The 102,430-nt window shown below is 67.4% G+C and carries 92 protein-coding genes and 3 pseudogenes (1 of these 95 running past the window's edge); 55 read left to right on the forward strand and 40 right to left on the reverse strand.

What is annotated here, in order from left to right; genetic code table 11:
* Positions 1 to 446: the 3' portion of a precorrin-4 C(11)-methyltransferase gene (gene cobM, locus QSJ19_RS11235; protein ID WP_286320414.1), read on the forward strand. It extends 322 nt beyond the left edge of the window; only the last 446 of its 768 coding nucleotides appear in the window; its start codon lies beyond the left edge, outside the window; the stop codon is at positions 444 to 446.
* On the forward strand, positions 439 to 1,209 hold the full coding sequence (locus tag QSJ19_RS11240) for a cobalt-precorrin-6A reductase (protein ID WP_286320415.1): 771 nt from the start codon (positions 439 to 441) through the stop codon (positions 1,207 to 1,209). Before cobM ends, QSJ19_RS11240 begins: the two co-directional genes overlap by 8 nt.
* A 67-nt stretch (positions 1,210 to 1,276) precedes the next feature.
* Here the strand turns inward: QSJ19_RS11240 and QSJ19_RS11245 are convergent, their stop codons facing one another.
* The 3 genes from QSJ19_RS11245 to cobG are packed head-to-tail and all read right to left on the reverse strand — an operon-like array spanning position 1,277 to position 4,596.
* Complete coding sequence (locus QSJ19_RS11245) at positions 1,277 to 2,761, reverse strand: precorrin-2 C(20)-methyltransferase (RefSeq protein ID WP_286320416.1); 1,485 nt, start codon at positions 2,759 to 2,761, stop codon at positions 1,277 to 1,279.
* Between the two features lie 5 nt (positions 2,762 to 2,766).
* A complete protein-coding gene (locus QSJ19_RS11250) occupies positions 2,767 to 3,390 on the reverse strand; it encodes a precorrin-8X methylmutase (RefSeq protein ID WP_286320417.1) in 624 nt (207 codons plus the stop codon).
* Between the two features lie 12 nt (positions 3,391 to 3,402).
* On the reverse strand, positions 3,403 to 4,596 hold the full coding sequence (gene cobG, locus QSJ19_RS11255; RefSeq protein WP_286320418.1) for a precorrin-3B synthase: 1,194 nt from the start codon (positions 4,594 to 4,596) through the stop codon (positions 3,403 to 3,405).
* A gap of 215 nt (positions 4,597 to 4,811) precedes the next feature.
* On the opposite strand from cobG, the gene QSJ19_RS11260 reads away from it, so the two are divergent.
* From QSJ19_RS11260 to QSJ19_RS11280, 5 genes are all read left to right on the forward strand, one after another.
* Complete coding sequence (locus tag QSJ19_RS11260) at positions 4,812 to 8,462, forward strand: cobaltochelatase subunit CobN (RefSeq protein ID WP_286320419.1); 3,651 nt, start codon at positions 4,812 to 4,814, stop codon at positions 8,460 to 8,462.
* A 166-nt stretch (positions 8,463 to 8,628) separates the two neighbouring features.
* Positions 8,629 to 9,132 (forward strand): FxsA family protein, encoded by a 504-nt coding sequence (locus QSJ19_RS11265; RefSeq protein WP_286320420.1) that lies wholly within the window; start codon positions 8,629 to 8,631, stop codon positions 9,130 to 9,132.
* A 36-nt stretch (positions 9,133 to 9,168) separates the two neighbouring features.
* A complete protein-coding gene (locus tag QSJ19_RS11270) occupies positions 9,169 to 10,809 on the forward strand; it encodes an amidohydrolase (RefSeq protein WP_286320421.1) in 1,641 nt (546 codons plus the stop codon).
* Between the two features lie 5 nt (positions 10,810 to 10,814).
* Positions 10,815 to 12,518, forward strand: coding sequence for an apolipoprotein N-acyltransferase (gene lnt, locus QSJ19_RS11275; RefSeq protein WP_286320422.1), 1,704 nt, complete (start codon positions 10,815 to 10,817; stop codon positions 12,516 to 12,518).
* Between the two features lie 55 nt (positions 12,519 to 12,573).
* Complete coding sequence (locus QSJ19_RS11280) at positions 12,574 to 13,338, forward strand: polyprenol monophosphomannose synthase (protein ID WP_286320552.1); 765 nt, start codon at positions 12,574 to 12,576, stop codon at positions 13,336 to 13,338.
* A gap of 98 nt (positions 13,339 to 13,436) precedes the next feature.
* Here QSJ19_RS11280 and QSJ19_RS11285 read toward each other — a convergent pair whose 3' ends face one another.
* The gene (locus tag QSJ19_RS11285; protein WP_160902307.1) at positions 13,437 to 13,781 is read right to left on the reverse strand and encodes an RNA polymerase-binding protein RbpA; all 345 of its coding nucleotides are present in this window, start codon (positions 13,779 to 13,781) and stop codon (positions 13,437 to 13,439) included.
* Positions 13,782 to 14,022: 241 nt separating this feature from the next.
* Between QSJ19_RS11285 and QSJ19_RS11290 the strand changes: the two genes are divergently transcribed.
* From QSJ19_RS11290 to QSJ19_RS11320, 7 genes are all read left to right on the forward strand, one after another.
* Positions 14,023 to 14,304, forward strand: a complete 282-nt coding sequence (locus QSJ19_RS11290) for a hypothetical protein (protein WP_286320424.1) — start codon at positions 14,023 to 14,025, stop codon at positions 14,302 to 14,304.
* On the forward strand, positions 14,301 to 15,437 hold the full coding sequence (locus QSJ19_RS11295) for a DUF475 domain-containing protein (RefSeq protein WP_286320426.1): 1,137 nt from the start codon (positions 14,301 to 14,303) through the stop codon (positions 15,435 to 15,437). Before QSJ19_RS11290 ends, QSJ19_RS11295 begins: the two co-directional genes overlap by 4 nt.
* A 40-nt stretch (positions 15,438 to 15,477) precedes the next feature.
* Positions 15,478 to 16,320, forward strand: a complete 843-nt coding sequence (locus QSJ19_RS11300) for an adenylate/guanylate cyclase domain-containing protein (RefSeq protein WP_286320428.1) — start codon at positions 15,478 to 15,480, stop codon at positions 16,318 to 16,320.
* Between the two features lie 241 nt (positions 16,321 to 16,561).
* Complete coding sequence (locus QSJ19_RS11305; RefSeq protein WP_286320430.1) at positions 16,562 to 16,783, forward strand: DUF3263 domain-containing protein; 222 nt, start codon at positions 16,562 to 16,564, stop codon at positions 16,781 to 16,783.
* A 127-nt stretch (positions 16,784 to 16,910) separates the two neighbouring features.
* Positions 16,911 to 17,873, forward strand: a complete 963-nt coding sequence (locus QSJ19_RS11310) for an oxygenase MpaB family protein (protein WP_286320431.1) — start codon at positions 16,911 to 16,913, stop codon at positions 17,871 to 17,873.
* A 37-nt stretch (positions 17,874 to 17,910) separates the two neighbouring features.
* Positions 17,911 to 18,345, forward strand: coding sequence for a hypothetical protein (locus tag QSJ19_RS11315; RefSeq protein ID WP_286320432.1), 435 nt, complete (start codon positions 17,911 to 17,913; stop codon positions 18,343 to 18,345).
* Entirely contained in the window at positions 18,315 to 19,025 is a 711-nt protein-coding gene (locus tag QSJ19_RS11320) for a VOC family protein (protein WP_286320434.1), read from the forward strand. Before QSJ19_RS11315 ends, QSJ19_RS11320 begins: the two co-directional genes overlap by 31 nt.
* Here the strand turns inward: QSJ19_RS11320 and QSJ19_RS11325 are convergent.
* Positions 19,013 to 19,864 (reverse strand): glycoside hydrolase family 16 protein, encoded by an 852-nt coding sequence (locus tag QSJ19_RS11325; protein ID WP_286320436.1) that lies wholly within the window; start codon positions 19,862 to 19,864, stop codon positions 19,013 to 19,015. The two genes, QSJ19_RS11320 and QSJ19_RS11325, sit on opposite strands and share 13 nt — an antisense overlap.
* Positions 19,865 to 19,988: 124 nt before the next feature.
* On the opposite strand from QSJ19_RS11325, the gene QSJ19_RS11330 reads away from it, so the two are divergent.
* Positions 19,989 to 21,722: an NAD(P)/FAD-dependent oxidoreductase gene (locus QSJ19_RS11330; protein WP_286320438.1), complete on the forward strand. Its 1,734-nt coding sequence runs from the start codon at positions 19,989 to 19,991 to the stop codon at positions 21,720 to 21,722.
* A gap of 17 nt (positions 21,723 to 21,739) precedes the next feature.
* On the opposite strand, the gene QSJ19_RS11335 is transcribed toward QSJ19_RS11330, so the two are convergent.
* The 4 genes from QSJ19_RS11335 to QSJ19_RS11350 are packed head-to-tail and all read right to left on the reverse strand — an operon-like array spanning position 21,740 to position 25,956.
* On the reverse strand, positions 21,740 to 22,864 hold the full coding sequence (locus tag QSJ19_RS11335; protein ID WP_286320439.1) for an FAD-dependent oxidoreductase: 1,125 nt from the start codon (positions 22,862 to 22,864) through the stop codon (positions 21,740 to 21,742).
* Complete coding sequence (locus QSJ19_RS11340; RefSeq protein WP_502876139.1) at positions 22,857 to 23,765, reverse strand: DUF1295 domain-containing protein; 909 nt, start codon at positions 23,763 to 23,765, stop codon at positions 22,857 to 22,859. The genes QSJ19_RS11335 and QSJ19_RS11340 overlap by 8 nt, the downstream gene beginning before the upstream one ends.
* Complete coding sequence (locus QSJ19_RS11345) at positions 23,762 to 24,799, reverse strand: LLM class F420-dependent oxidoreductase (RefSeq protein WP_286320440.1); 1,038 nt, start codon at positions 24,797 to 24,799, stop codon at positions 23,762 to 23,764. Before QSJ19_RS11345 ends, QSJ19_RS11340 begins: the two co-directional genes overlap by 4 nt.
* Positions 24,800 to 24,840: 41 nt before the next feature.
* Positions 24,841 to 25,956 carry an NAD(P)/FAD-dependent oxidoreductase gene (locus QSJ19_RS11350; RefSeq protein ID WP_286320554.1) on the reverse strand — a complete coding sequence of 372 codons (1,116 nt, stop codon included), beginning with the start codon at positions 25,954 to 25,956 and terminating at the stop codon, positions 24,841 to 24,843.
* A gap of 133 nt (positions 25,957 to 26,089) precedes the next feature.
* Here QSJ19_RS11350 and QSJ19_RS11355 point away from each other — a divergent pair, with 133 nt between their 5' ends.
* Positions 26,090 to 26,434: a PNPOx family protein gene (locus QSJ19_RS11355; RefSeq protein WP_286320442.1), complete on the forward strand. Its 345-nt coding sequence runs from the start codon at positions 26,090 to 26,092 to the stop codon at positions 26,432 to 26,434.
* Between the two features lie 94 nt (positions 26,435 to 26,528).
* On the opposite strand, the gene QSJ19_RS11360 is transcribed toward QSJ19_RS11355, so the two are convergent.
* Together QSJ19_RS11360 and QSJ19_RS11365 are read right to left on the reverse strand one after the other, a co-directional pair.
* Positions 26,529 to 28,049, reverse strand: a complete 1,521-nt coding sequence (locus QSJ19_RS11360) for a catalase (RefSeq protein WP_286320443.1) — start codon at positions 28,047 to 28,049, stop codon at positions 26,529 to 26,531.
* 151 nt (positions 28,050 to 28,200) lie between these two features.
* Positions 28,201 to 29,190, reverse strand: coding sequence for a TIGR03557 family F420-dependent LLM class oxidoreductase (locus QSJ19_RS11365; protein ID WP_286320445.1), 990 nt, complete (start codon positions 29,188 to 29,190; stop codon positions 28,201 to 28,203).
* Here QSJ19_RS11365 and QSJ19_RS11370 point away from each other — a divergent pair.
* Positions 29,189 to 29,992 carry an HAD family hydrolase gene (locus QSJ19_RS11370; protein WP_353507140.1) on the forward strand — a complete coding sequence of 268 codons (804 nt, stop codon included), beginning with the start codon at positions 29,189 to 29,191 and terminating at the stop codon, positions 29,990 to 29,992. The genes QSJ19_RS11365 and QSJ19_RS11370 overlap by 2 nt on opposite strands.
* Here QSJ19_RS11370 and QSJ19_RS11375 read toward each other — a convergent pair.
* Genes QSJ19_RS11375 through QSJ19_RS11385 form a run of 3 tightly spaced genes read right to left on the reverse strand, consistent with a single transcriptional unit; the run spans position 29,982 to position 35,642 of the window.
* Positions 29,982 to 32,579, reverse strand: a complete 2,598-nt coding sequence (locus QSJ19_RS11375; protein ID WP_286320447.1) for a helix-turn-helix transcriptional regulator — start codon at positions 32,577 to 32,579, stop codon at positions 29,982 to 29,984. The two genes, QSJ19_RS11370 and QSJ19_RS11375, sit on opposite strands and share 11 nt — an antisense overlap.
* Positions 32,580 to 32,635: 56 nt before the next feature.
* Positions 32,636 to 33,778 (reverse strand): catalase family protein, encoded by a 1,143-nt coding sequence (locus tag QSJ19_RS11380; protein ID WP_286320448.1) that lies wholly within the window; start codon positions 33,776 to 33,778, stop codon positions 32,636 to 32,638.
* A 19-nt stretch (positions 33,779 to 33,797) separates the two neighbouring features.
* A complete protein-coding gene (locus tag QSJ19_RS11385) occupies positions 33,798 to 35,642 on the reverse strand; it encodes a peroxidase family protein (protein WP_286320449.1) in 1,845 nt (614 codons plus the stop codon).
* Positions 35,643 to 35,933: 291 nt separating this feature from the next.
* Here QSJ19_RS11385 and QSJ19_RS11390 point away from each other — a divergent pair, with 291 nt between their 5' ends.
* The 8 genes from QSJ19_RS11390 to QSJ19_RS11425 all read left to right on the forward strand — a co-directional run bounded on the left by QSJ19_RS11390 (position 35,934) and on the right by QSJ19_RS11425 (position 45,317).
* Positions 35,934 to 36,686: a hypothetical protein gene (locus QSJ19_RS11390; protein ID WP_286320451.1), complete on the forward strand. Its 753-nt coding sequence runs from the start codon at positions 35,934 to 35,936 to the stop codon at positions 36,684 to 36,686.
* 40 nt (positions 36,687 to 36,726) lie between these two features.
* Positions 36,727 to 37,164, forward strand: coding sequence for a helix-turn-helix transcriptional regulator (locus tag QSJ19_RS11395; RefSeq protein WP_286320452.1), 438 nt, complete (start codon positions 36,727 to 36,729; stop codon positions 37,162 to 37,164).
* 17 nt (positions 37,165 to 37,181) lie between these two features.
* Entirely contained in the window at positions 37,182 to 37,592 is a 411-nt protein-coding gene (locus QSJ19_RS11400; protein ID WP_286320454.1) for a VOC family protein, read from the forward strand.
* A gap of 163 nt (positions 37,593 to 37,755) precedes the next feature.
* The gene (locus QSJ19_RS11405; protein WP_286320456.1) at positions 37,756 to 40,185 is read left to right on the forward strand and encodes an ATP-binding cassette domain-containing protein; all 2,430 of its coding nucleotides are present in this window, start codon (positions 37,756 to 37,758) and stop codon (positions 40,183 to 40,185) included.
* 130 nt (positions 40,186 to 40,315) lie between these two features.
* On the forward strand, positions 40,316 to 41,737 hold the full coding sequence (locus tag QSJ19_RS11410; protein WP_502876140.1) for a cytochrome P450: 1,422 nt from the start codon (positions 40,316 to 40,318) through the stop codon (positions 41,735 to 41,737).
* Positions 41,738 to 41,826: 89 nt separating this feature from the next.
* Entirely contained in the window at positions 41,827 to 42,351 is a 525-nt protein-coding gene (locus QSJ19_RS11415; protein ID WP_286320458.1) for a hypothetical protein, read from the forward strand.
* A 300-nt stretch (positions 42,352 to 42,651) separates the two neighbouring features.
* Complete coding sequence (locus tag QSJ19_RS11420; RefSeq protein ID WP_286320559.1) at positions 42,652 to 44,028, forward strand: phosphotransferase family protein; 1,377 nt, start codon at positions 42,652 to 42,654, stop codon at positions 44,026 to 44,028.
* Between the two features lie 14 nt (positions 44,029 to 44,042).
* Positions 44,043 to 45,317 (forward strand): acyl-CoA dehydrogenase family protein, encoded by a 1,275-nt coding sequence (locus tag QSJ19_RS11425; protein WP_286320459.1) that lies wholly within the window; start codon positions 44,043 to 44,045, stop codon positions 45,315 to 45,317.
* A 228-nt stretch (positions 45,318 to 45,545) separates the two neighbouring features.
* Here the strand turns inward: QSJ19_RS11425 and QSJ19_RS11430 are convergent, their stop codons facing one another.
* Complete coding sequence (locus QSJ19_RS11430; RefSeq protein WP_286320460.1) at positions 45,546 to 46,133, reverse strand: universal stress protein; 588 nt, start codon at positions 46,131 to 46,133, stop codon at positions 45,546 to 45,548.
* 183 nt (positions 46,134 to 46,316) lie between these two features.
* On the opposite strand from QSJ19_RS11430, the gene QSJ19_RS11435 reads away from it, so the two are divergent.
* The 4 genes from QSJ19_RS11435 (at position 46,317) to QSJ19_RS11450 (ending at position 49,069) form a co-directional block, all read left to right on the forward strand.
* Complete coding sequence (locus QSJ19_RS11435) at positions 46,317 to 47,462, forward strand: sensor histidine kinase (protein WP_286320560.1); 1,146 nt, start codon at positions 46,317 to 46,319, stop codon at positions 47,460 to 47,462.
* Positions 47,462 to 48,154: a response regulator gene (locus QSJ19_RS11440; RefSeq protein ID WP_286320461.1), complete on the forward strand. Its 693-nt coding sequence runs from the start codon at positions 47,462 to 47,464 to the stop codon at positions 48,152 to 48,154. The genes QSJ19_RS11435 and QSJ19_RS11440 overlap by 1 nt, the downstream gene beginning before the upstream one ends.
* 101 nt (positions 48,155 to 48,255) lie before the next feature.
* Positions 48,256 to 48,651, forward strand: coding sequence for an FAS1-like dehydratase domain-containing protein (locus tag QSJ19_RS11445; protein WP_286320462.1), 396 nt, complete (start codon positions 48,256 to 48,258; stop codon positions 48,649 to 48,651).
* A gap of 4 nt (positions 48,652 to 48,655) precedes the next feature.
* Positions 48,656 to 49,069, forward strand: a complete 414-nt coding sequence (locus tag QSJ19_RS11450) for a MaoC family dehydratase (RefSeq protein WP_286320463.1) — start codon at positions 48,656 to 48,658, stop codon at positions 49,067 to 49,069.
* Here QSJ19_RS11450 and QSJ19_RS11455 read toward each other — a convergent pair.
* The 5 genes from QSJ19_RS11455 to QSJ19_RS11475 form a co-directional block, all read right to left on the reverse strand.
* Positions 49,048 to 49,530 (reverse strand): SRPBCC family protein, encoded by a 483-nt coding sequence (locus QSJ19_RS11455; protein ID WP_286320464.1) that lies wholly within the window; start codon positions 49,528 to 49,530, stop codon positions 49,048 to 49,050. The genes QSJ19_RS11450 and QSJ19_RS11455 overlap by 22 nt on opposite strands.
* 36 nt (positions 49,531 to 49,566) lie before the next feature.
* Positions 49,567 to 50,682 carry an alpha/beta hydrolase gene (locus QSJ19_RS11460; protein WP_286320465.1) on the reverse strand — a complete coding sequence of 372 codons (1,116 nt, stop codon included), beginning with the start codon at positions 50,680 to 50,682 and terminating at the stop codon, positions 49,567 to 49,569.
* A gap of 62 nt (positions 50,683 to 50,744) precedes the next feature.
* A complete protein-coding gene (locus QSJ19_RS11465) occupies positions 50,745 to 52,136 on the reverse strand; it encodes an NAD(P)/FAD-dependent oxidoreductase (RefSeq protein WP_286320466.1) in 1,392 nt (463 codons plus the stop codon).
* Positions 52,137 to 52,222: 86 nt separating this feature from the next.
* Positions 52,223 to 53,713 carry a cryptochrome/photolyase family protein gene (locus tag QSJ19_RS11470; RefSeq protein ID WP_286320468.1) on the reverse strand — a complete coding sequence of 497 codons (1,491 nt, stop codon included), beginning with the start codon at positions 53,711 to 53,713 and terminating at the stop codon, positions 52,223 to 52,225.
* A 167-nt stretch (positions 53,714 to 53,880) separates the two neighbouring features.
* The gene (locus tag QSJ19_RS11475; RefSeq protein WP_286320469.1) at positions 53,881 to 55,113 is read right to left on the reverse strand and encodes a glucose-1-phosphate adenylyltransferase family protein; all 1,233 of its coding nucleotides are present in this window, start codon (positions 55,111 to 55,113) and stop codon (positions 53,881 to 53,883) included.
* Between the two features lie 136 nt (positions 55,114 to 55,249).
* On the opposite strand from QSJ19_RS11475, the gene QSJ19_RS11480 reads away from it, so the two are divergent.
* The 5 genes from QSJ19_RS11480 (at position 55,250) to QSJ19_RS11500 (ending at position 63,008) form a co-directional block, all read left to right on the forward strand.
* Positions 55,250 to 56,692, forward strand: coding sequence for a CYTH and CHAD domain-containing protein (locus QSJ19_RS11480; protein ID WP_286320470.1), 1,443 nt, complete (start codon positions 55,250 to 55,252; stop codon positions 56,690 to 56,692).
* A 102-nt stretch (positions 56,693 to 56,794) separates the two neighbouring features.
* A complete protein-coding gene (locus QSJ19_RS11485) occupies positions 56,795 to 58,255 on the forward strand; it encodes a DUF3375 domain-containing protein (RefSeq protein ID WP_286320471.1) in 1,461 nt (486 codons plus the stop codon).
* Positions 58,252 to 59,016 (forward strand): DUF4194 domain-containing protein, encoded by a 765-nt coding sequence (locus QSJ19_RS11490; RefSeq protein ID WP_286320473.1) that lies wholly within the window; start codon positions 58,252 to 58,254, stop codon positions 59,014 to 59,016. Before QSJ19_RS11485 ends, QSJ19_RS11490 begins: the two co-directional genes overlap by 4 nt.
* Positions 59,013 to 62,357 (forward strand): ATP-binding protein, encoded by a 3,345-nt coding sequence (locus QSJ19_RS11495; RefSeq protein ID WP_286320474.1) that lies wholly within the window; start codon positions 59,013 to 59,015, stop codon positions 62,355 to 62,357. Before QSJ19_RS11490 ends, QSJ19_RS11495 begins: the two co-directional genes overlap by 4 nt.
* A gap of 171 nt (positions 62,358 to 62,528) precedes the next feature.
* Positions 62,529 to 63,008: a M15 family metallopeptidase gene (locus QSJ19_RS11500; protein ID WP_286320561.1), complete on the forward strand. Its 480-nt coding sequence runs from the start codon at positions 62,529 to 62,531 to the stop codon at positions 63,006 to 63,008.
* Here QSJ19_RS11500 and QSJ19_RS11505 read toward each other — a convergent pair.
* Positions 62,991 to 64,544 carry a glycosyltransferase family 39 protein gene (locus QSJ19_RS11505; RefSeq protein WP_286320478.1) on the reverse strand — a complete coding sequence of 518 codons (1,554 nt, stop codon included), beginning with the start codon at positions 64,542 to 64,544 and terminating at the stop codon, positions 62,991 to 62,993. The genes QSJ19_RS11500 and QSJ19_RS11505 overlap by 18 nt on opposite strands.
* A 171-nt stretch (positions 64,545 to 64,715) precedes the next feature.
* Between QSJ19_RS11505 and QSJ19_RS11510 the strand changes: the two genes are divergently transcribed.
* Positions 64,716 to 65,525, forward strand: a complete 810-nt coding sequence (locus QSJ19_RS11510) for a glycosyltransferase family 2 protein (protein ID WP_286320480.1) — start codon at positions 64,716 to 64,718, stop codon at positions 65,523 to 65,525.
* Positions 65,526 to 65,582: 57 nt separating this feature from the next.
* Here the strand turns inward: QSJ19_RS11510 and QSJ19_RS11515 are convergent, their stop codons facing one another.
* A complete protein-coding gene (locus QSJ19_RS11515) occupies positions 65,583 to 67,823 on the reverse strand; it encodes an NADP-dependent isocitrate dehydrogenase (protein ID WP_286320482.1) in 2,241 nt (746 codons plus the stop codon).
* 209 nt (positions 67,824 to 68,032) lie between these two features.
* Here QSJ19_RS11515 and QSJ19_RS11520 point away from each other — a divergent pair, with 209 nt between their 5' ends.
* Complete coding sequence (locus QSJ19_RS11520; RefSeq protein ID WP_286320483.1) at positions 68,033 to 68,245, forward strand: TOBE domain-containing protein; 213 nt, start codon at positions 68,033 to 68,035, stop codon at positions 68,243 to 68,245.
* A gap of 60 nt (positions 68,246 to 68,305) precedes the next feature.
* Here QSJ19_RS11520 and QSJ19_RS11525 read toward each other — a convergent pair whose 3' ends face one another.
* On the reverse strand, positions 68,306 to 69,214 hold the full coding sequence (locus tag QSJ19_RS11525) for an SGNH/GDSL hydrolase family protein (protein WP_286320485.1): 909 nt from the start codon (positions 69,212 to 69,214) through the stop codon (positions 68,306 to 68,308).
* Between the two features lie 198 nt (positions 69,215 to 69,412).
* On the reverse strand, positions 69,413 to 70,759 hold the full coding sequence (locus tag QSJ19_RS11530) for an NAD(P)H-binding protein (protein ID WP_286320487.1): 1,347 nt from the start codon (positions 70,757 to 70,759) through the stop codon (positions 69,413 to 69,415).
* A 156-nt stretch (positions 70,760 to 70,915) separates the two neighbouring features.
* On the opposite strand from QSJ19_RS11530, the gene QSJ19_RS11535 reads away from it, so the two are divergent.
* On the forward strand, positions 70,916 to 71,215 hold the full coding sequence (locus QSJ19_RS11535) for a DUF1540 domain-containing protein (RefSeq protein ID WP_286320489.1): 300 nt from the start codon (positions 70,916 to 70,918) through the stop codon (positions 71,213 to 71,215).
* A 47-nt stretch (positions 71,216 to 71,262) separates the two neighbouring features.
* Here QSJ19_RS11535 and QSJ19_RS11540 read toward each other — a convergent pair whose 3' ends face one another.
* Positions 71,263 to 72,900 (reverse strand): alkaline phosphatase D family protein, encoded by a 1,638-nt coding sequence (locus tag QSJ19_RS11540; protein ID WP_286320491.1) that lies wholly within the window; start codon positions 72,898 to 72,900, stop codon positions 71,263 to 71,265.
* Positions 72,901 to 73,026: 126 nt separating this feature from the next.
* Here QSJ19_RS11540 and thiD point away from each other — a divergent pair, with 126 nt between their 5' ends.
* Together thiD and QSJ19_RS11550 are read left to right on the forward strand one after the other, a co-directional pair.
* Positions 73,027 to 73,815: a bifunctional hydroxymethylpyrimidine kinase/phosphomethylpyrimidine kinase gene (thiD, locus tag QSJ19_RS11545; protein WP_286320492.1), complete on the forward strand. Its 789-nt coding sequence runs from the start codon at positions 73,027 to 73,029 to the stop codon at positions 73,813 to 73,815.
* A 67-nt stretch (positions 73,816 to 73,882) separates the two neighbouring features.
* On the forward strand, positions 73,883 to 74,173 hold the full coding sequence (locus QSJ19_RS11550) for a putative quinol monooxygenase (RefSeq protein ID WP_286320494.1): 291 nt from the start codon (positions 73,883 to 73,885) through the stop codon (positions 74,171 to 74,173).
* Here the strand turns inward: QSJ19_RS11550 and QSJ19_RS11555 are convergent.
* The 3 genes and pseudogenes from QSJ19_RS11555 to QSJ19_RS11565 all read right to left on the reverse strand — a co-directional run bounded on the left by QSJ19_RS11555 (position 74,166) and on the right by QSJ19_RS11565 (position 75,585).
* Positions 74,166 to 74,552, reverse strand: coding sequence for a VOC family protein (locus QSJ19_RS11555; protein ID WP_286320563.1), 387 nt, complete (start codon positions 74,550 to 74,552; stop codon positions 74,166 to 74,168). The genes QSJ19_RS11550 and QSJ19_RS11555 overlap by 8 nt on opposite strands.
* Positions 74,552 to 74,882, reverse strand: a pseudogene (locus QSJ19_RS11560) (ArsR/SmtB family transcription factor). Before QSJ19_RS11560 ends, QSJ19_RS11555 begins: the two are co-directional and overlap by 1 nt.
* A 1-nt stretch (position 74,883) precedes the next feature.
* A complete protein-coding gene (locus QSJ19_RS11565) occupies positions 74,884 to 75,585 on the reverse strand; it encodes a GAF and ANTAR domain-containing protein (RefSeq protein WP_286320496.1) in 702 nt (233 codons plus the stop codon).
* A gap of 201 nt (positions 75,586 to 75,786) precedes the next feature.
* Between QSJ19_RS11565 and fadD5 the strand changes: the two genes are divergently transcribed.
* The 3 genes from fadD5 (at position 75,787) to QSJ19_RS11580 (ending at position 79,724) form a co-directional block, all read left to right on the forward strand.
* The gene (gene fadD5, locus QSJ19_RS11570; RefSeq protein WP_286320497.1) at positions 75,787 to 77,394 is read left to right on the forward strand and encodes a fatty-acid--CoA ligase FadD5; all 1,608 of its coding nucleotides are present in this window, start codon (positions 75,787 to 75,789) and stop codon (positions 77,392 to 77,394) included.
* A gap of 74 nt (positions 77,395 to 77,468) precedes the next feature.
* Positions 77,469 to 77,843: a VOC family protein gene (locus tag QSJ19_RS11575; RefSeq protein ID WP_286320499.1), complete on the forward strand. Its 375-nt coding sequence runs from the start codon at positions 77,469 to 77,471 to the stop codon at positions 77,841 to 77,843.
* A gap of 186 nt (positions 77,844 to 78,029) precedes the next feature.
* Positions 78,030 to 79,724 carry a flavin-containing monooxygenase gene (locus tag QSJ19_RS11580; RefSeq protein ID WP_286320500.1) on the forward strand — a complete coding sequence of 565 codons (1,695 nt, stop codon included), beginning with the start codon at positions 78,030 to 78,032 and terminating at the stop codon, positions 79,722 to 79,724.
* 33 nt (positions 79,725 to 79,757) lie between these two features.
* On the opposite strand, the gene QSJ19_RS11585 is transcribed toward QSJ19_RS11580, so the two are convergent.
* Positions 79,758 to 80,345, reverse strand: a complete 588-nt coding sequence (locus QSJ19_RS11585) for a TIGR03086 family metal-binding protein (RefSeq protein ID WP_286320501.1) — start codon at positions 80,343 to 80,345, stop codon at positions 79,758 to 79,760.
* 86 nt (positions 80,346 to 80,431) lie between these two features.
* On the opposite strand from QSJ19_RS11585, the gene QSJ19_RS11590 reads away from it, so the two are divergent.
* Positions 80,432 to 80,773: an ArsR/SmtB family transcription factor gene (locus QSJ19_RS11590; protein ID WP_286320504.1), complete on the forward strand. Its 342-nt coding sequence runs from the start codon at positions 80,432 to 80,434 to the stop codon at positions 80,771 to 80,773.
* A gap of 3 nt (positions 80,774 to 80,776) precedes the next feature.
* Positions 80,777 to 81,262 (forward strand): SRPBCC family protein, encoded by a 486-nt coding sequence (locus QSJ19_RS11595; protein ID WP_286320506.1) that lies wholly within the window; start codon positions 80,777 to 80,779, stop codon positions 81,260 to 81,262.
* Between the two features lie 128 nt (positions 81,263 to 81,390).
* On the opposite strand, the gene QSJ19_RS11600 is transcribed toward QSJ19_RS11595, so the two are convergent.
* Positions 81,391 to 82,251 carry an LLM class F420-dependent oxidoreductase gene (locus QSJ19_RS11600; RefSeq protein WP_286320508.1) on the reverse strand — a complete coding sequence of 287 codons (861 nt, stop codon included), beginning with the start codon at positions 82,249 to 82,251 and terminating at the stop codon, positions 81,391 to 81,393.
* A gap of 480 nt (positions 82,252 to 82,731) precedes the next feature.
* Here QSJ19_RS11600 and QSJ19_RS11605 point away from each other — a divergent pair.
* Positions 82,732 to 83,046, forward strand: a pseudogene (locus QSJ19_RS11605) (aldehyde dehydrogenase family protein); the annotation flags it as partial.
* A 43-nt stretch (positions 83,047 to 83,089) separates the two neighbouring features.
* Here the strand turns inward: QSJ19_RS11605 and QSJ19_RS11610 are convergent.
* The 6 genes from QSJ19_RS11610 to QSJ19_RS11635 all read right to left on the reverse strand — a co-directional run bounded on the left by QSJ19_RS11610 (position 83,090) and on the right by QSJ19_RS11635 (position 88,443).
* Positions 83,090 to 83,671 (reverse strand): dihydrofolate reductase family protein, encoded by a 582-nt coding sequence (locus QSJ19_RS11610; protein ID WP_286320510.1) that lies wholly within the window; start codon positions 83,669 to 83,671, stop codon positions 83,090 to 83,092.
* A gap of 88 nt (positions 83,672 to 83,759) precedes the next feature.
* Complete coding sequence (locus QSJ19_RS11615) at positions 83,760 to 84,539, reverse strand: LLM class flavin-dependent oxidoreductase (RefSeq protein ID WP_286320511.1); 780 nt, start codon at positions 84,537 to 84,539, stop codon at positions 83,760 to 83,762.
* Positions 84,540 to 84,600: 61 nt separating this feature from the next.
* Positions 84,601 to 85,329 (reverse strand): M15 family metallopeptidase, encoded by a 729-nt coding sequence (locus QSJ19_RS11620; RefSeq protein ID WP_286320514.1) that lies wholly within the window; start codon positions 85,327 to 85,329, stop codon positions 84,601 to 84,603.
* Positions 85,330 to 85,363: 34 nt separating this feature from the next.
* Positions 85,364 to 86,239: an LLM class F420-dependent oxidoreductase gene (locus QSJ19_RS11625; RefSeq protein WP_286320516.1), complete on the reverse strand. Its 876-nt coding sequence runs from the start codon at positions 86,237 to 86,239 to the stop codon at positions 85,364 to 85,366.
* 74 nt (positions 86,240 to 86,313) lie between these two features.
* The gene (locus QSJ19_RS11630) at positions 86,314 to 87,117 is read right to left on the reverse strand and encodes a crotonase/enoyl-CoA hydratase family protein (protein ID WP_286320517.1); all 804 of its coding nucleotides are present in this window, start codon (positions 87,115 to 87,117) and stop codon (positions 86,314 to 86,316) included.
* A 36-nt stretch (positions 87,118 to 87,153) separates the two neighbouring features.
* The gene (locus QSJ19_RS11635; RefSeq protein ID WP_286320519.1) at positions 87,154 to 88,443 is read right to left on the reverse strand and encodes a flavin monoamine oxidase family protein; all 1,290 of its coding nucleotides are present in this window, start codon (positions 88,441 to 88,443) and stop codon (positions 87,154 to 87,156) included.
* A 64-nt stretch (positions 88,444 to 88,507) separates the two neighbouring features.
* Here QSJ19_RS11635 and QSJ19_RS11640 point away from each other — a divergent pair, with 64 nt between their 5' ends.
* Positions 88,508 to 89,071 (forward strand): TetR/AcrR family transcriptional regulator, encoded by a 564-nt coding sequence (locus QSJ19_RS11640; RefSeq protein WP_286320521.1) that lies wholly within the window; start codon positions 88,508 to 88,510, stop codon positions 89,069 to 89,071.
* A gap of 18 nt (positions 89,072 to 89,089) precedes the next feature.
* On the opposite strand, the gene QSJ19_RS11645 is transcribed toward QSJ19_RS11640, so the two are convergent.
* A complete protein-coding gene (locus QSJ19_RS11645) occupies positions 89,090 to 90,391 on the reverse strand; it encodes an ammonium transporter (protein ID WP_286320524.1) in 1,302 nt (433 codons plus the stop codon).
* A gap of 179 nt (positions 90,392 to 90,570) precedes the next feature.
* Between QSJ19_RS11645 and QSJ19_RS11650 the strand changes: the two genes are divergently transcribed.
* The 5 genes from QSJ19_RS11650 to QSJ19_RS11670 all read left to right on the forward strand — a co-directional run bounded on the left by QSJ19_RS11650 (position 90,571) and on the right by QSJ19_RS11670 (position 95,800).
* Positions 90,571 to 92,247: an ABC-F family ATP-binding cassette domain-containing protein gene (locus tag QSJ19_RS11650; protein WP_286320526.1), complete on the forward strand. Its 1,677-nt coding sequence runs from the start codon at positions 90,571 to 90,573 to the stop codon at positions 92,245 to 92,247.
* Positions 92,248 to 92,575: 328 nt separating this feature from the next.
* On the forward strand, positions 92,576 to 93,640 hold the full coding sequence (locus tag QSJ19_RS11655; protein WP_286320528.1) for a GGDEF domain-containing protein: 1,065 nt from the start codon (positions 92,576 to 92,578) through the stop codon (positions 93,638 to 93,640).
* Positions 93,633 to 94,331, forward strand: coding sequence for a ferritin family protein (locus tag QSJ19_RS11660; protein ID WP_286320529.1), 699 nt, complete (start codon positions 93,633 to 93,635; stop codon positions 94,329 to 94,331). Before QSJ19_RS11655 ends, QSJ19_RS11660 begins: the two co-directional genes overlap by 8 nt.
* A gap of 79 nt (positions 94,332 to 94,410) precedes the next feature.
* Complete coding sequence (locus QSJ19_RS11665) at positions 94,411 to 94,875, forward strand: SRPBCC family protein (RefSeq protein ID WP_286320530.1); 465 nt, start codon at positions 94,411 to 94,413, stop codon at positions 94,873 to 94,875.
* 367 nt (positions 94,876 to 95,242) lie between these two features.
* Positions 95,243 to 95,800, forward strand: coding sequence for a hypothetical protein (locus tag QSJ19_RS11670; protein WP_286320531.1), 558 nt, complete (start codon positions 95,243 to 95,245; stop codon positions 95,798 to 95,800).
* Between the two features lie 2 nt (positions 95,801 to 95,802).
* On the opposite strand, the gene QSJ19_RS11675 is transcribed toward QSJ19_RS11670, so the two are convergent.
* Positions 95,803 to 97,044 (reverse strand): NAD(P)/FAD-dependent oxidoreductase, encoded by a 1,242-nt coding sequence (locus QSJ19_RS11675; RefSeq protein ID WP_286320532.1) that lies wholly within the window; start codon positions 97,042 to 97,044, stop codon positions 95,803 to 95,805.
* Between the two features lie 142 nt (positions 97,045 to 97,186).
* On the opposite strand from QSJ19_RS11675, the gene QSJ19_RS11680 reads away from it, so the two are divergent.
* Both QSJ19_RS11680 and QSJ19_RS11685 read left to right on the forward strand, forming a co-directional pair.
* Positions 97,187 to 97,927 (forward strand): DUF6319 family protein, encoded by a 741-nt coding sequence (locus QSJ19_RS11680; protein ID WP_502876141.1) that lies wholly within the window; start codon positions 97,187 to 97,189, stop codon positions 97,925 to 97,927.
* 124 nt (positions 97,928 to 98,051) lie between these two features.
* Positions 98,052 to 98,940: pseudogene (locus QSJ19_RS11685) on the forward strand (NADP-dependent oxidoreductase).
* 60 nt (positions 98,941 to 99,000) lie between these two features.
* Here QSJ19_RS11685 and QSJ19_RS11690 read toward each other — a convergent pair.
* Positions 99,001 to 100,503 (reverse strand): protein adenylyltransferase SelO, encoded by a 1,503-nt coding sequence (locus QSJ19_RS11690; RefSeq protein WP_286320534.1) that lies wholly within the window; start codon positions 100,501 to 100,503, stop codon positions 99,001 to 99,003.
* 113 nt (positions 100,504 to 100,616) lie between these two features.
* Between QSJ19_RS11690 and QSJ19_RS11695 the strand changes: the two genes are divergently transcribed.
* Positions 100,617 to 101,072: a helix-turn-helix domain-containing protein gene (locus tag QSJ19_RS11695; protein ID WP_286320535.1), complete on the forward strand. Its 456-nt coding sequence runs from the start codon at positions 100,617 to 100,619 to the stop codon at positions 101,070 to 101,072.
* Positions 101,069 to 101,452 carry a HepT-like ribonuclease domain-containing protein gene (locus QSJ19_RS11700; protein ID WP_286320537.1) on the forward strand — a complete coding sequence of 128 codons (384 nt, stop codon included), beginning with the start codon at positions 101,069 to 101,071 and terminating at the stop codon, positions 101,450 to 101,452. Before QSJ19_RS11695 ends, QSJ19_RS11700 begins: the two co-directional genes overlap by 4 nt.
* 8 nt (positions 101,453 to 101,460) lie before the next feature.
* Here the strand turns inward: QSJ19_RS11700 and QSJ19_RS11705 are convergent, their stop codons facing one another.
* The gene (locus QSJ19_RS11705; RefSeq protein WP_286320539.1) at positions 101,461 to 102,135 is read right to left on the reverse strand and encodes a hypothetical protein; all 675 of its coding nucleotides are present in this window, start codon (positions 102,133 to 102,135) and stop codon (positions 101,461 to 101,463) included.
* Positions 102,136 to 102,430: the final 295 nt, after the last annotated feature.

Here is a 102,430-nt window from a genome sequence, read left to right on the forward strand (position 1 = left end):
CCGGGGTACCCGCCTTCGCGGCGGCCGCGGCAGCCCTGGACGGCGAGTTGACCGTCCCCGGCGTCGGGCAGAGCCTGCTCATCACCCGGGTGTCGACGCTGTCCACCGACATGCCGCCGGGGGAGGACCTCGACCGGCTCGCGTCGACCGGGATCACCCTCGCGCTGCATCTGGCCGCACACCGCGCCGACGGGATCGTCGAGGCCTTGACACCGCACTACGGCGCCGACTGTCCCACGGCGACGGTCGCATTCGCGAGCCGCCCGGAGGAGCAGATCATCCGCTGTCGCCTGGCGGATCTCCCGATGGAGTTGTCCCGAGCAGGCATCCGCCGCACCGCGGTCATCTTCGTCGGTCGTGTCCTCGACCCGTCGGCCCATCCGTCGGTGAGCGACAGCTACCTGTATTCGACGGCACGCATGACCAAACTCCGCAGCGATGGTTGAACGTCCGATCCTGCTGCTCGGTGGCACGGGAGAGGCGAGATCGCTCGCCGCGCAACTCGATCAGGCCGGACTGCCGGTGATCAGTTCTCTCGCCGGACGGGTCCGCAACCCGCGCCTGCCCGTCGGCGAGGTACGGATCGGTGGCTTCGGCGGCGTCGACGGTCTCGTCCGGTGGATCCGCGTTCACGATGCCGCCGCCGTCGTCGACGCCACGCACCCCTTCGCGACGACGATGACCGCCCACGCCGCGACCGTCGCCGAACGGATGTCGCTCCCGCTGCTGAGGGTGCGTCGCCCCGCGTGGACTCCCGGACCGCGCGACACCTGGGTTCCGGTGCCGGACACGGCTGCTGCGGCCGAACATCTCGCGCAGCGGATCGCCGGGGGCGGGTCGTCACGGGTGTTCCTGACGACCGGCCGCCAGGATGTCAGCGTCTTCGCGGACATCTCGGACGCGTGGTTCCTCATCCGGGTCGTCGACCCGCCGACGTCCGATCTGCCGCCGCACCACGAGGTGTTGCGATCGCGTGGTCCCTACGACCTGGCGAGTGAACGTGCACTGCTGCGCTCCCACCGCATCGATCTCCTGGTGACCAAGAACAGCGGGGGAGACCTCACGCGGGCGAAGCTCACCGCGGCCGCCGAGGCGGGGATCCCGGTGGTGATGGTGCAGCGACCCGTGGAGCCTGCCGTCGGTGACACGGTGGCTTCCGTCGAGGCCGCCGTCGAGTGGGTGACACGACAACGCCGACCCAACTTCTGATGGTCGGCCACATCCCTCACCGGCCATCACCACGCGCCGAGCGTGCCCGGTTTCGCGCCGCTCGTGTTCAGTGGTGGTGGCGCGGTGTGTAGACGAGGTCGCCACCCGAGCGCGCCACGGCGGTCGTCGCCGACGACCCGATGATCAGCAGGGTGCGCATGTCAACGGTCGCAGGGTCGAGCGCACCCACCGTGGTCGTCCGAAGTCGCTGCTCCGGTCCGCCGACATCGCGTCCGACGACGACGACGCGGTCCGGCGACACGGTCTCGAGCAGAAGATCCCGCAACGCGCCCACCTGCCAGCCACGGCTGGCGGAGCCCGGGTTGTACACGGCGACGACGAGATCGGCCGTCACGGCGTGCCGGATCCGGTCGGCGATCAGCTCCCACGGTTTGAGGCGATCGGACAGGGAGATCACCGCGAAATCATGCCCGAGCGGCGCGCCGACGGCCGCGGCGACCGCGTTCGCGGCGGTGACGCCGGGCGACACCCGCACCGCGACGTCGTGCCACCTCGGTTCCGCTGCCACCTCGGCCACCGCCGCCGCCATCGCGAACACCCCCGGATCGCCCGACGACACCACGGCAACACGCGCGCCGCGCGATGCGAGATCGAGCGCGAACTCGGCACGTTCGGCCTCGACGCGGTTGTCGCTGGCGTGCACCCGCTGACCGGGGCGCGGGGTGATCCGGGCGAGATAGGTCTTGTATCCGACGAGATCGGTGGCGCGCGCGAGGTCGTCCTGCACCGCCGGTGTGGTCAGCTCGTCGGCGCCCGGGCCCAGCCCGACGACCACGACCTCTCCGGACGACGCCGGTGCCGCGCTGTGCGGGTTGTTCCGTGGGCCCGGTACGACGACCATCGAGAAGTACGGCACGTCTTCGGGATTCACCTCGGCGAGCGGCAGAACACGCTGCACGGAGGTCGACGCGCGCTCGACATACCACGCCTCGTCCAGGCGTCCCGCGGCGTCGAGGGCGTCCCGCACGCGCACGAACGTGCGACCGAGCTTGAGCACCGCGAGCGCATCGCCGGCACGGAATCGGGCCACCAGTTCGGCGCTCGGCAGGGTCCCCGGCACGACCGTCAGCGTCTCCTCGCCCTCGACAAGCGGAATCCCGATCGCCGCCGACGACGCGCTCACCGACGTCACCCCGGGGATGATCTCCGTGTCGAAGTCGCCGACGAGACGCTTGTGCATGTGCATGTACGAGCTGAAGAACAGCGGGTCGCCCTCGGCGAGCAGCACCACGTCCCGACCGGCGCGCAGATGCTCGGCCAGACGCTCGGCGCTCTCGCCGTAGAAATCCTGTAGCGCTCCCGCGTACCCACCCGGGTGATCGGTGGTCTCCGTCGTGACCGGGTACATCAGACGCTCTTCGACCTGACCGCCCCGAAGATACGGCGCCGCGACCGACCGCGCGATGCTGTTGCCGTGGCGTGCACAGTGATACGCGACCACATCCGCGGCCTCGATCACCCGCGCCGCCTTCACCGTGACCAGATCACTGTCACCGGGGCCGAGACCGACACCCCAGAGCTTCCCTGCCATCGAACTCACTCCTCTGGGCTGGCCAGCGCGTTGATCGCAGCCGCGGTGATCGCCGACCCCCCGCGTCGACCGGTGACTGTGATGAACTCGAGGTCTCCTCGCTCGGCGAGCGCCGCGCACGACTCCTCGGCGCCGACGAAACCGACCGGCGCCCCGACGACGGCCGCGGGTCGTGGCGCGCCGTCGTCGATCATGTCGAGCAGTGCGAACAGGGCGGTCGGCGCGTTGCCGATCGCGACGACCGAACCCTCGAGTGACGGTCGCCAGAACTCCAGGGCCGCAGCAGTTCTGGTGGTTCCCATCGTCGACGCCAGCTTGGCGAGCATCGGCTCGGACAGGTGACATCGCACATCGTTGTCGGCGGGCAGACGCCTGCGGGTCACGCCGGCCGCCACCATCGAGGCGTCGCACAGGATCGGCGCGCCCGACTCGAGGGCCGTCCGCGCCGCGCGCACCACACCGGGGGTCGCGACGACGTCGTCGGTGAGGTCGGTCTGGCCGCACGCATGGATCATCCGGACGACCACCCCGGCGACATCGGGGGCGAAGGCACTCAGGTCCGATTCGGCCCGGATGGTGGCAAAGGACTGGCGATAGATCGCGGGGCCGTCACGCAGGTAGTCGGTCATGGTGCGGTCAGCCTATCGACGGTGTGTGCGATACCCGCCGTCGGGATCGGCGACCACGCGCTCGTGCGGTACCGCGGGCGAACCGCAACCGCGGGGGCACCCGACCCAGTGTTCACGGTCGCCGATCGCCTCGCCGTCACGGACGTGGGCGAGCAGATCCTCGCGCACCGGCGCGGTCGCGTTGGCGCACCCGGGGGCACCGACACAGCAGCTGACCCGAGCCCAGGGGGAGGTGGCGTCGAAGATCAGCCCCATCGGCGCGAGCACCCGCACCACCGTCTCCGCGACGCCCTCACCCAGATCGCAGATGAGGATCTCCCGATCGGGCGTGATGATGACCGGCGCCTCGACGGCGGCGATGAACTCGGCCAGCCGTGCCGGGATCCGGCCCAGCTCGACCACCGCACCGAGCAACACGCGACCGTCGTCCTGGTCGAACCAGCCGACGATCGGCTCGCCCACCGCCGGGGCACCGTCCGGCGCGGCGTCATCGGGCGCGGCGTCACCGGGCCCGCGGACGGCCGGAGGCAATCGTGTCCCCATCCGCTCCTCGACCGCCGATCGTTCGTCCGGCGTCAGGTCCCCGATCCGCCAGGTCCCGGGTGCGCTCTCGACCAGCATGTGGGCCACGTCGAGCAGGGCGTCCACGATCATCTCGACGCCGCGCGCCGAACCGACGGGCTCGTCGTCGACGAGGATGTCGGCGACGATGTCCGGGCCGTCGACCGAGCGCACCAGCGCGCACACGTCGGGTCGGTGCCTGCGGATGTCGCCGCGGCCGTCGTCGACACCGAACAGGAAGCGTCCAGAGAGCTCCGCCGACCACCCCTCGGTGCGCAGTCGGGAATCGAGCGCCTCGGCCACCGGCGCGACGTCGGCGATCCCACCGATCCGGCCGGTCAGCGGGCTGACCTCGATGTTGCGGACCTTGTCGTGTGTCGAACTCGGGGCGAGTCCGGCCTCGATCACCGCCTCGGCCACGGCGTCGACGTCTCCGATGCCGCGTAACTGCAGGTTGGCACGTGCGGTGAGTTCCAGGAACCCGTCGCCGTGCGCCGCGGCGGCCTGCGCGAGGAGCGTCAGCTGATCGGGGCCGATGCGGCCACCGGGCAGCCGCACGCGCGCCACCGCGCCGTCCGCCGCCTCGTGTGTGCTGAACACACCGGGGCAGCGGTCGGCGAGGCCGCGTCGGGAGGGCTGGGACACGACCCCCAGGGTAGGCGCCCGCCGATGCGCGCCTGCCCGTGACTAGGCTGAACGCACCGAGGTGGCAGAAGCCGGTGCAACGCCGGCACGGTCGCGCCACTGTGACGGCACCCGGTCGCCGGGACGCCGAAGTCAGACCTGCACCCCGGGATGCACCACTGAACCCCTGGCACCACCGACCACGCACCGGGCGCGCCTCCCGGCGAGGAGATCTCATGATCCTGCTGCTCTCGACCTCGGACACCGACCTGATCACCGCCGCCGCGAGTGACGCCGACTTCTCCGGCGCCAACCCTTCGCGCATCCTGGTCGACGACATCCCGGGCCTGGCGGCCGGCGCGGACCTCATCATCGTCCGCATCCTCGGTGGTGTGCGCGCGTGGGAGGCCGGGTTGGCCACCGTCGCCGCAATCGGCAAGCCGCTCGTGGTGTGCTCGGGCGAGCAGCAACCCGATCCCGATCTGATGGCCCTGTCGACGGTGCCCGCGGGCGTCGTCGCCGAGGCGCACAACTATCTGGCCGCCGGTGGGGTGGCCAACATCGTCAATCTGCACAACTTCCTGTCGGACACCGTGCTGCTCACGGGCATCGGCTTCGAGCCGCCGGCGCAGACACCGGCGTGGGGAGTGCTCGACCGCGACCGACGCGAACCGGCCGGCCCGGCGCCGACCGTCGCCGTCCTCTACTACCGCGCACAGCACCTGGCCGGCAACACCCGGTACATAGAGGCGCTGTGCACCGCCATCGAGGACCGCGGGGCGCGTGCTCTTCCGATCTTCTGTGCGTCGCTGCGCACCGCCCCCGATGACCTGATCGAGCTGCTCGGCACCGCCGACGCGCTCGTCGTGACCGTGCTCGCCGCGGGCGGTGCCACCCCGGCGACGGCCTCGGCCGGCGGTGATGACGACGCCTGGAACATCGAACGGCTCGCCGGTCTCGACGTCCCGATCCTGCAGGGGCTGTGTCTCACCGGGTCACGCGCCGACTGGGCGGCCACCGACGACGGCCTGTCACCCCTCGACGTCGCCACGCAGGTGGCGGTACCCGAGTTCGACGGCCGCATCATCACCGTTCCGTTCTCGTTCAAGGAGTTCGACGAGAACGGTTTGCCCTGGTATCAGCCGGACCCGGAGCGCTGCGCCCGCGTCGCCGGTATCGCGGTCGCCCACGCCCGCCTCCGGTCCATTCCTCCTTCGGAACGTCGTGTCGCGCTGATGCTCTCGGCGTATCCGACCAAACACGCGCGAATCGGCAACGCGGTCGGCCTCGACACCCCGCGCAGTCTGCTGCACCTGTTGATCGCGCTGCGATCCGCCGGCTACGACATCGGGCCCGCCGACGGACCCGACGCGATCCCGGGTCTCGCCGAGTCCGACTCCGACGCCCTCATCCACGCGATCGTCGAGGCCGGCGGCCAGGACGCCGACTGGCTCACCGAGGAGACACTGGCCGCGAACCCGATCCGTGTCGCGGCGCAGGACTACCGTCGCTGGTTCGCCACGCTGCCGGAGAGTCTGCGCACGGCTGTCGAGGAGCACTGGGGGCCGGCCCCGGGTGAGCTGTTCGTCGACCGTTCCCGCAACGCCGACGGCGACATCGTCGTCGCCGCACTACCGTTCGGCAACACCGTGATCATGGTGCAGCCTCCGCGCGGATTCGGGGAGAATCCGGTGGCCATCTATCACGATCCCGATCTGCCGCCGTCGCACCACTACCTCGCGTCCTACCGGTGGCTGACAGGCCGGGACGCCACCGACGGCGCGGACGGGTCCGGCGAGCAGTTCGGTGTCGGCGGATTCGGGGCGGATGCCATCGTGCACGTCGGCAAGCACGGGAATCTCGAGTGGCTCCCCGGCAAGACGTTGGGCATGTCCGCGGGGTGCGGGACCGATGCGGCACTCGGCGACGTCCCGCTGATCTACCCGTTCCTGGTCAACGATCCGGGCGAGGGCACCCAGGCGAAGCGTCGTGCCCACGCGATCCTGGTCGATCACCTCATCCCGCCCATGGCCCGCGCCGAGTCCTACGGCGACATCTCCCGTCTGGAGCAACTGCTCGACGAGCACGCCAACATCTCCGCGCTGGACCCGGCCAAACTCCCGGCGATCCGGCAGCAGATCTGGACGCTGCTGACGGCGGCCAAGATGGACCATGACCTCGGCCTCACCGAGCGGCCCGACGAAGAGGTCTTCGACGACATGCTGCTGCACGTCGACGGCTGGCTCTGCGAGATCAAGGATGTCCAGATCCGCGACGGCCTGCACGTCCTGGGGCAGGCGCCCGCCGACGACGGTGAGGTCGACCTGGTGCTCGCCATGCTGCGCGCCCGTCAGCTCTGGGGCGGTGCGCAGGCACTGCCGGGCCTGCGCGAGGCGCTGGGGCTGACCGAGGACGGATCGGCCGCGCGCGGCGCGGTCGACGACATCGAGTCGACCGCACGGGCGCTGGTGGCGGCCTGTGCGAAGGGGGACTGGACCGCGCAGGCGATCTCCGACGCGAGCGCGGGCCATCCCGACGCGGTCGCGGACGTGCTGCGCTTCGCCGCGACGGAGGTCGTGCCGCGGTTGCGACAGACCGGCCGCGAGATCGATCAGATCCTGCGTGCCCTCGACGGCCGCTTCATCGAGGCCGGGGCCAGCGGGTCCCCCTTGCGCGGTCTGATCAACGTGCTGCCCACCGGCCGCAACTTCTACTCCGTCGATCCCAAGGCCGTGCCATCACGGCTGGCGTGGGAAACCGGTCGGGCACTTGCCGATTCGCTGGTGGAACGCTACCTCGCCGACCACGGCACCTATCCGCCGTCGGTCGGCCTGTCGGTGTGGGGGACCAGTGCCATGCGCACCTCGGGCGACGACATCGCCGAGGTGCTCGCGCTGCTCGGCGTGATGCCGGTGTGGGACGAGGCGTCGCGCCGCGTCGTCGACCTCGAGCTGATCGGCCCGGCGGAGTTGGGCCGGCCCCGCATCGACGTCACCGTGCGGATCTCCGGCTTCTTCCGGGACGCGTTCCCGCATGTCGTGACCATGCTCGACGACGCCGTGGCGCTGGCCGCGGCCGCCGACGAACCCGACGAGCTGAACTTCGTCGCCGCGCACGTCCGCGCAGCCGTCGCCGAACACGGAGACCGACGACGTGCCGTCACCCGTGTCTTCGGGTCCAAGCCCGGCACATACGGGGCCGGACTGCTGCAGCTGATCGACTCCCGGGAATGGCGCAGCGACGCCGACCTCGCGCAGGTGTACACCGAGTGGGGCGGTTACGCGTACGGACGCGACCTGGCCGGGGTTCCCGCCGTCGACGACATGCGCGCCGCCTACCGGCGGATCGCCGTCGCAGCCAAGAACACCGACACACGCGAACACGACATCGCCGACTCCGACGACTACTTCCAGTACCACGGCGGCATGGTCGCCACCGTTCGCGCACTGACCGGCACGTCCCCCGACGCCTACATCGGCGACAGCACACGTCCCGATGCGGTACGCACCAGGACTCTGTCGGAGGAGACCAGCCGCGTGTTCCGGGCGCGGGTGGTCAACCCCCGGTGGATCTCGGCGATGCAGCGGCACGGATACAAGGGCGCGTTCGAGATGGCCGCCACCGTCGACTATCTCTTCGGCTACGACGCGACGACGAACGTCGTCGCCGACTGGATGTACGAGAAGCTGACCGAGGCCTACGTCCTCGACGAGGACAACCAGCGGTTCATGCAGCAGTCGAATCCGTGGGCACTGCACGGGATCGCCGAACGGCTGCTCGAGGCCGTGGAACGCGACCTGTGGGAGCAGCCGCCCGTCGAGATGCTCGACCGTCTGCGTCAGGTCTATCTGGAGACCGAGGGGGACATCGAGGGCCGCGCCGACTGACTCCTCGGCGATTCCACGGACGCTTGTCCTTCGGCCGTCTCGTCGCCGGTGTGAAATCTTCCCCCGAAACCGGGAGAAATCCGGCGCTCCCGGTCGTTGCATCGGTAGTGAGGGCCCGTGGCCGACCGACCGGCCGGCGTCGCGGGTCCGGAGAGGCAGGGATCCGATGCGGATGCTCTATGTGATCGCGTACCTCGCGATCGAGATCGGCGCCTTCGTGACGATGGCACACTTCCTCGGCTTCGGCTGGGCGGTGCTCATCACACTGGCCGCCGTCGTCGTGGGTTTCCTCCTGCTCCAGCAGCAGGGGCGCAAGGTCTTCGCCGAACTTCGTCGCGCCTCCCGCAACGAGGTCGACCCTCGCGGTCCGCTGACCGACACGGCGCTGCTGGCGGCGGCGAGCCTGCTCATGGTCATCCCGGGTGTGGTCTCCACCCTCGCCGGCCTGATCCTGCTGGCCCCGCCGGTACGACGCATCCTGCGGCCGGTGGTGGCGGCCACCGGTGCACGGAGCTTCGCGGCGACCATGGACCGGGCGGGCATCTATGCCAGCGGCATGTACGTCGGGCGGGGCACCGTCATCGACGGCACCGTGGTCGACGGCGACGGCACCGTCGTCAGCCCGGCGTCGGGCGAGCGGACCGACCGCGGCCTGCCGCGGGGCCACTGACGGTGTGAGCGGTCCAGCAGGGCACACTGGACCACCGTGACAACAGAACTGCTGCTCGGCGGCGTCGTCTATTCGCCTGCCGCACCCGACGCGACCGCGATCGCCGTCACCGATGGCGTCGTCGTATGGGTCGGCAGTGACGACGTCGGACGGGCACTGCACCCCGACGCACACGTCGTCGATCTGGACGGTCGGTTCGTCGCACCGGGTTTCGTCGACTCCCATGTCCACCTCACCTCCACCGGCCTCGCCCTCGCGGGCCTCACGCTGAACGACGCCACCGACCGCGCCGATTGCCTGCGTCGCGTCGCCGCGTTCGCCGCGGACACCGCCGAGGGGGAACTGATCTGGGGACTGGGCTGGGACGACTCCTCCTGGACGGGCAGCGTCCCGGACGACGGCCGATTCCCGACGACAAGCGAGATCGACGCGATCGTCGGCACCCTGCCGGTCTACCTCGCCCGCATCGACGAACACTCCGCCGTCGCCTCGACAGCGCTGCGCCGCCTGGTTCCCGATCTGGACGATGCCGTCGGCTATCACCCGGAGGAACCCCTCGTCGCCGAGGCCCATCACCTGGTGCGCGGGGCGGCGCGTCAACTGGTGACCGCCGCACAGCGCACCCGCGCCCAACGTCGTGCGCTGGACCATGCCGCCGCCCACGGTGTCGTCGCCGTGCACGAGAACGGCGGACCCGACATCAGCGGCCTCGACGACTTCCTCGCGCTCGGTGCCCTCGATCACCCCGTCGAGGTCCGTCGCTACTGGGGGCAGGCCGTGCAGAGCGCCGATCACGCCCGCGAACTCCTGGCCATCAGTCACGCCGACGCACTGGCCGGTGACCTGTTCATCGACGGCGCCATCGGATCCCACACCGCGTGGCTGACCGAGCCCTATCACGACGATCCCGGACACACCGGGATCAGCTATCTCGACTACGAGACGATCCGCGATCACATCCGCGCCTGCACCGAGATCGGTGTGCAGGCCGGCTTCCACGTCATCGGCGACGCCGCCACCGCGTCGGTCGTCGCAGCCTTCGACGAGCTCGCATCCGATCTCGGCACGCCGGCACTGGCCCGCTGCGCGCACCGCATCGAACACGCCGAGATGGTCTCGGTCGACCAGGCCGGCGTGCTCGCGCGATGCGGGGTGGTCGCCAGCATGCAGCCGCTGTTCGACGCCGAGTGGGGTGGGCCGGGCGACCTCTACGAACAGCGTCTCGGCGCGGCGCGGACCGCAGGACTGAACAACTTCGCCGGACACGCCCGCGAGGGCCTGATCCTGGCGTTCTCGTCGGATGCGCCGGTCACCCCGATCGACCCCTGGTCGACCATCCGCGCCGCGGTCCATCATCATCAGCCGCGCAACGCGATCTCGGCGCGTGGCGCCTTCGCGGCCGCCACCCGCGGAGGGTGGCGTGCCGCCGGCGTCAACAACGGGCTCACCGGCACCCTTGTACCGGGCGCCCCGGCGAGCTACGCCGTCTGGGAGATCGACGACCTCGTCGTCGCCGGATCGCACGCGGGTGTGCAACGGTGGTCCACCGATCCCCGCTCGCGCGTACCCGCGCTTCCCGACATCGCTCCGGGGGCCCACCTGCCGCGATGCGTACGCACGATCCACCGGGGTCACGTCCTGTTCGACGACGGCGTGGTGAACGGCGACATCGCGTGACTTGGATGTCGCGGTCGCGGCTCGACTGGGTGATCCGCACCGCGGGAGCGGCGGGTGCCGGTATCGCCATGTGGGCGGCGTTCCCGCCCCGCAACCTGTGGTTCCTGGCCGTGGTGAGCCTGGGCATGCTGGCCGCCGTGATGAGTGTGGGCGCACCCCGTGCCCGGACCGGCGCCTGGACGGGATTCGTGTTCGGGCTCGCGTTCTTCGTCCCGCTCCTACCCTGGATCGGGGTCTACGTGGGCCCCCTGCCGTGGCTCGCCCTCGCCGCGGTACTCGCGGTGTTCCTGGCGCTGTTCGGGGTGATCGCCACGGTGTCGATGCGCTTACCGGCCCCACCGCTGTGGTTCACCCTGTCGTGGGTGCTCGTCGAGGGCATGCGGTCGGCCTTCCCCTTCGGTGGATTCCCCTGGGGCAGAGCCTCTTTCAGTCAGGTCGACGGTCCGCTCCTGCCGCTCGCATCGGCTCTGGGTGCGCCTGGGTTGTCGGCGGCGGTCGCTCTGCTCGGGGCATCCATCGCCTGGCTGTGTCAGATCGTCGTCCGCGCGGTCCGCGACGGCGACCACCACGGGCGTCGCATGGTCCGCGGCGCCGCGCTGGCGGTGCTGCTCGCGCTGCTCGGCCCCATCGCGGCCATCACGCTCACCCCCGCCAGCGTCGACCGCAACGTCGGCGGGTCGTCGGCGCGGGTCGCCGCGGTACAGGGCAACGTGCCCCGCCTCGGCCTCGACTTCAATGCGCAGCGGCGTGCCGTCCTCGACAATCACGTGCGTGAGACCGAGGAACTGGCCGCCGCGGTGCGCAGCGGTGCCGCCGAGCAGCCGGACTTCGTGGCCTGGCCCGAGAACGCCTCGGACATCTCGCCGCTGACCAATCCGGATGCAGCCGAGGAGATCACGGCGGCCTCGGTGGCGGTCGGGGCCCCGATCCTGGTCGGCACGCTGGTGATGAATCCCGATGGCCGCCCGACGAACACGGTGCTGGTGTGGGATCAGCAGCGCGGCCCCGTGGGGCGCTACGACAAGCACATCGTCCAGCCGTTCGGCGAATACCTCCCGTGGCGGGGCTTTTTCCGGCTGTTCTCGTCGTATGCCGACATGGCCGGCGATTTCCGCCCCGGATCGGGCTCATCGGCGCTGTCGGTGCCTGGTCGCTCGGGGACCGTGCGGGTCGGCGTCTCGACCTGCTGGGAGGTGGCGTTCGACCGTTCCGCACGCAAGGCCGTCGACGACGGCGCGCAGATGCTCTACGTCCCGACCAACAACGCCACCTTCGGCCGGACCGAGATGACCTATCAACAACTGGCCATGTCACAGGTCCGGGCCGTCGAGCACGGGCGTTCCGTGGTCGTGGCGGCGACCAGTGGTGTGAGCGCGATCATCGACCCGGACGGGATGATCGTGTCGCAGAGCGGGATCTTCACCCCGGATGTGCTGACGAGCAGGGTGCCGCTGCACACCGAGCGCACGCTCGCCACCCGACTGGGCAGCTGGCCGGAGATCGTCGCCATGGTGATCGCCGCCGCCGGCTTTTTGTACGCGTTGCGACGGCATACTAGGTTCTCATTCAGACCACGCAGCCCGCGTGGACACGTTGCGGACCACACGTCCGCGCACCTGGCCCAGCCCATCCGATCCGATGGTCAGGTGGCGACGAAGGACCCCGGGGGGCCCGACGACCAGACAAAGGAGTTCGGTGGCAGTGGGTAGTCCGACGTCGGGGCACGAGCACCCGGGACAACCGGCAGGCGAAACCGCAGACGACCTGCACGCCGTCGTCGGTGTGCAGGGAGAACGCGCACTGGTCGTGATCCCGACCTTCAACGAGCGGGAGAACCTGCCGGCGATCATCACGCGGCTGCACGCGGCGCTGTCCGGCATCCACGTCCTGGTCGTCGACGACTCGAGCCCGGACGGCACCGGCGACGAGGCGGACCGGATTGCGGCAGACGACGGTTCGCGGCGCGTGCACGTGCTGCATCGCACCGAGAAGGACGGGCTCGGCAAGGCCTACCTGGCCGGGTTCGACTGGGGCCTGCAGCGCGAGTACTCGGTGATCATCGAGATGGATGCCGACGGATCGCACGCACCCGAACAACTGCACCGGCTGCTCGAGGCGATCAACGCAGGCGCCGACCTGGCCATCGGATCGCGCTACGTGCGTGGTGGTGAGCTCATCAACTGGCCGAAGCGGCGGGAATTCCTGTCCCGGGGAGCCAACACCTACGCGCGACTCGCACTCGGTGCCCGTATCCACGACATCACCGCGGGGTTTCGCGCTTACCGGCGTCAGGTGCTCGAGAAGATCGAGCTCGACTCCGTCGAGTCCGCCGGATACTGCTTCCAGATCGATCTGGCGTGGCGTGCGGTCCGCGCCGGATTCGACGTCCGCGAGATGCCGATCACGTTCACCGAACGCGAGATCGGCGAATCGAAGATGAGCGGTGGCGTGATGACCGAGGCCTTCCTGATGGTCGCCCGGTGGGGAGCGACGAGCCGCCTCGAACGGCTGCGCGGCACCCGGAGCTGAGGGGCACCGACCACCGAGAGACGCCGAAGGCCGGGTGAGTTCCCTCACCCGGCCTTCGATGTGTCGCGATCGATGGGATCGCCACCGGCGAGCGTCGATCAGTTCGTGACGCCCTTGCGCCGCTGCTTGAGCAGTTCGAGACGCTCGTTCAGCAGCACCTCCAGCTCCTCCTCGGAACGGCGTTCGAGCAGCATGTCCCAGTGGGTGCGCGGCGGCTTCGTCTTCTTCTCTTCGGGCTCCGCGCCCTCGAGGATGGTGCCCTCCATGCCGTTCTTGCACGGCCACTTCGACGGAACCTCCGCGTCGTCGGCGAACGGCACGTCGAAGATCTCACCGTTGTCGGTGCGGTACTGGACGATACGTCGTGGTGCGAGGTCGTGATCGCGATCGGTCTCGTAGCTCACCGCACCGAGGCGGCTACCCCGAAGTACTCGATCTGCCATGGGTCAATTCCTCTCAACATGTCGTCGGGCCCTGGTGCCACGAGCGGGCCCATCTCGTCGTACGTCAGGGGAGGGGGACGTGATGATGCCCCGCTCATGACGCTGAACATGGTCATTCTACGCGCTCCGCAGGATGCGACGAGCACGCCACGTGGCGCGTCCGGCGCCACCGACCGGTACGGTCATAGCCGTGGACGACCCCCGCCGACGCCCGTATTCCTGCGCGTGGTGTGGACGCAGCATGACCGATTCCGAACTCGGACGCCGACGCAAGTACTGCAAACAGTCCTGTCGCCAACGTGCCTACGAACAGAGAGCGCTGACCCAGGGCACATCTATTCCCGCCGACGCCGTGATCCTGACGTCCACGGAGGCCGAGGCGTTCGGCGACCGGATGTTCGCCCTGCGGTGCGCGGCGGAGGATCTGGTCACCGCTGTCTCCGAACGCGCCGACACCGACACGCTGCACTCGCTGGGCGACGACCTCCTCAGCCTCGCCCGGGAAGCCGAGCGTCTCCGATGATCGTCCGCATCTTCGGCCTGTCGGCACTGGTGACGGTCGCGGCGCTGGTCGTCGCGTTCCTCTACCAGGGATGGACTGGCCTGGCGCTGTGCGCGATCCTCGGCGTGCTCGAGGTCTCTCTCTCGTTCGACAACGCCGTGATCAACGCGACCGTGCTCGAGCGGATGAGCCTCTTCTGGCAGAGGATGTTCCTCACCGTCGGTGTGCTCATCGCCGTGTTCGGGATGCGCCTGGTGTTCCCCCTCGCGATCGTGTGGATCACCGGGGGACTCGCGCCCGTCGAGGCGTTCCGGCTCGCGATGAACCCGCCGGCCGACGAGGGCGCCTACTTCCCCGACGGCAGTCCGAGCTACGAGACGATCCTGACCGACGCCCACCCGCAGATCGCGGCGTTCGGTGGCATGTTCCTGTTGCTGCTGTTCCTCAATTTCGTCCTCGGCAACCGCGACCTGACGTGGCTGTCCTGGATCGAGCGCCCACTCGGGCGACTCGGGCGGCTCGACCAGCTCTCCGTCGTCCTCGCCGCGATCATGCTCGTGCTGGTCGCCGAGTACCTGACCCCCGACGACACGCGCTCCACGGTGCTCATCGCCGGACTGCTGGGCATGATCACCTACATCGTCGTCGACGGGTTGAGTTCGCTGTTCCAGAGCGAACATCCGGGCATCGACGACGATGTGCCGACCGGGTCGGGCCGCAGCGGCAACACCGGACCCGCACCGGCGACGGTGGCCGTCGGCAAGGCCGGGTTCTTCATGTTCCTCTACCTCGAGGTCCTCGACGCATCCTTCTCGTTCGACGGCGTCATCGGCGCGTTCGCGATCACGCCCGACCCGATCATCATCGCCCTCGGCCTGGGGTTCATCGGGGCGATGTTCGTGCGGTCGATCACCATCTACCTCGTCCGGCAGGGCACCCTCGGCCAGTACCGCTATCTCGAACACGGCGCCCACTGGGCCATCGGCGCACTCGCCGTGATCCTGTTGCTGAGCGTGCACTTCCACATCAACGAGGTGGTGACCGGTCTCGTCGGCGTCGCCTTCATCGGCGCCTCCCTCGCGAGCAGCGTGCGGGCCAACCGCCGGGATCGCCGCGCGGAGCAGGCCCGGGACACACTGACCGTCTCCCGGTGAGCGACGTCGCCGGAGCCGTTCGGACCGTTAGACTTGCGACGTGACCGGCACCGATGACGAGGTACCGCCTGCGGATTCACCAGGGGATTCCGGGAGCGTCTCCCGGGGGGATCCACGCGACACCCGGCCGCGTCGTCGGGCCGCCGATGCCCTCGCGCGCTCCGACGCGAGCGCAGGCGCGGTCAGGGCCGCCCGCGCGGCGCGCAGCCTGATCCCCGGTGGCACCCCGGCGGCCACCGGACCCCGGACCTCCGATCGGGTCGCCAGGTTGATCAGCGACGCCCGCCCGGATCAGCCGAGTGTGCTCCGTGAACTCGGACTCGGCGCGGTCCAGGTGTGGCAGGCGCTGGTGTCACGTCGTCCCGGCCGGGACCGCACCCCCGTGCCCGCGACGATCCTCTTCACCGACCTCGTCGGCTTCTCCACCTGGGCCCTCGGCGCGGGTGACGACCAGGTGCTGCGACTGCTCGCGGAGGTCAACCGTGTCACCGAATCGGTGATCAGCGGCCGCGGGGGCAGCATCGTCAAACAGCTCGGCGACGGCACCATGGCCGTCTTCCTCGACGGCACCGAGGCGATCGAGGCGGGCTACGAGGCGATCTGCGCGGTCAGCGCACTCACCTTCGACGGATACCGCCCCCAACTGCGCGCAGGCCTGCACACCGGGACGCCGCGCGCCGTCGGCGACGACTTCCTCGGGGTCGATGTGAACATCGCGGCCCGGGTCTCCCAGGCCGCGGGTCCGGGCGAACTCCTCGTCAGCGCCGCCACGATGGACTCGGCCGATGCCGATCGATATCACCGACGCCGACGACGGTTCAAGGCCAAGGGCGTGCCCCGCGATCTGGAAGTGTTCGCGGTCGTACCGCGTTACGACGACTGACGGGGCGACGCGGCGTCCCGGCGCCGGTGGCATCTGGAGTCGTGGTCGAGCGTCGGGGACTCGTCGACAGCAGGTCGTGGGCGGTTTGCCCGGGTGTCACGTCCCGTTGTCCTCGCCCGATGACACTGATCGCGGTCGGTGAGTGTGAACCGGCCCACTCCTCGCCCGATCGGTGTACAACGGACTGCGCCGGGCAGGGGACGGCGCGAGTGTCAGGGTCGAGTTCCAGGACGTGGTGGCAGTGGACAGCAAACAGCAGCAGATGCTGGATTTCGAGAAGAACTGGTATCCCTTCGGCGGCGGTTCGTCACGCGCCATCACCGAACGGTTCGGTCTCAACGACCGCGACTTCTTCCGGCAGATCGATCAGATCGTCCAGGAGGAGCCGCCGACCTCGTTGACATCCGCCGAACTGCGTCGCATGCGCGGCGTCATCCGCCGCCGTCTGTGGATGGCCCGCTGACCAGACGCCCACACGAGTCTCACCAGGTATTTCTCCCGAAATGCTCGACTGTGGCGAACCGTACGGTTAATCTGACTACATCAGTTATCAGAAATGAACCGTAGTCGAGACCCGCGGAGGTCCAGCCATGACCGTCACACAGCCGTCACCCGTCCTGCCCGACGAGGCGGTGCTCTCCCATGGTGACGACGAGATCGAACTGATCCCGCCGGATTCACTGACCGCCGAGCTGACGGGCCGCTACACCTTCCTCCCGGTCAACGGTGCGGCCTTCGTCATGCAGGTGATGCATCCGGTGATCGGCGACATCGTGGGGAAGTACTCGGTGTTCCGGACCGATCCACTCGGCCGGGCGGTCCGCTCCATCGACTCGGTCCTGCGATGGGTGTACGGCGGGGCCGAGGCGATCGAGGAGGGAAAGCGTCTGCGTCGCATGCATCAACCGCTGCAGATGCGCAACGCCGAAGGCCGCCACATCAGTGCGCTGAATCCGGAGGCGTACCAATGGGTCATCGCCACCGCGTTCCCGACGTCCTGCAGCGCGGCACCACTCATCCTCGGACGGGAGTTCACCCCCGCCGAGCGTGAGGAGGTGTTCCGGGACAACCGGCGCATCGCCAGGATCGTCCAGGTCCCGATGAAGGGATACCCGGAGACGATCGAGGAGTTCGGCCCCTACTACGACGACATGGTCGAGAACACCTTGATCGCCCACCCGGTCGCCCTCACGCTCGTCGATCAGATGCAGAGCGCACCACGGCTCGACCGATCGGTACCGCCGGCCCTGCGCCGCGCGGCGAACGCGGTTGCCCGCGCGGCATCGGTGCCGGTGCAGAAACTCAACTACCTGACCACGGTCGGCGTGATGGAACCACGCATCCGCGAGATCCTCGGGCTGTCGTGGAGCGATGCCGAGCAGCGCGAACTCGAGCGGATCCACTCGGTGATCCGGGTGACGTATCGCGTGCTGCCGGAACGACTCACGTACTTCCCACTGGCGTACCACGCGCGCCGTCACCACGCCGCGATCCAGGCGATGAAGAAACGTGAGGGCGCGGGTGCGGCCTACCACGTGTCCGACCGGAAGTAGGTCGGCTCACCCCCTGTCCGCCACCTAGACTGGGTGCGTGCCGTACTCCGACGACGACCTCGAGGCGTTCTATCGGGACATCGAGGCGCGTACCGCAGCCGACGACCGGACCGGGCGCCGCCCCGTCCGTGACGTCGGTGCCCCCCGGACGTCAGTCACCGGCCGGACGCCACCGGTTCCGCCGACTCGGGGCGCCGCGCCACCGGGGCTGACCGACGACGACCTCGAGAGGTTCTATCGGGCGATCGAGAACCGTACCGCCGCGGCTCCGGCGCGGCGCGCGCCCCGGCGTTCGCGGACCCCGAGATCCGACCGGGCGTGCCCTACCCCGGAGAAGCATGCCTTCCGGGCGGAGAATCTCGCGCGCGACGGGATAGCGCGAATCCGCCAGGAGCGGGGAGTACGGGCGGAACTGCGCAGCTATCGCTGTGTATGCGGGTCGTGGCACATCACGAGCAGGCCACAGCGGTGAGCCGACTCTCGTTGCGCGGGGCGGTGATCGATCTCCCTGCGGCCGACACGTCGGCGACGGGGAACGCCTATGCCATAGTGCTGGACACCCCGTCCGGCGAGCTGGCGGTGAGCAACGGTTCGGTGCGCGTCCACGATCCCGCCTCGGGCGACGCACTCGTCCACTTCGGCACCGACGACCCGGAGGCGACGACACGTCTCCTCGGCCGCCGAGGTCTGACCCCGAGCGAACCGGTCGCCGTGGCCGCCGACATCGGCGCACTCCCGCTCGATCGGCACGACATCACCGCGATCGATCATCTGGTGTTCACCGCACCGTCGCGCGACCACGCCGCGGCATTGTTCGGCGCCGCCCTGGATCTCGACTTCCGGCTGGACCGGGCGATCGGGGACGGCGTCCATCAGATGTTTTTCCGCGCAGCGGATCTCGTGGTCGAGGTGGTGACCGGCACCGAGCCGTCCAGCAGCGGGACCTGCACCCTGTGGGGCGTCGCGTGGCGATCGGCTGACGTCGACGCCACGCATCGGAGGCTCGCCGGTCGGGGAGCGGCGACGAGCGAGGTGCGGATCGGAAAGAAGCCGGGAACCCGGCTGTTCACCGTCCGCGAGCCCGCCCTCGCCACCCGCACCGTCGTGATCGGTCCCCTCCGGGACGACGCATCCGAGGGTCAGAGCGAGTAGGCCCGAATCCAATCGATCAGCATGTAGGACGGGTTGGGTGTCGTGAGATCCGGTGCGCCCGGCCAATTCCCGCCGACGGCGAGAGAGAACAGCACGTAGGTGGGCTTGTTGAACACCCACTGCTGACCCGACGACAGCTGTGACGACCGGTAGCTTCCCACCGTCCGTCCGTCGATGGAGATGCTGATCTGGTTCTGCGACTTGGTCACCGAGTAGACGTGGTAGTCGGTCGACAGGTCGGCGATCGCACCGCTGTTCCCGAGCTGCCAGTGGCCGCCCGACGATGTCGATCCGTGCAGGTGATTGGTGTAGTTCGTCGTGATGGACGGGGTCTCGATCACGTCGATCTCGCCACTGCGTGGCCAGCCGACCGAGTAGATGTCGGTACCCATCAGCCAGAAGGCCGGGAGCAGCCCTTGCCCGCGGGGCAGTTTGATGCGTGCCGACACGGTGCCGTAGGTCAGCGAGAACTTCCCGTACGTGTTCATCCGCGCCGAGGTGACCTCGGTGCCGTTGTACCGGGCGGCGATCGCCAGTCGCCCGTCGCCGTCGAGATAGGAGTTGGACCGCGTGTTGGTGTAGACCTGCCACTCGTTGTTGCCCCAGCCACCACCGCCTGTCTCGTGATTCCACCAGCGCGACGACGGTGCGGTCCCGTTCGATCCGGTGAACTCGTCGGACCAGATCAGCGTCGCCGCCGAGGCTCGGGGTCCGACGAGCAGCGTTGCACACAGCGACACCGCCAGCAAGAAGGGCAGTGCCACAAGATATCTGCGTCCTGCGGTGTCGCTGCGCCAGAGGGCACGTGAGCGCGCTGTGGGGGTCGGTTGTCTCGTCATTGCTCAACTCCTCTCGATAGATGGAACGGCCTCAGCGTTTCCCACCCATCCGGGCGAACACGGCAAAACGGCGGTGTCGTCGCCAAGCAGAGACCTGGACGAGATCAAATGGAAGACTGGGCCCATGACCACACCGTCTTTCGAGAGCGGCGTCCGTCCGGCCGTCGTCGTCGTGTCGGAGAGCAGCGCCGACGTCCTGATGGCCGAGTTCGAGCGCTATGCACGCGACTACACGATCACCTGCGCGGGTTCGGCGATCGAGGGCATCACCCTGCTCAGCAGGCTGCGCTCCGACGGTGTGCCGGTGGCGCTGATCGTGACCGAGTCCGAACTGCCGGACATGAATCTGCTCGAGGCGCTGTCGGCGTTCCGCAGCATCGTGCCGACTGCGCGTCGCATCGTCGGAATCCACTGGAGCAATTTTCTCGTGCACAGCGAGACGCTGCGCCCGGCCCTGCAGAAGGGGAAGTTCGACACCTTCCTCCTCATCCCACGCGGTCCGCGCGACGAGGAGTTCCACTATGCGATCACCGAACTGCTGTCGGACTGGGGCGCGACGGTCGCCGTGCCCGAGGTCGAGGTGCTGCGCATCATCGCACCTGCGCTGACACCGCTGACCATGCAGATCCGGGATTTCCTGGAGCGCATGGGAATGCCGTACCGCACCTATTCACCAGAGAGTCCCGAGGGTGTCCAGGCGGCGCAGTTCCTGTACTCCGACGACGAGACCGCCCGGCCGGATCCGGCGCCACATCCTCTCGTGCACTCCCTCCGGGGACCGGGCACCGAGGTCATCGCGCCCACCACGGTCCGGGACGTCGCGGTGATGATCTATGGTCGCCCGTCCGACGTCGAGGTCGACACGGTCGTCGATCTCGCGGTGATCGGTGCCGGCCCGGCCGGACTGGCAGCGGCGGTCTACGCGGCATCCGAGGGGCTCAGCACAGTGGTCATCGAGAAGGAGGCGACCGGCGGGCAGGCCGGCACGAGTTCGATGATCCGCAATTACCTCGGGTTCCCGCGGGGTATCTCGGGGATGCGCCTCGCGCAGCGGGCCCGGACACAGGCCTTGCGGTTCGGCGCTCGGTTCTTCACCGGTTGGGCCGTCGACAGTGTCCGCACCGACGACCCGGCCGCGCCGTATCGACTGGTGACCGAGGGCGGGGATGTGTGCGCGCGGTCGGTCCTCATCAGCACGGGAGTGGCGTATCGGCGCCTGGGGGTGGCCCCCCTCGAAGGTCTCGTCGGGCTCGGGGTCCACTACGGTGCGGCGATGAGCGCGGCACGGGAGATGGAGGGACAGGACGTCTTCGTGGTGGGCGGCGGGAACTCCGCCGGACAGGCCGCGATCCACCTGGCCCGATACGCCCGGTCGGTGACGATCGTCGTCCGTCGGCCCGACCTGTCGGAGACCATGTCGCAGTATCTGATCGGCGAGATCGCGTTCAACCCGCGCATCTCGGTCTGCGGCTCCTGCGAGGTGATCGACGGAGGTGGCACGGGACGCCTGGAATGGATCACGTTGCGCGACCGGAACACCGGCAGCGAGGACCGACGGCCCGCCGGAGGGCTGTTCCTGCTGTTGGGAGCCTCCCCGCACTGCGAGTGGCTGCTCGGCGGGGTCGAGCGCGACCCGAACGGATTCGTCCTCACCGGTCGCGACGTCCCCCGGGACCGCTGGAGAGGAGACGTCCCGCCGGCAAACCTCGCGACCAGCGAACCCGGGTTGTTCGCCGCGGGCGACATCCGCGCCGGATCCATGAAGCGCGTCGCCGCGGCCAGCGGTGAGGGAGCGAGCGTGGTGCCTCTCGTCCATGCGTGGCTGGAGTCGTTGCGGCGCACCGAGACCGCGCCCTGACCGAGCCGGACATCCGCTCAGCGCTTGCGGATCCCGTGGTAGATCCCGCGCCGCACGATCCACGGCTGGAGAACCGACTCGATCGACCACGCCGGGAAGCGGAACGGGCGGCCGTTGGGGGCGAAGATCTCCAGTCCGTCGTGCTGTACCCCCAGCACCGAACCCCATCGACGATGGCGTGCGCGGTACGTCCGGAGCCGGTCGCCGCGTAGCGACGCGGCCACGTTGTGGGCCACCAGGCGGTCGGCCCGGTTGCGTGCCGAGTTGCGCAGGGGATCGGTGGCTGCGACATCGCCGACGGCGAAGATCTCGGCGAAGATCCCCTCGTCTCCGACGACGCGGAGATCGTCTGCGACCCGGACGAATCCGCGATCGTCGAGCATCCCCCCGGGCAGCCATTCGGTGTTGGGGGTGACCTTGCCGACCGCCCACACGACGGCCTCGGCGTTCGCCGGCGACTGGCCCGTGGTCCACTCGACGGGATCGCCGGTGATCCCGTCGACCGACGACGGCAGGACCGCGCGATGGCAGGGGTGTATCCCGACGCCCGCATCGTCGAGGCGGCGGCGCACATGCTCCCACACTCGCGAATGGTGTGCGGGAAGTGCACGGTCACCCGGGAAGTACAGATCGACACGCTTGCGCGGCCACACTGCGGCGATGTTGACGGCGCTGCTGACCGCCGCCGCGCCGCCGCCGATCACCGCGACCGACGCCGAGCCTGCCAGGCGGTCGTGTACGGCTCGCAGTCCGGTGTCGACCTCGCCCGCGGATTGCAGGTCCGGGCGACGCCAGAAACCGTTGCGGACGCCGGTGGAGATCACGAGAGCGTCGTAATCCTCCGCCACGACCGAGTCGTCGGTGCGCCGCACGATGACTTTCCGGGACGTGAGGTCCAGGCCACTGAGGCGTCCCTGGACGATCCGTACGTCGTCGAGTCCGCGGAACCGATCGAACGGAATCCAGTAGTCCCGACTCCAGGCGTCGGGCCGCGCGATCCGCGTGCCGACCTCCTGACCGCTGACCAGACCGGGCTTGACCGACACACCGACGACGTCGTGATGACGCGCCAGGTGGATCGCGGTCAGCAGCCCGGTGTCACCGAGCCCGGCCACCACGACCCGGCGCCGTCTCTCAGCCATGCGCACCGATCCGCGGGGGCCGGGGCAGGAACCGTGGGGTGTTGTCGATGACCTGCTGGTACTCCGGTCGCCGTGCCAGACTGCGTCGCTCCATCATCGGGATGCTCGCACCCTCGAACATCGCCAGCATCACGATCGCACCGGCGACCAGCCACCAGGCGTCGCCCGGCGACGTGGCGATGCCGAAGAGTGTCAGCGCGACCCAGAACATCCACTCGCCGAAGTAGTTGGGATGCCGGGACCATGCCCAGAGTCCACGGTCCATCGCATCCCCCGGGCGATGGGTCCGGGTGAATGCCCGCAACTGCGCGTCGGCGACCGACTCCAGACCGATCGCGCCCAGACCGGCGACAAAGGCGACGATCGCCAACCAGAGCGGCCCGTCGGCGGGGCGGGTCACCGTCACGTAGACCGGGAGCATCGCCAGGAACACCTGCATCGTCGGGATGAGATGGATGGCGAACAGGTCGGCGGGCCACTCCCAGCGACCGGCGTCCGACCGGATCATGCCGTAGCGCCAATCCTCGTGGTGCAAGCCGGGAAAGGTCGATGCCCAGTTCCACGTGAGCCGGATCGCCCACACCGTGACGACGACGGCGACCAGCCAGCACCGCACGTCACCGATGCCGAGATCGCCCTGCCACCACCAATAGATCAGCATCAGCGGGGGGATGACGCTCCAGTAGGCGTCGTAGACACTGGAATTCCGATAGCGGCGGCTGTACGCGAAGACGACCAGCGTGGCGAGGACGTCCGCGATGAGCGTGTCGAGCCACAGGGTGTTCGTCGGTCCCCAGATGAGCCAGATCGCGGCGACGAGCAACGCGACCGCATAGGCGGCGGCGACCCTGATCAGTCCTGCGGCGGCCGATCCGTGGACCGCGGTCTCGTCGTCGGTCACCGGTCGATCAGGGCCGCGAGCTGTTCGACCTCGGCCACACTTCCGGGCGAGACGAGCATCGTGCTCACCCCCGCCTCCTCCCACCGGGTGACCTGGGTCCGTACGTGATCGATGGTGCCGACGATCGCGGAGTCCTCGACGACCTCGTCCGGGATGATGCGTGCGGCCTCGTCCTTGCGGTCGCTGCGGAACAGCGCCGTGACCTCGTCGACCACCTCGGCGTATCCCATGCGGCGGTACACCTCGGCGTGGAAGTTGGTGTCCTCGCTCCCCATGCCTCCCATGTAGAGCGCGAGGAACGGTTTGATCGCCTCGAACGTCGCGGCACGATCATCGGTGATGACGATCTGCGCGGTGGCACAGATCTCGAAGTCCTCGCGGGTCCGACGCGCGCCCGGTCGACGGAATCCCTCATCCAGCCATTCGTGGTAGGCGTCGGCCAGTCGCGGCGTGTAGAACAGCGGCAGCCAGCCGTCGGCGATCTCGGCGGCCAGTGCGATGTTCTTGGGTCCCTCAGCGCCGAGCATCACGGGGATGTCCGCGCGTAGGGGATGGGTGATCGGCTTGAGGGGTTTGCCGAGGCCGGTCGCGCGCTCACCGGTCAGGGGCAGCGGATAGTGCGGTCCATCGCTGGTCACCGGCGCCTCGCGGGCCCAGACCTGCCGCATGATGTCGATGTACTCGCGGGTGCGCGCCAGTGGTTTGGCGAACGGCTGCCCGTACCAGCCCTCGACGACCTGCGGGCCCGAGACCCCGAGTCCGACGATGTGGCGCCCGCCGGAGAGGTGATCGAGGGTCAGCGCCGCCATCGCGCACGCGGTCGGCGTCCGTGCCGACAACTGCAGCACCGACGTCCCCAGCCGCATGCGGTCGGTCGACGACCCCCACCAGGCCAGTGGGGTGTAGGCATCCGAGCCCCACGCCTCTGCGGTGAACACGCTGTCGAACCCGGCAGCCTCTGCCGCGGTGACCAGTTCGGCGTGCTGCGGTGCCGGTGACGCACCCCAATACCCCAGTTGTAGAACGAGTTTCATGTGTCTCCTGTGTCGAGCGGTGTCCGCGGACGGCGTGATGTTCAGCGTAGAGCGTCGCGGTCGAGCATGGTGGCGACATCGCGCGCGAGGGCCAGGCACGAGGTGAGCCCGGGGGATTCGATGCCGAAGAGCACCACCACACCCGGTATGCCGTGGTCGGCGGGCCCTTGCAGCAGGAAGTCGGCCGGCGGCTCGCCGGGCCCGGACAACTTGGGGCGGAGTCCGGCGTAGGCGGGCACCAACTCGTGATCGTCGACGCCCGGCCAATAGTGTCGGATCTCGCGGGCGAACTTCTCCGCCCGGTGCGGATCGACCGACAGATCACTGCCGTCGGTCCACTCGACGTCAGGTCCGAATCGTGCCGCCCCGGCCATGTCGAGCGTCAGGTGGATGCCCAGGCCACCGTCGACGGGAACCGGGTAGATCAGCCTGCCGAACGGTGAGGAGCCAGACGCGGGTGTGAAGTAGTTGCCTTTTGCCACGCGTCGAGGCGGAGTCCGCTCGACGGGGTACCCCTGAAGATGTCCGACGAGGTCCCAGGCGCCGAGCCCGGCGCACGAGACCAGACCGCGACAGCCGATCGTGCCGACACCGTCGACCTCGAGCGTCATGAGCGGACCCGGCGCCACCGATCCGCCCACCACCCGACTGCGTAGGGCGATCGCGGCGCCGGCGGCCTCGGCATCGCGCCGCAACGACTCCATCAGTCCATGGCCGTCGACGATCCCGGTCGACGGCGACAGCAAGGCCCCGACGCCGGCGACTTCCGGTTCCAGCTCCCGGAGCTCGGCGGCGCTCACCGCTCGCAGGTCACCGACGCCGTTCGCGCCGGCCTGCGCCGCGATCCGATCGAGCTCCGGGCGCTGATCCTCGGTCGTCGCAACGATCAGTTTGCCGATCCGGCGATGCGCTACATCCGTCTCGGCGCAGTAGTGGTACAGCATCTCACGGCCGGCCACGCAGGCCGTCGCCTTGCGGCTGCCCTGCGGGTAGTAGATGCCGGCGTGGATGACCTCGGAGTTCCGCGAACTCGTCTGTGTGCCAATGGCGTCCTCGGCCTCGAGCACCATCACCGCAAGCCCGTCGAGGGCGAGCCGGCGGGCCACGGCGAGTCCGACGACCCCGGCGCCGACGACCACGACGTCCACCGACTCCATCACGGACAAGAGCGTAGCGGGCCGTGTGGTCGTCGGGGTCGATCATCGACAAGACGGGGTAGCGTCGGACATCGTCATCCCACGGTCGATCGGCGGCCGGTGGGTCGTCGAACAGTCGTGAAGGGATGCTCGCGTGAACGGTTTCCAGCGGACGGCCGCGAAATTCAACCTGCTGGTGACGACGTTGCTGCGTCTGCCCGGCCTCGGCTCGGTACTCAGCCGGTCGATGACGGTGCTGAGCTACACGGGTCGCAAGTCCGGCAAGCGATTCGAGTTGCCGGTCAGCTATCGGCGCGACGGCGAGACCGTCGTCGTCGGGGTCGCCATGCCGGACAAGAAGGGATGGTGGCGCAACTTCAGTGGTGACGGCGCGCCGATCTCGCTGACCCTCGACGGCGAGACGTGTACCGGACATGCCATCAGCAGTCGCGATGCGAAGGGCGGCGTCGCGGTCCGCATCGCACTCGACCAGGCCTGACGGTCTCTCGCAGACGTGTGGGTCACCCGATCCGCACGATCGGGTGACCCACACGTTGGTCCATGGCGCCGGATGATCGGCCGACGCGATGTGATCAGACCTTGGCCTGCATGGAACTCCGGGCCGGATTGCCCTGATCGTCCACCTTCGGATCCGGTTCGTCCTGCTTCTCGGTCACACCAGACTTGATGCGGGCGCCGACGTCGGGATCGATGCGGCTCCAGTACTCGAACGCACGGGCCAGGACCGGTTCACTCACCCCGTTGAGCAGATGGCCGACGACGTTGTCCACCAAGCGCTCCCGGGCGCCGTCGTCGAACACCTCGCGGACCATGGTGCCCGCCTGACCCCAGTCGTCGTCCTCGGGATGGTCGACGTAGGCCGACCGGACGATGTCGCCGTCGGCCGCCCACTGCGGTTCCTGTTGTCCGGTGTACGACGCCGACGGGCCCCCCTTGCTGTTCGGGGCATACACCGGATCGGACACCGGCGTGATCCGCATCGCCCCGTCCTTCGAATAACTGTGAACCTCGTTGCGTGGGGCGTTGACCGGGATTTGCTTGTAGTTCCCGCCCAGCCGCGCCCGATGGGCGTCGGCATAGGAGAAGACCCGGCCGAGCAGCATCCGATCCGGGCTGAATCCGATCCCGGGCACGGTGTTGTTGGGCTCGAACGCGACCTGCTCGATCTGCGCGTGATTGTCGGTGGGGTTGGTGTGCAACGTCATCTTCCCGACCTCATGCAGCGGATAGTCGCCGTGCGGCCACACCTTGGTCAGGTCGAACGGATTGAACCGATACGAGACGGCGTCGTCGAACGGCATCAGCTGCACCTTCAACGTCCAGCTCGGATGATCACCGGCCGCAATGGATTCGAACAGATCGCGGGTATGGAAGTCGGTGTCGGCGGCGGCCATCTGGTCGCCCTCGTGCTGGGTGAAGAACTCCACGCCCTGATCGGAGATGAAGTGGTACTTGACCCAGTGCTTCACTCCTTCGGAGTTGACCCACAGATAGGTGTGCGATGAGTAGCCGTTCATGTGGCGCCACGTCTTCGGGATGCCACGGTCACCCATCAGCCAGGTCACCTGATGCGCCGACTCCGGGGACAGCGTCCAGAAGTCCCACTGCATGTCGTGATCACGCAAGTTGTTGTCGGCACGGCGCTTCTGGGAACGGATGAAGTGCTGGAACTTCATCGGGTCCTTGATGAAGAAGATCGGCGTGTTGTTGCCGACCATGTCGTAGTTGCCCTCATCCGTGTAGAACTTGAGCGCGAATCCGCGCGGATCCCGCCAGGTGTCGGGGCTGCCGCGCTCACCGGCAACGGTCGAGAACCGGGCGACCATCTCCGTGGTGACACCCGGCTGGAACAGGCCCGCGCACGTGTAGGCGGACACGTCCTCGGTCGTCTCGAAGGTTCCGAAGGCCCCGCTGCCCTTGGCGTGTGGTTGCCGCTCGGGGATTCGCTCGCGGTTGAACTGGGCCATCTGCTCGATCAGGTAGTGATCATGCAGGACGATCGGGCCACCCGCGCCGACGGTGAGCGAGTGCTCGTCACTCCCGGCCGGTGCGCCCGAATCGCGCGTCGTGTACACGTTCTTGTCGTCGGACATCTCGCCTCCGAGAAGGTCGATCCGTTCTGGGCTGTGGCACCGGGGCTGCTTCAGTGCCTCTCCCGATGCTACGCCGGTGGGCAAGCGGCACAGCGGATCAACCGCGCCGAAGTCTCACGAGAACATCGAGAAGTGTTGTGGGGAAACGGGTTCACGGCGCCGCAGCGCGGAGCGCTGCCAACAGCGGTTCGGCCGCCTCGGACAGGAATCGGTCCTGGGATCCACCGCCGATCTGGACGAGTGCGACGTCGGTGAACCCGGCCTCCCAGTACGGCCGTACGGCGTCGACGATCGCATCCAGATCGGGACCGCACGGAATAGAGGCGGCGACGTCGTCGGGTGTCACGTACTGGGTCGCGGCGGCGAAGCCCGCGGTGGTCCGGAGGTCGGCGTTCACATCCCAGCCGCCGCCGAACCAGCGGAACTGGTCGTGCGCACGTTCGACGGCGGCGCCGCGGTCCGGATCCCAACAGATGGGGATCTGACCGATCGCCCGGGAGTCGTCGCCGATCGTCCCGGTGGAGTCGAGACCGTTCCACCGGTCGATCACCCCGGCATCCGGCTGCACCGCGATCAGGTGATCGGCGGTCGGACCGAACTCCTCGATCCCGCGGTCTCCGGCCACGGCCACGGCGATGGGTGTCCGCTGCTCCGGGAGATCCCAGATGCGTGCCGAGTCCACCTGGAAGAACTCGCCGCGGAAGTCGACGAGACCGCCGTCGTGGAGGGCACGGATGATCTCGATCGCCTCGGCGAGCATCTCCTGCCGGTCCACCACGGAGGGCCAACCCGTCCCGACCACGTGCTCGTTGAGGTTCTCGCCACTGCCGAGCCCGAGGGTGAAACGTCCGTCGGCGAGGATCTGCAGGGTGGCGGCCTTCTGCGCCACGATCGCGGGGTGATACCGGATCGTGGGGCAGGTCACGTAGGTCATCAGCTCGACGCGCTCGGTCGCGTGCGCGACAGCACCCAGCACACTCCACGCGTACGGGGCGTGCCCCTGCGCCGACAACCAGGGGAAGTAGTGGTCGCTGCTGACCTCGAAGTCGAATCCGGCGTTCTCAGCATCGACAGCGAACCGGACCAGATCCTTGGGGCCGGCCTGCTCGGTCATCAAGGTGTACCCGAATCTCGTCGTCATGACTCCGGTGTTCCCCATGGTGTGGGAGATCGAAACGTCGGGTAAGGCTGGACGGATACGCACCCGACCCGAGGAGGCCCGCGTGGACTCGGATTCCGCACCCGTGCACGGCCCGATCGCCGGCACCGACATCGCCGACGTCGCCGGTGGAACGGACACGGTGCTGCTCGACGTCGACGGAACGCTGGTCGACTCGACCTACCTGCACGCCCTGGCCTGGGCCCGGGCATTCGGCGCGCACGATCTCACGCCGCCGTGGTGGCGGATCCACCGCACGGTCGGGATGGGCGGAGACCTGCTGGTCGGTGAGGTATGTGGAGAGGACGTCGAGGACCGTCTGGGGGATCGCTTGCGATCGGACTGGGCCGATCGCTACCGCGAACTGCTCCCCGAAGTGCGCCCTCTCCCCGGTGCGCCTGAACTCGTCGACGCCATCCGATCCGCCGGACTGCGGGTCGCCCTGGCGTCGTCGGGCGCCGCCGAGTTCACCGACGCCGCACTCGACATCCTCGGGATGACCCGCGACGATTTCGCCGCGGTCACCTCCGCGGAGGACGTCGACCGGTCCAAACCGCATCCCGACATCCTCGGGACCGCACTCGAGGCCGCCGGCGGGGAGCACGCACTTCTCGTCGGTGACACCGTCTGGGACGTCGAGTCCGCCGCCCGGTTGTCGGCCGCATGCGTCGCCGTGCGCACCGGCGGGTTCTCGGAGGCCGAACTCCGCGAGGCCGGAGCGGTTCTCGTCGTCGACGACATCGGCGTTCTCGCGCAGCGCGGTTGGCGAGGCGTCAGCGGGTGACGTCCCAGACCACCTGCGCGAGCGCATCCCGGTCGGCGACATCGAGTTTGATGCATGCACGATAGATGTGTCCCTCGACGGTGCGCACCGACACGGTCAGGCGTTCGGCGATCTCCCGGTTGGAGAGTCCTTGCGCGACGAGGGCGGTGATCTCCCGTTCGCGGGCGGTCACCGGAAGTGGACGGGCCGACGCGCGCAGGGCAGGCGTGGTCGCACGGTCACAGAGCACGGAGAGCTTGAGCGCGCGTGCACTCGACTCGGCGACGCCGCGCCGGCGGCCCGCCTTCTCGTGCAACGGCGCGGCCTGCGCGGCGGAATCCGCTGCGGAGAGCAGGAACCCGACGTCCTCGAACTCCTGACTCACGGTGTCGAGACCCTCAGCGTCCGCTGTCCCGACAGCGATCGCGTGTCGGGCGTAGAGCGCTCCGATCGGACCGTCGATGCGGTCGACGAGCGCCTCGATACGTGATCCGACGCCGCGGTCGCCGAACCGCGCCGCATGATGGCACGCCTCGGCCTCGAGCGCGAACTGTCCGGCGGCGTGGGCGATGTCGGCGGCGCGGATGCAGAGCTCGACCGCCTCGGTCTGCGCGCCGTTCGCGGCGGCGATCCAGGCACGCGCGATCACCCTCTGGGGCTCGTGGATCGCGGTCTGCGGACCGGTGTGCTCATCGGCCTCGGCCAACACCCGCTCGGCCTCGACGACGTCACCGAGAGCCGCGTAGGCGCGGGCCAGGAGCAGCCGCGCCGGCAGACGCCACGGCAGCGAGTTCTCCGCGTTGAGGGCGGCCAGCGCCTGCTCGAACGCGGAGGTGGCGGCGGTGAACGACCCGCGGTATGTAGCGACGACACCGAGGGTGATCTTCGCGATGGCCCACCCCAGAAACTGTCCGGCGGAGGAGAACTCGTTGTACTCATCGGCGCGATGCTGCGCGGTGTCGAGGTCGCCGACCATGGTCAGAGCCAGCACATCGCAGTAGCGGACCATGACCTTGATCATGCCGTCGGTCGGTTTCTGCTCTGCTCGACAGCGGGCCGCGATCGGGTCGTAGGCCAGCCCCTGCCCGGCAACCGGCATCGCCAGACCCGCTGCGAAGGCAGCGAAGTCGAACGCCTGCGGCGGGGCATCCGGGTCGGCGATGACCGCCTGTGCCACAGCGATACCCTCGGCGATCCGGTTCTCGTGCACGGCCATCATCGATTCCATGCCGTCGACGATGAGCACCAGCGCGGGATGGGCGACCCGTTCACGCAACAGGGCGAGGATCTCCTTGGCCCTGACGTCCTCGCCCAACGACCAGAACAGCAGGCTCAGACGGGGATTGCCCCACAGCACCAGCTGCAGCTCGTCGAGTTGGTCGGGATCGAAGGTCGCGAGCGCCTGGTCCGCCTCGACCGGGCGGGCCTGCCAGAGCAGTGCGCGGGAGAGCAATTCGGCCGCGGCCAGACCTCCACCGCGCTCGGTCGCTGCGCGGGCCAGGCGCTCTCCGAGCGGCAGATTCGCCAGCGCGACAGCGTCCTTGGCCGCCGACGTCAGCATCCGGGGTTCGATGTCGAGGTCGCCGTCGACACACAGCTGCGCCAACCGAATCCGCGCGGCCGCGGTGTCGATGGGCTCTCGGCGGAGGATCTCCACGATCCGCGACCTGAGTGTCCGTCCCGACGCCACCCCGATCCGGCGCCGGATGACGTCGCCGTACACCGGGTGACTGAAGCGCACGTTCACCGTCGACCCGTCCCGGACGATTTTGACGAGATCCGACAGCTCGGCCTCGTCCACAGCGTCCCCACCCGCGAGCGTGATGAGACTGTCGATGTCGAGCGGTTCGCATACCGCGAGCAGTCGCATCAGGTCCATCACCGCGGCGCCGGCGTGGTCCAGACGGTCGTCGACGAGACTGACGAGACCGGAGGGGACAGCCGTGGGGCCACGGAGTTGCCAGACACCGTTGACCTCCGACAACGTCCCCGCGCGGACAGCTCCCTCGACGAGGTTGCGCAGGAACAGCGGATTGCCGCCCGACGAGTCCCAGATGACGTCGGCGCTGAGACCCTCGAGGGAGCCGCCCAGGACACGTTCGACGAGGGCCGTGCTCTCCGCCTTGGTGAGCGATTCCAGTTCGATCCGGGTCAGGTGGCCGTCCTTCCACAGCGCTGTGACGGCGTCGGTCACGGGTTCGCCCGTGCGCACGGTTGCCACGATGCGCGCCGACCGGTCGACGGCGAGTTGCAGCAGCAGGGTGGCCGACAACTGATCCAGGTGGTGTGCGTCGTCGACGCCGACGATCGTGTCGGGATGGGAGAGCAGCGCGTCCCGGGCGGACACGAGCGCAGTGATCGGATCGCGCGACGACGTGGACTCGACCCAGGGAGCGAAGGCGCCCAGGGGGATTCCACGCGACGACTCGGTGCAGGCCGCCCACCGCACCTCGGCGGACATGTCATCGGTCGCCGCTCGCGCGAGCGTCGTCTTGCCCACTCCGGCGGCACCGACGAGCACGACACCACAGGTGTCCGCGTTCGAGAGTGCGGCCCGGATGGCGTGCTGTTCGGTCGGCCGGGAGAGGAGCTGCCAGCGGGCACCCATGGGGCGCAGTATAGATCGGGGCTCGTCCGTGTGGCGGGCGAACGTCGGCACGCTCGTCAGCGCGGAAGGTCTGCCGCCGAGGCCGGTTCGACCATCGGCGCGTTGTTCATCGCGTGCCGGAACTCGCTGGACGCGTCGTACACCTTGCGTTTCAACCGATTGATCGAGCCGAGAGGCCGGTGCGCGGTGATGCAACGCCAGGAGTTGAATGACAGGACGTCGTCCCCGTAGGCACGACGCTCCGGCGTGTACGGATCCTGCCGCGGGAACCGGATGACCGCGACCGCCCGATGCGGGGACTCCTCCTCCGGCCAGTCCACGGTCGCGTCCTCGATCGGCATGGTGCGCAGATCAGTGCACAGCTGCACCCGCAGCTCGTACTCGGCGTCGTGCTCGGCGAAGAAGTCGACGACCATCTCCTGCAGAGCGTTGACGCCGTCGCGGTCGTCGGTCGACTGCCCGGCCAGTGCCCGGACCTCCGGCGATCGCGGGGCGTAGAGCATCCGGCAGACGTGGTCGCCATAGCGCAGCGGCGCCGAGCTGTAGAAGGTGTCGCCCAGGATGTGGGTGTTGCGGCGGACGAACACGGCGAGGGTCTCGGGCAGCGGCCGCAGCCGGTGAACGCGGGCGAGGACCTCACTGGCCACGTCGATGACCCGGTCGGGGAGCCAGGCGAGCAGGATCGCGAGCGGAATGCCCTTCCGGAGGTAGGCCCGGGCGTCGGCGAAGAGGAACTCCCGGTGGGTCACGAAGATGAAGTCCTGGGTGACCGCGTGGTCGTCGGGGAGGACCTTGTCGTCGGCATCCACACCGATGACCTTGATGCCCAGTCCGCGGACACCGCGGATCTGATCGCTCCGAATGACGCCCGAGGTGGTGGACAGCCGTGCGATGACCGGGTAGGTCCGCGGCGTGGCGAAAAGTCCCTGGGCGAGCTCGTCGGGGAGATCGCCGAGCACCTCGAGTTCACCGATCAGGATCCCGTGACTCTTCGCGTGCGCATCGCGCAGTCCGCGTTTGTGTTTGCGGTACGCGCGGATGTTGTTGCCGCGCAGTTTGGCGACCATCGCGTCGAAGATCTCCTCCTCGTCGTCGGCAGGTTGCTCGATTCCGGGCCAGTACCCGACATATCGGGAGGTCACGCCGGACGACGACCCGGGAGATGCGGACAGATGCGGGGACGGATGTGACGGGGACATGATTCGACGCTCTCTCGTGTCAGGGGGCCGGCCACGGCGCGAACGGATTCGCGACGCGGCCCAGGGTCGGGGCGAGGGTGGGGAAGTGGCGCAGGAGAACCGATCTCATCGAATTGTCCCGCACCCACGACATCCCCACCTCGGTGTATATCTCGGGTCGGAAGTCGGTCGTCAGGAAGCGGTCGCCGGAGATCCGACGGGAGGCCATCAGGATGAACACGCGGAAGGCGGTGTCGCTGAAGCCGAACCCTGCCGGTTTGGGTTCGGCGTACAGGCCGACCATGAGGTCCACGTCATCGACGTCGCGGTACACCGTGGCGAGGTCGTCGGCCAGACCCCGGTCGTGGGTCAGATCCATGAAGGATGTCGCCGCGGGCAGCCGGAACGCCTGGCGGAACGCGTTGTAGCGCGGCACACCCCGTTCACGACTGCGCAGCACGTCGACGGTGGCGAGATCCATCAGGGAACCGTCGAGACGACGTAGTGTCCGCAACGCATCGGGGAAGTTGTGCAGATCCAGCGTGCCGGGGTGGGCACGTCCGAACGAGTACAGCAGATCCGGCATCGCGTACTCCGACAGCAGTCGCCGCACCCGGGCGTCGGGCACGGCGTCGGTCAGCAGCTCGTCGAGGCCATGGGTGGCCAGTTCCCGATCGGTGTCCGCCCGGCGGATGGTGACCTCGTCGGGAAGTAGCGGGTGCATCCGGTAGACCGCCACGAACTCCTCGGTCAACGAGTACGGCACCCCGTGGAACTCTGTCGTGCTGCCGGGGATACCGGACAGCACCTCGCTCTCGAAGAGCCGACCCGACCGTTTCGCCACGCGCTCGCCGAGCAGTCCGTACCAGTTCCCGCGCATCGCCGCGACCGTCGTCGGATGGGCGATGATCGCCGGAGTCCAGTCGACGGTGTGGATCTTGGCCATCAGAGCGGTGTTGACCAGTCGGGCGGTGTCGTAGAGCTGTTGATCGTCCATCGCCGGATAGGCGGAGTGCAGCCGACGACAGATGGAATTGTGCTCGGCCAGGAACAGTGAGTGCAGGAGGCCGAGCCCCAGCCAGAAGTTGCCCGCCGGTCCGGTTCGCTCCAGTCCGGACTCGGCCGCCGGTGGCGGCAGGCCGTCGTCGAGGATGGTGATCTCACCGCCCTGAAAACTGCGGATCGCCGTCGCCTGTTCTTGTGTGGCGCCATAGATCTGCGAGGCGTCCCACCAATGGGTGTCCCGATTCGGATAAGTGGGTGCCGCGCCGGCCGATCCCGGACACGAGCGCGTCCGCGGGACGGACATCCGGTCGGATGGCCACGGATCGTCGGGCTCGGTCGCGATCTCGATGGCGTCGTCGGCGTCGAAGTGGCTCATCCAGTCGTGCACCTCGAACTGAATCCAGGCGGCCGCGAGGAGGTTCAGTGAGGTGGCCGGCCGGAACGTCGTGCGGGCCAACAACTCGTTGCTGATCGTGCGCGGCGACGGGGTGAGCAGGGTGGACCCGGTCTCGGGTGCGGTGTCGTCGAGCGGGATGTTGCGGCCGAAGAGTGCACCCTCCGCCCCCATGCGGGGGGACGCCACGGCGTTGAACGTGCCCTCGATCGTCCGTGCCCGCGTCGGCGCGGGGGGTGGGGGCGGGCCGTCGACGTCGGCGGGGTGCGGTCCCGCGTCGAACAGGTTGAGTTCTCGCATCCGGCTGCGCAGCCCCACCAGGACCGCGAGACCTACCGGGACCGGCAGCGTATGCCACCCGCGGCGGCGGTCCACGGTCTCGGACCCACGGGCGAGGACACGGGCGATTCGTCGCCGTGACGAGACCTCGCGGTCGGTCGGGTTGTCGGCAATGAGTCCGGTGATCGATCGGATCACTGCGAACATGACACCTCCATCTGGTGCACAAAGGCGGACTGATCAGGTCGAAGACCACACCCGGAGGTGCCCGGCCACGGCGGCGGCGCGGGTCCGCCGGACCTGCGCATCAAGTATGTCGGCTCGGCGCCGATCCGACATGAGTAGCGGACTACCCGATCGTCGCGCTCGATCTACGCAGCCCGTCGCGGAAGTGGGGTAGTGGCTACTCGTGGCAGATCCGTTGGCGCCGGAGACGATGGGTTCCGGGGCACGGCAGGAACCGTGGGTCACGAACTCTCGACTCGGAAGGCAGGTGTGGTGATCCCACCGATTGCTCTCAAGATCAACCTCGACGCCGACATCGCGAACGTCGTGTCGGCGCTCATCCCGCCCACCGCGACCCCGATCCGGCGGAGCATCTGGTTCGCCGAGGCACACCCCGGGATCGGCGGGAGTACCACCCCGCTGCTGTCGAGTCGACTCATCATCAGGATCCGCAGCGGTGATCAGGACGACATCAGCGTCAAGCTGCGACCGTGTACGACCGCCGAACTGCCCGACCGGTGGAGCCGGGAGTTCGTGGACGGCGACGCCCGGTACCGGATCGAGGCCGACTGGGGCGGGCGGCATCGGGTCCTCGCGGCATCGGTCGTCAGCGGCCGGCCGGCCGGGTCCATGGCCGCTCAGATCACCGGGACGGACCCGGTGTCGCTCCTCGATGCGACGCAACGCCAGTTCGTCGTCGCGTGTACGGCGTGCGGCGTGCCGATCGACCATCTCGTCACGATCGGCCCGATCACGTCGACGGCGTGGCCGGACGTCGACCTCGACGGTGCGCCGGTCACCGTGGAGAGATGGACGGTCGCGGATCTCGACATGCTCGAGGTGACGATGCGGCTGCGACCGCGACCCGACGACACCCCGACCCGGTTCGAGCACCTGGCATCGGCGCGCCTGTACGACCTCGAGGAGTCCGTTCGCGCTCGCGGCGCCCGGATCTCGGCGATGAGCAAGACCGAGCGGGTGTTGCACACCTTCCGGGACCGGGCCGCGGATCCGTCGGGGGCGTGATGGCCTGGGCATCGCCGCCGACGCGTGGCACCATTCCTGTGTGGCCACAACCTCGGACGACGATCGACGGCTCCGGGATCTCACGCGCCTGCGTCGGGTGCGCGACCGGATCGACCGTGAGTACGCCGAACCACTCGACGTGGCGTCGCTGGCCCGCGGCGCGCACATGTCGGCCGGTCATCTCAGCCGGGAGTTCCGCCGGGTATACGGCGAGTCTCCCTACTCCTATCTGATGACCCGGCGTATCGAACGTGCGATGACGCTCCTGCGTCGCGGCGACCTGAGTGTGACCGATGTCTGCTTCGCCGTCGGCTGTTCGTCGCTGGGCACCTTCAGCACCCGATTCACCGAACTGGTCGGCATGCCGCCCAGCGAGTACCGCGTGCACCACGCCGACGCAACGGTCGGCATCCCGGCGTGCCTCGCCAAACAGGTCACTCGACCGATCAGGAATCGAGAAGCGCCGGCCGGGCGCTGACCTCTAGCGTGATGTCCATGAACATCACCATTCATTACGCCTTCCTTCCGCAGACCGATCCGGAGGCCACTCTGGCCTTCTACCGAGACACCCTGGGCTTCGAGGTCCGCAACGACGTCGGATACGAGGGGATGCGGTGGCTCACCGTCGGTCCCCCCGGACAGCCGGGCACATCGATCGTGCTGCATCCACCGGCCGCGGATCCCGGGATCAGCGACGACGAGCGCCGCACCATCCTGGAATTGATCGCCAAGGGCAGCTACGGCGCGCTCACCCTGGGCACCGACGACATCGACGGATTGTTCGAGCGCCTCGAGGCGGCCGGAGCCGAGGTGCTCCAGGAACCGACCGACCAACCGTACGGTGTGCGCGACTGCGCGTTCCGCGATCCGTCCGGCAATCTCCTCCGCATCAACCAACTGTCCTGACCCGCAGGCGAATCCATGTGCAGATTCCGCGAGGGGCTCGTCGTCGCCGACGCATTGACGCCGTACCCGCCGAGAGCGACCGCCACGGTGTCCGATCTGGTTGGATCGAAGCCACCGGCACCGCAGTTCGATCATGCAGCCCAACCGAACGGACGGAGACACGATGAGCACCGCTGCCACCACGAGGACCCGAGGCCGGACGACGCGGAAGGCGTCCACGACCGCGCGCGGAGCGCGTGACGGCCACGTCGCCGACAGTCACGACCTGATCCGCGTCCACGGTGCCCGCGAGAACAACCTGAAGGACGTCAGTCTCGAGATCCCGAAACGTCGGCTGACGGTCTTCACCGGTGTGTCCGGTTCGGGGAAGAGTTCACTGGTCTTCAGCACCATCGCGGCCGAGTCGCAGCGGATGATCAACGAGACCTACAGCGCGTTCGTGCAGGGTTTCATGCCGAACCTCGGCCGGCCGGACGTGGATGTGCTCGAAGGCCTCACCACCGCGATCATCGTCGACCAGGAGCGCATGGGCGCCAACCCCCGCTCCACCGTCGGCACGGCCACCGACGCGAACGCGATGCTTCGCATCCTGTTCAGCCGGCTCGGCACGCCCTACATCGGTTCACCACAGGCATTCTCGTTCAACGTGGCCTCGATCAGCGGGGCGGGAGCGGTCACCGTCGAGAAAGCCGGCCGCACCGTCAAGGAACGTCGCAGCTTCTCGATCACCGGCGGCATGTGTCCACGCTGCGAGGGTCGCGGTGCGGTGTCCGACGTCGACCTCACCGCGCTCTACGACGACTCGAAGTCACTCAACGAGGGTGCGCTCACGATTCCCGGCTACAGCATGGATGGCTGGTACGGCCGCATCTACCGCGGATGCGGATGGTTCGATCCCGACAAGCCGATCAAGAAGTACACCAAGCGCGAGTTGAACGACCTCCTCTACAAGGAGTCGACCAAGATCAAGGTCGACGGGGTCAATCTCACCTATCTCGGGCTGATCCCGCAGATCCAGAAGTCGTTCCTGTCCAAGGATCGTGAGGCCATGCAGCCGCACATCCGGGCATTCGTCGACCGCGCGATAACGTTCACCACCTGCCCCGAGTGCGACGGCACCCGGCTGGCGGAGACGGCACGGTCGTCGAAGATCAAGGGCAAGAATATCGCCGACCTGTGTGCCATGCAGATCAGCGATCTGGCCGACTGGGTGCGCGGACTGGACGAACCGTCCGTCGGTCCGTTGCTGACCACCCTCGGTGAGACCCTCGACTCCTTCGTCGAGATCGGTCTCGGATATCTGTCCCTCGACCGGCCAGCGGGAACGCTGTCCGGGGGAGAGGCGCAGCGCACCAAACTGATCCGTCACCTGGGGTCGTCGCTCACCGACGTCACCTACGTGTTCGACGAGCCGTCCATCGGTCTGCACCCGCATGACATCGACCGGATGAACGAACTTCTCCTGGCGCTGCGGGACAAGGGCAACACGGTGCTGGTCGTCGAACACAAGCCCGAGGTCATCGCGATCGCCGATCACGTCGTGGACCTCGGTCCGCGGGCCGGTACCGACGGTGGCGAGATCGTGTTCGAGGGCACCGTCGACGGGTTGCGCGGCAGCGACACACTCACCGGACGTCATCTCGACGACCGTGCCGCACTGAAGGAGTCGGTGCGGGAATCGACCGGGGCGCTGGAGATCCGCGGCGCGTCCACCCATAATCTGCGGGACGTCGACGTGGACATCCCGCTCGGAGTACTCGTGGTGGTGACCGGAGTGGCGGGCTCCGGAAAGAGCTCTCTGATCGACGGTTCGGTCTCGCGCCGCGATGACGTCGTCTCGATCGATCAGGGCGCGATCAAGGGTTCCCGCCGGAGCAACCCGGCGACCTACACCGGGTTGCTCGACCCCATCCGCAAGGCGTTCGCCAAGGCCAACGGCGTCAAGCCCGGTCTGTTCAGCGCCAATTCCGAGGGCGCCTGCCCCAATTGCAACGGGGCCGGCGTCATCTACTCGGACCTGGCGATGATGTCGGGCGTCGCCACGCCGTGTGAGGTGTGCGACGGCAAACGGTTCTCGGCGGAGGTTCTCGACTACACCTTCGGCGGCAAGGACATCAGCGAGGTCCTGACCATGTCGGTCGCCCGGGCCGAGGAGTTCTTCTCCGATGGAGACGCCAAACTCCCTGCCGCACACAAGATTCTCGTGCGACTGCGAGATGTCGGCCTCGGCTACCTGACCATCGGACAGCCGCTCACGACCCTGTCGGGCGGCGAGCGACAACGGCTGAAGCTGGCCGCGCAGATGGGCGACAAGGGGGACGTGTACGTCCTCGACGAGCCGACCACGGGCCTGCACCTGGCCGACGTCGAGCAGCTTCTCGAACTCTTGGATCGATTGGTCGACGCCGGGAAGTCGGTGATCGTCATCGAGCATCATCAAGCGGTCATGGCCCACGCCGACTGGATCGTCGATCTGGGTCCGGGAGCCGGACACGACGGCGGCAGCGTCGTCTTCGAGGGCGCCCCGGCCGATCTCGTCGCGGACCGCTCGACAGTGACCGGCCGGCATCTCGCGGAGTACGTGGGCGGGTAGAAACGCGGTTTCTGAGGACACACGTTTCCCATCGGTCGTAGACTCATCGTTGGAACATATGTCATGATTCGTTCCATTGTTGCTCGACGGCCCGGTGAGCAACACGACGCGTGGGGAGAGTGCAAACGCGATGCAGTCCACGAAGAAGACGATGCAGTCGGCGCTGGCCGCGGCCAGTCGCGCCTATCCGAGCAAGCCGAGTCCGCTGGCCGAACCGCCGGCGGACTCCGGCCTGCGGCCGGTGATGGGTGACCAGGGACTGCCGTTCCTCGGCAACACTCTCGAGGCGCTGGCCGATCCGTTGACCAGCGCGATGGAGCGATTCGAGAAGTACGGCCCCGTCTCGTGGTCGGGGTCGCTGAACATGAACATGGTCACCCTGATCGGTCCGGAGGCCATCGAGGCGGCGTGGATGAACCGTTCGAAGGCGTTCTCCAGCGAAGAGGGCTGGGAACCGATGATCGGTCCGTTCTTCCGCCGCGGGATCATGTTGATGGATTTCGACGAACACATGCATCACCGTCGGATCCTGCAGCAGGCCTTCACCCGGCCGCGTCTGAACGGTTACCTCGACATCATGACGCCGCACATCGAGAAGACGCTGTCGAACTGGCAGGTCGGTCCGGGATTCCCGATGTACTCACACACCAAGGACCTGACTCTCTCGCTCGCCACCGAGGTGTTCGTCGGTGCGTCACTGAACGAGGCGCAGGCCCACCGGCTGGAGAGTGCCTTCGAGGCGGCGGTGCGCGGAGGACAGGCCCTCGTCCGCGCCGACGTGCGGGACTGGACCTGGGCCCGGGGGTTACGGGGACGCGAATACCTGCAGAAGTACTTCCGCTCGGAGATTGCCGCGCGGCGGGCGGGTGACGGCGATGACCTGTTCAGCGTGCTGTGCCACAGCGAGGACGAGGACGGCAACACGTTCGGCGACGAGGACGTCGTCAACCACATGATCTTCGTCATGATGGCCGCCCACGACACGAGCACGATCGCGTTGTCGATGCTCACCTACTTCCTCGGGCGGTATCCGGAGTGGCAGGAGCGTCTGCGGGAGGAGTCGATCGCGCTGGGCAAGTCGACCATCGGCTACGACGATCTCGACGCGCTGCCCTCCCTGGACCTCGCCTTCAAGGAGACACTCCGGATCAACGCCCCGGTCGGCATGCTCTTCCGGAAGACGATCGCCGACACCGACATCCTGGGACACTACGTGCCCAAGGACACGCTCGTCGCCATCCATCCGTGGGCGTCGATGCTGCGCAAGGAGTGGTGGCCCGACCCGACGCACTGGGACCCGGAGCGGTTCTCGCCGGAACGTCGTGAGGACAAGGTGCACCGGTTCGCGTGGTCGCCGTTCGGCGGTGGCGCACACAAGTGCATCGGCCTGTATTTCGGTGGCATGGAGGTGAAGTCGATCATGCACCAGATGCTGCAGAGGTTCGAGTGGTCGGTTCCCGCCGACTACCGCCTCGATCTCACCTACGGGACCGGACCGACACCGGCCGACGGCCTGCCCATCGATGTCCGTCATCGCAGGGTGGGCGGGTGAGGGCACCTCGGGCGATCGGGTCCTGACTCAGGTCGCGCTGGGGGTCTGTCGCCGGGACTCGTCCGGATCCCGGCTCCACCAACCGGACCGTGGACCAGGGCGAGGTCGATGTGCCCGGCACGCAGATCCCGCAGCAGTGGCTCCGAACTCGCCGGCAGAAGGCGCGGCGTGATCTCCGGATGCGCGGCGGCCAGCTCCGCGAGGAACCTGTCGCGTACGGTCGCGACACCTCGGGTGCGATTCCCGATGACCGCCTGTCGCGTCGCCCTCGCGACTGCCCGGCCGACGGCATCGGCGAGGTGTCGACCCGTTCCAGGATGTCGACCGCACGCGGGTGTGGTCGAGGCCGGCGAGCCGAGGAGGGCCGCAGCTATCGGGTCCACGTGTCGTTGACACGCGCGGCCCTGTGGATCGTCGGCATGGGGATCTTCGACAAGGACTACGCGACACACACGGCCGGTCGTCGGCGCGCGACGTCGACCGTCATGTCTATCTCGCATGTCTATCTCGATCCCGAGACCTTCACCGCTGACACCCCTCTCGGTCGGTATCAGGGTGTGACCGAGCAGGTGTACATGAGCGCAACACCGGAGTGGTCGACCGGCCGGCGTTGACCAGGAAGACGACACCGCAGCAACACGAGACGACTGCGACACGAGACGACTGCGATATCGGCGGGCAACGGAGGCCTCCGCCCGATACGTGCGACACGCGTGTCGCATGACCTTTCGCCAACCGCCGACGGAACGGTCGCTCGGGCGGGTAGCGTCGCAGCGTCGAGGTCGCGACACGAGGGGGCGGTAGTGATCGAACCGAACAGCAGGTCCACGGACCCGGACGCCACCGACGGGCGTCCCGGCCATCCGACCGACGCCGCCGAGGTCGCGTCCCGGATCGCCCGCCGCCTGGGCCAGATGTGGGGACGCCACCTGACGGTTCGGGCCGCGCGGGTCCTTCCCGCAGGCGCGAGTCGCACCACCTATGCAGTCGTCGTCGGCGACGAGTCGGGGGACGGCCGCGGCGAGGCCGGCGCAGACGAGGCGATCATCGTCCGGGCGGTCCCGTCGGCCGCACCGGGCGACGGCGGACTCGACAGCGAGGTGCGTGTACTGCGGACCGCTCGGGGCGCGGGCGTCCCCGTCCCCGAGGTCCTCGACCTGAGCGACTCCGACGTCGACGACACGATCCTCGGATTCCCCTACGCTGTACTGAGATTCATCCACGGCGAGTCGATTCCGCGACGGATCCTGCGCGACGACGCGTTTGCTGCCGTCCGTGGCGATTTCGCCCGGCAGGCCGGCGAGATCCTCGCCCGGATCCACCGAATGGACCCGGCCCCCACCGGCCTCTCGGCACTCGGCGATCCGCTCGAATCCCTGCGCACCCTGTTCCCCGTCGAATACGCCCAGGCCCCCGCCGGACTGGTCATCGCGATCGACTGGCTGGATCGGCACCGACCCGAACCGTGGCCCACCGCGGTGGTCCACGGCGATTTCCGACTCGGCAACCTGCTGATCACCCCGGACCGTATCTCCTCCGTCCTCGACTGGGAGCTCGCGCATCTCGGGGATCCGATGGAGGACCTCGGATGGTTGTGCGCCAAGGCGTGGCGATTCGGCGTCGCCCGCCCGGTCGCGGGAATGGGTACGCGCGCCGAGCTGCTCGACGCCTACGCCGACGTCAGCGGCCGGCGGCCGACCGAGGAGGCCCTGCGGTGGTGGGAGCTCTACGCGACCGTCCGGTGGGGGCTCATCTGTGGCGCCCAGGCCAACCGTCATCTCGACGGATCGGAACGATCGATGGAGCTCGCTGCGATCGGACGACGCAGCGCGGAGCAGGAATTCGATGTGCTGCTGACGCTCGGTGCCGCTGCGCCGTTCCGGGTACCCGACCCCCTCGACGAGGACATCGCGACACCCGGTGATGCCACGACCGAGGAGCCCCATGTCGCGCCGACGATGCTGCAGTTGCTCGAATCGGTGTCCGGGTTCCTCGTCGACGAGGTGGGTGCCGACGACGGCGTGTCGCCGCAGGTCCGCTTCCGCACCCGCGTGGCGACGAACGTGATCGCCACGGTCCGACGGCAACTGCTCCTCGGTGAGCGGCAGGCACAGGAGAGTCGTCGGCGTCTGGCCGGCCTGGGTGTGTCGGACGGGGCGGACCTCGTCGCAGCTCTGCGCGACGGCACCCTCTCCGTCGACGACGACGCCGTCCTGTCCGTGGTGACCGCCGAGGTCATCGACCGCCTGATGGTGGCAAACCCCCGACATCTGTCCCGACCCGATTGCTGACCGAGAGGCCCGACGTGGATTTCGCGCTGCCCGACACACTCACCGACTACCTGGCCGAACTCGATGCGTTCATCGAGACCGAGATCGTCCCGTTGCAGGAGTCCGGCGACAACAACCGCTTCTTCGATCATCGTCGCGAGGACGCCCGAACCGACTGGGATCGAGGCGGTCTCCCGAGCGCCGACTGGGAGGCGCTGCTCGGTGAGGCGCGACGACGCGCCGACGCCGCAGGACACTTCCGATATCCCTTCCCGGCGGAGTTCGGCGGACGTGACGGCTCCAATCTGTCCATGGCGGTGATCCGCGAGCATCTGGCGGCCAAGGGACTCGGGCTGCACTGCGATCTGCAGAACGAACACAGCATCGTCGGCAACAACATCGGGCTCCTCCTCATGCTCGAGTACGGCTCACCCGAGCAATGCGCCGAATGGGTGGAGGGGCTGGCCGCCGGACAACACTTCTTCGCGTTCGGGATCACCGAACCCGACCACGGCTCCGACGCCACCCACATGGAGACGACGGCCGTACGAGACGGTGACACGTGGGTCATCAACGGCGAGAAGACCTGGAACACCGGCATCCACGCCGCGCACCGGGACATCATCTTCGCACGCACCGATGGCGACGCCGGCGACGCGCGCGGGATCACCGCATTCCTCGTGGATCCGCGGAGCGAGGGATTCACCGTCGAAGAATACCTGTGGACGTTCAACATGCCGACCGATCATGCACACATCACACTGCGCGACGTCCGGGTGCCGCACTCGGCCATCATGGGTGACGAGGGCCGGGGTCTGCAGATCGTGCAGCACTTCTTCAACGAGAACCGGATTCGACAGGCTGCCTCGAGTCTCGGTGCCGCCCAGTACTGCATCGACCGCGCCGTCGCCTATGCAAACGAGCGTGCACCGTTCGGCAAGAAGCTCTCGACCAACCAGGCGATCCAGTTCCCCCTCGTCGAGTTGCACACCCGGGCGGCCATGTTGCGCGCTCTCGTCCGCGAAACCGCCTGGAAGATGGACACATACGGACCGTTCGCCGCGTCGCAGGAGGTCTCGATGTGCAACTACCAGGCGAATCGCCTGTGTTGCGACGCCGCAGACCAGGCGATGCAGGTATTCGGCGGCCGCGGGTACTCGCGTCACGAACCGTTCGAGCACATCTACCGTCACCACCGGCGCTACCGCATCACCGAGGGTGCCGACGAGATCCAGATGCGCCGGGTCGCCGGTTATCTCTTCGGCTTCATGACCTCCGCCGCCCCCAAGGGCGTCACGCCGACAGGGTGACCCGGACGCGTTCGCGTAGGGACGAAAGCTGAACGAGCGGAGGCAGACTCGCGACCTCGCCGCCCCGACCTCGCTGCCCCGGAATGCGCCCCCGGGATGCGCCCGACAGAGACCCGTCGACGACGTGGTGTCCACAGCGCCTCTCTGCCGGGTGCATGACCGGGGCGGCTTTCCCGGGACGCCGGCTCGGAGAGCTGGAGAACGGCCGGAAAGCGGCGAGTCTCTCGGTCACGCACCGACGACGCGTGGGAGCGACGGTGCGATCGCCCGACCGGCTCCCGAACGCCCTCGAGCCGACGGCGTCATGCGGATGTGACGGTGCCCGTCGGTCACCCACAGGGGGATGTCGTCGGGGAGGCGCCGAGCGATGTGGCGAACCTGCGCAGTCGGTCGGTCACCGCCCATACCGACGACGACGCCGGCGGCGTCGTGGCGCCGCACGGCGTCGCCGAGCACACGAACCGGGTCGCCCTCGACCGCCACTGCCTGCACCGGTACCCGTGTCACGCTGCGCACCAACTCGACTCCGCGCCGCAAGGTCTCGTCGAGGGCAGCCTGCTCCGACAACAGATACGCATCCGCCTTGAGCGCATCGTGGAGAATGGTCGACGACGAATGGTGGTCGACTGGTCGGATGGCACACACCGCGACGATCCTCGTGCCGGGACCCGTCGCCCGTTCCGCGGTGGTCCGCAGCGCTCGGGCAGACGCCGCGGACCCCGTGTAGCCGACGACCATCACACCGCCCAAGGAGAGATCGGAGACCGCGCTCTCCGCACGATGCCGGCGGAGTCGGGCGAGTTCTCGGACAGTCATTGCCATCACCTCGAGAGGTCGTGGGAGAGTGGGGCGACTTCTACCGAGAACGCTAGGGATGATCGCGGTCACGATCTGCAGGCCGCAGTTGGATTCCGCGTCCACCCCCGGGTGGATCCGCGACTCCTCCCGGAAGCCGATGCCCCGGGCCCATGTCGCCCTATCCTTGAGTCGGTGAGGGCGATGATCGCTGGGCTGCGGAGACGGATCGAGAAGGCGGGTGAGGGCTATCCGCCGCTCTATCCGGCCGTCACGCTGGCCGGTGCGGCCGCCCTCACCCTCGGCGCGCTCGTCCAGCGACTGCCCCTCGCACCGCCGTGGTGGGCGGTGATCGCCACCGTGATCTCGGCCCTCTCGCTCGTGTTCGACCTGTGGCTCATGAGCAAGATCCCATGCATCCTCCTCGCGGCCGCGGCGACGGCCGTGTTCCTGCTCGACCCGGTGGCCTACGACATGGCGCCGTTGATGCTCGCGCTGACCACCGCGATCGCGGCGGCCATGGAGACGCTCCGCTGGGGACTTTTCGCGGCAACTCTGTCCATCGGCGTCATCGTCGGCGGCGGCCAGTCCGGCCATCTCGACTCCCCGGTGGTCTACGTGCTCGCCGTGTTGTGTGGATGGCTTGTCGGCTACATGATCATGTACCAGAAACTGTTGTCCGAGAACGAAGTACGTCGACAGAGCGAGCGCGCCGACCGTGCGGCCGGTGACGAACGACGACGGATCGCACGCGAGATACACGACGTCATCGCACACTCTTTGTCGATCACGGTACTCAACGTGACGGGCGCCCGACGGGCCCTGCAGGAAGGGGCGGCCGATGAGGCCATCGAGGCCCTCGAGGACGCGGAACGACTGGGGCGGCAGGCGATGACCGAGATCCGCTACATCGTCAAGGTCCTCGGCGCGGAGGGCACGTCGACCGCGCCGACGCCCGGAGCCGACGACATCGGTCGGCTGGTCGACGAGTACCGGAGGGCAGGTGTCGAGGTCGACCTCGACATGTCTGGAGACCTGCCCTCCGTGCCCGCGCCGATCGGCTCGGCGCTGTATCGGATCGCGCAGGAGTCGCTGGCCAACGTCGTCAAACACACCCGGCAGCCGTCGGCGACGGTCACGCTGCAGGCCGACTCGCCGATCGTGCTGTGCGTTGCCAACCCGCATCTGGACGCAACCGGGCGGCCGTCGACAGGTGGATCCGGCATCGACGGGATGAAGCAACGCGCACACCTGTTGGGCGGGATCGTCGACGTCGGGCATCGGGATGAGTCCTGGGTCGTGCGCGCCGTCTTCCCGAATCACCCCGCAGAGCAACAAAAGGTGAGCTGATGACCGTGACACGACCGACCGATGCCGGTGCGCCGCAGGTTCGGGTCCTGCTCGTGGACGACCAGGAGCTCGTCCGGACAGGACTGCGACGTGTGCTCCGGCCCCGGGACGGCTTCGACATCGTCGGTGAGTGCGGCGACGGCAGTGAGGTGCTCCCGGCCATCGCGGTTCACGCCCCCGACATCGTCCTGATGGACCTGCGCATGCGCCACGTCGACGGGATCACGGCGACCACCCTGGTCCGCACGCTGTCCGACCCACCTCCGGTGCTGGTGTTGACGACCTTCGACGACGACGAGCTGTTGTCGGGAGCACTGCGCGCGGGTGCGGCCGGATTCATCCTGAAGGACTCGCCGGCCGAGTCACTGATCTGGGCTGTGCGTGCGGTCGTCGAGGACGGCGCCTTTCTCGATCCCGCCGTCACGGAGCGGGTGCTCACCGGATTCCGTCGCGCCATACCCGAACCCGTCCGGTCCGACTCGGTCCTGACCGACCGCGAGACCGATGTCCTACGTCTCATCGCGCGAGGCCTCACGAACTCGGAGATCGGTGCACGACTGTATATCTCGGAGGTCACTGTGAAGAGCCACGTGAACCACATCTTCACCAAGCTCGATCTGCGCGACCGCGCTGCCGCGATCGTCTACGCCTACGATCACGCGCTGGTCACCCCGGGAGCCCTGGACTGCTGACCCCGTTGTGTTCGCCGACCGGGCCCCGAAACCCGCCGATCGGCGTCCGGATGACCTGCTCGGATGATTGGCAACCGGTCCGGGATTCGCTAACGTGAATCATGGCAACAGCGCTGGTGGAGGGCCTGACCTTCACCACATCCGACCCGGTGATCGTCGACGACGCGCTTCTGGGCGGCTTCGCCGACGTCCTCGGTTCGCGTTCGGATTCCTTCGGACTCCCACTCGTCTTCAGTGTGACGACCATCCTCGCCCATCTCGCGATGGATTCCGGCGCGGTGCCGCGGGACGGACTCGTGCACACGGCCGAATCCCTGCGCGTGACACGCCAACCCCGACTCGGCGACCGACTGACCGGTGAACTCGTCGTGGAGGAGATCCGCCACCGGGCGGGCGCGACGCAGTTGCAGGTCCGCAGCACGATCCTCGCCGACGACTCCGACGCGCCGATCGCCGTCACCGTCTCGACGCTGGCCTTCCGCACCCCGGACGACTGAGACGATGAGCGACGTCGGCGGCCCGGCGATCTGGGATGCGGAGGAGGAGATCTCGACCGGGCGCGTGCGCCGGTACGCGGAGGTCTCCGGCGACACCAACGCCATCCATCTCGACCCCGCAGCGGCCCACGCCGCAGGACTGTCGGCCCCGGTGGCGCACGGCCTCCTCATCGTCGGAATCGTGCTGCGTCATGCCGACGACTGGGCCCGGGCGAACGATGCCACCATCACCGGCTGTGACACACGCTTCGTCCGGCCCGTCTACCTCGCCGACCGTCCGGTCACGCTCCACGTCGCCGGCCACCTCGCCGACCCGGGGCACATCGCCGCGGAGGTGTGGACGCTGGACGCCGACGGCGTCCGGCACCGCGCGATCATCCGCCCGATCCGGATCTCCTACCGATCCGGACGTGACTGACGACGATCACCCGCGAGCACGCGGGCGGCGGTACGCAGATCGGCGCGAAGGGCCGGCGGCGTGATCTGCGCGAACACCGATGCCCCGGGGACGAGCATCGTCGGCACCGTGAGAAATGCTCTGGCCTGCACCTCGGTTCGCGCCGATGCCGGCTCGGAGAAGGTGAGGGTCAGATCGGCGTCGGCGAACCACCACGTGCCGATCTCGCGCCATCTCCGGTGGGGAGTGTTCTCGATGACCTCCATGCGCGGCGTCACGCCGGGCACCCAAGTGACGTCCGTCCACGACGTGCCGGTATCGCCGACGACGTCGCCGCGCGGCGCCGATCGCGAGATCGCGCGCAGACTCGCCTGCCATTCGGGCCGGTTCGCGGGGTCGACGAGATAGTCGAAGGTGACCTCGATCCGCGACGCGAACGGCACAGTGACGTCGGCGAGGAGAATGCGTCGGGTCGAGGTCATCACGGGCGCTCCTGATCGGCGGGGTCGGGCCGGACGTCAGTGGGTCTGCTCGGCCTCCGGGTCGGGGGTGACGTGACGTCCGGCGAGGTCGTGGAGTTCCCGGAACACGCGCTTGGACGCCTCCGCCCAGGGCATGAGGATCGGGAACACGTGGAACATGCCGTATTCCTCCATCGCATGGATGGGCACCCCTGCGGCCCGCAACCCGTCGGCGAACTCGCGGATACCATCCCGGAACATCTCGTCGGCACCCCAGCAGACGAACGTCGGCGGGAACCACTCGGGATTCGGTGCGGCGTGGATCGCCGACACGCGCTCGTCGTTCGGCTGCACCCCGTGCAGGTAGGGGGTCACCGGGACGTTCCACGGCAGGATGTCGAGCTGGGCGTTCTCCATGATCGACGGATGATCGAGGTCGAGGTCGACCTCGGGGGAGAACAACGCCAGTGCGGCGGGGACCGGCAGCGACTTCGAGTGCAGATACGAGATCAGGGAGGTGGCCAGACCGCCCCCACCGGAGTCGCCGGCGACGACGAGATGCTGCGATGCGACACCCCGCTCCAGCAGACCCTGGTAGACATCAGCTGCATCGAGAACTCCAGCGGGAAAAGGGAATTCGGGCGCCATCCGATAGTCGGCGATGAACACCTCGTGGCCGGTGACCTTGACCAGCGACGCCGCGAACGCCGCGTACATGATCGGCGACGTACCGATGTAGCCACCACCGTGCAGGTAGAGGATGGTCGCGCCGATGGACTGTTTGTCGTCCGAATCGTCCACGTAGGCATCCGAACTGGCCTTGGCCCGACACCAGATCCCCGGCACGCCTCCGATCGTGTCGGCGGTGATCTCCACATCGTCGGTGATCCCGATGAACGGAGGCATCACCACCCGGCAGATGTCATCGAGGATCTTCTCCATCGACCGGAACTCCTCGATCGGCAGTCCCATCGAGAAACCCATGAACGATCGGATGACCTGACGGGTGACCGACTGACCGAGGTTGTCGAGCAGTCCACCGGGACCCTGCCAGGGCCGTCGGAAGGGGACTCGGGCGAGTCCGTTGAGCATGCTCTCCGCCAGCCCCATGACGGTGAGAGCGGTCACGGGCGCGGAGGCCGTGTTCACCTCTGGACGATCTGCCATCACCATGACGTCCACAGTAGTGGGAGGCGCCTCACTCGGCACACGGCCTCGAGAGCGGGCCGAAGCCGTCAGGCGCGGCCCGAGATCCGGTCGGCGAGCCCCGCGACCGCGCTCGTCCTCGAGGACTGACTTCGCAGTTCCCTCCGGTCGGCGAATCGGTACGCCGCGTACAGCCCGGCCACGCCCAGATAACGCACCGGTTCGGGTTCCCACCGTGGGGACCGGTGATCCACCCACGGCAGGCGTGTCAGATAGGAGTCGCGACCCGCGATCAGATCGACCATCGTCCGCGCGGCCACGTTGGTCGTGGTGAGCCCAGATCCGACATAGCCTGTCGCGGAGCCGATCCCGGTCCGTCGATCAAAGATGATCGACGTGTTCCAATCGCGGTGGACGCCGAGGACCCCGCACCAGGCGTGGGCGACGGGGGCGGACGCGGCAGCGGGGAACATCTCGTGGACGGCGCGGACGAGACCCGCGATGGTTCGGCGCTGGGTTCGTCCGTCCCGGTCGATCCGCGACCCGAACCGATACGGCACACCGCGTTCTCCCAGTGCGATCCGCCCGTCATCCGTGCGCTGGGCGTAGGTGTAGGCATGTGCTGACTCACCGAGCAACTCGGCTCCGTCCCAGCCGATCTCATCCCACTGCAAGTCACTGAGCGGATCGGTGACCACCATCGCCGAGTTCATCGGCAGGAGCGAGCGTCGCCGACCGGGCAGTTCGACGGTGAACCCCTCCACGCAGAGGACGACCTGTCCGGTCGTGACGATCCCGCGGTCCGTGGTGACCTGACCCGGTTCGACCTGTGTTGCGGTCGTCTCCTCGACGACCCGGACGCCGGATCGCTCGACGGCGGCGGCGAGTCCGTGGACCAGGCGGGCCGGCTGGACTCGCGCACAATGCGGCGAGAATCCCGCGGCGACGGCCCGATCCACCCGGATCCGTCGCTGCACGGCCTCCGCGTCGAGCAACTCGACGCCCGTCGCGCCGAGACGCTGTGCGTCCCTGATCTCCTCGACCAGTCGCGCCTGCTGCGCCGGGCACCGGGCGATCGTGAGAACTCCGGAGTGCCGGGCACGGCAGTCGATGTCCTCGAGCCCGATACGCGAGAGCACCTCGGCCACCGCAGCCTCCATGGTCGCGGTCAGTGCGCGATTCGCCGACAGCCCGTCACGTCCGGAATCCTCCGCGATCGCCGCGTAGCGGGCCCGGTTGCCCGGGACCTCGGCCGACAGCCATCCGCCGTTGCGCCCCGACGCCCCGAAGCCGCAGAATCTGGACTCGATCACGAGGATGCGTGCGTCGGGGAAATCTTGCCGCAGGTAGTAGGCGGTCCACAGACCGGTGAGCCCGCCGCCCACGATCGTGATGTCGACGTCGGCATCTCCCTGCAGCGCGGCACGTGTCACGCCCGCGCCGATCGACGACGACCAGAACGAGATCTCGCCGTTGCGCATGTCGGTCACGATATCCGACGGACCGGAGCTCTCGGACCAGTGATTCCGCAGCCGTTCGCCGTCCTGCCGACGCGATGCGAGGGGTATCAGAAGACCTCGCGGTGGGCCTCCTGTTCGAGCAGCGCGTCGAGATCGGTGAGTCCGCCCATCGTCGAGACGGCACGCGCGGTGCGGTGGTTGGCCTCGAGTCGAGACCGATGTCGGTGGGTGAAAGCCCAATAGCCCGCGGTGAACGGGCAGGCGTCGTCGCCGATCCGCCGCTTCGGGTTGTAGTCGCAGGTTCCGCAGTAGTCGGACATCCTGGAGATGTAGGCGCCCCCGGACGTGTAGGGCTTGGTCGCCATCCGGCCGCCGTCGGCGTGCTGACTCATGCCGATCACGTTGACCGGCATCACCCAGTCGAAGCCGTCCACGAAATGCGCGCGAAACCATTCGGTGAGTTCGGCAGGATCGTAACCCCGTTGCAACGCATGACTTCCCAGGATCATCAACCGCGGGATGTGATGCACCCACCCGCGATCGCGCACACCTCGGAGAGTGTCGGACAGGCAGGCGGCCGTCACCGCGTCGGGGTCGAGATCGTGGAACCAGTCGGGGAGCGGCGTGTGCGCATCGAGTTCGTTGCTCGCCGTGTAGTCGGGGCCGAAGTGCCAGTACAGATGCCAGATGAACTCGCGCCATCCGAGGATCTGCCGGATGAAGCCCTCGGTCGCGGCGATGTCGGCGGAACCGTCCCGGACCGCCGCCTCGGCGTCTCCGACCACGTCCAGCGGATGCAGCAGGGACAGATTCAACGGGACCGACAGGAGCGAGTGCGACATCGGCCAGTCCTGTGCCATGATCGCGTCCTCCCAGGTGCCGAAGCTCTGCAGCCGGGTATCGAGAAACGACCGCAGTGCGGACTGCGCCTCCTCGTGTGTCACCGCGAACAACCGCGGCCCGTCGACGCCGGAGAAATCGAGATCCATGGCGTCGAGATCGGCGCGGACCTGCTCGTCGATCTCGTCCTCGGTCGGCCACCACGGCTCACCCACTCCGAGCGTGGCCTTCTTGGGCGGCGGCTCGCGGTTGTCCCGGTCGTAGTTCCACCGTCCGCCGGTCGGGTCGTCTCCGTCCATCAGCACGTCGAACCGCCGTCGTTGCGACCGATAGAACGTCTCCATGCGGAACCCGTCCGCATCACCGGCCCACTCGTCGAAGTCCGAGCGGGACAGGGCGAACGATGGATTCGGCAGGACCTCGGACACCAGCCCCTCGTCGGCGAGGTCGTGCACGAAGGACGATGCGGCCCGCGACGACGGTTCGTGGACGACCACCGGGCGACCGAGGGCCTCGAGCGCATCCCGGTAGCCGTCGGCCTGCCAGAACTGCGCGCGGTCGCCGAGCCCGTCGGCCAGGTGACGCATACCGGACATCAGTAGGTGTGCCTTCTGACGATGTCCTCGTCGACGCGCGAACGCGGCGGTGGACTCGATGATGACGACCTCGCGATCGGCATGCGCCGGCGCCGAGTGGATGTGGGGGCCGAGCTGATCGGCGAACAGCCACAACGGGTCCGGTGTGCGCCGCCCGGTCATCGGCCTCGTCCCCGTGTGTCGCCCATGCGACTCACACTAGGGTCACCGCGGTGCGGTGGAGGCCAACCGCAGATGGTCGCGACCCGGCCGAGATGTTCGGATCACGACTCGATGACGGTCGCTCCCGCCAGAATGGTCATCCGCACCAGTCCTCAGCCCACCAGTCCTCAGCGCACCAGTCGTCCGGGAGCGACGTCGGCGCCGAGCGGCACGGTCGCATTCTTCGTCACACGCGCGCCCATCCCGAGGATGGTGATCTTCTCGGTCGGCACCGGCCGGGTCCGCGGCCGACCACCCACCCTCGCCCCCGCGCCGACCACCACCCGCTCGTCGACGATCGCCCAGGCCACGCTGGAACCAGCACGGATCTCGGTGTCCGCGAACACGATCGAGTCGCTGACGACCGCACCCCGTTCGACGATCACGCCCGGTCCGATCACGCTGCGCCGTACCGTGCCCATGACGTGGGCGCCGCTGCTCACCAGGCTGTCGGCGACGACGGCTCCGTCGGTGATCCGCGCAGCACTGCGTTGCGGCTGACGGGTCAGGATCGGCCAGTGTGGATCGTCGATGCCGACGTCGCCCGAGATCAGATCACGATGCGCCTGCATGTAGGTCTCCGGTCGGCCGGCGTCGATCCAGTACCCGCTCATCGCGTGTGCGACGGTCCGACCACGTGCGACGAACCACGGCACCAGGTGTTCACCGAAGTCGCCCAGGCCGGTGTCCGAACCCGATTCCGCCTGCGGCTCGGTCTCCGATGCCAGTTCTTCCAGCGCGGTGATCAACACGTCGGGGCGGTAGACGAGGATCTCCGCCGCGACCACCGAGGTCGTCGGCCGCTCCGGTTTGTACGCGAACCCGGTGACGGTCCCGTCTCTGCGTGCGGTGACGGTCGCGTGCGCCGCCGCTTCCTCGCGGGAGCATCTGGTCGTGACGATCGTGCACTCCGCGTCGGCGTCGCGATGGGTGGCCAGGACGTCGTCGAAGTCAAGGGTGTAGACGTGGTCGGCGCTCATCACGATGACGGCCTCGGCACCCCGCGCCCTGATCGTGTCCCGGACCCGGTAGAGCAGATCGGCGTTCCCGGTTGCGAATCCGTCTTCGGTGTCGGCAGCACTGGTCTCCTGAGGGAGGACGAACCGCAGTCCGCCGCGGGTGCGATCGAGTTCCCAGGGACGGCCACCGGCGACCTGCTCCAGCAGGGAATGCGCCTCGTACTGCACGCACAGCCACACCTCGTCGATACCGCTGTGATGCAGATTCGACAGCGGGAAGTCGATCAATTGGTAATTGCCACCGAAGGGCAGTGCGGGTTTCGCGCGGGACTCGGTGAGGACGCCCATGCGCGATCCCTTCCCGCCTGCCTGGACGATACCGACCACATTGGCTCTGCTCATCTGCCCAGTGTGCTCGATATGGGCGATTCGCGAGGCTTGTGACAGCCGATGTGTCGCCCCGCGCTTCTGTGGGTACCCGGCCACGTCACGCTGCCCGCCATGCGCCGGGCAGTCGACGAGCGAGGAGGTCTTCTCGATGAACACCCGGCAGCAGAACGTCACGACCTGGGATGTACCGCTGGAGATGCCGGTGCCGCGGTTCGATGATCGTGCCGATCGCGATCGTGAGGTCGCACCCGAGGTGTCAGAGAGCACCGACACGTTCTTCGACACGCCCGAGCTGGATCTCCTGCGACACGGCGTGACCGTGCGCCACACCGACGACGGCGGTCGATGGCTGGCGGAGTTCACCTCCTCGACGATGGGTCCGACCATCGATCTCGACGCCTCCGACGGCGACACCACCGACGTACCCACGGAGATCGCGGATCTGCTGTGGGGGCTGCGCCTGGGGAAGGAGCTCCGGATCGTCGCCATCGTGCACATTCGGCGGACCCGACATCACCACGCCGATCGGAAGGATCGGCCGCGTCTGGAGGTCGTCGACGACCTCGTGTCCGCGACGGTGCCCGGTCCCGTCGCCACCGCGACGCGGTGGCGGGAAGTCAGCGTCGAATCCCTCGGACAGGACGGCGATCGTGTTGCGGACCGGCTCCATCGACGTCTGTACGGCGCAGGTGCACGTCCAAGCACCACCACGTCCCGGCTCACGCGCGCGCTCGGACACGATACGGACGATCGACGCTCGTCGTCGCGCTCACGGACGGCGGTCGAGTCCTACATCTCGGTGCAACTGGGCAAGATCTGCGCCGGTGACATCGCCCTCCGCCGCGGGGAGGAGCCGATCCACGACACCCGTGTCGCGATCCGCCGTCTGCGCAGCACCCTGCGGACGGGCACGACCATCATCGACACCGAACGGACCGAAGGCATCGACGAGGAGCTGAAGTGGTTTGCCGGCCTCCTGGGTGAGGTGCGTGACCGGCACGTCCAGGGTCGGCGCTTCCGCGAGGCCGTGGCCGCACTGCCCGACGACCTGGTCCTCGGTCCGGTAGCAGCACGGATCGACAAGATCCTCATCGGGGAGCAGAGCGATCACCGGCGCGCCGTCGACGAGGCCATGACGTCGGATAGGTATCGGGACCTCCTGACCGTTCTGGGCACGTGGTGCGACACCGCGCCACTGGCGGCCGACACCCGAGTTTGCACCGGTGACCTGCGCACGATCGTGCGTCGCGCAGCGCGCAAGGCGGACAAACGTCTCGCCGAGGCGATCGAGTCGGGCGAGCCGACCGATCTGCACCGCGCACGCAAGGCGGCCAAACGGGCCCGCTATGCCGCCGAACTCGCCCGCCCCGTCCTCGACAAGAAGCACGGCAAGGCTCGGGTGAAGCGGTTCAAGACGATCCAGACGGTGTTGGGCGATCATCAGGACGCGACGGTCGCCGCCGAATCCCTTCGCCGACTCGGCGCAGGCGCGGGCGTGCGCGACGGCGAGAACGGCTTCACCTACGGCATCCTGTATCAGCGCGAGATCGATGCGGCGCAGGACGCGCGCCGGCGGGTTGCGCACCTGTAGATCCCCGGCCGGTACCGACACCGGGTGTGTTCACCGCGTCCCGGTGGCCGTGGGAGACTACCCCGGGTCGAATTGTGTCCGACGTGAACCCGGGAGGCGGCGATGGAGAGTGCTGACCAGCCGACGCTGGCTGATGCCTGGGAAGCCAACCGGTCCATCCAGCGTTCGGCGGCGGTGCGCCTCTTCGCCGCGACCAATTCGGCCCTGTATGTGACGCTGATGGAACGTCACCTCGACTTCGGCACGCGGTTGTCGGAGACCGAACTGGCCGTGCGCCTCGAACGTGATCTCGGCGCCCTCGAGGTCGGCGACGTCCCCAACGGCATGGAGATGATCAAGCTGTGGGCCCGGCAGGGCTGGCTGCACCGCGTGACCGACACGACTCGCGACACCGCCCAGAATCAGTGCCATCTGACGTCGGAGGCACGGTCGGTGCTCGACTACACGCGCCGTCTGCGGCGCGAGGACAGCGTCGCCACCGGCGGATCGATCACCGGGATCGCCGCCGGGCTACGTCGTGTCGCCGGACACGTCACCGACGACCCCCGACTGATCCGCGAGGAGATCGAGCACCAGATCGAGGAACTCGACGCGGAGTTGGCCGACCTCGACGCCGGGCGCAGGCCCGATCCCGACCTGCGCGGCGCCGAGGACGAGGCCCGCGCCATCGCCTACCAGATGGAGCAGGTGATCTCCGACATCGGCCAGTACGGTGCAATGCTCGATCGCATCACGACTCAACTGCTCGATGACCCGAACGACTCCGATCTGGCCTACCGTGACCGGCAGCGCCAGATGTTCGACGACTACGAATCGCTCCTCGAGTCCTCCCAGAGCACCTCGTATCACGCCTTCACGCACATGATCCAGGACCCGCAGCAACGGGCACGCCTCGTCACCGACATCGAGACGGTGACACAGCGGCTCCCCGGCATGGACCACGGACTCCGGGCGGTGATGGACAACTTCTTCGGGCTCGTCACCCAGCAGATGGGTGAGGTGGGCCGCACCCGACAGCGATGCGCGCGACGGATTCGACGCTTCGTCGCCTCGGGGACTCTGGAGCAGAGTCGTGGCGTCGCACGCCAGCTCAACGACGCGCTCGCCACGGCGCACGAACTGCTGAAGGCCTCGCTGGCCGACCGCCGTCTCGGATATGAATTACCGTTGGCCACACCGTCGGTCACGTCGGCCGGTCGGCTCGCGTTCGAGATCCGCGACCCCGCTCCACCCGCGCCGGCATTGCCCGCCGACGGTGCCGCCGACCTCTCGTCCTTTGCGTCGCTGGCCGGTCAGGTGGACACTGTCGAACTGACCGAGATGGTGAACACCGCGGTCGGTACGGGCCCGGTCACCCTGTCCGACGTGATCGGCAGACTCGACGAGCCATATCTCGCCCACGTCATCGTGCTCTGGTCGTGGGCCCTCAAACAGACGGACGGCGCCGCCGACGACTCCGTGCCCGTGCGCTTTCGATCGCTGGAAGGAGAGGACCGGATCATCGAGGTCCCCGCCCTGACGTTCACCGAACCCATTCCGACCGCGGAGGTCGACGCACCATGACCACAGATCTCGACAGCCGCGGCGACGAGGGAATCCCCGACGAGTACGCGGGTTTCGATCAGCTGCCGACGACACAGAAGACCGCCCTCGCCGACGACGGGCCTCGCGTGCCGCGATTCGACGGCGACGTCAGCGCCCTGCCCGATCGCGCGTGCTGGGCCCTGCAGAACCTGCTGACCCGGCGGTTCGTCAGCGGTGAGCGACAGCCGCAATTGTGGGCGTGGGTCGTCGAGTACGAGGACCTCCTGCGAGTGCGACTTTCTGAGCTGGACCTTCGATTGCGTCTCGTCGACGAGCTCGAAGTGGCCTATGTCGAGCAGGCCGGATATGACTCTCGCTGGGGAAGAAGGATTCTCAAGCGCGAGACAATCCACGCCTACGATGCGATCCTGGCGCTGCACCTGGCGAAGTACCTGCGTGCGTCGAGGGACGACGTGGTGCTGATCACCCGCGAGGAGATCCACGAACTGTTCGCGGGCGTCACCAACGCCATCGACCGCGATCTGGCCCAGTTCGACAAGCGCATCGAACGCTCCGTCGACAAACTCGAGGAGATCGAGTTCCTCCGCAGGCATCGCGACGACCCCGACACGTTCACGGTCAGCCCGGTGATCTCGGCGGTCATGTCCGCATCGGTCATCACCGATCTCCAACGTCAGTTCGAGCAGTTCATCGGCGCCGGCGACAGTCCTCCCGACGACGCGGTCGTGAGCGGTCTCGGCGACAGCGACGACGAGAACAACGAGGGAGACGACTGGTGAACGGACAGGTCGACCAGTACCACCTGTCCCGGTTGCAACTGGTCAACTGGGGCGTGTTCGACGGGTATCACTCGATTCCGTTCAGTCCCAACGGATCACTGATCACCGGGTCATCCGGGAGTGGCAAGTCGTCCTTGCTCGACGCGATCTCGCTCGCCTTCCTTCCCGACCACCGACGCAACTTCAACGCCTCCGGCGACGCCACCGCGGCGGGATCCTCGAGCGGGCGCCGTACCGTCGGCAAGTACGTGCGCGGCGCCTGGGGAGAGCGACGCGACGGGACGAACGCCAGGGAGATCATGTACCTGCGTGGTAGCGGACCCGCCTGGGCGGCGATCTCGGTGACCTACACGTCGACGACGGGGGCGTCGATCACCGGACTGGTGCTGAAGTGGCTGGCCGCCGGCAAGATGACCGACGCCCACAGTTCCTACTTCATCAGCGACGGTGACGTCGACATCGTCGACGTCTGCAATGAGTGGGCGCGCAACAACTACAACTCGGCGAAGTTCCGGGAACGCGGATGGCGGGGCGGACCGGGTGAGGGAAAGTATCTCGCCACGCTCTACTCGCTGATCGGCATCCGCGGATCCGATGCGGCCCAACAACTCCTCGGCAAGGCGAAGTCACTCAAGAGTGTCGGGGGTCTGGCCCAGTTCGTCCGTGAGTTCATGCTCGACGAACCCACCAGCGTCGTCGGGATCTCCGACGCCCTGGAACAGATCGATCCACTCGTCGAGGCACGCGGTCTTCTCGACGTGGCCCGACGCAAACGCACCATCCTCGGCAACATCGAGGCGGTGCAGGAGCGGTACGCGACCGAGGCCGCGACCTTCACCGTCCTCGACACCATCGACACCGCGATCGTGCGGTCGTACCTGAACAACCTCCGTCGACGGAGCGCCGAACCGGAGATCGTGGACCTCGACGATCAGATCGCCCGTCTGGACTCTGATCTCGCCGCTCTGACCTCGCAGCACGATCAGCTCCGCCAGGATCACAGCCACCTGTTGTCCCGGATCGCCACGTCCACCGGTGATCTCGCCCCGCTCCAGGAACAACTGACCTCGGCGCAGCGGCTGAGCAACGAGGTCTCGATGCGGCGCGCGAGCTACGAGCACAAGGTTGCCGCCCTGGACTTCGGGCTGCCCGACGACGCCGAGGAGTTCTGGTCCCTGCGCGAGAACCTGATGGAGGAGGCGACGCGGATCGACGGCCAGCTCGCGGCCGGGAAGGCGCACTTCGCCGAGTTCCTCGCTCGCGAGGTGGCCGCCCGCACCCAACGCGACGCCGCGCAGGACGAGCTGACCCGCGTGGAACAGGCCGGCTCCGCCCTGCCACGCACCGAACACGAGATGCGCAAGTCGATCGCGACTGCCCTCGGCATCGACGAGTCGGAGCTCCGATACGTCGCCGAGCTGGTCGAGCTCCACCCCGATCACGAACGCTGGCGACTGGCGGTGGAGAAGATCCTGCGCAACGCGGGTCTGCGACTACTCGTGCCGGACAAGCACTTCGAGGCCGCTCTGCGCTATGTCAACAGTCACGACATGCGCGGGCGCATCCAACTCCACCACGCCGAGAACCGCCCGGCGCCACCCGCTGAGCCCGGCACGCTCGGCGCGACGTTGCGCGCCGTGGACCCGGAACACCCATGCTCCGCGGAGGCCGTCGCGATCCTGGCCCGCCTCGGCAACTACGTGTGCGTCGACTACCCGTCGGACTTCCCGGATCACCCCCGGGCGGTCACAGACAAGGGCCTGCGCAAGGATTCGGCGAAGTTGGCCATCAAGGACGACCGTCAGGCGCTGCGTCCGTCCCAGTACATCTTCGTGGGCAACGTCGATGCCAAGATCGCGGCGTTGCAGGACGAACTCGACTCCGAGCAACGCGTGTACGAGAAGGCCCGTGCGGCCAGTGCCGCCCTGGACCGTGAGCGCTCGGCCAAGGAGCAGCAGCGCGACGCCTACCGCCGCGTGTGCGAGCAGTTCACCCAGTGGAGCGAGATCGACACGGACTCCGCGGACGATCGCGTCGAGCAGCTCGCCGAGCAGTACGAGTTGCTGATGGAGGAACATCCCGACATCGAGGCGCTGCAACGCAAGGCCGAGGACATCTGGGAGCAGGTCCGCTCGGCGATCTCCCAGGCAGCCCTCGTCCGCGACAAGATCGCCACCCACGATCAGCGGCGAACGCAGCTGCTGGACCTGGTCGACAAGCTCCGGCCGGAAGATGTTCCCGCGCAAGCGGAGAACACCCTCGACGGCTTCCGCGAGGACTCGGCGGCGACTCTCGATGTCCTGGCGCCGGAGGCATTTCGACAAGAGCTGATGAAGTCGGTGGTCAAGGATCGTGACCGGATGCGATCGGACGCACGCCGGTCGCGCGACGAGCTCGCGCGGATTCTCGACACCTACGACGAGGAGTTCCCCGACGCCATCCCCAACGACAGCGACGACTTCGACGAGCGCATCCACGACTACGTTGCGCTGAGCCGGCGCATCGACGAGCGTGAACTGCCGACGGCGTATGACCGGATGCGCCGCCTGATCACCGAGCAGGCGCCGGGTGCGATCCTCAACCTGCACATGGCCGCCGACGCCGAGGAACGACGGATCGTCGAGCAGATCGAACGGGTCAACACCGGACTCGGTGCGGTGGCGTTCAACCGCGGTACCCGGCTACGCCTGCATCCGGGCCGCAAGCACCTCGCCGCCGTCACCGAGCTCACCGAGAAGGCGCGCCAGATCTCGCAACGCACCACGGCGGTCAGTTTCGGCGATGAACAGGCGATCCTCGAGCAGTACGCCGACATCATCCTGCTGCGTGAGCGGCTCGCGGGGGGCACACCGGAGGACCGCGCCTGGACCCGGGACGCCCTCGACGTCCGCAACCGATTCGATTTCTACTGCGAAGAGCACGATGCCTCGTCCGGCGAGACGATCCGTACGTACAGCAACGCAGGCGACAACTCGGGCGGCGAGCAGGAAAAGCTGATGGCGTTCTGCCTCGCCGGTGCGCTGAGCTTCAACCTGGCAAGTCCCGACGGCACCGACAATCGGCCGATCTTCGCCCAGCTCATGCTCGACGAGGCGTTCTCGAAGTCGGATCCGCAGTTCGCGCAACAGGCCCTCTCGGCGTTCCGCAAGTTCGGATTCCAGTTGATCATCGTGGCGACCGTGCAGAACACCAGCACCATCCAGCCCTATATCGACAACGTCGTGATGGTGTCGAAGTCGGAGGCCGCCGGCGACGCGCGCCCGGTGGCCACCGCCATGTCGACGTCGATCCAGGCCTTCTCGGATCTGAGGCGGACGAGCGGCGCTCAGCTCCCCGTCTGACGCACTCGACTCGGCACACACGGCACACACGGTGTGCTCCACGGTGTGATCCTCGGGTTTACTACTCGTGTGCCGCCTCTGCTGATGCCGATGTCGCCGCCTCACCCCACGATGTCGCGGCCGTCCACGATCGATCGTCGGCCGATCCGCCCGTTCGTGCGCGTGACCAGGATGGTCGTGGCAGGGGCGGCCATCGTTCTCTGTCTGTCGGTGTCCACGATTGCGACGCCCGATGCCGGCGCGGCACCCGGTACGGCGGGACTCGACCCCGTCCTCGCGCTGGCCTACACGCAGGCTGCGGACACCGCGCGCACCGAGGGGATCGCCCTGTGGATCACCTCGGGCAGGCGGTCGGCGACCGAGCAGCGGCAGCTGTGGCGCGATGCGATCGCCACGTACGGATCGCCCGATGCCGCACGCCGCTGGGTGTTGCCGCCTGAGCAGTCACCGCATGTGGCCGGACGCGCGATCGATGTGGGACCACGAGCGGGGGCCGCCTGGCTCGAGGCGCGCGGATCCCGATGGGGGCTGTGCCGGACCTTCGTCAACGAATGGTGGCATTTTGAGGTGGCGACGATCCCGGGAACGCCCTGCCCGCGCATGTGGCCGGACGCCGCGATACGGGCGGATCGGTCACCGCGCTCCTGGTGAGATCTCGCCGGGTGGAGGGAGGAATTCGATCACCTGCAGTTCCTTGGCGGTTGCCGGCGGCTGTTCCCGGAAGCCGGACTGTCGCAGACTCGCGACCGGCGTGGACGCATCCGCGTCGTCGGTGAGCACCCACACCCGCGGACATCCGGTCGCGCGGGCACCGACCGTGTCGACGGGCACATCCTTCTCCCACAGCTGTCCGCGCTCGACCGCGGACGGCACGGACCGATCGACCAGGAGGTCTCGGCCGGTGTCGAATCCTTGGGGGTATCCCTGGGAGACGAAGCGGGAGTTGTACTCCGGGTGTTCGAGATATCCGTACACGACGCAGTCGTCGCGGTGCACGTGGGATGCCAGATAGGCCGACACCGTCCGGTAGTCCGAGCCGAACGGCTTCGCGAAGGTCGAATGCAGGAACACCACGCTCGGGATGGCCAGGACGACGAACACGGCGGTCCACACCGCGGCGGCCGGGACGGCGAACAGTCGGCGACGTGCACCCAGCCACGCGAGTGCAGCGGCCAGCAGGAGCGCGACAGCCGGTGCCGAGAAGGTGAGATAGCGGGTGACGAACGCCGGGGTGACCAGGAGTGAGTAGAGCGCGAGCAGGATCGGGGGAACGACCAGCCACGGTCCCGCCACCGCGGGCAGCGACGGCCGCAACCGTTCCGGACGGGAGGTCGCCGACTCCGAGATGTCGACGTCCTCGGCGGCGCCCCCGCGGCGTCGCACCATGCGGACCAACGCCCAGGCGAGGACGACCAGGACGAGGAGCGTCAGTTGCGGCGCATACGGGAATGCGACGTCGTTCATTCGCAGCACCGGGCTGTAGCGGAAGCGGCTGATCCAATCGACCTGACCGGACTGGCTCGACACCTCCAGCACCAGCGGCGACACCAGTGCGGTCGCGGTCACCGCGCACAGCGCGAACACGCCGACGACGCGTCGCGTGCGGGCCGCCAGCAGGACCGTCACCGTGTGCGCACCGAGGATCAACAGGCTCAGGGAGGCGAACAGGACGGCGAGCACGATCAACGCGACATACCCGACGGCGTACGGCCACCATCGTCGATCGTCGAGAAGGGCGCGGATCAAGGACACGAGCGCCACCGTCGACCACACCGCGGCCGCCATGGTGAAGGCGTATGGCCGCGCCTCCACCGCCGTCTGGACCGTCGCCGGCAGGACGGCGAACACGACCGCTGCGATCCACGCCGTCGACGGCGTCGAGACCATCCGGGTGAGCACGAAGACGCCGGCCCCGGTGACGCCGATCGCCAGCACACCCGGCAATCGAACCCACAGTGTCGTATCGGGGACGAGGCGCAACCAGCCGCTCATGAGGGCGTAATAGAGACCGTGGACGGCGTCGACGTTGCCCACCAGTCGCAGCAACTCGTCCGGCGATCGTCGGGCGGCACTCAGTGTGGCCATCTCGTCGTACCAGAACAACGGAATCCACGAACCCACGAACGACACGACCATCGCGAGGACACCCGCACCGACGGCAGGCCTCGACACCGCGCTCGAACGCATAACACTCCCTGGGGTCACCTGGGCGACGTGCAGTTCGGCTTCCTGAGAAGACCGGTCGCGCTCGACGCTATCCACGCACTCCGCCGACGAACAAACCGTCGACGACGATTAACGATCGCCAATCACGCCGCAGCAGTTGGCCTTACCGCCGATGAGTGTTCTGATGGCCAGATGGATACGACAACGAAGAGTGCGGTGGCCGTCGTCGTCCCGGCCTACAACGAGCAGCGGCTGATCGCCGGCACCATCGCGGCGCTCGAGAGGCAACACTTCGATTCGCTGCTCCAACGGGAGGTGCTCGGGGGGTTCCGGGTGATCGTCGTCGACAACGCGAGCAGCGACAACACCGCCGCGGTGGTCCAGGAGATCATCGACGCCGGCCCCGCTGTCCCGGTGGAGTTGGTCACCGAGACCGAGAAGGGCACCGGATGTGCCGCCGACACCGGCGTGCGTCACGCGATCGACACCGGCGCGGTCTACATCGCTCGCACGGATGCCGACTCGGTGCCGACACCCGACTGGCTCGGCAACCTGCTCACACCCCTTCTGAATGGAAAACGTCTGGTGGGTGGCCGGATTCGGGCACGCGATGATGAGGGCTACCGGTCGCGGGTGTTCAATGCGATCGGTGTCCTGTGGCGACTGGGGCACGCAGCCGAGTGGTACCGCACGCGCAGGGAACCCGACGCCCTGCGACGCAGCTTCGCCATCTGCGGCAACAACATGGCCGTCGATGCCGACATGTACGAACGATCCGGCGGATTCCCGCGCGGGAGCATCGAGAACGTCGACGAGGATCATGTTCTGCAACAACGGGTTCGGGCGATCACCGGCGCCGGGGGCATCGCGCTGGCGAAGCGAGCCCTGGTCTACACCTCGCTCCGCCGTCTCGATGCCTACGGCACACGCGATTTCGTGTCCTGGTACAACGAGGGCAAAGAGGACCGGACGTCGATCGGTCATGCCGCCGACGTCCGCTGACGCGCGAGACGACGCGGCCCTGCGGTGCCGGAACAGCCCGGGGCCGCGTCGGTCAGCTCACTTGCGTGCTGATGCCAGAGCCTCGTTGAATGTCGCGCTCGGGCGCATCACGGCACTCGCGAGATCGGGATCCGGCTGGTAGTAGCCGCCGATGTCGACCTGGTTGCCCTGTGCCTCGTTCAGCTCCTTGACGATCACGTCCTCGTTCTCGGCGAGAGCCTCGGCGAGCGGTGCGAAGTGCTTGGCCAGACCCTCGTCGTCGGTCTGCGCGGCCAGCTCCTGCGCCCAGTACATCGCCAGGTAGAACTGGCTGCCCCGGTTGTCGAGTTCGCCGGTGCTGCGCGACGGCCCCTTGTCGTTCTCCAGCAGCTTGCCGGTCGCCGCGTCGAGGGTCTTGGCGAGGATCACCGCGCGCTCGTCGCCGGTCTTCTTGCCGAGATCCTCGAGGCTGACCGCCAGCGCCAGGAACTCACCGAGCGAATCCCAGCGAAGGTGATTCTCCTCGATCAGCTGCTTGACGTGCTTCGGGGCTGACCCACCCGCACCGGTCTCGTACAATCCGCCGCCCGCCATCAGCGGCACGATCGACAGCATCTTGGCGCTCGTGCCGAGCTCGAGGATGGGGAAGAGGTCGGTGAGGTAGTCGCGCAGGATGTTACCCGTTGCCGAGATGGTGTCCATGCCACGGATCAGGCGTTCCATCGTGTACCGGATCGCACGGACCTGCGACATGATCTGGATGTCGAGACCCTCTGTGTCGTGATCCTCCAGGTACTTGTGGACCTTCGCGATCAGCTCGTTCTCGTGCGGGCGATACGGGTCGAGCCAGAACACCACGGGCATGCCTGAATCACGGGAGCGGGTGACCGCCAGTTTGACCCAGTCCTGGATCGGTGCGTCCTTCACGATGCACAGACGCCAGATGTCACCTTCTTCGACGTTCTGGCTCAGCAGCACCTCGTCGGTCGCGTTGTCGACGATGTTGGCGACACCGGCCACCGGCACCTCGAAGGTCTTGTCGTGCGAGCCGTATTCCTCCGCCTTCTGCGCCATCAGCCCGACGTTCGGCACCGTGCCCATGGTGGTCGGGTCGAACGCGCCGTTGGTCTTGCAGAAGTTGATCATCTCCTGGTAGATGCGAGAGAAGGTCGACTCCGGGTTGACGGCCTTGGTGTCCTTGAGCCGGCCGTCGGCGCCGTACATCTTGCCGCCGGCGCGGATCATGGCGGGCATCGACGCGTCGACGATGACGTCGCTGGGGGAGTGGAAGTTGGAGATGCCGCGGGCCGAGTCGACCATCGCGAGTTCGGGGCGGTGCTCGTGACACTTGTGGAGGTCGTCGATGATCTCCTCGCGCTGCGCACTCGGCAGGGATTCGATCTTGCTGTACAGATCCGACAGGCCGTTGTTGACGTTCACGCCGAGTTCGTCGAAGAGTTCGCCGTGCTTGGCGAACGCGTCCTTGTAGAACACCTTGACCGCGTGACCGAAGACGATGGGGTGCGAGACGCGCATCATGGTCGCCTTGACATGCAGGGAGAACATGACCCCGGTCTCGTAGGCGTCCTCGATCTGCTCCTCGTAGAACTCGACCAGGGCCTTCTTGCTCATGAACATGCTGTCGATGACATCACCGTCGGTCAGCGACACCTTCGGCTTGAGGACCTGGGTCTCACCGCTCTCGGGGATCAGCTCCATCCTGACCTCGCGGTCGCCGTCGACCGTCATCGACTTCTCGCCGTGGTAGAAGTCGCCCTCGGTCATGTGGGCGACATGCGTGCGCGACGCCATCGACCACTTGCCCATGCTGTGCGGGTGCTTCTGCGCGTACGCCTTGACCGCCTTGGGTGCGCGACGGTCGGAGTTTCCTTCTCGCAGAACAGGATTCACCGCGCTGCCCAAGCACTTGGTGTAGCGTTCGCGGATCTCCTTTTCCTCGTCGGTCTTCGGATTCGACGGGAAGTCGGGAAGCTTGTATCCCTTGCCCTGCAGTTCCTTGATTGCTGCGAGCAACTGCGGGACCGAGGCACTGATGTTGGGCAGCTTGATGATGTTCGTCTCGGGCAGTTGGGTCAGACGCCCCAGCTCGGCCAGGTTGTCCGGGACGCGCTGGTCGTCCTCCAGGTAGTCGGGGAACTCGGCGAGCACGCGCGCGGCGACGGAGATGTCACTGGATTCGACAGTGATGTCCGCCGCATCGGCAAAGGCTCGGATCACCGGCAAGAAAGCATGCGTCGCCAGCATCGGCGCTTCGTCGGTAAGGGTGTAGATGATGGTCGGCTGCTTCTCCGCGGTCATGATTGTGTCTTCGCCTCCAAGTCCGGTCAATCGAGTCATGGGTCGCATGTCTCGCCACATACCAGTATCACGCCACTTGGGGCGTCGCGCCGAGCGATCCACTACTGGCGGGTAACAAAAGACGGTGATCCGGTGCGGCGTAGCGTCGCGTGTCAGGTCGTGTCGTGCGGGATCGGGTCCGGTTCCGCGATCAACCCACAGGAGGACGCATGCGTCTGTCGACTCGGAATCAGCTCACCGGCATCATCACCGAGGTCACGCACGGAGCCGTCATGTCGACCGTGCGTGTCCAGCTCGACGGCGGCGACCAGATCGTCACCTCATCGATCACCCGGGATGCCGCCGAAGAGCTCGGCCTCACGACCGGGCAACGCGCCACCGTCCTCATCAAGTCCACCGAGGTGGCCATCGGTGTCGATTAGTGGTGTGGCTCTGCAGTGCAGGCACGGCAGAACCGCGGTCCGGTCAGTCCCCGCGGACCTCTAGGCCTCGGCGCGGCGCAGCACGTCGAGGACCTGGCGCGCGACTCCGGCCTTCCCTGCCGGGGTGAGGTGATACGCCGACGGTGTGTCGATACCCCAGAGCCACGGGCTCGACGAACACGCCGTGTGGGCGGCCCCCGCCGTCGACGCGGTGGCGAGGAGCGCTCCTGACGAACGAGCCGCGCGGGCAGTCGCTGCCACGAGGCCGGCGTGTACGCGGGTGGTCTCCGCGATCTCGGCCGGGATCAGCGGCACCGCCGAACAGAACGGCGCGCGGGGGTCGACGAGCGGTGGGTAGTCCACGAAGACGATGCGTGCGCGTGGCGCACGGCTCCGAACCGCGCCGACGATGGCGACCATCGACCGTTCGACGTCGACGTAGTCGGCCGCCGAGGGTTCGGGAGCCGGGACGCGGCCCGCGCGGCAGCCCGACGGTGTCGAACGCGAGGAGACCAACGAGGCCGCCGCCATCCGGTGGACACACACCTGGTCGGCCACTCGGCCGATGTAGCGCAGATCGTTGCCGCCGATGGTGATCGTCACCAGATCGGTCGTCGCGGTCACCGCGGTGATCTGCGGCTTCGTGGCATGTGGCCGCTGAGCGGTGCGCAGGATGTTCGCGGTCGTCGCACTCGAACAGCTGACGTCGGTCAGACGCAGACCCCGAGCGGAGGCGACGCGATGCGGGTAGTTGTCGGCGGCCCGCAGGCAGCCCTTGTCCAGGAGCTTCGGCGATCCGGGTCCCGCAGCGTAGGAACTGCCGAGTGCCACATAATCGATCGAGCCGACGTTCGTCGCCGCGGCGACCACACGCTGCTCCGGTTCCGCGGACACCGCGACGGTCGTCCCGACCACGACCGCGCCGGCCACGAGTGCCGCCGCGACTACCGGCGGACGATGCCGTGACACGCGGCGAGACCACCCATACGCTGCGCAGATCCAGGCGTGCATCGTTCACCAATCGTCGGTCGGTCCGCGGAGTCCGCTCGTCGTACGAGACGTGCGGGGTCGGGTTCCGGCGATCGGCGTCGATCGCGCGCCGTCGGCGCGATGGCGCTCCGGTGTCCCGGCTTGATCATCGCGGGCGGCGACGTCGCCGTTACGGTCTCAGCGGAATGGGTCGACCGGGCGAAAACCCATCCGGCGCAACGGGGAACCCAACCGCCAGTACAGCAGGCCACCGAGACCGCGGGGAAAGAACGTGGCGGTGGCGGTGACCTCCGCGGACGCCCCGGGCGTCGACGAACCCTCGCGAATCCGATACTCGAGGAACGCTTCTCCCGGGCTCGCGGTGTCGGCATGCAGACGCAGCAGGGTCGGGGACTCGGACTCGACGGCCATCCAGTGGCCATCGACGCCATCGACGCCATCGCGGAGCTTCCGCCACGCGGCCTCGGGCGAATCGGTGGTCGTCGTCCGATCCTCGGCGGTGAAGGTCTCCTCACCCGCCCACGGCGGATCCGAGGGAAGCGGTTCAGCCGGAGACGTTCCCGCGGTGGCGTTGTCCCACGACACGGTGGCATCGCCCCGATGCACTCGGCTCAACGTCGCCACCAGGGCTGCGCGGTAGGACTGGAGCCCGCCGGATGGCGGGGCGATCACGTCGTCGATATCCCGGTTGCGGCACACCGCGTCGCACTCCAGGGACTCGATGAGGGGTCGGGCGATCTTGCCCCTGATGGGCGTGACGAACCGGACCCACCTGCTGGCGATGGTGGGGGTGAGGAAGGGAAGCACGATCATCTGGCGGGGACGGAGCCCGGCCACCTCGGCATATCCCTGCATCATGTCGCCGTACTCGAGGACATCCGGGCCGCCGATGTCCCAGGTGCGGGACTCGGGCACCGTCGCCGTCGCGGCGTCGACGAGGTAGTGCAGGGCGTCGGCCACCGCGATCGGCTGGATCCTGTTGTGCACCCATCGGGGCGTGGTCATCGCGGGCAACCGCTCGGTGAGATGGCGGATCAACTCGAAGGATGCCGACCCGGACCCGATCAGGGTGCCCGCCTGCAGTGCGACGGTCTCGATGCCCGAATCGATCAGGATCTGGCCGACCTCGGCCCGCGACGCCAGGTGTTCGGAGAGCTCCACGCCTTCGGGATGCAGGCCTCCGAGGTACACGATCCGACGGACGCCGCGAGCACGGGCGGCCTCCACGACATTGTCGGCCGAGCGACGTTCCTCGGCGGCGAAATCGGAGTCGGTGCTCATCGAGTGGACCAGGTGGTAGACGACGTCGATGCCGGTGAACGCCTCGCTCAGCGACTCCAGGTCGGAGAGGTCTCCCCGGACGACCTCCGCGCGGTCGTCGGCGACCCAGGGAGCCTCGTCGAGCTTGGACGGGGTGCGCGCCAAGGCCCGGACAGCATGCCCTCGTGCGAGCAGCCGGGGCGCGAGACGGCCACCGACATAGCCGGTCGCACCGGTGACGAGACATCGCCGAGAGTCGTTCATCTCTCCCAGCGTACGGAGAACGCCGCCGCCGCAGGTGGACTCGTTCGGCACCGCACGACGGCAAGTGCGAAAAGGTATGGCTCACTTAATTTTCGGCGTCTCAGGCAAGCCTCACATTGCTGGCGGCGCCATACGGACGGTCCTAGACTTCGATACATGGCCACCCTCGAAATGCCCCATGTCACCGAATGCACCGTGAGTGCATGTTCCTACAACCACGACGGATGTCACGCCTTCGCGATCAGCGTCGGCGGCCACAACGGCACCGCCGACTGCGCGACGTTCATCCCGCTGTCCACGAACGGCGGACTCGATGTCGTGTCGCCGCAGGTAGGCGCCTGCCAACGGGCCGACTGCATCCACAACGAAAGCCTGGAGTGCACCGCGACGGCGGTGCGGATCGGCGCCGGAGAGAGTTCCGACACCGCCAACTGCCTCACCTACGCCACCCACTGACGCCACCGCACCGACCGTCGCAACCGGAGCAGGCCCGGGTGCGGCGGTCAGTCCGTGAGTGAGACCCGACCGGCGACGACCAGCGACCCGTCCACGGCGGGCTGTTCGAAGATCACCTCCGAGTGGCGCTCGTCGGTGACGAGCGTCGCGATCGTGTTACCGAAGAGCGGGCCCGCGACATCGGCCCAGGACAGCGGCAGCGGCTCGATTCCCGCATGACGTGCCCAGGCGCTCGTCACTCGCGCCGCGCGCGGCGACCATGCATGCGCCAGAGCCGGTTTCACATATGCCGGTACGTGATTGTGGACAGGCGAACAGACCAGCTGATGGACCGGTACCGGGGTCTTTCCGGGAAGTCTGGCGCGCGCGGCAAAACTGTGGTGGACGTCGCCGGACAACACGGAGATGCTTGCCGGCCGCGGTGTGTCGGGGCCGGCGCCGGCGACCCCGATGATCAGGTCGCTCAGTCGGCGGAACGAGTCCCCGAAGGCCGCCCAGTGTTCGAAATCGAAAGTCTGCCGGATCTTTTCTCCCAAGCGGCCGCGGAGTCCGTCACGCCCGGCGGCGACCTCGTTCAGCGCCTGCAGGTCGCCGAGGGCGGGAGGCAGCAACCACGGCAGCGACGACCCGAGAACCAGATGATCGACGCCGTCGACGTGCTCGGTGAGTTGCTCGGCGAGCCAGTCGAACTCACGATCACTCAGCATCTCCCGTCGCCCGCCGGAGAGGATGCGACCGTTACGCGAGTCGATCATGATCAGCCGTGCGTGGCCGAGATCCCAGCGATAGCTGAAGCGCAGACCCTTGTCGCCGTCGACGTCGGCGTCCGCCCGGTCGGCCAGATCGGCGAGCAACGGCCAACAGTCACCGTCCGCGGCGAGGACGTCTCGATAGTCGTCGTCTGCGGCCAACTGCGCGGGAGTCAGGTTCCCCAGATGCTGGTACACCCAGTACGAGGCGAGTCCGGCCCGGATGCGGTCGCGCCACCACGGGATCGTCGCCATCGTCGACCGCCAGGCCTCTGAGGTGTTCCAGTCGTCGCGGATGTCGTGGTCGTCGAAGATCATGGCGGTCGACACCGTCGACATCAGCCAGCGGATCTCCGGGTCGCCCCAGGTGTGTCGATACAGGCCCTCGTACTCGGTGAAGTCGACCACCTCGTTCGGCGGACGTTTGACCCGCGCGAAGCCACGCCGACGACCCGCCAGGTGTTGACGGGCCCCGGGCGTCAGTTCGTCGGCATAGACCTGATCGCCCAGCAGGACCAGGATGTCCGGCCATTGGTCGACTGGGAGTCCGGACTGGCGCGAGGCGTAGCTGTCGAGCGCGTCGATACCGAGCTTCTCGTCGAGCGATGCCTCGCCGGACTTGGGATAACGGCAGGACCCGAAGACCACACGGCGGTGGTCGCGACAGCGTGGCCCCATCGTCCGGATCACGCTGGGCGGGTAGGCGGAGTCCGCATCGGGCCAACACTGACGACCGTTGACGTCGACCGTGTACCCGACCGTCGTGTCCGGTGTCAGACCGTCGACGACGACGAGCGCGTAATGGCAACCGTGGACCTCGAATGTCGATGCGCGGCAGCCGAGGATCTCAACCTCCGCCCGGTCATCCGTCTGAACCCAGATCGTCGCGCTGGTCGCGTCGACGTGACGGAGGATCGGACCGAGAAGCAGGGGCATCGATTCAGCGTAGTGTCCGGGGTCGGGAGTTCGTCGCCGGAATCCGACCGGAACGTCGGTAGCTGGCACAACACGCGCCGTCGGGGCAGCATGGCGATCGGACGACGATGGAGAAGGAGTGCAACCGTGACACCGATCGCGTACGTCATCGCCGGCTCGGAGGCGACCGGTGGTGCCGGCATCCAAGCCGATCTGAGGACGTTCCAGCAGTTGGGCACCTACGGAGTCGGGACGATCACCTGCATCGTGTCATTCGACCCGGCCGCGGGCTGGGGGCATCGTTTCGTCCCGATCGCGGCGCCGGTGATCGCGGACCAGATCGAGGCCGCGACAGCGGCACATGAGCCGGATGTCGTCAAGATCGGCATGCTCGGGACACCCGAGACCATCGCCACCGTCGCAGAGCAACTCCGCGCACGCACATGGCGTCACGTCGTCGTCGACCCGGTGCTCATCTGCAAAGGACAGGAGCCGGGCGCCGCGCTGGACACCGACAACGCGCTGCGGAAGGAGATCCTGCCCCTGGCGACGGTGGTGACGCCCAATCTGTTCGAGGCATGCACCCTGGCCGGAATGGACTCGATCGAGTCCGTGGAGGATCTCACGGAAGCCGCCAGACGTATCGCCGACCTCGGGCCGGCGGTGGTGATTGTCAAGGGCGGCGTCGGCCTCGGCGGGGACGAGGCGGTCGACGTGGTCTTCGACGGAACCGAGACGTCGATCCTGCGCTCCCCCAAGGTGGGTGACGAGCGGGTCTCCGGCGCGGGCTGCGTCTTCGCGGCGTCGACGACGGCCGAGCTGGCCAAGGGCGCCGAAGTGGTCGACGCCGTGCACACCGCCAAACAGTTCACGCATTCGGGGATCGTCGGCCGCATCGCATCGAACGCACCGTTCGATGCCGTCCTGCCCCGCTGAACCGGCTGTCCGATGAGTTTCGCGCCGCCGCCAGGTCAGCCCGGACAGGCGACCGAGAGGGAAAAGCATGGTCATCGTGGCCGGACACATCACCGTCGACGCCGACGACCGTGACAGCTACCTGCACGGATGCGCGAGCGTGATCGAGCAGGCCCGGGACACCCCGAGCTGCCTCGATTTCGCGTTGTCGGCGGATCTGGTCGATCCCACACGGATCAACGTGTTCGAACGATGGGGCGACCTGGATTCACTCACAGCGTTCCGCGGGGACGGGCCCTCGGAGGACCAGCAGCAGACCATCCGCGATGCCGACGTCCGCGAGTTCGACGTCCGAGAGTTCGAGGTCCCGGCTACTTGAGGGTGGCGATCTGGATCAGGTTGCCGCACGTGTCGTCGAGGACGGCGGTCACCACCGGACCGAAATCTGTGGCGTCCTGCGTGAACACGACACCGAGCGCCTTCAGTCGCTCGACCTCGGCATGCACGTCGTCGACCGCGAACTGGGTGTAGGGAATCCCGTCGGCGACCAGCGCCTCCTTGAACGGCTTGGCCGACGGATGACCATCGGGCTCGAGCAACAGCTCCACACCGTCACGCTCGCCGGGGGAGACCACCGTCAGCCAGCGTGCCTCACCCACCGTTTCATCGGTCTTCGTGACGAAACCCATTTTCTCCGTGTAGAAGTCGTGGGCCTCGGCCTGGTCGTCGACCATCACACCGGTCACATTGATACGGATCATGACATCTCGTCCTCGCGATAGATGGGCCACCGTCCGACGATCGAGCGCAACGGACTCGTGTCGATGTGATGGAACTCGTACCGGCCCTTCCCGGTGTGTGCGCACCAGTCCCGCCTGCTCGAGGACACCGAGGTGCTGCGAGATCGCCTGTCTCGACGACGAGAGTCCGTGCTTCATCGTCAGCCGTCCGCAGATCTCGAACAAGGTCTGCCCGTCTCGCTCGATCAATTCGTCCAGGATGATGCGTCGCGTCGCGTCGTCGAGGGCTCGGAAGAGGTTCGTGGTCGGCGTCCACACCACCCGGTAGAGGCAAGTGCGTGCTTGCATGTCAAGCCACGCCGTCACCCGGACGCTCGGCGTCGATGATCTGACGAGCAACGTCGACCAGGGGCGTGTTGGTGTCCTGCGACAACCGTCGCAGCAGTTCGAATGCGTGGACGGCGTCGATCGTGAAACGCTCCATGATCATGCCCTTCGCCTGCCCGATCTGGTCGCGGCTGGCGAGTGCGCTGCGGAAGTCGCCCTGTTGCCGGGCGCGGAACAGGGCGAGTGCGGCATGGGTGGCGAAGATGAGTCCGACCTCCTCCGACTCGTCGTCGAAGACGTCGGTCTCGTCGGAGAAGAGATTGAGCGCGCCCATCGCTCCTCGGTGCGTGAACAGCTGGAACGACAGACTCGACCGCGCCGGCGTCTCGTCCAGTGTCCGGCGGGACAGATCGGGCCAGCGCGGGTCGGTCGCGATGTCGTCGACCCGGACCATGTGGTGCTCCCATGCAGCCTCGAGACAGGGGCCCTGCCCGGTCTCCTTCTGCAGACGATCCAGGTGGATCATCACGTCATCGGTCGGGGCCAGGGTGTCGAATGTACGCGCGTCGCGATCAACCACCAGGACTCCCGCGTACCGCACGCCGGGGATATTCGCCACCGCGCCCGCGGTGATCGCCGCGATCACTCGATCGGTCGCGTCATCCGACTCGGGAACGGCATGCATCATCCGAGCGAGGTCGGCGATGGCCCGATGGACGTTCATGATCCGCTCCTTCGTCGCGCGTTCTTCCAGGTTCACCATAGGCACACGCTCGCGTGCGGTGGACGACTCCGACGGGCTGTTGTCGCAGATTCCGAGACCCGCCCCCACCGGGCGATGCGGGTCCTACTGTGTGATCGACAGCACATCCACACGGCGTCGGTGTCCCTGCGGGGTGCGGCGCAGAACGACGAGGAGATCGCCATGACCGTCACCACCCAGTCAATCAGTGACCTTGGCGCCGAACCGATGCGGTCCCGGCGCAACCACTGGAACAACCAGGTGCGTCGGCATGCGTTCATGACCCCGGATCGGGTCGCGGTGACCTACCTGGGCACGCCCACCACGTGGAGTGACCTCGACCGGCGGTCCCGCGCATTCGCCGCGGCACTGCACCGCCGCGGGGTCGGATTCGGTGATCGCGTCTTGATGGCGCTGCTCAATCGCACTGAGTATGTCGAAGCAGTGTTGGGCGCCAACCTGATCGGGGCGATTCCGGTGCCGGTGAACATCAGGATGAGTCCCGCGGAGGTCGGCTTCCTCGCGACCGACAGTGGCGCCCGGATCATCCTCACCGAGAAGGTGCTCGCGCCGCTTGCCGATGCCGTGAGCACGTCGACCGGCGCGATCGAGCCCACCATCGTCGTCGACGGCGGAGAGGATCCCGCACACCTCGACTACGAGTCGCTGCTCGCCGAGGATCCCTCGGATCTGCCCGAGGTAGACGTTCCCGAGGACACCGTCGCCCTCATCATGTACACCTCGGGCACGACCGGTAAGCCCAAGGGCGCCATGCTGACCCACACCAATCTCCAGGCACAGGCCGTCACGACGATCAGCGCCGCGGAGAGTCATTCCGACGACGACGTCGCCTCCGTCGTACCGCCCATCTTCCACATCGCCGGAATCGCCGCATTCGCGCCGGTCTTCTATCGTGGGGTCCGGGCGGTGATCCATCCGCTCGGCGCGTTCGACCCGGAGACCATGCTCGACACCCTCGAGCGCGAGGGCACGACATCGGTGTTCATGGTTCCCGCGCAATGGCAGGCGGTGTGCGCGGCGCAGAAGGCGCGGCCACGCGACCTGAAGCTCCGTACCATCAGCTGGGGCGCCGCGCCCGCGTCGGACACCGTCCTCAACGCGATGAGTGAATCGTTCCCGACGGCGCTCAACATGACCGCCTTCGGTCAGACGGAGATGTCCCCGGTCACGTGCCTGCTCGAGGGCAAGGACGCGCTACGCAAGATCGGGTCCATCGGGAAGGTCGTGCCCGCTGTCACCGCACGCATCGTCGATCCCCTGATGAACGATGTGAGGCGAGGAGAGGTCGGCGAGATCGTCTACCGCGGACCGAATCTCATGGCCGGCTACTGGCAGAATCCGCAGGCGACCGCGGACGCGTTCCGCGGGGGCTGGTTTCATTCGGGTGACCTGGTGCGCGAGGATGAGCAGGGATTCCTCTACGTCGTCGACCGGGCAAAGGACATGATCATCTCCGGCGGCGAGAACATCTACTGCGCCGAGGTGGAGAACGTTCTGTACGGACACCCCGCCATCGCGGAGGCCGCGATCATCGGTCGCGCACATGAGAAATGGGGAGAGGTCCCCGTCGCGGTCATCGTCCTTGCCGACGGCGTGACAAGCCTGACCCTCGACGAGCTCGAACCGTACCTCAACGAGAATCTTGCGCGATTCAAGCAGCCGAAAGATCTGGTGGTGGTGGACGAGCTACCGCGGAACGCGGGCGGCAAAGTGGTCAAGCCCCGCCTCCGGGACGCGTACGGCAGCAAGGACGCAGGCCTGGCCGACTGAACGGAGCCCGATGAGTCGCGGCCTTCGGCGAGGTCTACCCCTTGTGAACACCACCGAGAGAGAGGACGATCGCCATGACCGCGACCACCCGCGTCATCAGCGTTTCCATTCCCGTCACAGACCAGGACAAGGCCGTGGCCTTCTACACCGAGGTGCTCGGTTGTGACCTCGTCGCGGACACCGAACTCTGGCCAGGCGCCCGCCTCGTGGAGGTCCGCCCTCCGGGTTCGGTGGTCTCGTTGCTGCTCCTCCCACCGGACAGCGAAATCCCCGTGGCCATCCGGTTGGGAACCTCCGATGCCGACGAGGCGCACGCGCGGCTCGCCGGCTCGGGAATCGCGCCCCTCAACGAGGGGCCGCTCCGCTGCGACGGTGTGCCACCGATGTTCGCCTTCGCCGACCCGGACGGGAACGCTCTGGTCTATCTCGAGGATTCCCACGACCTCTGAACCCGCCGTTTCCGAATTGTCCGATCCCGACGCCGTGACCTGCGATGTCCGATTTCAGCGTCGAGCCAAGTAACGTTAGCCTTCCCTATGAAGGTCGAGTTTGCCTGCGGCACCGGACAATTCGGACATAGCTGGACGTCTCCGATTTTCATCAGTAGCGTTCGCTGGTCACCTCGGAGGTCGGTTGTGAAGGTCTGCGTTGTCGGAGCGGGTCCCTGTGGGCTCACCACCATCAAACAACTCCTCGATGAGGGGCACGAGGTCACCTGTTTCGACAAGAACGACGACATCGGGGGCATCTGGCTGCGCCACGACGGGGACGCGGGGCAGGCGAAAGCATTCGACAACCTCCTGCTGACCATCTCGATGAAGCTCATGGCCTATTCGGATCACCCGTTCGATGGCGGTCGCTTCGCTTCGCGCGGAAAGTACTTCGACTATCTGCAGGAGTACGCCGACCGGTTCGAACTCCGTGAGCGCATTCGATTCGGTCACGAGGTGACCGACATCGCTCGCGGACAAGATGACTGGACCGTCTCGGTGTCGCAGGACGGCGGCGACACCCGCGAGGTGTTCGACGCGGTGGCGATCTGCTCGGGGCCGTTCAAGACACCGAATCGCGCCATCGCCGGGCTCGAGGATTTCACCGGCGAGATCGTCCACTCCGCCGACTATCGGAACTGCGACCGGTTCCGCGGAAAACGGGTGCTGATCGTCGGCCTGGCCGAGTCAGGCGCGGACATTGTCCGCGAGATCGGCGACGTCGCAACATCCTGCACGTTGTCCATCCGCACCTACACGTATCTCCTACCGCGCATACACGGTAACCGGACAACGGATCAGGGGACCGTTCGGGCACACCATCACGAGATGTGCCGTCGCGCGACCGATCAACCGTTCGCGCTGGACACCTTCTGGGGACGCAGCCGACTGGCCAAGGCCGTGTTCCTCGCCGCCGCACTGGTGTACGGCTTCGCCGCGACGGCGATCGGAGCAGTCTGCGACCGGATGCTGCCCCACCCGGCGTCACGACAGGTGGATCCGATGGGACAGCCCGCCGATCCCGCGATGCTCGACGTCGACACACTCGACAACGAGGCGAACTGGAACCTGATCAAGACCTGGAACCGCCGGTCCCATCCCGACGGCAGCTGGGCACAGCGCGGCATCTTCTGCAAGAACGTGAGCTTCGTGCCCGCGATCGTCTCCGGCCGCATCACCCTGAACGACAAAGGAATCGAACGATCCGACGGGAACCGGGTGTTCTTCGGGGATTCGACAGTCGAGGAGTTCGACACAATCGTACTGTGCACCGGGTACACCACCGAGAAGCTCTCTATCGGCGACCTGCATGTGAAGGACGGGAACGTCCGCACCCTCTACAAGCACTTCCTGCACCCCGAACACCAGGGGAGTGCAGCGTTCATCGGGTTCGTCCGACCGTTCTCAGGCGGCATCCCTATCTGCGCCGAGATGCAGGCGCGCTACTTCGCCCAGGTATGCAGCGGGAAGGTGCAGATTCCGGACGACATCGATGAGGCGATCGGCCGGGAGAAGGAGTGGGAAGAGTACTGGACCGAACTCAGCCCACGGCACACCGAGGCGATCCCGTCACAGATCCTCTACCTCGACGCCCTCGCTCGCGAGATCGGCTGCCTCGTGCCGATGCGCAGACTGCTGCTCGACCCGAAGTTGTTCGTGCAGATGTGGTTCGGCAGCTTTAACCCGTCGTGCTATCGCATCGTCGGACCGCACAACCGGGGTTCCGCTGCGCTGGACGACCTCTATTCGGAACCGGTCGCCAACAGGGGCCAACTCGCCTTCCGAACGCCTCTTCGGCAACTGTTGCCATCGTCGGTGCATCCGAAGCACGCCATGTAGCCATCAGCACGCAGTGGGCATCCGCCCTCGATCTCACCGGGGCGTCCACCCCGGGTCTCTGCCGGTGAGTGCGACCAGACGATCAAATTCAGTGCGGCCACAAAGATGCTGCGGCTGGCCGTAGTGTCCTGTGCGTATCGATGCCGGCGTGATGATCGATCGGGCGATCTCCGCTCCGGCGCCCACCAATTCGATCGGGACGTCGAACCTCGCCCCGATCGCGCGCGAAAGATCCCATCCGTGGACGATCGCATCGAACATGTTGATGGCAGCCGCGTCATCCGGCGAGAAGTCTCCGAACGGAAGCCGACATGTCGTGATCGCGCCGACTTCCTCGTCAAGCACGATCCATGCCACGCGGCTGGCCGTTGCTGCAGCGTGGAACGAAGCTCGGTGATCGACCCCCAGCACATCGCCGGACGGAGTGGCCGGACGCTCGGTCTCGCCGGTGGCGAATGATGTGAATTTCATGGTGGTGGCAACCATGTGGTTCAGGACATCATTGATGGCCCACTCCTCGCACGGCGTCGGACGACGGCGATCGGACAGTTCGATCCGGTCGACCACACCGCCGACGATTGAGAGCGCCTCCTCCAAGCGGACTGTTGCAGGCCGGCGCATGCTCAGATGTTACGTCGCGGTTGTGGGCTGACACGAGCACTCGGAAGAGGCTTGAACATACAACCGACTGGTTGTATGTTCGTGGAGTGACCGACAACGCAGAGGACAGGGCCGACGCGCTGTTCCACGCACTGTCCGATCGGACGCGACGTGACATCATGCGCCGCGTTCTGAGCGGCGAGCACTCGGTCTCGGTACTCGCGGCGAAGTACGACATGAGCTTCGCCGCGGTACAGAAGCACGTCGCCGTGCTGGAACGCGCAGGTCTGCTGACCAAGCGTCGCAGCGGTCGTGAACAACTGGCCACCGGCGATGTGACCGCGGTACGTGCCGTGTCGACCATGCTCACCGAACTCGAACAGGTGTGGCGAGGTCGGATAGCGCGCATCGACGAACTCATCTCCACCGAACCGACCCAGGAGGACTGACCAATGCCTGTCACCAACGTCGCCCACGACATCGACTCACGCACACTGACCATCACCGCCGAATTCGCCGCACCGCCGTCGCGGCTCTGGCAGGTCTATGCCGATCCCCGTCAGCTCGAGAAGATCTGGGGTCCGCCGACGTACCCCGCCACTGTCGTCGATCACGACTTCACGCCCGGCGGTCGCGTGACGTATTACATGACGAGTCCGGAGGGGGAGAAGTTCGGGGGCTACTGGCAGATCGAGTCACTGGACGAGCCACACGGTTTCGTCTTCGACGACGGATTCGCCGACGAGAACCTCGCGCCCGTCGACTCGCTTCCGGTGTCGAAGAACTCCTACCGGTTCGACGAGAAGGACGGACAGACCGTCGCGACCTACGTCAGTTCGTACGCCTCGGCCGAGGATCTACAGAAGGTGCTCGACATGGGTGTGGTCGAGGGCGCATCCGGCGCGATCAATCAGATCGACCATCTCCTCGCCGCCTGACCCATCCCTACACCCACGACACGCACCTCATCTGTCGGCAGCCACCTTCGGACGGGCGAAGGTGGCTGCCGACAGACGAGGTGGCTGGTCGGTGGTGTTCGTGCGCCACCGACGCCACGGTCCTACCCTTACGCCAGTGCCGCGGCGAGCCTTCGCCAGCCGTCGCGGGGGAGTGCCCGGTGGTCGGCCTGCAGGATCTGGACGCACACGTGATCGGCGCCGGCGGCGCGGTGTTCGTCGATGCGTGACAGCACGGTCGATTCGTCGCCCCAGGCGATGATCGCGTCGAAGAGTCGGTCGCTGACCGATTCCATGTCGTCATCGGTGAAGCCGAGTCGGCGGATGTTGTTGGCGTAATTAGGCATCGACAGATACCCGCGTAGCCATTCCTCCCCGATCGAGCGGGCCTGCTCACGATCGCCGGTGAGAATGGCGGTCTGTTCGGGCGCGAGGAGTGGTCCGTCGCCGAGCGCTTCGCGCGCGGCCGCGGTGTGTTCGGGAGTAACCAGGTAGGGGTGGGCGCCGCGGGTACGTTCGGCCGCCAGGGCCAGCATCTTCGGCCCGAGGGCGGCGAGGACACGGGCGTCGGACGGCACCGGTTCCGGTGCGTCGTCGAGACCGTCGAGGAATGCCTTGGTGGTGGCCAACGGCTTTCGGTACCGACCCGGTTCCGTGCTGTCGATCAACGGTGCATGACTGATGCCCAGCCCCAACAGGAACCGGGCTCCGTGTTCGGCAGTCAGACGAGCATGAGCGGCGGCCACGTCATGCGGCTCGTGCATCCACATGTTGAGGATGCCGGTCGCGATGACCGCGTTGCGCGTGGCGCCGAGCAGGTTCTCGACCGCATCCATCACGGGCCCACCGACGTCGGGAATCCACAGCGCGGTGAAACCGAGCTCATCGAGCTCGGCGGCTGCTTCGGCCGCCTCGCCCGCATCCCCGTAGCGCAGTGGCGAACTCCAGATACCTACCCCGTTGAGATTCATGACCTCGACCCTACCGACCCCGCCGAATGGCCGGAACTGCCGACATTTGGCCCCTTGTGTGCTGTCGAGGGGCCTCGCGCACGCCTAGCGTGAACATGACAGGGATCACATCCATGGTCGGGTGGCTGCCGTCGTCCGACGAACCGAGGGAGAGAACACCGATGCCACTCGAACCCGTCTCGCAGGGGCTGCTGCAGCAACTGGCCGAGGAGCGTCAGCCACCGATCAGTGAGCAGACCCCGGCACTCGCACGGATGACGGGTCCCATCTTCTCCGGGATGAGCGGACGCGGGCCCGACGTGGCCGAGGTACGCGATCTCAAGCTCGAGGGCAACGACGGCGGCCGGTTCCGCGTGCGTGTGCTGGTGGCTGAGGGAGACCCGGACGCCGTCATCGTGTACGTCCACGGCGGTGGCGGGGTACTGGGTGACATCGACGTCCTGTACGAGCGGCGGGCAGACCGAACGCGACGACCGGCCCGGCGCTTATGTGACGCCGACCGTGTTTTCCGATGTCACCCGCGACATGACCATTCACCGGGAGGAGATCTTCGGTCCGGTGCTCGCAATCGAGCCCTACGACACCGAGGACGAGGCCGTCGAGATCGCCAACGACACCGTCTACGGACTGGCCGGCGGTGTGTGGTCGGGTTACACCGAGCGCGCCCAGCGGATCGCCCGCCGGATCCGTGCCGGCCAGATCGCGGTCAACGACGCCGGCATGAATCTGGACGCCCCGTTCGGTGGGTGCAAACAATCCGGGATCGGTCGTGAGACAGGACAATTCGGACTCTAGGAGTTCCTGGAGGTCAAATCCATCCAGGGATGACGGAGGGCGATCAGCCGTGCACGGTGGGTCGATAGACGAGTTCCAACGATCGGCCGTCCAGCGTCCGGGTTTCCAGGAGTTCGAGATCGAAGTCGGCGGCGCCGGCCAGGATCGGTTCGGTCCCGGTCCGGCCGGTGATCACCGGAAAGATGGTCAGCTGAATACGGTCGACCAGACTCGCGGCCATCAACGCGCGATTCAACGACAGGCTGCCGTGCGAACGGAGCGGCACGTCCGACTCCTCTTTGAGTCGGGCGACGACGTCGACCGCGTCGCCGGCCACGATGTCGGCGTCCGGCCAGTCCAGAGGCGCGGTCAGGGTCGACGACACGACTGTCGTCGGGAGCCGCTTCATGCGGGCGATCCAGTCATCGCTTTCGGGGTCCGGGGCACCGGGACCCAACATCTCGACGAACTCGCGGTAGGTGTTCGCGCCGAGCACCATTCGCTGCCGCTCGCCGTAGACCGCACGGCGATGCTCCTCGAGTTCGGGGCCCTGCTTCCCCCAGTAGCCGCCCCAGTCCCCGTGCTCGTCGTAGGAGCCGAAGCCGTCCAGGCTGGAGAAGATGTCGAACGTGTAGGTCGCGGTCATGGGAACTCCTTCGAGCGGCGGTCTGTGACATCAGGACTGTGACATCCAAGACAGACTCGGGTGGACGGGAGAACTGATCGGTCGCCGGTCAACGAAGGTGCGGGATGACCACCTCCCCGACACGCGTCAGCTGGTCGACCGGGTCCTCGACAGGCCACACGACAACGCCGGCAGCGTCGTATCGGGCCAGGACTTCGACGCAGTGCTCGGCGGATCCGACCAGCAACTGCCCGGCGATGGTATCCGTGTCCCGGCGAAGCAATCGCGCCAGCGCGTCGAGCCATCTCCGTGCCTGCGCCGGGGACTCGGTCACGTGGGCCCACATGGTCGCGAGGACGATCGGGACATCGCGCACGGGTCGTCGCGCACCGTTCCCGATGCCTCGGAGGTAGTCACGTCCGGTGGCGATCCGATCCGGGGTGGTGTTGTAGGCCGAGGCGAGCCAGCCGTCGCCGAGGCGGCTGACGCGCCGCCGGCGGAGCAGATGTACCGACTCGTCGAATCGTGGCCACCGCTCGTCGAAGGGGATGCCCGCAGCGGCATAGTCGGCGGCCGATGAGCCGGCCCCGACGCCGAGGACGAATCGGCCGCTCGACAGCTCACTCAGGGCTGCAGCCGCTTTCGCGAGAGTGGCCGGACCACGGATGACCGGGAGAGCGACCGTGGTCGCCAGTGTCATGTCGGCGGTGGAGTCGACGACGCTCGACAGCGCGACGAGGCCGTCGAGCCACGGGCTGGAGAACACGACGTGATAGTTGGCGCAGATCGCGGTGAACCCCGCGTCGTGTGCGGCTTCGGTGTATCGCGTCAAGGGCGGGGACTGAGACCCATCGACGGCGATCAGCGGCAGGTGCGCACCGAACCACACCGTCGGACCGTAACCGACTCGCAGCGGTCCCGGCGGCGGGTCGGGCCAGCCCCGTCGGGCGTCATCCGGTGACGGGCACGTCGATGACGGGTCGCCGGACATCGGCGCCGTCGGCGTCGAAGTGCCACCACTCGCCCGAGTAGGCCGACAGTCCACCCGCGCCCATCGCTGCCCGCAGTCGCGCACGAGCGCGTTGTACGGTCACCGACACACCCTCGGTCGCAAAAGCATTCGCGCGCGGCGTGAAGTCGTCGAAGCCGGTGCCCATGTCGACCAGGCACTGGGCACCGATCTGCCGACGAGGCGGACACCCGGGCACCCGGGCCGCGACCGCGACATCCACCGATCGTCCGGATTCGTGGCTGCGTGAGTACGGTCCCGGCGCCGCGACCCATGCCGGATCGGGCACCTTCTCGAACATCTCCTGCTGGACAGAATGCGGCCGATAGCAGTCCCAGAAGACCAGCGTCTCACCGGCACGACGCAACACTTGGCCCGCCGTGCGCAGACCACGGAGCAGGGACTCGTGGACCAGACAGCGTGCGCCCGGGGGATAGAGTGCGACACCGACGAAGTTGTTCCGCGTCGCATAGCGCAGGTCGATGTGCGCGTCAGGCAGCGCCGTCCGGACATCGGCGAGGCCCACGGCGCGGGCAGCGGCCGACACGGGCGGGATCGCCGACGACGATCTCGGTTCGGCTGAACCGGCACCACCGGGGATTGCGACGACCAGGGGCGCGAGGATGCCCAGCACCGTGGCCACCACCGCCGCGAACCGTCGTGTGGTCATCGGTGTCCTGCCCGGCACCATGTCCCGGTCACGCTCAACCGAGTTCCGCGAGCCGGCGGGCGGTCGGCGCCATCGCATCGATCCACGCGGCGGGTGACTCCGATGTCGGTGTCACGATGACGGCGTCCACACCGATCTGTGCGTACTCGGCCATCCCCGCGACGAACTCGTCGGCGGTCTCCGGGCCGGGCCGGGGGTTGTTCGCCAGGATGGTCACCTTGATGTCGGCGAAGTCGCGACCGACGTCGTCGCAATGTCGTTGCAGCACTTCGATCTTGTGTGCCACCTCGTCGGGAGATGTCCCGAACAGGTTGCAGGCGTCACCGTATTGCGCGACCAACCGCAGGGTCTTGCGTTCGCCACTGCCGCCGATGAGGATCGTCGGCCGATGGATCGGCTGCGGCGAGCACAGGGTCTCCGCGAGCTGGTAGTGGGTGCCCTCGTAGGGTCCGTCGCTGTCGGGATCCCACATCTGACCGCAGATCTGCAGCGCTTCTTCGAGGCGCTCGAATCGCTCGGCGAGTGGGGGATAGGGAACGCCCATGGCATGGTGCTCACGTTCGAACCATGCGGCACCGATGCCGAGGGCGGCGCGGCCTTCCGACAGCACGTCGAGAGTGGTGACGATCTTGGCGAGGAGACCAGGGTGACGGTAAGTGACACCCGTGACGAGCAGGCCCAGCTCGATCGTCGAGGTGTGCGCGGCGAGGTACCCGAGCGTGGTGTAGCCCTCGAGCATCTTCGCCTCGGCGGGCAGCCCCGTGGGCTCGATCTGGAAATAGTGGTCCATGAACGACAGCCAGGTGGCTCCCGACGCCTCGGCCGCTGCACCGACCCGGGCCAACTCGCCCGCGAGGGCAGGCGTGCCGCCGTCGATGTCGAAGATCGGTAGGTGGAAGCCGAGTTCCATGCGACACTCCTCAATGCTGCCCGGTCCGTGTCCCGACTGTACGTCGTCCGGAGTGACGCCGACCCGATCGGCGATCAGTCCGCGTCGTCGAAGCGGGGCTCGCGCTTGGCCATCCCGGCGAGCACCGCCTCCATCTGATTCGGTGAGCCCATCAACCCGACCTGCAGTTCGCTCTCGAGCCGCAGCGCCGATGCGGCGTCGTCGGACTGCCACGTCTGGTCGTACAAGCGCTTCGCGGCGCGGACGGCGTGCGGCGACTTGCCGGCGATCTCGTGTGCCAGGGCGAGGGCCTCGGTGAGCGGATCGTCGACGACGCGGGTGACCAGCCTCAACTCCGCCGCCTCGACACCGGTCACGATCCGCCCGGTGAACGTGAGTTCCTTGGCGACATCGGCGTTGACGAGTCGTGGCAGGGTCTGGGTGATGCCCATGTCCGGGACCAGGCCCCACTTGACCTCCATGATCGAAAGACGCGAATCGGGTGTGGCATAGCGGATGTCGGCTCCGAGTGCGATCTGCAGTCCGCCGCCGAAACAGTTGCCGGTGATCGCGGCGATGACAGGCGCAGCGACGCGGGCCCAGTCCACGGAGACCCGCTGGGCGTCGTTTGCGAGGTGCCCGTGGTCGCGGTTGAGGAGGGACTGCGCGCCGCCGCCCTGACCGAGGCTGGAGACGTCCAGGCCCGAGCAGAAACTCTTGCCCGCGCCGTGCAGCACGACCGCACGGATCCGACGATCCCCGGCCACTTGCTCGGTCGCGTCGAGGAGTGCGTCGAACATGGCGCGGTCGAGTGCGTTGTGCTTGTCCCCGCGGTCGAGGGTGACGACGGCGACGCCCTCGTCGTCGACGTCGATCGTGATCCGGTGTTCGCCGCCCATGGTTGCCATCCTACGAACATCTGGGATCCGCCGTGTTCAGATCGCGGCGATGCACTCGGTCGCAGCGCGGTGACCGGCCCGTATAGCGCCCTCGATGTAGCCGTTGAACCGATCCGCGGTCTCGGTGCCCGCCCAGTGCACCCGCCCGACCGGCTCGGCCTGCGCGGCGCGTACCTGCGCGAGGTGCCCGATCCGGGGCATCGCGGCGTATCCGCCGAGCACGAATTCATCCTGGTGCCAAGACTTCTCGTGAAAGCTCACCGGGGAGCGCACTCCGATGCCAAAATGGTCGACCAGCGACTCGAGGACCGCAGCCCTCCGCGTCGTCTCGTCCATACCGTCGAGTCGTCGTGCTGCGTCGGCGGGAACGAGGACGCAGAGATGGCCCGGCCCGTCGGGCGGGGAGACGTCGAATGTCGATCGGATCGGACCGTCGGGTGTGATCAGTTGGCCGGCGCATCCGGTGTCGCGCCAGAACGGCCGCTCATAGACCGCGACGGCTTTGTACACCGATCCCATGATCGTGTTCCGCTGCACCGAACCACGTGAATCGGGCAGGGGAGGGCGATGCCCGATGCCCTCTGCCACGGGCGGTGCGGTTGCGACGATGACGCGGGCGGCTCGGATGGAACCCGCAACGGTGTGCACACCGATGCCGGTCGGGTCCCGTTCGATCTCGATGACGCGACGATTCAGCTCGACGTCGTCGCCGAGTTCGGCGGCCATCGCCGCGGCGAGCCCACCGGCGCCACCCCTCAACAGGGCATCCTGGGCGCCGCCCTTGACCGTCACCATCTCGCGGATGCCACCGGAGCCGGCGATCATCTCCGCAACGGTCTCGACGGAGACCTCGCCTGCGGGGCGGCAGGTGAGTTCGGCCGCAAGGGCGTCGAACACCTGCCGCGCCAGGACGGGCCGGATCGCACTCTTCCAGTCCTCGAGCGTCTGATGATCCGAAGCGCGGCCGTACCGCGCGGCCAGCGCGAGGCGCGCGGAGCCCACGGCCAGGCCGACTCCGGTGGCGAAGACCAGGGAGATCGGCCTGCCGTCGACCGTTGCGGTCTGTTTGCCGTTGTCGTACGACGCGAAGAGGTCGACGCCCAGGCGGGCCGCGAGCGAGCGCAGCTCGGTGTGCGACGAACCCACCCACTGTCCGCCCAGGTCGACCGCGCTCCCGGCCGCGGACGTCACCGTCATCGTGCGTCCCCCCACGCGATCGGCCGCCTCGAGAACCCGGACCGACAGACCGTGCCCGCTCAGCTTCCGAGCCGCCGCCAATCCGGAGAATCCCGCGCCGACCACCACGTCGACCTTGCTCTCACCCATGTGCGACACCTTTCATAAAACAACTGTTATAAAACATGTGTTGCACATAGTTTACGATGGCACCATGCCCCGACAGATCGACCACGACGCCCGTCGCGCCACCATCGATGCCGCGGTCATCACGATCGCGGCGGAGTCCGGATTCGCTGCCGTCACCATCCGGGCCGTGGCGCAGCGGATCGGATCGTCGACGTCGGCGGTAACTCACTATGTCTCCAGTCGAGAAGAGTTGTTGGGCAATGCCGTTCGACGAGAGGTCGACGCCCGGCTGGACGAGGCGGACGCCGCGATCGGCGAACGGACCGGAAATCCGGCGCTCCGAGCCCTTGTCGAGTGGGCGATGTTCGGTGCCGCGGAATCGGGCAGACGGTTCTGGCTTGCGGCGGTCCTCGGCGCCGAGCATCAGCCCGTACTCCGAGCCGAACTGGAGCGTTTCACGGTGTGGTGGGACGCCCGCGTGCGCGCACTGCTCACTCAGGCCGGCGTCGAGGATCCACAAGCCGCGTCCGATGTCCTCAACGTGGTGATCGACGGACTGGTCGTCAGCAGCTTCTACGGCGGATCGCCGTGGGTTGATCAGCGGCGGGAAGGCCTGCTGGACACGGTGTGGCGTGCCCTCGCTCTGTGAGCCGCACCCTCCGTCGCATCACCCGCCGCCGGTCGGGTGGAAGTCGTACGCCGACTCGGCATGCTGCCCGTCGTCGATGCCGTCGACCTCGTGCTCACGGTCGGCCCGCAGGCCCATCGTGTACTTGAGTGCCAGACCGATGATGCCGGTTGCCACCATCGCGTACACGAGGACCGCGACCACAGCGACCGCCTGCCGCCACAGCTGATCGAGACCTCCGCCGTAGAGGAGCCCGTCGACCCCCGCCGGAGCCGAATCGGATGCGACCAGTCCGATCATCAGCATGCCGACGACACCGCTCACGAAATGCACGCCGACGACGTCCAGCGAATCGTCGTAGCGCCAGCGGAACTTCAACTCGATCGCGTACGAGCTGACCGCGCCGGCGACGGCTCCGACCGCGAGCGCACCCAGCGGGGTCACGGCTGAGCAGGAGGGCGTGATGGCGACGAGGCCGGCGATGACACCCGAAGCGGCACCGAAGGACGTCGGCCGGCCGTGCCGTACGCGCTCGACCACCAGCCACGCGACCATGGATGCAGCGCCCGCCCCCAGTGTGTTGACCGCGATCACGGCGGCCGACCCATTGGCCTCCAACGCCGACCCCGCGTTGAAGCCGAACCACCCGAACCACAGGAGCCCTGCGCCGAGCATGACGAAGGGCAGGTTGTGCGGTCGCATCGGGTCCTTCGGCCACCCCCGGCGTCGACCGAGGAACAGGGCGAGTACGAGTGCGGAGGCACCCGAGTTGATCTCGACCGCGGTACCGCCGGCGAAGTCGATCGCCTTGAGGTGCGTCACGATCCAGCCACCGTGCTCCTCGGTCAACCCGGGCGCGCTGAACACCCAGTGCGCGGTCGGGATGTACACGACGACCGACCACAGGGTCGCGAAGACGACCCAGGAGATGAAGCGCATGCGGTCGGCGACCGCGCCGGCGATCAGCGCCACCGTGACCATGGCGAACCCTGCCTGGAATGCGACGAAGAGAATCGCCGGGATGGTGCCGACCAGTGGAATCCCGTCGCCGTGCGCCGGGTCGCTGCCAAAGGTGTGCTCCAGTCCGGGGAACGACGAGAGGCTGCCGATGAGTCCGCTGTGGTCGTCACCGAACGCGAGTGAGTAGCCGAACACCACCCAGACGATCCAGACGATCGGGATCGCCGACAGGCACATCATCATCATGTTCAGAACACTCTTGGATCGCACCATTCCGCCGTAGAACAGTGCGAGCGCGGGCGTCATCAGCAGGACGAGTGCGAATGCGGCGAGCATCCATGCGGTGTCGGCGCTGTCGGGGACCCCGTACTTCGGGAACATGGCTGCCTTCCGTCGCTAGCGAGAGACGAGAGTCTATCGACTCGATCGCATTGCGCGACAAAGGGTTCACCGTGTTCGGTGCTGTATATCCGGCAATACCGGCGACTCGGTCACGGCGACGGGTGTCGCGGCCGACACCGGACCGGCGTCGCGGGGGAGCAGAGTGGGACGATGGGGCGATGACCGCAACCCTCGTCGCCAAGGACATCGCAGGCGGGTACGCCCACCGCACGCTGTTCGAGGGGCTCGACCTCACCATCGCACCCGGCGATGTCATCGGCGTCGTCGGTGCGAACGGCGCAGGCAAGTCGACTCTGTTGCGCATCCTGGCCGGCGACCTGGAGCCCTTGGAGGGGACTGTGTCGCTGGCGCCCGCGGACGCGGTCGTCGGCTGGCTCCCGCAAGAGCACGAGCGCGTGGTCGGCGAGACCGTCGGCGAGTACGTCGCCCGGCGAACCGGATGCGCACGCGCTACCCGTCTGATGAACGAGGCGGCCGCGGTCCTCGCGGAACCGGCCGGTGAGGCCGCCGTCGTCGACCCGGTCGTCGACCCGGCCGACGCCTATGCGGCCGCACTCGAGCACTGGCTCGCGACGGGTGCCGCCGACTTCCACGACAGGCTGCCCGCCGTGCTGGCCGATCTCGGACTCGACGACGGGAAGGTGCGGCCCGAGGCGACGCTGATGACCTCGTTGTCGGGTGGACAGGCTGCCCGCGTGGGGCTGGCCGCACTGCTGTGTTCCCAGTTCGACATCGTCGTTCTCGACGAACCCACCAATGACCTCGACATCGACGGCCTCGAACGGCTCGAGGCGGTCATCCGAGGGTTGCGTGGCGGGGTGGCATTGGTCAGCCACGACCGCGAGTTCCTCGCACGCTCTGTGACCCACGTGCTCGAGCTCGATCTCGCCCAGCACACCAACACCGTGTTCGGCGGCGGATACGAGAGCTATCTCGAGGAGCGTGAGATCACCCGACGACACCGGCGCGCCGAGTACGAGGAGTTCGCCGAGAAGAAGGCCGATCTCGTCGCCCGGGCGCGCACACAGCGCGAATGGTCCAGCCAGGGCGTGCGCAATGCGATGCGAAAAGCGCCGGACAACGACAAGAACCGGCGACGCGCTGCGACCGAGTCGAGCGAGAAGCAGGCCCAGAAGGTCCGGCAGATGGAGAGTCGGATCGCTCGCCTGGACGAGGTCGCCGAACCGCGCAAGGAATGGGTTCTCGAATTCACCATCGGCGCGGCCCCACGCGCGAGTTCCGTGGTCGCGACGCTGAACAATGCCGTGGTACGTCAGGGCGACTTTGTCCTCGGACCGATCTCGCTGCAGGTCGATGCAAAGGACCGCATCGGCATCACCGGCCCCAACGGCGCCGGGAAGTCGACGCTGCTCAAGGTGTTGCTCGGCAAGGTCCGACCGGATGAGGGCAGTGCCACGCTCGGCGCCAGCATCGCTGTCGGCGAGATCGATCAGGCTCGCGCGTTGGTCGCCGGCGCTGCGCACCTCACCGATCGCTTCGAACAGCTCCTACCCGATCACTCGACTGCCGACGTGCGAACCCTGTTGGCGAAGTTCGGCTTACGCGCGGACCACGTCGGCCGGCCGGTCGACGAGCTGTCGCCGGGAGAGCGAACGCGTGCCGGTCTGGCCCTGCTGCAAGCGCGCGGGACGAACGTGCTCGTCCTCGATGAGCCGACCAACCATCTCGACCTGCCGGCGATCGAGCAACTCGAGCAGGCACTCGACTCCTACGACGGCGCCCTTCTGCTGATCACCCACGATCGACGAATGCTCGACCGGGTTCGCCTCGATCGCCATTGGCGGGTCGTCGGGGGGCAGGTCAGTGAGCGGTGACCGCGAACTGCACTGCAGTACAACAACTGTTGCGTCGCGGAGTCTGAGCCGGACCACGGCCGGATTCGTTCTCGTGGCCGACATCGATTTCCTGCGTCAGGTGTAAAGTTGTCACTCAGGCGTCGTGGGGGATTGCGGGGAGAGTCATCAGCGCAGAATCGTCGATGTCGACGGTCATGTCTATAGCGCGAGGCTCAGCGTCTCTCTCGGCGGCACACGCAAGCAGAAAGGGTGTATCAGACGTTATGGCGCGCTCCCGGGCCGAACAGGAACGCGAGCGTCTTGCGTGCGCTGCCGCAGTCACCGTCCCCCCTTGGGGGATGAGCCCATGAGACATTTCGATCAGCGCACGTTGGCAGTTCTCGGCGCGGAGGTGGGGGCGGTCCCCCTGCTGGTCCTCGGCCTCGTGTCGCCGTCGTTCATCGTCCCTGGTCGCTCGTGGGCGCTCCTCGTCATCGGGGTCTACACGCTGATCTCCGTGGCCATCACAGCCGCCGTCGGTCGGCTCAGTGACGGCCAGTTCGTCATCCTGAGTTTCGGTGGCATGCTCGGCATCGCGGGGTCGGCACTCGTGATCGACGACAACGGGTCTGCACATGCTGTGCTGGTTCTGCTGGCGGTGATACCGGCCCTGGCCGCGATGGATTCCTCGGTGTCCGTGATCGTCGGCTTCGTGACCACTGCGTCGATTCTCGCTGCCACGGTCGTCGCGATCCGGGCAGCGACACCGACCGCACTGTTGGTCGGCGGCGGAGCGGTCATCATGGCGATCCTGATTCCCACCTACATGGTGTGGACGCTGCGCCAACGATTGCTCGTCCTGGTCGAGCAGCAATCGAGATTGAGTATCACCGACCCGTTGACCGAGGCATTGAATCGTCGCGGGTTGCTCACACAATCGCACATCGTTCTCAACAGTTGCGCGGGTTCCGATCTCATGATCGGTTTTCTGGTCGCCGATGTCGATCATTTCAAGAAGATCAATGACAGACACGGCCATTCGGCGGGCGATGCGATTCTGGTGCAGATTGCGGCCACTCTTCATGCATGCGTTCCGCCCGGATCGCTCGTCGCTCGCACCGGTGGCGAAGAGTTCGTCATTCTCACCGCCATCGCTGGAAACCACGAGATGTACTCACTCGCCGAACGGCTGCGAACGCGTGTTGCCGCGGCGACCGAGGTGACGCTGAGCATGGGCGCCGTCTGCATCGATCCCGACCACGCCACGTTGCGAGCGGTCTCCACACAGGCTCTGCTCGATCATCTGTTCCGGCGCGCCGATCGGTGTCTGTACACCGCAAAGCGCGAAGGCCGGAACCGTGTGCAACTCGATCACGGTCCGGTCGTCGAACCGACCCCGGCCCATGTCGAGCGCTTCGCCTCGTATGAGTGACGGCCGGTGGACTGCCGGCTTCACCGACCGGAGTGTTCTGCGTGCGCATCGGCCCGACCCCGACTGGACCCAGGAGTGCCACCTTGATCCAGCGGTGGTGCGGAGTCTGCAGAAGTTCCAGGTCGGTGAGAGCGGAGACGGTGCGAATCTGATCGCGCGGTCATCCTGCACGGGGGACCGCGACTACGCGATGGCCGTGCGACTGTTCGTCGTCGAGGAGCAGAACCACGCCCGTATGCTTGCCGAGCTGCTGGGCGCAGCAGGTGCACCGATCAGCGGCGCACATTGGACGGACCGGATCTTCATGTGGAGTCGCCGCCTCATGGGTTTGCGCCTCGAGTTGATGGTGCTCGCCATCGCCGAGATCGTCGCGCTGCGCTACTACCGCGCACTGGCCGACGGTGGTGGCGATCCCCTGCTCAGCGATGTCTCCGAACGAATCCTCGACGATGAGCACCATCACGTGCCGTTTCAGTGCCGACGACTCGTGATCGAGTTCGGCTCGATCCCGAAACACTCCCGACGTCTCGTCCTGCACGCATGGCGTCTTCTCGCCCTGGGCGTGATCGTGACCGTCGCGGTCGATCACGGGCCTGCGTTGCGGGCGTGCGGCGTCACGCGTCGGGCATTCGTCAGAGACACTCTGTCGCTGTTCGACGATGCCGCGGCGACGGTGTTCCAGGCCGCGTAGCCCTGCCGGCCCCGACATCGTACGAGCAGGTCGACACCCAGTCGTTGCCGATCCGTCGTTCTTTCGGCACGGTGGAGGGATGAGTGAGCAGACGAGTGTCACAGTCGAACGAGTCATCGATCTCCCCGTCGACACCGTGTTCGACGTACTGACCAATCCCCAACGTCATCCAGACCTCGACGGATCCGGGTTCGTGCGCAGCGTCGACCACGCCGACCGCATCCAGAAGGTCGGCGACGTGTTCACCATGAACATGACCGGGCCCCACATGGGTGGGGACTATCAGACCGACAACCACGTCACCGGCTACGCCAAGGACAAGTTGCTTGCCTGGCAGACGGCACCGGCGGGCACGCAGCCTCCCGGATGGGAATGGCTCTGGGAACTCGAGGCACAGGGGCCCGACGCCACCCTCGTCCGACACACCTACGACTGGTCGAAGGTCACCGACAAGGACCTCCTCGAGAAGGTGAAGTTTCCGTTGGTGTCGGAACACCAACTCGAGGAGACACTCGGAAAGCTGGCTGCCGCGGCTGCCGGCTAGGGGCGACTCTTCGGATCACGGGCCCGACTCACCGAGTCGGGCCCGTTTTGTGTCCTCCAGATGAACGAAGCCGTAGTTCGGTAGGTCACAAACCTGGGTCACAGGATTGCGACTCGCATCGACGCGTGATGCACTGATCAGCACGATATTCATGATCGTGAATTCCGGGAGCGTTCCGAGAGCGCCTATCAGTGGGGCACAAATGTCTGAGGGGGAGTGGTCATATGATGCCGAGTTCAGCCGCGGGCTCCGGAGTCGGCCGTAGGTGGTGGTCAATTACTTGGCGGGCGACGTCATTTGTGTTCGGTTGTGTGGTCCTCAGTGGTTTGGCGACCGACGCGCCACTGCTGACGCATGGAACCGCACCGTGGCCGACCTCACCGATTGTCGCCGGTACGGCAACAGCACTGTTGACAGCCCTCGGCGCATGGTCGTTCTGGACCGGCGCCCGCGCATTGATCGTCACCACCATCGGCAGCCGATGATGCCCATGATGCACGACGAAAAGGGGCGGGACATGTACGTGAGCACGCGAAGAGTGCTTGACCGCAATGAAATACAGCTGCTCATTGCCGGCGTCGACGCGGCGATCTCGGTGACGCCGGACGACTACTTCGAGCATGTGACAGGGCTACCCACCGACGCGGTTCATCTGCATCTCCTGATCCCGTTGATCGACAAGATCGTCGACAACGAAGGCGCCCCCGACAATCCGGCGACGGTAAGCGGTGTGCCCACCGTGCACATGGTCAGCGTCGATCAGCTACGACTCGCTCTGCAATGCTTGAAGCTCACGCTGATGTTTTCAGACGAGCGCTCTGGTCTGGCGCACAGCGCCTTCGACGCTCACGAAGTCAGACGATTCATCACGTGCGTCGAGCTCACCGGCCACACACCCCGCGACCGCGCTGACGCACGACTCTGACGTCAGCCCTGCCCGGACCGTGCGATCAGATCACGCATCTTCACCGACGGATCCGCCAGGGCCTCGAGGTCCACCGGTGCCCCACTGCGGATGAGTTTCTTCCCGGCATTGAAGTCGGCAGGGGCGTTGACGGCCTCGACGGCGACGACGTTGCCAGCCGGCTCGATGTGGAAGTAGGACACCGAGTTCTTGCCCGGCGTCTCCCGTGTGACAACAGTGACGTCGGGTGTGGTCAGTCCGGCGATCTTGAGCTTGAGGTCGAACTGATCCGACCAGAACCAGGGGACCTCGTGCTCGTCGGGCTCCTGACAAAGGATCGCTGCTACCGCATGCTTCGCGTGTTCTGTTGCGGCGGGGATGGATTCGAGGCGCCGCAGGCCGTGATGCCCGGCGACCGGGCGTCGAGCGACATCGCCGATCGCGAAGATGTCGGGGTTGCTGGTGCGTCCGTACTCGTCGGTGATCACACCGTCGTCGTACTCGAGACCGGCGGTACGGGGGAGTGCCTCATCGGGGGCCGCACCGATGCCGACGAGCACGGTCCCGCAGTCGACGACAGTCCCGTCGTCGAGATGCACACCGGTGACCTCCACTCCGTCGGTCCGCAGCGCGGAGACCGATCGGCCGGTGAGTATCGTCGTACCGCGCTCAGCGTGATAGCCGGCGAGCATCGATGACAGCTGGGCGCTCGCGACGCGCGCAAGGATTCGATCCGCCCGTTCGATGACGGTCACCGACACGTCCCGGCTGCGCGCGACCGCCGCTACCTCCATGCCCACGTAGCCACCACCGACGATGACGAGTTCCCCGCCGCGCGAGAGAGATCGATTCAGGGTGTCGGCATCGTCGAGCGTCCTCAGCGTCATCACCGACGTCGTGCCCTCCGGCGCGCCCGGGAGCTTGTGCGGATGCGATCCGGTGGCCAGGACGAGAGTGTCATAGGCGACGGCGCTTCCGTCCGCGAGAATCACGGTCTTGTCGTCCGGCCGGATCTCCACCGCACGCGCCTCGGTCCGCAGATCGATCTGGTTCTCGGCGTAGAACTCCGCGGGGCGCAGCAGCTGCTGCACCGACGTCCCGTCGAACTTCTTCGACAGCGGCGGCCGGTGGTAGGGGAGATGCTGTTCGTCGCCCACCATCGTGATAGACCCGGCGAATCCGGACTGCCGGAGCAGTGCAGCCAGCCCTGCTCCACCGTGCCCGGCGCCGATGATGACGACGGTGTGTTCCGTGTCTGTGGCCATCGTCATACGGTAATCCCGGGGACACGTGGCGAATCACAAGGGGCAGGTGACCAGGGTAGGCGGGCTGCGGGCGCTGCGGAGACCAATGGGGCCGGTGCTCAACAGCCGGCCCGCCTTCGCACGTGTGTGCGAACATGGTCGGGTGACTGCGCAGAAGGCGACCGGGCTGACGCCCGACGACTTGGACACTCTGGCCACCGGAATCGCGGCCGGCAAGCGGATGACCGTCTACCTCCGCGACCCGCTGCCGTCCCTTGCTCTCGACGCGGGGACGTCGGCGCGAGTCGTGTCGATCGACGGGTCGACCGTGACGGTGAGCCCGAAGGGCGTCGACGACCAGCTACCGTTCGAGGCCAACGAACTGCAGAGGTCGCGCGCCACAACGCCGTCGGCGAGCGCGCGCCGAAAGTCCTCCCAGCCGCCACCGGCTCCGTCACCGCCGCCGACACCGGCTCCGGCGACGAGCCCATCGAAAGCCCCAGCAGCCCGCCAGACGAGGTCGTCGGCACGTCCGGCACCGAACGCCGAGTCCCTGGCGAAGACAACTGCGGAAACACCCACGCCCACACCGGCAAAGGCGACGCGGCGCCCCAAACCGTCGACCGCAGCGATCAGCGTCGTCATCTCCTCGGCGGCCGAAAGCGCGTGGACCGTCGCCGTCTCACACGGCAGCAAGAAGCTGGGCAAGCCGACGGAAGTGACCGCGGACCGGGTGGCCCGCGCGATGCGAGAACTCGGCGACGGCACTGCGATCTCCGCCGTCGACGGAATGATCGACGCGGCACGTGAGGCGGCCCAGAAGAAGATCGACGATCTCAGCCGTGAACTCGAGACCGCGCGGGCAGCACTGGCCACGCTCGAGGGCCGGTCCGACCACGAATAGGTGATGGACCTCGTTCGACACCTCATACCGAGACATTCCGAACCGCTGGAATCATCCGAGCCGGGAACCCGTTGCTGCCGACATGCGAGCAATCACGGATGACCGCTTCGGCGGCTCCTAAGTCCTGGCGCTCACCGATCTCCCGACGCCCAGGGTCGGACCCGATTCCGTGCTGGTGCGAGTCCGCGCCTCGAGCGTCAACCCAGTTGACTGGAAGGTCCGCGAGGGATACCTCGCGGAGGTCATGGACACGGTGTTTCCGGTCATTCCCGGCTGGGATGTTGCTGGTGTGGTCGAGCAGGCAGGCCTGGACACACCCGAATTCCAGGTCGGCGACGAAGTTTTCAGCTACGTGCGAAAGGACGTCGTTGGCGGGGAAGTGGCGGGCGGGACGCTCGCCGAGTACGTCGCCGCCCCAGTGCGTACCCTCGCGCACAAACCAACCGCGTGGTCGTTCTACGAGGCAGCCGCGGTACCGCTTGCCGGTCTCACGGCATACCAGACGATTCGTCGGGCAGGCGTGCAATCAGGCCACACGGTGTTGGTTCATGCCGCAGCGGGTGGCGTCGGATCCTTCGCGGTGCAGATCGCACGATCGTTGGGAGCCCAGGTGATCGGCACGGCATCAGAAGCCAACCACGACTACCTGCGAGGGCTGGGAGCCGAACCGGTGACCTACGGCGAAGGCTTGACCGATCGCGTGCGCGCGATCGAGCCGAAGGGTGTGGACGTCGTCCTCGACTACGTGGGTGGTGACGCCCTCGACTCGGTGCCGGACATCCTCCGCGACGAAGGAACGGTCGCGTCGATCACCGACGCTCGTGCACGCGACGAGTTCGGCGGCCAGTACGTCTGGGTGCGTCCCGATTCTGCGGATCTCGCCGAGCTCGCCCGGCTCGGTGACGCGGGCGATCTGACGCCGGAGATCGCCGAGGTGTTCGAGCGATGCCGCTGATGCGCACGAGCGCAGTCAATCCGGGCATGTGCGAGGCAAAGTCGTCGTTCGGGTCTGACGATCGAACCGCCCGTGTGCGGCCGCGGCCGCACACGGTTGCCTCGCTGAGCTCAAGCGGTCATGTTCCGCAGAAGGTGTGGAAGGCGTCAGTGAACGATGGTGGCGCCGCCGCTGCGAGGTCTTCCCACTCGCCGCGGTACTCGAATGGGTGAGTCACCGCCGCCAAGAGTCTCTCGAACGTTGCGAAGTCTCCGTGCGTGGCCGCGCGGAGCGCAGCATCGAGCTGGTGGTTGCGAGGAATGTAGAGCGGGTTGATGCGGTCCATCGCGTCGGCGGTCTGGCCCCGGTCGCGACCGAGGACATCGAGCGCGGTGTGCCACCGATGAAGCCAGGGGTCGCTGTGCTCACTCGGTATCAGCGTCGCCAACGATGCATGGTCACCGCGTAAGTCGTTGGCGAGCGCACGGAACGTGCCGGTCCAATCGGCACGGTGATCGCTCATCAAGGCCAGCAGATCGTCGATCAGGTCGCTCGCACCGACGTCGCCGGCCAGTCCGATCTTCGCAAGCATGCCTTCGACCAGGTATCGGTTGTACCGATCGTCGAAAGTGCCGAGGACCGCGGTCGCGGCGCCGATCGCCTCGTCCGGTTCTGCGGCCATGAGGGTCAGCAGCGTCTCGGCGAAGCGAGCGAGATTCCATTTCAGGGCGGCAGGCTGATTGCCGAAGGCGTAGCGGCCGCCGTGATCGATCGAACTGAACACCGCCGAGAGGTCGAAGGCGTCGATGAAGGCGCACGGGCCGTAGTCGATGGTCTCACCCGAGATCGTGGTGTTGTCGGTGTTCATGACGCCGTGGACGAAGCCGACCAGCATCCACTTCGCGACCAGCGCGGCCTGACAATCGAGCACCGCCTCCAGGAACGCCAGGTACCGATTGTCATCTTCGGGTAGGTCGACGAGCTCGGGATAGTGGCGGGCGATCGCATAGTCGGCAAGTGGCTGAACCAGCTCGGGCCGGCGGGCCGCGTACTCGAAGGTCCCGACGCGCAGGTGGCCGGCCGCCACCCGGGTGAGCACCGCGCCGGGTTCGGTCCCCGTGCGGTGGACATCGCGTCCGGTGGCGACGACTGCCAGAGAGCGCGTCGTAGGAACACCGAGCGCGTACATGGCCTCACTCACCAGGTACTCCCGCAGCATCGGAGCAACCACGGCGAAGCCATCCCCGCCTCGGGAGAACGGCGTCGGCCCGGAGCCCTTGAGCTGCAGGTCGACTCGGTGGCCATCGACGTCGATGAGTTCACCGAGCAACAGGGCCCGCCCGTCGCCGAGCGTAGGCGCGTAACCACCGAACTGATGTCCGGCGTATGCGGTGGCAACCGGTGTCGCGTCGGCAGGCGCCGCCGCACCGGACAGGATCGCCACGCCGTCGGCGGATCGCAGGGCCGCCACATCCAGACCCAACGCGGCCGCGAGTTCCTCATTGACGACAAGGAGCGTCGGCTCCGGCGCGTCGGCGCCGCGCCAGGGCACGCTCAACGGAGGCAACCGATCGGCAAAAGTGCATTCGAGGCCGACGATCGCCGAGCTTGTGCGGGTGGGGGAGTCGGATGGTGCTGGCACAGTTCGAGCGTAGCCCCGCGCAGGGAGGGCATGACATTTGTTCGAAAGCCGGCACGTTCGAAGGTCAGTCATGACCTGGACCAGATATACCAACAGTGGTATATCCTCGTGCTATGGACGCCGCAGAGCTCAGTAGACGACGTCAGCGCGCCGGGATGACGCAGTCCCAACTGGCTGATGCGTGCGGGATGGCACAGCCCCACATCTCCGCCTACGAGAGCGGCAGGCGGACGATCACCCCAGAGGTCGCCACTCGCGTAGAGGCAGCCACCAAGCAACGTCCATCGATTCAGCTCAACCGATACCGCAAAGAGATCCGTGAGCTGGTCACCGGCCACCGAGGCTCCAATATCCGGGTGTTCGGTAGCGCCGCGAAGGGTATCGACACCGTGGACAGTGACCTCGATCTACTCGTCACCTTCCTCCCAGACACGCACCTGGGTGAGGTCGGCGTCTTGATGTCTGAGCTGCGCGACCTGCTCGGCGTCGAAGTCGATGTGGTCAGCGAAGGAGCGCTCGTCGGTGATCGCTTTTCTCGGCGCGTACTCAAGGACGCGGTACCTCTGTGACACCCGACAGCGTGGGTGATCCGATTCGCGAGCGGTATGGGGATCGGGTTGTCGACCGCCTCCACGACCTCATCGAATATTGCTGCGAAGCCCGGGATTTGGTCGAGGACGGAAAAACAGTCCTCCTGACGCAGTGGCGCCAGCAACGAGCTGCCGAAGCCGTCGTGGGGCGTATCGGTGAGGCGGCCAGTCATCTACCCGCGGAGTTCAGACACGCCTACGCGGGACAGCCTTGGGATCTGATCATCGGAATACGAATTGTCGTCGACCACCGGTACCGGCGCCTTGACTACAACCAGGTCTGGACAGCATTGGAAGCAGCCGACGCTCTGCGTCGGTACATCGAAGACGACGTCTTCGGCGGCTCTCGCCAGATCTAGGACGTGCCTCAGGCAGCGTCCAGCGTGGCGATCGATCCGCCGACTCGACGAAGACTCTTGTGCTGCAGCGCGTTTCCGATTCTCGCCAGCAGCTCGACACAGGGCCAGAGCGCTTCGTGTACATCGACACCTCGGACTGTGGTGACGTCGAAACAGGTCACCTCGGTGAGCGTAGACGTCCGCCATCCGTCGCCGCGCAGCCACTGCAGATCACGACTTCGCGTCAGCGGAGCCAGCATCAGTCTGCGAGGCAGGCCCTCCGTGAGAGCACTGGACGCACTACCGTGCCCCGCCGTCTTCGTCCACCAGAGCACGCCGTCGACGTCGACCTCAGGCATGGTCTGCCCGCCTGGAAGGCTCTCGCGAGCGCGCACGGGCGATTTGCTGAAGACGAATAGTCCGGACGCGCCTATCCCCGTGAGGCTTCGCGCGTCGCCTGCCGGGACGTCGATCGATGCGAGCGCATCGTTGACCGCCTCCGGGACCCACACCGGAGTCAGGTTGTGCAGCACCTCAACAGCCGTCGCCGAGTGCATCACGTTCCCGCAGAGCATGCGGTGGAGGGAGGAATTGTCGAGCTTCTGTGTGACCACCGCGTCAAAATCGGCATCACCTGGACCGCGGCCGTCGGCGGCGAGTGCATCCAACTCGGTGTCGTACTCGGCGTCGCGCGCACCGACCATGTCCACGTATGCGACCCACTCGACCGACAGATCGCGATAAGCCTGGGTCAGCTCGCGATGTATTCGGGGCAGACCACCGGACAACCAAGGACGTGCGCGATCAACTTTGCGCGTGCCTTGTGTGCGACCTCGCCGGCCCGATCTCGATGAGTGGTTTTGCCTCGACATGTCGCCAACGATAGGGGAATCGGGCATCAGGACCTGGTACGCATCCACAGGCCAGTCACCCATCCACAGCAGTAGTGTTCGGGAGTGAATCCATGCCGCCGTCTGGTAGTGAATGAGAATTTGCGGC

The organism is Gordonia sp. ABSL11-1, from assembly GCF_030315685.1.
Taxonomy (GTDB): Bacteria; Actinomycetota; Actinomycetes; order Mycobacteriales; family Mycobacteriaceae; genus Gordonia.

Excerpts from the sequence above, each read along its gene's own strand:
- QSJ19_RS11240 (WP_286320415.1), top strand. The coding sequence starts at position 439 with ATGGTTGAACGTCCGATCCTGCTGCTCGGTGGCACGGGAGAGGCGAGA.
- QSJ19_RS11245 (WP_286320416.1), bottom strand. The coding sequence starts at position 2,761 with ATGGCAGGGAAGCTCTGGGGTGTCGGTCTCGGCCCCGGTGACAGTGAT.
- QSJ19_RS11250 (WP_286320417.1), bottom strand. The coding sequence starts at position 3,390 with ATGACCGACTACCTGCGTGACGGCCCCGCGATCTATCGCCAGTCCTTT.
- QSJ19_RS11260 (WP_286320419.1), top strand. The coding sequence starts at position 4,812 with ATGATCCTGCTGCTCTCGACCTCGGACACCGACCTGATCACCGCCGCC.
- QSJ19_RS11265 (WP_286320420.1), top strand. The coding sequence starts at position 8,629 with ATGCGGATGCTCTATGTGATCGCGTACCTCGCGATCGAGATCGGCGCC.
- lnt (WP_286320422.1), top strand. The coding sequence starts at position 10,815 with ATGTCGCGGTCGCGGCTCGACTGGGTGATCCGCACCGCGGGAGCGGCG.
- QSJ19_RS11285 (WP_160902307.1), bottom strand. The coding sequence starts at position 13,781 with ATGGCAGATCGAGTACTTCGGGGTAGCCGCCTCGGTGCGGTGAGCTAC.
- QSJ19_RS11290 (WP_286320424.1), top strand. The coding sequence starts at position 14,023 with ATGACCGATTCCGAACTCGGACGCCGACGCAAGTACTGCAAACAGTCC.
- QSJ19_RS11295 (WP_286320426.1), top strand. The coding sequence starts at position 14,301 with ATGATCGTCCGCATCTTCGGCCTGTCGGCACTGGTGACGGTCGCGGCG.
- QSJ19_RS11310 (WP_286320431.1), top strand. The coding sequence starts at position 16,911 with ATGACCGTCACACAGCCGTCACCCGTCCTGCCCGACGAGGCGGTGCTC.
- QSJ19_RS11325 (WP_286320436.1), bottom strand. The coding sequence starts at position 19,864 with ATGACGAGACAACCGACCCCCACAGCGCGCTCACGTGCCCTCTGGCGC.
- QSJ19_RS11330 (WP_286320438.1), top strand. The coding sequence starts at position 19,989 with ATGACCACACCGTCTTTCGAGAGCGGCGTCCGTCCGGCCGTCGTCGTC.
- QSJ19_RS11335 (WP_286320439.1), bottom strand. The coding sequence starts at position 22,864 with ATGGCTGAGAGACGGCGCCGGGTCGTGGTGGCCGGGCTCGGTGACACC.
- QSJ19_RS11345 (WP_286320440.1), bottom strand. The coding sequence starts at position 24,799 with ATGAAACTCGTTCTACAACTGGGGTATTGGGGTGCGTCACCGGCACCG.
- QSJ19_RS11350 (WP_286320554.1), bottom strand. The coding sequence starts at position 25,956 with ATGGAGTCGGTGGACGTCGTGGTCGTCGGCGCCGGGGTCGTCGGACTC.
- QSJ19_RS11360 (WP_286320443.1), bottom strand. The coding sequence starts at position 28,049 with ATGTCCGACGACAAGAACGTGTACACGACGCGCGATTCGGGCGCACCG.
- QSJ19_RS11370 (WP_353507140.1), top strand. The coding sequence starts at position 29,189 with ATGACTCCGGTGTTCCCCATGGTGTGGGAGATCGAAACGTCGGGTAAG.
- QSJ19_RS11365 (WP_286320445.1), bottom strand. The coding sequence starts at position 29,190 with ATGACGACGAGATTCGGGTACACCTTGATGACCGAGCAGGCCGGCCCC.
- QSJ19_RS11375 (WP_286320447.1), bottom strand. The coding sequence starts at position 32,579 with ATGGGTGCCCGCTGGCAGCTCCTCTCCCGGCCGACCGAACAGCACGCC.
- QSJ19_RS11380 (WP_286320448.1), bottom strand. The coding sequence starts at position 33,778 with ATGTCCCCGTCACATCCGTCCCCGCATCTGTCCGCATCTCCCGGGTCG.
- QSJ19_RS11385 (WP_286320449.1), bottom strand. The coding sequence starts at position 35,642 with ATGTTCGCAGTGATCCGATCGATCACCGGACTCATTGCCGACAACCCG.
- QSJ19_RS11400 (WP_286320454.1), top strand. The coding sequence starts at position 37,182 with ATGAACATCACCATTCATTACGCCTTCCTTCCGCAGACCGATCCGGAG.
- QSJ19_RS11405 (WP_286320456.1), top strand. The coding sequence starts at position 37,756 with ATGAGCACCGCTGCCACCACGAGGACCCGAGGCCGGACGACGCGGAAG.
- QSJ19_RS11410 (WP_502876140.1), top strand. The coding sequence starts at position 40,316 with ATGCAGTCCACGAAGAAGACGATGCAGTCGGCGCTGGCCGCGGCCAGT.
- QSJ19_RS11420 (WP_286320559.1), top strand. The coding sequence starts at position 42,652 with ATGTGGGGACGCCACCTGACGGTTCGGGCCGCGCGGGTCCTTCCCGCA.
- QSJ19_RS11430 (WP_286320460.1), bottom strand. The coding sequence starts at position 46,133 with ATGACTGTCCGAGAACTCGCCCGACTCCGCCGGCATCGTGCGGAGAGC.
- QSJ19_RS11435 (WP_286320560.1), top strand. The coding sequence starts at position 46,317 with ATGATCGCTGGGCTGCGGAGACGGATCGAGAAGGCGGGTGAGGGCTAT.
- QSJ19_RS11440 (WP_286320461.1), top strand. The coding sequence starts at position 47,462 with ATGACCGTGACACGACCGACCGATGCCGGTGCGCCGCAGGTTCGGGTC.
- QSJ19_RS11445 (WP_286320462.1), top strand. The coding sequence starts at position 48,256 with ATGGCAACAGCGCTGGTGGAGGGCCTGACCTTCACCACATCCGACCCG.
- QSJ19_RS11450 (WP_286320463.1), top strand. The coding sequence starts at position 48,656 with ATGAGCGACGTCGGCGGCCCGGCGATCTGGGATGCGGAGGAGGAGATC.
- QSJ19_RS11455 (WP_286320464.1), bottom strand. The coding sequence starts at position 49,530 with ATGACCTCGACCCGACGCATTCTCCTCGCCGACGTCACTGTGCCGTTC.
- QSJ19_RS11460 (WP_286320465.1), bottom strand. The coding sequence starts at position 50,682 with ATGGTGATGGCAGATCGTCCAGAGGTGAACACGGCCTCCGCGCCCGTG.
- QSJ19_RS11465 (WP_286320466.1), bottom strand. The coding sequence starts at position 52,136 with ATGCGCAACGGCGAGATCTCGTTCTGGTCGTCGTCGATCGGCGCGGGC.
- QSJ19_RS11470 (WP_286320468.1), bottom strand. The coding sequence starts at position 53,713 with ATGACCGGGCGGCGCACACCGGACCCGTTGTGGCTGTTCGCCGATCAG.
- QSJ19_RS11475 (WP_286320469.1), bottom strand. The coding sequence starts at position 55,113 with ATGAGCAGAGCCAATGTGGTCGGTATCGTCCAGGCAGGCGGGAAGGGA.
- QSJ19_RS11480 (WP_286320470.1), top strand. The coding sequence starts at position 55,250 with ATGAACACCCGGCAGCAGAACGTCACGACCTGGGATGTACCGCTGGAG.
- QSJ19_RS11485 (WP_286320471.1), top strand. The coding sequence starts at position 56,795 with ATGGAGAGTGCTGACCAGCCGACGCTGGCTGATGCCTGGGAAGCCAAC.
- QSJ19_RS11490 (WP_286320473.1), top strand. The coding sequence starts at position 58,252 with ATGACCACAGATCTCGACAGCCGCGGCGACGAGGGAATCCCCGACGAG.
- QSJ19_RS11500 (WP_286320561.1), top strand. The coding sequence starts at position 62,529 with ATGGTCGTGGCAGGGGCGGCCATCGTTCTCTGTCTGTCGGTGTCCACG.
- QSJ19_RS11505 (WP_286320478.1), bottom strand. The coding sequence starts at position 64,544 with ATGCGTTCGAGCGCGGTGTCGAGGCCTGCCGTCGGTGCGGGTGTCCTC.
- QSJ19_RS11510 (WP_286320480.1), top strand. The coding sequence starts at position 64,716 with ATGGATACGACAACGAAGAGTGCGGTGGCCGTCGTCGTCCCGGCCTAC.
- QSJ19_RS11515 (WP_286320482.1), bottom strand. The coding sequence starts at position 67,823 with ATGACCGCGGAGAAGCAGCCGACCATCATCTACACCCTTACCGACGAA.
- QSJ19_RS11520 (WP_286320483.1), top strand. The coding sequence starts at position 68,033 with ATGCGTCTGTCGACTCGGAATCAGCTCACCGGCATCATCACCGAGGTC.
- QSJ19_RS11530 (WP_286320487.1), bottom strand. The coding sequence starts at position 70,759 with ATGAACGACTCTCGGCGATGTCTCGTCACCGGTGCGACCGGCTATGTC.
- QSJ19_RS11535 (WP_286320489.1), top strand. The coding sequence starts at position 70,916 with ATGGCCACCCTCGAAATGCCCCATGTCACCGAATGCACCGTGAGTGCA.
- QSJ19_RS11540 (WP_286320491.1), bottom strand. The coding sequence starts at position 72,900 with ATGCCCCTGCTTCTCGGTCCGATCCTCCGTCACGTCGACGCGACCAGC.
- QSJ19_RS11550 (WP_286320494.1), top strand. The coding sequence starts at position 73,883 with ATGGTCATCGTGGCCGGACACATCACCGTCGACGCCGACGACCGTGAC.
- QSJ19_RS11565 (WP_286320496.1), bottom strand. The coding sequence starts at position 75,585 with ATGAACGTCCATCGGGCCATCGCCGACCTCGCTCGGATGATGCATGCC.
- fadD5 (WP_286320497.1), top strand. The coding sequence starts at position 75,787 with ATGACCGTCACCACCCAGTCAATCAGTGACCTTGGCGCCGAACCGATG.
- QSJ19_RS11575 (WP_286320499.1), top strand. The coding sequence starts at position 77,469 with ATGACCGCGACCACCCGCGTCATCAGCGTTTCCATTCCCGTCACAGAC.
- QSJ19_RS11585 (WP_286320501.1), bottom strand. The coding sequence starts at position 80,345 with ATGCGCCGGCCTGCAACAGTCCGCTTGGAGGAGGCGCTCTCAATCGTC.
- QSJ19_RS11595 (WP_286320506.1), top strand. The coding sequence starts at position 80,777 with ATGCCTGTCACCAACGTCGCCCACGACATCGACTCACGCACACTGACC.
- QSJ19_RS11600 (WP_286320508.1), bottom strand. The coding sequence starts at position 82,251 with ATGAATCTCAACGGGGTAGGTATCTGGAGTTCGCCACTGCGCTACGGG.
- QSJ19_RS11610 (WP_286320510.1), bottom strand. The coding sequence starts at position 83,671 with ATGACCGCGACCTACACGTTCGACATCTTCTCCAGCCTGGACGGCTTC.
- QSJ19_RS11620 (WP_286320514.1), bottom strand. The coding sequence starts at position 85,329 with ATGACCACACGACGGTTCGCGGCGGTGGTGGCCACGGTGCTGGGCATC.
- QSJ19_RS11625 (WP_286320516.1), bottom strand. The coding sequence starts at position 86,239 with ATGGAACTCGGCTTCCACCTACCGATCTTCGACATCGACGGCGGCACG.
- QSJ19_RS11630 (WP_286320517.1), bottom strand. The coding sequence starts at position 87,117 with ATGGGCGGCGAACACCGGATCACGATCGACGTCGACGACGAGGGCGTC.
- QSJ19_RS11635 (WP_286320519.1), bottom strand. The coding sequence starts at position 88,443 with ATGGGTGAGAGCAAGGTCGACGTGGTGGTCGGCGCGGGATTCTCCGGA.
- QSJ19_RS11640 (WP_286320521.1), top strand. The coding sequence starts at position 88,508 with ATGCCCCGACAGATCGACCACGACGCCCGTCGCGCCACCATCGATGCC.
- QSJ19_RS11645 (WP_286320524.1), bottom strand. The coding sequence starts at position 90,391 with ATGTTCCCGAAGTACGGGGTCCCCGACAGCGCCGACACCGCATGGATG.
- QSJ19_RS11650 (WP_286320526.1), top strand. The coding sequence starts at position 90,571 with ATGACCGCAACCCTCGTCGCCAAGGACATCGCAGGCGGGTACGCCCAC.
- QSJ19_RS11655 (WP_286320528.1), top strand. The coding sequence starts at position 92,576 with ATGAGACATTTCGATCAGCGCACGTTGGCAGTTCTCGGCGCGGAGGTG.
- QSJ19_RS11660 (WP_286320529.1), top strand. The coding sequence starts at position 93,633 with ATGAGTGACGGCCGGTGGACTGCCGGCTTCACCGACCGGAGTGTTCTG.
- QSJ19_RS11665 (WP_286320530.1), top strand. The coding sequence starts at position 94,411 with ATGAGTGAGCAGACGAGTGTCACAGTCGAACGAGTCATCGATCTCCCC.
- QSJ19_RS11675 (WP_286320532.1), bottom strand. The coding sequence starts at position 97,044 with ATGGCCACAGACACGGAACACACCGTCGTCATCATCGGCGCCGGGCAC.
- QSJ19_RS11695 (WP_286320535.1), top strand. The coding sequence starts at position 100,617 with ATGGACGCCGCAGAGCTCAGTAGACGACGTCAGCGCGCCGGGATGACG.
- QSJ19_RS11705 (WP_286320539.1), bottom strand. The coding sequence starts at position 102,135 with ATGGTCGGTGCGCGCGACGCCGAGTACGACACCGAGTTGGATGCACTC.